General features: G+C 34.0%; 100 protein-coding genes and 1 pseudogene (2 of these 101 cut by a window edge). 59 read left to right on the forward strand and 42 right to left on the reverse strand.

Going from position 1 to position 115,343, the window contains the following annotated elements; all coding sequences use genetic code 11:
- The 6 genes from BB050_RS08810 to BB050_RS08835 form a co-directional block, all read left to right on the forward strand.
- Positions 1 to 1,032, forward strand: partial view of a glycoside hydrolase family 2 TIM barrel-domain containing protein gene (locus tag BB050_RS08810; protein ID WP_066033319.1) — the 3' end only. Its footprint begins 1,455 nt before the window's first position; only the last 1,032 of its 2,487 coding nucleotides appear in the window; its start codon lies beyond the left edge, outside the window; the stop codon is at positions 1,030 to 1,032.
- Between the two features lie 160 nt (positions 1,033 to 1,192).
- Positions 1,193 to 3,592 carry a glycoside hydrolase family 31 protein gene (locus BB050_RS08815; RefSeq protein WP_066033320.1) on the forward strand — a complete coding sequence of 800 codons (2,400 nt, stop codon included), beginning with the start codon at positions 1,193 to 1,195 and terminating at the stop codon, positions 3,590 to 3,592.
- A gap of 269 nt (positions 3,593 to 3,861) precedes the next feature.
- On the forward strand, positions 3,862 to 5,868 hold the full coding sequence (locus tag BB050_RS08820; protein ID WP_066033321.1) for a glycoside hydrolase family 97 protein: 2,007 nt from the start codon (positions 3,862 to 3,864) through the stop codon (positions 5,866 to 5,868).
- Positions 5,869 to 6,021: 153 nt separating this feature from the next.
- Positions 6,022 to 7,587: a GH39 family glycosyl hydrolase gene (locus tag BB050_RS08825; RefSeq protein ID WP_066033322.1), complete on the forward strand. Its 1,566-nt coding sequence runs from the start codon at positions 6,022 to 6,024 to the stop codon at positions 7,585 to 7,587.
- Positions 7,588 to 7,804: 217 nt separating this feature from the next.
- Positions 7,805 to 10,042, forward strand: coding sequence for a glycoside hydrolase family 3 C-terminal domain-containing protein (locus BB050_RS08830; protein ID WP_066033323.1), 2,238 nt, complete (start codon positions 7,805 to 7,807; stop codon positions 10,040 to 10,042).
- Between the two features lie 116 nt (positions 10,043 to 10,158).
- Positions 10,159 to 12,105 (forward strand): sialate O-acetylesterase, encoded by a 1,947-nt coding sequence (locus BB050_RS08835; protein ID WP_066033324.1) that lies wholly within the window; start codon positions 10,159 to 10,161, stop codon positions 12,103 to 12,105.
- A gap of 154 nt (positions 12,106 to 12,259) precedes the next feature.
- Here the strand turns inward: BB050_RS08835 and BB050_RS08840 are convergent, their stop codons facing one another.
- A complete protein-coding gene (locus tag BB050_RS08840; RefSeq protein WP_008465408.1) occupies positions 12,260 to 12,802 on the reverse strand; it encodes a CvpA family protein in 543 nt (180 codons plus the stop codon).
- A 247-nt stretch (positions 12,803 to 13,049) separates the two neighbouring features.
- Between BB050_RS08840 and BB050_RS08845 the strand changes: the two genes are divergently transcribed.
- The 4 genes from BB050_RS08845 to BB050_RS08860 all read left to right on the forward strand — a co-directional run bounded on the left by BB050_RS08845 (position 13,050) and on the right by BB050_RS08860 (position 15,687).
- On the forward strand, positions 13,050 to 13,406 hold the full coding sequence (locus BB050_RS08845) for a hypothetical protein (RefSeq protein ID WP_008465406.1): 357 nt from the start codon (positions 13,050 to 13,052) through the stop codon (positions 13,404 to 13,406).
- Positions 13,407 to 13,563: 157 nt separating this feature from the next.
- Entirely contained in the window at positions 13,564 to 14,013 is a 450-nt protein-coding gene (locus BB050_RS08850) for a hypothetical protein (protein WP_236940435.1), read from the forward strand.
- An 84-nt stretch (positions 14,014 to 14,097) separates the two neighbouring features.
- A complete protein-coding gene (pheS, locus tag BB050_RS08855; protein WP_066033326.1) occupies positions 14,098 to 15,117 on the forward strand; it encodes a phenylalanine--tRNA ligase subunit alpha in 1,020 nt (339 codons plus the stop codon).
- 162 nt (positions 15,118 to 15,279) lie between these two features.
- The gene (locus BB050_RS08860) at positions 15,280 to 15,687 is read left to right on the forward strand and encodes a hypothetical protein (protein ID WP_008465394.1); all 408 of its coding nucleotides are present in this window, start codon (positions 15,280 to 15,282) and stop codon (positions 15,685 to 15,687) included.
- A gap of 165 nt (positions 15,688 to 15,852) precedes the next feature.
- Here the strand turns inward: BB050_RS08860 and BB050_RS08865 are convergent, their stop codons facing one another.
- The 3 genes from BB050_RS08865 to BB050_RS08875 form a co-directional block, all read right to left on the reverse strand.
- Complete coding sequence (locus BB050_RS08865) at positions 15,853 to 16,848, reverse strand: NAD(P)H-dependent glycerol-3-phosphate dehydrogenase (protein ID WP_066033327.1); 996 nt, start codon at positions 16,846 to 16,848, stop codon at positions 15,853 to 15,855.
- Positions 16,849 to 17,192: 344 nt separating this feature from the next.
- Positions 17,193 to 18,350 carry an iron-containing alcohol dehydrogenase gene (locus tag BB050_RS08870; RefSeq protein WP_066033328.1) on the reverse strand — a complete coding sequence of 386 codons (1,158 nt, stop codon included), beginning with the start codon at positions 18,348 to 18,350 and terminating at the stop codon, positions 17,193 to 17,195.
- Positions 18,351 to 18,519: 169 nt separating this feature from the next.
- A complete protein-coding gene (locus BB050_RS08875; protein ID WP_066033329.1) occupies positions 18,520 to 19,281 on the reverse strand; it encodes a type 1 glutamine amidotransferase domain-containing protein in 762 nt (253 codons plus the stop codon).
- Positions 19,282 to 19,367: 86 nt separating this feature from the next.
- Here BB050_RS08875 and BB050_RS08880 point away from each other — a divergent pair, with 86 nt between their 5' ends.
- From BB050_RS08880 to BB050_RS08935, 12 genes are all read left to right on the forward strand, one after another.
- Positions 19,368 to 20,273 (forward strand): LysR family transcriptional regulator, encoded by a 906-nt coding sequence (locus BB050_RS08880; protein WP_008465387.1) that lies wholly within the window; start codon positions 19,368 to 19,370, stop codon positions 20,271 to 20,273.
- A gap of 101 nt (positions 20,274 to 20,374) precedes the next feature.
- Positions 20,375 to 20,731 (forward strand): PKD domain-containing protein, encoded by a 357-nt coding sequence (locus BB050_RS08885; protein WP_066033330.1) that lies wholly within the window; start codon positions 20,375 to 20,377, stop codon positions 20,729 to 20,731.
- A 104-nt stretch (positions 20,732 to 20,835) separates the two neighbouring features.
- Positions 20,836 to 21,528, forward strand: coding sequence for an NUDIX hydrolase (locus tag BB050_RS08890; protein WP_066033331.1), 693 nt, complete (start codon positions 20,836 to 20,838; stop codon positions 21,526 to 21,528).
- 74 nt (positions 21,529 to 21,602) lie between these two features.
- A complete protein-coding gene (prs, locus tag BB050_RS08895; RefSeq protein ID WP_066033332.1) occupies positions 21,603 to 22,436 on the forward strand; it encodes a ribose-phosphate diphosphokinase in 834 nt (277 codons plus the stop codon).
- Between the two features lie 119 nt (positions 22,437 to 22,555).
- A complete protein-coding gene (locus BB050_RS08900) occupies positions 22,556 to 23,083 on the forward strand; it encodes an NADAR family protein (RefSeq protein WP_066033333.1) in 528 nt (175 codons plus the stop codon).
- Positions 23,084 to 23,093: 10 nt separating this feature from the next.
- Complete coding sequence (locus BB050_RS08905) at positions 23,094 to 23,600, forward strand: O-acetyl-ADP-ribose deacetylase (RefSeq protein ID WP_066033334.1); 507 nt, start codon at positions 23,094 to 23,096, stop codon at positions 23,598 to 23,600.
- 127 nt (positions 23,601 to 23,727) lie between these two features.
- Positions 23,728 to 24,375: a DUF4291 domain-containing protein gene (locus tag BB050_RS08910; RefSeq protein ID WP_066033335.1), complete on the forward strand. Its 648-nt coding sequence runs from the start codon at positions 23,728 to 23,730 to the stop codon at positions 24,373 to 24,375.
- A complete protein-coding gene (locus BB050_RS08915; protein WP_066033336.1) occupies positions 24,368 to 24,916 on the forward strand; it encodes an RNA 2'-phosphotransferase in 549 nt (182 codons plus the stop codon). Before BB050_RS08910 ends, BB050_RS08915 begins: the two co-directional genes overlap by 8 nt.
- The gene (locus BB050_RS08920; protein WP_066033337.1) at positions 24,913 to 25,644 is read left to right on the forward strand and encodes a metallophosphoesterase family protein; all 732 of its coding nucleotides are present in this window, start codon (positions 24,913 to 24,915) and stop codon (positions 25,642 to 25,644) included. Before BB050_RS08915 ends, BB050_RS08920 begins: the two co-directional genes overlap by 4 nt.
- Positions 25,645 to 25,646: 2 nt before the next feature.
- On the forward strand, positions 25,647 to 26,582 hold the full coding sequence (locus BB050_RS08925) for an ADP-ribosylglycohydrolase family protein (RefSeq protein ID WP_066033338.1): 936 nt from the start codon (positions 25,647 to 25,649) through the stop codon (positions 26,580 to 26,582).
- An 11-nt stretch (positions 26,583 to 26,593) separates the two neighbouring features.
- Positions 26,594 to 28,063, forward strand: coding sequence for a nicotinate phosphoribosyltransferase (locus tag BB050_RS08930; RefSeq protein ID WP_066033339.1), 1,470 nt, complete (start codon positions 26,594 to 26,596; stop codon positions 28,061 to 28,063).
- Positions 28,064 to 28,114: 51 nt separating this feature from the next.
- Positions 28,115 to 28,711, forward strand: coding sequence for a rhodanese-like domain-containing protein (locus tag BB050_RS08935; RefSeq protein WP_008465373.1), 597 nt, complete (start codon positions 28,115 to 28,117; stop codon positions 28,709 to 28,711).
- 58 nt (positions 28,712 to 28,769) lie between these two features.
- On the opposite strand, the gene BB050_RS08940 is transcribed toward BB050_RS08935, so the two are convergent.
- From BB050_RS08940 to BB050_RS08960, 5 genes are all read right to left on the reverse strand, one after another.
- Positions 28,770 to 29,471: a hypothetical protein gene (locus BB050_RS08940; RefSeq protein WP_066033340.1), complete on the reverse strand. Its 702-nt coding sequence runs from the start codon at positions 29,469 to 29,471 to the stop codon at positions 28,770 to 28,772.
- Positions 29,472 to 30,083, reverse strand: a complete 612-nt coding sequence (gene nadD / locus BB050_RS08945) for a nicotinate (nicotinamide) nucleotide adenylyltransferase (RefSeq protein WP_066033341.1) — start codon at positions 30,081 to 30,083, stop codon at positions 29,472 to 29,474.
- A 107-nt stretch (positions 30,084 to 30,190) separates the two neighbouring features.
- A complete protein-coding gene (gene gmk / locus BB050_RS08950; RefSeq protein WP_008465369.1) occupies positions 30,191 to 30,763 on the reverse strand; it encodes a guanylate kinase in 573 nt (190 codons plus the stop codon).
- Between the two features lie 88 nt (positions 30,764 to 30,851).
- On the reverse strand, positions 30,852 to 31,712 hold the full coding sequence (locus tag BB050_RS08955; protein WP_008465368.1) for a YicC/YloC family endoribonuclease: 861 nt from the start codon (positions 31,710 to 31,712) through the stop codon (positions 30,852 to 30,854).
- A 104-nt stretch (positions 31,713 to 31,816) separates the two neighbouring features.
- Positions 31,817 to 32,164, reverse strand: a complete 348-nt coding sequence (locus BB050_RS08960) for an arsenate reductase family protein (protein WP_066033342.1) — start codon at positions 32,162 to 32,164, stop codon at positions 31,817 to 31,819.
- A gap of 79 nt (positions 32,165 to 32,243) precedes the next feature.
- On the opposite strand from BB050_RS08960, the gene BB050_RS08965 reads away from it, so the two are divergent.
- Positions 32,244 to 32,699, forward strand: a complete 456-nt coding sequence (locus tag BB050_RS08965; protein WP_066033343.1) for a DinB family protein — start codon at positions 32,244 to 32,246, stop codon at positions 32,697 to 32,699.
- Positions 32,700 to 32,732: 33 nt separating this feature from the next.
- Here BB050_RS08965 and BB050_RS08970 read toward each other — a convergent pair whose 3' ends face one another.
- The 13 genes from BB050_RS08970 to uvrC form a co-directional block, all read right to left on the reverse strand.
- A complete protein-coding gene (locus BB050_RS08970) occupies positions 32,733 to 33,221 on the reverse strand; it encodes a septal ring lytic transglycosylase RlpA family protein (protein WP_066033344.1) in 489 nt (162 codons plus the stop codon).
- Between the two features lie 91 nt (positions 33,222 to 33,312).
- Entirely contained in the window at positions 33,313 to 33,735 is a 423-nt protein-coding gene (locus BB050_RS08975) for a hypothetical protein (protein WP_008465362.1), read from the reverse strand.
- 106 nt (positions 33,736 to 33,841) lie between these two features.
- On the reverse strand, positions 33,842 to 36,658 hold the full coding sequence (locus tag BB050_RS08980; protein ID WP_066033345.1) for a TonB-dependent receptor: 2,817 nt from the start codon (positions 36,656 to 36,658) through the stop codon (positions 33,842 to 33,844).
- A 322-nt stretch (positions 36,659 to 36,980) separates the two neighbouring features.
- Positions 36,981 to 38,624, reverse strand: a complete 1,644-nt coding sequence (gene pgi, locus BB050_RS08985; protein ID WP_066033346.1) for a glucose-6-phosphate isomerase — start codon at positions 38,622 to 38,624, stop codon at positions 36,981 to 36,983.
- A gap of 111 nt (positions 38,625 to 38,735) precedes the next feature.
- Positions 38,736 to 39,068, reverse strand: a complete 333-nt coding sequence (locus BB050_RS08990) for a hypothetical protein (protein ID WP_066033347.1) — start codon at positions 39,066 to 39,068, stop codon at positions 38,736 to 38,738.
- A 35-nt stretch (positions 39,069 to 39,103) separates the two neighbouring features.
- Positions 39,104 to 39,724: a hypothetical protein gene (locus tag BB050_RS08995; RefSeq protein WP_066033348.1), complete on the reverse strand. Its 621-nt coding sequence runs from the start codon at positions 39,722 to 39,724 to the stop codon at positions 39,104 to 39,106.
- 23 nt (positions 39,725 to 39,747) lie between these two features.
- Positions 39,748 to 40,968 (reverse strand): peptidoglycan DD-metalloendopeptidase family protein, encoded by a 1,221-nt coding sequence (locus tag BB050_RS09000; protein WP_066033349.1) that lies wholly within the window; start codon positions 40,966 to 40,968, stop codon positions 39,748 to 39,750.
- Positions 40,969 to 40,993: 25 nt separating this feature from the next.
- The gene (locus tag BB050_RS09005) at positions 40,994 to 41,935 is read right to left on the reverse strand and encodes a tryptophan 2,3-dioxygenase family protein (RefSeq protein ID WP_066033350.1); all 942 of its coding nucleotides are present in this window, start codon (positions 41,933 to 41,935) and stop codon (positions 40,994 to 40,996) included.
- Positions 41,935 to 42,705 (reverse strand): DUF3108 domain-containing protein, encoded by a 771-nt coding sequence (locus BB050_RS09010; RefSeq protein ID WP_008465354.1) that lies wholly within the window; start codon positions 42,703 to 42,705, stop codon positions 41,935 to 41,937. Before BB050_RS09010 ends, BB050_RS09005 begins: the two co-directional genes overlap by 1 nt.
- 298 nt (positions 42,706 to 43,003) lie before the next feature.
- Positions 43,004 to 44,164 carry a 4-hydroxyphenylpyruvate dioxygenase gene (gene hppD / locus BB050_RS09015; protein WP_008465353.1) on the reverse strand — a complete coding sequence of 387 codons (1,161 nt, stop codon included), beginning with the start codon at positions 44,162 to 44,164 and terminating at the stop codon, positions 43,004 to 43,006.
- 228 nt (positions 44,165 to 44,392) lie between these two features.
- A complete protein-coding gene (locus tag BB050_RS09020; RefSeq protein WP_066035126.1) occupies positions 44,393 to 45,550 on the reverse strand; it encodes a homogentisate 1,2-dioxygenase in 1,158 nt (385 codons plus the stop codon).
- Between the two features lie 321 nt (positions 45,551 to 45,871).
- The gene (locus tag BB050_RS09025) at positions 45,872 to 48,142 is read right to left on the reverse strand and encodes a patatin-like phospholipase family protein (RefSeq protein ID WP_123906991.1); all 2,271 of its coding nucleotides are present in this window, start codon (positions 48,140 to 48,142) and stop codon (positions 45,872 to 45,874) included.
- A 7-nt stretch (positions 48,143 to 48,149) separates the two neighbouring features.
- Positions 48,150 to 49,943: an excinuclease ABC subunit UvrC gene (gene uvrC / locus BB050_RS09030; protein ID WP_008465350.1), complete on the reverse strand. Its 1,794-nt coding sequence runs from the start codon at positions 49,941 to 49,943 to the stop codon at positions 48,150 to 48,152.
- 134 nt (positions 49,944 to 50,077) lie between these two features.
- Here uvrC and BB050_RS09035 point away from each other — a divergent pair, with 134 nt between their 5' ends.
- The 3 genes from BB050_RS09035 (at position 50,078) to BB050_RS09045 (ending at position 53,462) form a co-directional block, all read left to right on the forward strand.
- Positions 50,078 to 51,058, forward strand: a complete 981-nt coding sequence (locus BB050_RS09035) for a succinylglutamate desuccinylase/aspartoacylase family protein (RefSeq protein WP_008465348.1) — start codon at positions 50,078 to 50,080, stop codon at positions 51,056 to 51,058.
- Positions 51,045 to 51,614 (forward strand): 5-formyltetrahydrofolate cyclo-ligase, encoded by a 570-nt coding sequence (locus BB050_RS09040; RefSeq protein ID WP_066033351.1) that lies wholly within the window; start codon positions 51,045 to 51,047, stop codon positions 51,612 to 51,614. The genes BB050_RS09035 and BB050_RS09040 overlap by 14 nt, the downstream gene beginning before the upstream one ends.
- Before the next feature lie 297 nt (positions 51,615 to 51,911).
- Positions 51,912 to 53,462: a vWA domain-containing protein gene (locus BB050_RS09045; RefSeq protein ID WP_066033352.1), complete on the forward strand. Its 1,551-nt coding sequence runs from the start codon at positions 51,912 to 51,914 to the stop codon at positions 53,460 to 53,462.
- Positions 53,463 to 53,544: 82 nt separating this feature from the next.
- Here BB050_RS09045 and BB050_RS09050 read toward each other — a convergent pair whose 3' ends face one another.
- The 8 genes from BB050_RS09050 to BB050_RS09085 all read right to left on the reverse strand — a co-directional run bounded on the left by BB050_RS09050 (position 53,545) and on the right by BB050_RS09085 (position 62,976).
- Positions 53,545 to 54,291 (reverse strand): tetratricopeptide repeat protein, encoded by a 747-nt coding sequence (locus BB050_RS09050; RefSeq protein WP_066033353.1) that lies wholly within the window; start codon positions 54,289 to 54,291, stop codon positions 53,545 to 53,547.
- A gap of 57 nt (positions 54,292 to 54,348) precedes the next feature.
- Entirely contained in the window at positions 54,349 to 56,094 is a 1,746-nt protein-coding gene (locus tag BB050_RS09055) for a BatD family protein (RefSeq protein WP_066033354.1), read from the reverse strand.
- 108 nt (positions 56,095 to 56,202) lie between these two features.
- Complete coding sequence (locus BB050_RS09060) at positions 56,203 to 56,973, reverse strand: tetratricopeptide repeat protein (protein WP_066033355.1); 771 nt, start codon at positions 56,971 to 56,973, stop codon at positions 56,203 to 56,205.
- A 127-nt stretch (positions 56,974 to 57,100) separates the two neighbouring features.
- Positions 57,101 to 58,135: a vWA domain-containing protein gene (locus BB050_RS09065; protein ID WP_066033356.1), complete on the reverse strand. Its 1,035-nt coding sequence runs from the start codon at positions 58,133 to 58,135 to the stop codon at positions 57,101 to 57,103.
- A gap of 140 nt (positions 58,136 to 58,275) precedes the next feature.
- Entirely contained in the window at positions 58,276 to 59,277 is a 1,002-nt protein-coding gene (locus BB050_RS09070; RefSeq protein ID WP_008465333.1) for a vWA domain-containing protein, read from the reverse strand.
- Positions 59,277 to 60,911, reverse strand: coding sequence for a hypothetical protein (locus BB050_RS09075; RefSeq protein ID WP_066033357.1), 1,635 nt, complete (start codon positions 60,909 to 60,911; stop codon positions 59,277 to 59,279). The genes BB050_RS09070 and BB050_RS09075 overlap by 1 nt, the downstream gene beginning before the upstream one ends.
- 117 nt (positions 60,912 to 61,028) lie before the next feature.
- Positions 61,029 to 61,892: a DUF58 domain-containing protein gene (locus BB050_RS09080; RefSeq protein WP_008465329.1), complete on the reverse strand. Its 864-nt coding sequence runs from the start codon at positions 61,890 to 61,892 to the stop codon at positions 61,029 to 61,031.
- Positions 61,893 to 61,971: 79 nt separating this feature from the next.
- The gene (locus BB050_RS09085) at positions 61,972 to 62,976 is read right to left on the reverse strand and encodes an AAA family ATPase (protein ID WP_008465328.1); all 1,005 of its coding nucleotides are present in this window, start codon (positions 62,974 to 62,976) and stop codon (positions 61,972 to 61,974) included.
- A 212-nt stretch (positions 62,977 to 63,188) separates the two neighbouring features.
- On the opposite strand from BB050_RS09085, the gene BB050_RS09090 reads away from it, so the two are divergent.
- The gene (locus tag BB050_RS09090; protein ID WP_008465325.1) at positions 63,189 to 64,064 is read left to right on the forward strand and encodes an aldo/keto reductase; all 876 of its coding nucleotides are present in this window, start codon (positions 63,189 to 63,191) and stop codon (positions 64,062 to 64,064) included.
- Between the two features lie 16 nt (positions 64,065 to 64,080).
- Positions 64,081 to 64,587, forward strand: coding sequence for a GNAT family N-acetyltransferase (locus BB050_RS09095; RefSeq protein ID WP_066033358.1), 507 nt, complete (start codon positions 64,081 to 64,083; stop codon positions 64,585 to 64,587).
- 126 nt (positions 64,588 to 64,713) lie between these two features.
- On the opposite strand, the gene BB050_RS09100 is transcribed toward BB050_RS09095, so the two are convergent.
- Entirely contained in the window at positions 64,714 to 65,523 is an 810-nt protein-coding gene (locus tag BB050_RS09100) for a DUF4382 domain-containing protein (RefSeq protein WP_066033359.1), read from the reverse strand.
- Between the two features lie 185 nt (positions 65,524 to 65,708).
- On the opposite strand from BB050_RS09100, the gene BB050_RS09105 reads away from it, so the two are divergent.
- Positions 65,709 to 66,467 (forward strand): SDR family NAD(P)-dependent oxidoreductase, encoded by a 759-nt coding sequence (locus BB050_RS09105; protein WP_066033360.1) that lies wholly within the window; start codon positions 65,709 to 65,711, stop codon positions 66,465 to 66,467.
- 98 nt (positions 66,468 to 66,565) lie between these two features.
- Positions 66,566 to 67,711, forward strand: coding sequence for an ATP-binding protein (locus tag BB050_RS09110; protein ID WP_066033361.1), 1,146 nt, complete (start codon positions 66,566 to 66,568; stop codon positions 67,709 to 67,711).
- A 138-nt stretch (positions 67,712 to 67,849) separates the two neighbouring features.
- Here the strand turns inward: BB050_RS09110 and BB050_RS09115 are convergent, their stop codons facing one another.
- Positions 67,850 to 68,593, reverse strand: coding sequence for a DUF3298 and DUF4163 domain-containing protein (locus tag BB050_RS09115; RefSeq protein ID WP_008465315.1), 744 nt, complete (start codon positions 68,591 to 68,593; stop codon positions 67,850 to 67,852).
- Between the two features lie 104 nt (positions 68,594 to 68,697).
- On the opposite strand from BB050_RS09115, the gene BB050_RS09120 reads away from it, so the two are divergent.
- A complete protein-coding gene (locus tag BB050_RS09120; RefSeq protein WP_066033362.1) occupies positions 68,698 to 69,840 on the forward strand; it encodes a cystathionine gamma-synthase in 1,143 nt (380 codons plus the stop codon).
- A gap of 91 nt (positions 69,841 to 69,931) precedes the next feature.
- Here the strand turns inward: BB050_RS09120 and BB050_RS09125 are convergent, their stop codons facing one another.
- Positions 69,932 to 70,723, reverse strand: coding sequence for a THC0290_0291 family protein (locus tag BB050_RS09125; protein ID WP_066033363.1), 792 nt, complete (start codon positions 70,721 to 70,723; stop codon positions 69,932 to 69,934).
- A gap of 328 nt (positions 70,724 to 71,051) precedes the next feature.
- Here BB050_RS09125 and gdhA point away from each other — a divergent pair, with 328 nt between their 5' ends.
- The 7 genes from gdhA (at position 71,052) to BB050_RS09160 (ending at position 83,582) form a co-directional block, all read left to right on the forward strand.
- Entirely contained in the window at positions 71,052 to 72,395 is a 1,344-nt protein-coding gene (gene gdhA, locus BB050_RS09130) for an NADP-specific glutamate dehydrogenase (protein ID WP_008465309.1), read from the forward strand.
- Positions 72,396 to 72,522: 127 nt separating this feature from the next.
- Entirely contained in the window at positions 72,523 to 74,805 is a 2,283-nt protein-coding gene (gene porZ / locus BB050_RS09135; protein WP_066033364.1) for a type IX secretion system anionic LPS delivery protein PorZ, read from the forward strand.
- An 86-nt stretch (positions 74,806 to 74,891) separates the two neighbouring features.
- Positions 74,892 to 75,605 carry a DNA repair protein RecO gene (gene recO, locus BB050_RS09140; protein WP_066035128.1) on the forward strand — a complete coding sequence of 238 codons (714 nt, stop codon included), beginning with the start codon at positions 74,892 to 74,894 and terminating at the stop codon, positions 75,603 to 75,605.
- A 118-nt stretch (positions 75,606 to 75,723) separates the two neighbouring features.
- A complete protein-coding gene (locus BB050_RS09145; protein WP_008465302.1) occupies positions 75,724 to 77,622 on the forward strand; it encodes an outer membrane protein assembly factor BamB family protein in 1,899 nt (632 codons plus the stop codon).
- A 48-nt stretch (positions 77,623 to 77,670) separates the two neighbouring features.
- Positions 77,671 to 79,590: a hypothetical protein gene (locus BB050_RS09150; protein WP_066033365.1), complete on the forward strand. Its 1,920-nt coding sequence runs from the start codon at positions 77,671 to 77,673 to the stop codon at positions 79,588 to 79,590.
- 203 nt (positions 79,591 to 79,793) lie between these two features.
- Entirely contained in the window at positions 79,794 to 83,195 is a 3,402-nt protein-coding gene (gene ileS / locus BB050_RS09155) for an isoleucine--tRNA ligase (RefSeq protein WP_066033366.1), read from the forward strand.
- A 6-nt stretch (positions 83,196 to 83,201) separates the two neighbouring features.
- Positions 83,202 to 83,582, forward strand: a complete 381-nt coding sequence (locus tag BB050_RS09160; RefSeq protein ID WP_008465297.1) for a TraR/DksA family transcriptional regulator — start codon at positions 83,202 to 83,204, stop codon at positions 83,580 to 83,582.
- A 259-nt stretch (positions 83,583 to 83,841) separates the two neighbouring features.
- On the opposite strand, the gene BB050_RS09165 is transcribed toward BB050_RS09160, so the two are convergent.
- Both BB050_RS09165 and BB050_RS09170 read right to left on the reverse strand, forming a co-directional pair.
- Entirely contained in the window at positions 83,842 to 84,222 is a 381-nt protein-coding gene (locus BB050_RS09165; protein ID WP_008465296.1) for a hypothetical protein, read from the reverse strand.
- 36 nt (positions 84,223 to 84,258) lie between these two features.
- On the reverse strand, positions 84,259 to 84,615 hold the full coding sequence (locus BB050_RS09170; RefSeq protein ID WP_008465295.1) for a roadblock/LC7 domain-containing protein: 357 nt from the start codon (positions 84,613 to 84,615) through the stop codon (positions 84,259 to 84,261).
- A gap of 181 nt (positions 84,616 to 84,796) precedes the next feature.
- Here BB050_RS09170 and BB050_RS09175 point away from each other — a divergent pair, with 181 nt between their 5' ends.
- The 6 genes from BB050_RS09175 to BB050_RS09200 all read left to right on the forward strand — a co-directional run bounded on the left by BB050_RS09175 (position 84,797) and on the right by BB050_RS09200 (position 94,710).
- Entirely contained in the window at positions 84,797 to 85,012 is a 216-nt protein-coding gene (locus BB050_RS09175; protein WP_066033367.1) for a hypothetical protein, read from the forward strand.
- 119 nt (positions 85,013 to 85,131) lie between these two features.
- Entirely contained in the window at positions 85,132 to 85,728 is a 597-nt protein-coding gene (locus BB050_RS09180) for a lipoprotein signal peptidase (protein WP_008465291.1), read from the forward strand.
- A 143-nt stretch (positions 85,729 to 85,871) separates the two neighbouring features.
- A complete protein-coding gene (locus BB050_RS09185; protein ID WP_066033368.1) occupies positions 85,872 to 89,030 on the forward strand; it encodes a UvrD-helicase domain-containing protein in 3,159 nt (1,052 codons plus the stop codon).
- Between the two features lie 82 nt (positions 89,031 to 89,112).
- A complete protein-coding gene (gene kbl, locus BB050_RS09190; protein WP_066033369.1) occupies positions 89,113 to 90,306 on the forward strand; it encodes a glycine C-acetyltransferase in 1,194 nt (397 codons plus the stop codon).
- 113 nt (positions 90,307 to 90,419) lie between these two features.
- A complete protein-coding gene (locus BB050_RS09195; protein WP_066033370.1) occupies positions 90,420 to 91,883 on the forward strand; it encodes an OmpA family protein in 1,464 nt (487 codons plus the stop codon).
- A 64-nt stretch (positions 91,884 to 91,947) separates the two neighbouring features.
- The gene (locus tag BB050_RS09200) at positions 91,948 to 94,710 is read left to right on the forward strand and encodes a PD-(D/E)XK nuclease family protein (RefSeq protein ID WP_066033371.1); all 2,763 of its coding nucleotides are present in this window, start codon (positions 91,948 to 91,950) and stop codon (positions 94,708 to 94,710) included.
- Positions 94,711 to 94,871: 161 nt separating this feature from the next.
- On the opposite strand, the gene BB050_RS21845 is transcribed toward BB050_RS09200, so the two are convergent.
- On the reverse strand, positions 94,872 to 95,015 hold the full coding sequence (locus tag BB050_RS21845) for a hypothetical protein (RefSeq protein ID WP_157498581.1): 144 nt from the start codon (positions 95,013 to 95,015) through the stop codon (positions 94,872 to 94,874).
- Between the two features lie 289 nt (positions 95,016 to 95,304).
- On the opposite strand from BB050_RS21845, the gene BB050_RS09205 reads away from it, so the two are divergent.
- On the forward strand, positions 95,305 to 95,625 hold the full coding sequence (locus BB050_RS09205; RefSeq protein ID WP_008465282.1) for a roadblock/LC7 domain-containing protein: 321 nt from the start codon (positions 95,305 to 95,307) through the stop codon (positions 95,623 to 95,625).
- A gap of 25 nt (positions 95,626 to 95,650) precedes the next feature.
- Positions 95,651 to 96,025 (forward strand): hypothetical protein, encoded by a 375-nt coding sequence (locus BB050_RS09210; protein ID WP_066033372.1) that lies wholly within the window; start codon positions 95,651 to 95,653, stop codon positions 96,023 to 96,025.
- Between the two features lie 84 nt (positions 96,026 to 96,109).
- Here BB050_RS09210 and BB050_RS09215 read toward each other — a convergent pair whose 3' ends face one another.
- Together BB050_RS09215 and BB050_RS09220 are read right to left on the reverse strand one after the other, a co-directional pair.
- Complete coding sequence (locus tag BB050_RS09215) at positions 96,110 to 96,886, reverse strand: alpha/beta fold hydrolase (protein WP_066033373.1); 777 nt, start codon at positions 96,884 to 96,886, stop codon at positions 96,110 to 96,112.
- Between the two features lie 166 nt (positions 96,887 to 97,052).
- Entirely contained in the window at positions 97,053 to 97,856 is an 804-nt protein-coding gene (locus BB050_RS09220; protein WP_066033374.1) for a TIGR00266 family protein, read from the reverse strand.
- Positions 97,857 to 98,034: 178 nt separating this feature from the next.
- Here BB050_RS09220 and BB050_RS09225 point away from each other — a divergent pair, with 178 nt between their 5' ends.
- Together BB050_RS09225 and BB050_RS09230 are read left to right on the forward strand one after the other, a co-directional pair.
- Complete coding sequence (locus BB050_RS09225) at positions 98,035 to 98,391, forward strand: hypothetical protein (protein ID WP_008465274.1); 357 nt, start codon at positions 98,035 to 98,037, stop codon at positions 98,389 to 98,391.
- An 89-nt stretch (positions 98,392 to 98,480) separates the two neighbouring features.
- Positions 98,481 to 98,999 carry a ferritin gene (locus tag BB050_RS09230; protein ID WP_008465272.1) on the forward strand — a complete coding sequence of 173 codons (519 nt, stop codon included), beginning with the start codon at positions 98,481 to 98,483 and terminating at the stop codon, positions 98,997 to 98,999.
- A 57-nt stretch (positions 99,000 to 99,056) separates the two neighbouring features.
- Here the strand turns inward: BB050_RS09230 and BB050_RS09235 are convergent, their stop codons facing one another.
- A complete protein-coding gene (locus BB050_RS09235) occupies positions 99,057 to 100,349 on the reverse strand; it encodes an aminopeptidase P family protein (RefSeq protein ID WP_066033375.1) in 1,293 nt (430 codons plus the stop codon).
- Positions 100,350 to 100,837: 488 nt separating this feature from the next.
- Positions 100,838 to 101,245: a helix-turn-helix domain-containing protein gene (locus BB050_RS09245; protein WP_066033377.1), complete on the reverse strand. Its 408-nt coding sequence runs from the start codon at positions 101,243 to 101,245 to the stop codon at positions 100,838 to 100,840.
- 169 nt (positions 101,246 to 101,414) lie between these two features.
- Between BB050_RS09245 and BB050_RS09250 the strand changes: the two genes are divergently transcribed.
- The 4 genes from BB050_RS09250 (at position 101,415) to BB050_RS09265 (ending at position 105,060) form a co-directional block, all read left to right on the forward strand.
- The gene (locus BB050_RS09250; protein WP_066033378.1) at positions 101,415 to 101,792 is read left to right on the forward strand and encodes a nuclear transport factor 2 family protein; all 378 of its coding nucleotides are present in this window, start codon (positions 101,415 to 101,417) and stop codon (positions 101,790 to 101,792) included.
- 4 nt (positions 101,793 to 101,796) lie between these two features.
- On the forward strand, positions 101,797 to 102,231 hold the full coding sequence (locus BB050_RS09255; RefSeq protein ID WP_066033379.1) for a GNAT family N-acetyltransferase: 435 nt from the start codon (positions 101,797 to 101,799) through the stop codon (positions 102,229 to 102,231).
- Between the two features lie 150 nt (positions 102,232 to 102,381).
- Positions 102,382 to 103,686 (forward strand): hypothetical protein, encoded by a 1,305-nt coding sequence (locus BB050_RS09260; RefSeq protein WP_066033380.1) that lies wholly within the window; start codon positions 102,382 to 102,384, stop codon positions 103,684 to 103,686.
- Between the two features lie 15 nt (positions 103,687 to 103,701).
- Positions 103,702 to 105,060, forward strand: a complete 1,359-nt coding sequence (locus BB050_RS09265) for a hypothetical protein (protein WP_066033381.1) — start codon at positions 103,702 to 103,704, stop codon at positions 105,058 to 105,060.
- Between the two features lie 84 nt (positions 105,061 to 105,144).
- Here the strand turns inward: BB050_RS09265 and BB050_RS09270 are convergent, their stop codons facing one another.
- On the reverse strand, positions 105,145 to 106,506 hold the full coding sequence (locus tag BB050_RS09270; protein ID WP_066033382.1) for a hydroxymethylglutaryl-CoA synthase family protein: 1,362 nt from the start codon (positions 106,504 to 106,506) through the stop codon (positions 105,145 to 105,147).
- Between the two features lie 356 nt (positions 106,507 to 106,862).
- On the opposite strand from BB050_RS09270, the gene BB050_RS09275 reads away from it, so the two are divergent.
- The 5 genes from BB050_RS09275 (at position 106,863) to BB050_RS09295 (ending at position 112,169) form a co-directional block, all read left to right on the forward strand.
- The gene (locus BB050_RS09275; RefSeq protein WP_008465261.1) at positions 106,863 to 107,528 is read left to right on the forward strand and encodes a succinate dehydrogenase cytochrome b subunit; all 666 of its coding nucleotides are present in this window, start codon (positions 106,863 to 106,865) and stop codon (positions 107,526 to 107,528) included.
- Positions 107,529 to 107,540: 12 nt separating this feature from the next.
- A complete protein-coding gene (locus BB050_RS09280) occupies positions 107,541 to 109,541 on the forward strand; it encodes a fumarate reductase/succinate dehydrogenase flavoprotein subunit (protein ID WP_008465260.1) in 2,001 nt (666 codons plus the stop codon).
- Between the two features lie 94 nt (positions 109,542 to 109,635).
- Positions 109,636 to 110,382: a succinate dehydrogenase/fumarate reductase iron-sulfur subunit gene (locus BB050_RS09285; protein WP_008465258.1), complete on the forward strand. Its 747-nt coding sequence runs from the start codon at positions 109,636 to 109,638 to the stop codon at positions 110,380 to 110,382.
- 206 nt (positions 110,383 to 110,588) lie between these two features.
- Positions 110,589 to 111,365 (forward strand): DeoR/GlpR family DNA-binding transcription regulator, encoded by a 777-nt coding sequence (locus BB050_RS09290; RefSeq protein WP_008465256.1) that lies wholly within the window; start codon positions 110,589 to 110,591, stop codon positions 111,363 to 111,365.
- A gap of 36 nt (positions 111,366 to 111,401) precedes the next feature.
- Positions 111,402 to 112,169 carry a nitrilase family protein gene (locus tag BB050_RS09295; RefSeq protein WP_066033383.1) on the forward strand — a complete coding sequence of 256 codons (768 nt, stop codon included), beginning with the start codon at positions 111,402 to 111,404 and terminating at the stop codon, positions 112,167 to 112,169.
- Here the strand turns inward: BB050_RS09295 and BB050_RS09300 are convergent.
- Positions 112,166 to 113,853: pseudogene (locus tag BB050_RS09300) on the reverse strand (Ig-like domain-containing domain). The gene BB050_RS09295 and the pseudogene BB050_RS09300 sit on opposite strands and share 4 nt — an antisense overlap.
- Positions 113,854 to 114,123: 270 nt before the next feature.
- Here BB050_RS09300 and BB050_RS09305 point away from each other — a divergent pair.
- Both BB050_RS09305 and BB050_RS09310 read left to right on the forward strand, forming a co-directional pair.
- Entirely contained in the window at positions 114,124 to 115,032 is a 909-nt protein-coding gene (locus BB050_RS09305) for a hypothetical protein (protein WP_083219820.1), read from the forward strand.
- Positions 114,992 to 115,343, forward strand: the 5' portion of a protein-coding gene (locus BB050_RS09310; protein WP_066033385.1) for a hypothetical protein. The gene runs 2,009 nt beyond the window's last position; 352 of the gene's 2,361 nt are visible here — the first part of the coding sequence; its start codon is at positions 114,992 to 114,994; its stop codon lies off the right edge, out of view. Before BB050_RS09305 ends, BB050_RS09310 begins: the two co-directional genes overlap by 41 nt.

The raw sequence follows: 115,343 nt of genomic DNA on the forward strand, positions 1-115,343 counted from the left end.
CCGCTTGCTGGATCTGGAGTTTTAGATTTAATCGGATACAATTATGCGCACCAGACATTTGAACATCATCTAAAGAACTTCCCAAAAACTCCTTTCATTGCAACTGAAACTACTTCAGGTTTGCAGACAAGAGGTTATTATGACGCTGTTTCAGATACTATCAAAAAATGGCCAATAAGATGGGATCTTAAATTTACGGAAGGAAATCCTGGAAATACGGTTTCAGCTTACGATCAGGTACAGACGCCTTGGGGATCTACGCACGAAGCAACTTGGAAAATCATTAAAAAACATGATTTCTTGGCTGGAATGTACGTTTGGACAGGTTTTGATTACATCGGAGAACCAACTCCATACGAATGGCCATCGGTAAGTTCGTATTTCGGAATTGTAGATTTAGCTGGTTTTCCGAAAGACGTGTATTATATGTACCAAAGTGAATGGACAAATAAAACGGTTCTTCACGTTTTCCCTCATTGGAATTGGAAAGCTGGACAAACGGTTGACGTTTGGGCATACTATAATAATGCAGATGAAGTGGAACTTTTCGTAAACGGAAAATCAGTTGGAAAACGAAGTAAAAAAAGAGATGATTTGCACGTAATGTGGAGAATTCCTTTTGAAGCGGGAACTTTAAAAGCCATTTCTCGTAAAGATGGAAAAGTAGTGTTAGAAAAAGAAATTAAAACCGCTGGAAACCCTTCGCAATTAAAATTAACTGCGGATAGAAGTACCATCAAAGCCGATAAAAATGATTTGTCATTTATTACAGTCGATATTTTGGATGCTAATGGAACGATCGCTCCAAATGCTAATAACGAAATTAATTTCTCTTTAAAAGGAAACGGAAAAATTGTAGGCGTTTGTAGCGGAGATCCAGTTAGCCACGAATCGTACAAAGCAAATAAACATACAGCTTTGGCTGGAAAATGTTTGGTGATTGTTCAATCGGGAGATAAATCAGGAAGATTAGAATTAACCGCTAAAGCGAATGGACTAAAACAATCGACAATTGTAATTACGACAGAATAATTTTTGAAATTTTAATTATAGCCACAGATTAAAAGGATTAAAAAGATTTAAATCTGCACGATCTGCTAAATCTGCGAGAGAAAAGAAAAAAGAAAAAATCCTTTCGAATCCTTTTATCCCGATAGATATCGGGAGTGGCAAAAAAAATAAAAAGTAACCCATGAAAAACTCACAATTAACCGCATTAGTTTCTGCTTTTGTTTTGGGATTTCTAGCTGTGCCAAAAGCCTCAGCTCAAATTCAGAATGCAGATGTACTGAATGCACCAATAGATATCAGTAAAGATTTTCAGAACTATCTGAATACTTTTTATTTCGCAGACGAATTGGCTTCTTTTGATCCTGCAACGGGAAAAGGAACCATCAAATATTTGAGATACAATTATAAAACACGTCAGGCTTTCAACAACATGATGATGAAACCGGATGTAGAAAAAGCGAACGAGTTTCCAACAACAGAATACGCAGAATCTCCTGTTTTGCCATTCGAAATTCAGTTTGTTTCAGACAGAACCCTTCGTATCAAAACCACTTCTGGACCTCAATTTCATCCGCAAAAAGAATCATTGATGTTGGTTGATGGAGCTGCGCCAAATCATCCCGAATTGTGGAAATATGCTAAAATCGAAGGCGGTCACAGTTATACCAGTAAACACGGAAAAGTTGAAATTTTGACAAAACCTTGGCACGTAAAAATTTACGATGAAAAAGGGAAATTGCTGACAAGTACACTTCATGATACTGATTTTAAAAACACCTATACACCAACACTTCCGTTTTCTTACGTTCGCAGAAACAGCGATTACTCAAGAAGTATGGGCGCTGCGTTCAGTTTAGAACCAGACGAAAAAATATTTGGTTGCGGTGAATCATTCACACAATTCAACAAACGCGGTTCAAAAGTAGTTTTATGGACAGATGACGCCAACGGAATCCAAAATGAAACGATGTACAAACCGATTCCGTTTTACATGAGCAGCCGCGGTTATGGCGTTTTCATGCACCATTCAACACCAATTACTGTTGATTTTGGAAAATACTTTTCAAGTGCCAACGAAATGTACATTGGAGATGACGAAGCCGATTTGTTTTTCTTCATTGGAGAACCAAAAGACATTTTAGATCAATACACAAATCTGACAGGAAAAGCAGCAATGCCACCACTTTGGTCTTTCGGTTTCTGGATGAGCCGAATCACGTATTTCTCAGAAAAAGAAGGACGTGATGTTGCCAGAGATTTACGTAAATACAAAATCCCAACCGATGTTATTCACTTTGATACAGGCTGGTTTGATGTAGATTGGAGAAACAACTACGAGTTTGCAAAATCTCGTTTCCCAGACGCTACAAAAATGATGTCTGATTTAAAAAAAGATGGTTTCCAAGTTTGTCTTTGGCAGTTGCCTTATTTCACGCCAAAGAATACTTTGTTTCCAGAAATTATGGATAAAAACTTGGCCGTAAGAGATAGAAAAGGAAATCTTCCTTATGAAGATGCTGTTTTAGACTTCTCGAATCCAGAAACTATTTCTTGGTACCAAGGGAAATTGAAAAAGTTGTTTGATGATGGAGTAGCGGTTTTCAAAGTAGATTTTGGGGAAGCAGCTCCGCCAGACGGAATTTACCATTCAGGAAGAACGGGTTTCTATGAACACAATTTATACCCGTTGAGATATAACAAAGCAGTTGCTGAAATTACTCAAAAAGAAAAAGGGTACACTTTGATCTGGGCGAGAAGTACTTGGGCAGGAAGTCAGCGTTATCCTTTGCATTGGGGAGGAGATTCTGAAACTACAAACGGAGCAATGTCGGCAGAATTACGTGGCGGACTTTCTTTAGGTCTTTCAGGATTTAGTTTCTGGAGTCATGATGTTGGAGGATTTGCAACTAAATCACCTGAAAACATTTACAGAAGATGGGCGCCATTCGGAATGTTCACTTCACACGTAAGAAGCCACGGAGAGCCGCCTCGTGAACCTTGGTTGTACAGCAAAGAATTCTTGGAAGGATTTAGAAAAGCAGATAATATGCGTTACGAATTAATGCCATATATCTACGCTCAAGCAAAAGAAAGTTCTCAAAAAGGTTTACCAATGATGCGTGCTCTTTTTGTAGAATATCCAAATGATCCAGGAGCTTGGTTAGTAGATAATGAATATTTATTTGGTTCAAGTATGTTGGTTGCACCGCTTTTTGAAGAAGTTGAAGAAAGAGATGTTTACCTTCCAGAAGGAACGTGGATTGATTATCAAACTAAAAAAGTGTACCAATCGGGCTGGCATAAAATAAAAGCGGGTGAAGTGCCAATTGTAGTTTTAGTAAAAGACGGAACTGCAATTCCACACATCGGTTTAGCACAATCTACAAAAGATATGGATTGGAGCAAACTAACATTAAAAGTATTTGCAAGCGACAAAACCACTTCGGCAACAGCCAAAGTATTTTTACCAGAAGGTGATGCTGTACAAGAAATAAAAGTGAACAAAAACGGAAACAATTTCGATGTAGCAGCAAATCCATTAAACGGAAAAACCACTTTTAAAACCGAGTGGGCAAAATAAAATAAATCTGCCACGAATTGCACGAATTTCCACGAATTGAATTTGTGTTAATTTGTGTAATTCGTGGCGAAAAAAAATATAGCCACAGATTGAGAGGTTATTTCTCTCGCAGATTTAGCAGATCAAGCAGATTTTTTTGATTTTTTCATCAGTATAGGAAATGCAGATTGAAACAATTAAAAAAATAGATCTGCACAATCTGCTAAATCTGCGAGAGAAAAGAAAAAAATTCCTTTAAATCAGTGGCAAAAAACATAATACCAAAAAACATGAAAAACTATCTTATTCTCCCAGCCGTACTCTTTTCAATGACAATCGGCTACAGTCAAAAAACGAAGAACGCTTACGAATTGGCATCGCCAAACGGAAAAAACAAAATCAAATTTGAGCTTGTAAAAAACGCCCCAAAATATGCCGTTTCTCACGGAAAAACAGAAGTGATTTCTCCGTCTGATATGGGATTTGTGTTGAAAGGAAATGAAGGCTTAAGTTCAAATTTCGAAATCAAAGGAGCCAAAACTTCGACTTTTGATGAAACTTGGGAACAAGTTTGGGGAGAAAAGAAAAACATCAGAAATCACTACAATCAATTGATAGTCGATTTACAGCAAAAAACAGGAAACAAAAGAAAATTACAAATTCAGTTTCGTGCTTTTGATGACGGAGTGGCTTTTAGATACGTTTATCCAAAACAAAATGTAAAAGACAGCATTTTCATCATGGATGAAAAAACGACTTTCAACTTAAAAGAAGACGGAAAAGCTTGGTGGATTCCAGCCAATAGAGAAAACCGTGACGAATATCTTTTCAAAGATGCTCCAGTAAGTACACTTGATACGGTTTTAACTCCATTAACAATCGAAAGCAAAAGCGGATTAGCTTTAAGTTTCCACGAAGCAAACTTGTATGATTTTGCAAGCATGACTTTGGTCAACACAAAGGGAACAGAATTAAAATCAGATTTAGTGCCTTGGGCAGATGGCGTAAAAGTTCGTGTGAAAGATTCGTTTACTTCTTCTTGGAGAACTATTCAAATTGGAGAAAATCCAGGGGAATTAATTACTTCTTATTTGGTTTTAAACTTAAACGAACCAAATAAATTAAAAAACACAAATAGCTATTTCAAGCCTTATAAATATTTAGGAATTTGGTGGGGAATGCACATTGGGAAATATACTTTCTGGGAAAGCGACAAACAAGGTGCGACAACCAAACATGCTGAAGAATATATTGATTTTACAGCAAAAGAAGGTTTTCACCATTTATTAATCGAAGGATGGAATAAAGGATGGACTCCGGGTTGGTATGAAAACCGTATGCACATGTTCAGCTTCACGAAAAGCGCAGACAATTTCGACTTAGAAAAAGTGGTTGAATACGGAAAGAAAAAGAATATCGAATTAATCGGTTATCACGAAACAGGTTCGAACTTAATTAACTACTTAAAAGAAGTTGACGAAGGTTTTGCCTTATACAAAAAGCTAGGTATTCATACCGTGAAAATTGGTCATGTTGGTTCTAAATTGAATATGAAACAAATGCATTTCGGACAATTTGGAGTGAACTATTTCAGATACATTTTAGAAAAAGCAGCGCAATACGATTTAGCGGTTTTATACCACGAATCAATTAAAGATACTGGAGAAAGAAGAACTTATCCGAACATGGTTTCGAGAGAAGCAGCGCGCGGACAAGAGTATAACGCTTGGAGTGAAGGAAATCCGCCAAATCATTTAAGTATTATTCCATTTACAAGATTGCTTTCTGGACCAATGGATTTCACTCCTGGAATTTTCGATGTTGAGGTAAAACAAGGCTATCCAGGAAAAAGAATTCAGGGAACTGTGGGGCAGCAATTGGCATTGTACGTTACGATTTATTCTCCGATTCAAATGTTAGCTGATCTTCCTGAAAACTACGAAGGGAAACCAGCTTTGCAATTCCTAAAAGATGTTCCAACAGATTGGGAAGACACAAAAATTCTAGAAGGAAAAATTGGTGAATACATCACAACAGCAAGAAAAGACAGAAATAGCGCCGACTGGTATTTAGGAACTTTGACCAATGAAAAACCAAGAAATGTAGAAGTTTCATTATCATTCTTAGATCCAAATGCAACATACGAAGCACAAATTTATGTGGATGCCGAAGGAACAGATCAGACTCATAATCCAGAAGCAGTGGCAATTTCGAAGAAAACCGTAAAAGCTTCAGATAAGTTACAATTGAAATTAGGCGGTGCAGGTGGTGGAGCTGTTAGATTCAAAAAAATATAATTATTGGTTTTAATATCCTAACAGGTTTCCAAAACCTGTTAGGTATTTAATTTAAAGTGAGATTATAATTAGTTTTGAGATATTAGGATTGCAAAAGATACCTAACAGGTTTTTGGAGACCTGTTAGGATAATAAAAAGAAAACCATTTTCAGATGAAAAAACTTTTAATAATAATAGCCGTTTTAATTTCTTCAATTGATTCGTTCGCACAAAATGAAAGCCGAACCATAAAAGTAGATTTCAATAAAACTGCCGGAAAATTAAACACAATGTTCAAAGAATGCATTGGCGCAGGAAGGGCAAATGAAGGACTTCGTGCCGATTGGCAGCAGCAACTGGCATTGGTTAAAAAAGAATGCGATTTTAAGTACATCCGCTTTCATGGTTTATTGTCTGATGATATGGCCGTTTATCGTGAAGACGAAAAAGGAAATCCAGAATACAATTACCAATATGTTGACGTTTTATTTGATTATATTGTAAGTCTCAAAATGAAACCATTTGTAGAATTAGGTTTTATGCCGAATGCATTGGCAAGCGGAAAAGAAACTATTTTTTGGTGGAAGGGAAATGTAACGCCTCCAAAAGATTATAAAAAATGGGAAGATTTAATTAGAAATTTAACGCAGCATTTTAAAGATCGTTACGGAGATGAAGAAGTAAAAACTTGGTATTTTGAAGTATGGAATGAGCCGAATTTATCACCAGGTTTTTGGACAGGAACACAAACAGAATATTTCAAATTATATGATTACGCTGCTCGAGGTGTAAAAGCAGTAAATCCAGCGTATAAAGTGGGCGGTCCAGCAACAGCAGGTGCAGCTTGGGTTCCCGAAACCATTGATTTTTGTGCCAAGAATAATCTTCCGATTGATTTTATTTCAACACATGCATACGGAGTGAAGCACGGCTATTTGGATGAATTCGGAACTTCTGGAACCATATTAAGTAAAGATGAATTTAGCGTAAGCGGAGAAATTATAAATTCACGAAAACAAATTACAGAATCGGCTAAACCAAATTTAGAATTGCATTATACAGAATGGAGTTCATCGTATACGCCAGCAGATCCAATTCATGACAGTTATCATTCGGCTGCTTATATTCTGCAAAAAATAAAACAAGTTGGAAATGCTGCAAACTCCATGTCCTATTGGGTTTTTACCGATATCTTTGAAGAAGCGGGGCCAAGATTTACGCCTTTTCACGGCGGTTTCGGATTATTGAATACGCAAGGAATTAAAAAGCCGGCCTATTTTTCTTATTATTTAATGAATAAATTGGGAGAAACAGAACTTCAGAATTCAGATAAAGCTTCTTGGGTTTCTAAAAATACAAAAGGTGATGTGCAAGTTTTGCTTTGGGATTTTACCAATACTCATCCTGGCGATAAAGAGCTGAATCAAACCTATTACATAAAAGACCTTCAATCAAAAGAAAAAGGAAAAGTCAAAGTTGAAGTGAACGGAATGCAGAAAGGAAAATATATCTTAGAAATTTACAAAGTGGGGTATAAGGTAAATGACGCTTACGCGGATTATCTAACGATGAATAAACCAAGTCAGTTAACACGTGAGCAAGTCAATTCGATAAAAAAGAAAAATAACGGGGTGCCAATTTCGACAGAAAAAATTACGATTGACGGAAAAGGAACTTTTAGCAAGGAATTTAAAATCAATGAAAATGATGTCGTTATGCTGAATTTAATTAAACAATAACAAATTTTAATTTAAACACATAGAAACATAGATTTTTATTCTCTTTAAAGATTACAGAAAAAGCTAGCTTTAATACCTAGTTCTATGTGTTAAAATATTTTCATACAATTAATGAAACAATAATTTAGATAAAACCACAAATAATATAATTATTAACTGGATTTGAAGGCTATGTGTGAGGAATCAAAATCTTTAAATTCAAAACACCTAACTATCTATGAAAAACAAAATGATGTTCCTTTCATCGGCTTTGGTTTTTGCATTTTTTACTTCTTGTAAAAATGATGCACAAACTTTAGCTTCAAATTCGGCGCAGACCGAAGAATACGTTGGAAAAGAAATAAGCACAGATCATGATGCAGAAATCGACAAACTGATTTCGCAGATGACATTAGAAGAAAAAGTGGGAATGCTTCACGGAAACAGCATGTTCGCCAATGCAGGCGTAAAACGTTTAGGAATTCCAGAATTAAAAATGGCCGATGGTCCGTTGGGAGTTCGCGAAGAAATCTCACGCGACAATTGGGCTCCAGCAGGATGGACAAATGACTTTGCAACATATTATCCAGCAGGTGGCGCTTTGGCTGCAACATGGAACGCAGAAATGGCACATACTTTTGGAACCAGTTTAGGAGAAGAGTTACGTGCAAGAGATAAAGACATGCTGCTTTCTCCAGCGATTAATATGGTGAGAACACCGCTTGGAGGAAGAACATACGAATACATGTCTGAAGACCCATTTTTGAATAAAAAAATCGCAGTGCCTTTGATTGTTGGTTTACAAGAAAAAGATGTAATGGCTTGCGTAAAACATTACGCAGCAAACAATCAGGAAACAAATCGTGATTTTGTTGATGTACAAATTGACGAGCGTACACTTCGCGAAATTTATCTTCCAGCTTTTGAAGCTTCGGTAAAAGAAGCAAAGGCCTATAGCATTATGGGCGCTTACAATAAATTTAGAGGTGAATATTTATGTGAAAACGATTATATGCTGAATAAAATCCTTCGTGACGAATGGGGATTTAAAGGTGTTGTAGTTTCAGATTGGGCTGCGGTACATTCTACAGCAAAAAGTTTGAAAAATGGTTTAGATATTGAAATGGGAACGCCAAAACCTTTCAATGAATTTTTCTTAGCCGATAAATTAATTGCAGCCGTAAAATCTGGAGAAGTTTCAGAGAAAGAAATTGATCTGCATGTAAAACGTATTTTAAGAGTCTTATTCCAAGTGAAAGCAATGGGCGGAGGCGAGCGTGCAAAAGGAAGCATCGCAACCGAAGCACATTACCAAGACGCTTACAAAATTGCTGCTGAAGCAATTGTATTGTTGAAAAACGAAAACAACGCTTTACCATTACAACTAGACGGAGTAAAATCTATTGCCGTTATTGGAAATAATGCTACAAAGAAAAACGCTCTTGGCGGATTTGGAGCAGGAGTTAAAACGAAAAGAGAAGTTACGCCTTTAGAAGGTCTTAAAAACAGATTGCCTTCTTCAGTTAAAATCAATTATGCGGAAGGATATTTAGAACGTTACGATAAAAAAAACAGAGGAAATTTAGGGAATATTACGGCTAATGGGCCAGTTACAATCGATCAATTAGATCCTGCAAAAGTTCAGGAAGCTGTTGATGCGGCTAAAAACTCTGATGTTGCAATCATTTTTGCAGGTTCAAACCGCGATTACGAAACAGAAGCTTCAGATCGTAGAGATTTGCATTTACCTTTCGGACAAGAAGAATTAATCAAAAAAGTTTTGGCTGTAAATCCAAAAACTATTGTGGTAATGGTTGCGGGTGCTCCATTTGATATTAATGAAGTAAGCAAAAAATCTTCTGCTTTGGTTTGGAGCTGGTTTAATGGTTCTGAGGGAGGAAATGCTTTGGCAGATGTGATCTTAGGAAAAGTAAATCCGTCAGGAAAACTGCCTTGGACAATGCCAGTTGCTTTAAAAGATTCTCCTGCGCATGCCACCAACAGTTTTCCCGGAGACAAAGCGGTTAATTATGCTGAAGGACTTTTGATTGGATACCGTTGGTTTGATACTAAAAATGTAGCGCCACTTTATCCTTTCGGTTACGGATTGTCCTACACCACTTTTGCGCTTGATAATGCAAAAACAGACAAAACTTCTTATGCTCAAAACGATGTAATAGAAGTAACAGTCGACGTTAAAAACACAGGAAAAGTAGACGGAAAAGAGGTCGTTCAATTATACACATCAAAATTGGATTCTAAAATTACTCGTGCTGCACAAGAATTAAAAGGTTTCAAAAAAGCAGAGGTAAAAGCTGGAAGTTCAGCAAAAGTAACCATCAAAGTACCGGTAAAAGAATTGGCTTATTATGATGTTGCGTCTAAAAAATGGACAGTTGAACCAGGAAAATATACTATCAAATTGGGAACTTCTTCAAGAGATATTAAAAAAGAAATCCAAGTAACAGTTAAATAAAACTGTCATTGTTATAACTAAACCATCAACGCCAGCCAGTAAAAAGCTGGCGTTGGTTTTAAAAACTTATCAGTTAACTTAAACTTATAGGATTCAAAAATATTTAAATTTAAAAAATGAAAAAGACCGTAATATTTATTTTCTTGTTAATTAGTGTTTTAGCAAATGCTAATATCAGAATGCCTTTAATATTCTCTGACGGAATGGTGCTTCAAAGAGACAAGCAAATTCCGATTTGGGGCTTTGCAGATGCAAATGAAAGCGTAGAAATTCATTTCAACAAACAAGTTAAGAAAACAACAGCCGATAAAAACGGAAAATGGACAGTAAATTTAAGCGCTGAAAAAGCCGGCGGACCTTTCGAATTGACCATTATCGGGAAAAATAAAATCACAATCAAAAATGTTTTGGTTGGAGAAGTTTGGATTTGCAGCGGGCAATCGAATATGGAATTTCAGGTTTTCAAAAGCATGAATGGCGAAAAAGAAATTGCAGATGCTAATTATCCAATGATCCGTCATTTTGGTGTGGCACAGGATTTAAGCGGCACTCCGAAAGACGATTTAAAACAAGGAAAATGGGAAGAAGCCAACAAAAAAAATGTAGGCAACTTTACAGCAGTTGGATATTATTTCGCGAGAAAATTATATGCTGAATTAAAAATCCCAATTGGAATTATTAATACTTCTTGGGGTGGAACTAATGTTGAAACTTGGACAAGTCGTGAGGCTTTTGAAAAAAGTCCTGATTTTAAAGCCATGATTGCCGATGTTCCGACTCTAAATGTAGACTCTATTTCAAAATTATATGCCAGAAAGATGAAAGAAAGAGTTGAAAAAATTCAAGGAAATCCTGTTAGCTCTGATAACGAAGATTCATTTAAAGAACTTTCTTTTAATGATAATTCTTGGGGCGAACTCAATACGCCAAGTTTATGGGAAAATCAGCCTTTAGGAGATTTGGATGGCGTAGTTTGGATGCGAAAAACAATTACACTCACAGCCGATGATCTTAAAAACAACGCCGTTTTAAGTTTAGCTAAAATTGACGATGAGGATATTACGTATGTAAACGGAATCGAAATTGGCCGAAACACGCAATACGATTTAAAAAGAGTGTATTCTGTTCCTGGAAATGTTTTAAAAGAAGGAAAAAATGTAATTGCTGTCCGAATTGTTGACAACAGCGGAGGTGGAGGAATTTATGGTGAAGCACAAGATCTAAAACTTAATATTGGCAGTAAAAGTATTCCGCTTGACGGAAAATGGAAATTCAGAGTTATTGTTGTAAAAACAGCTTTATCACCAAACAGTTATCCGTCATTATTATACAATGCCATGGTAAATCCGCTAGTTCCTTACGGGATTCAAGGCGTTTTATGGTATCAGGGAGAAGCCAATGTTTGGAGAGCAGCAGAATACAAAAAATCATTTCCGTTAATGATCACTGATTGGAGAACAAAATTCAAACAAGGAAACTTCCCGTTTTATTTCGTTCAATTATCCACTTTTGACGAATTTGGGGGCAATAGTGAGAAAGGTAGCCGATGGGCAGAACTTCGCGAAGCACAGTCTGAAACACTAAAAGTGCCGAACACAGGAATGGCCGTAACCACAGATATTGGAAACGCCAAAGACATTCACCCAACTAACAAACAAGATATTGGATTACGTTTGGCAGCTATTGCCATGAATAATATTTACGGCAAAAAACAAGTTCATAGCGGACCAACTTATAAATCTCAAGAAATAAAAGGAAACCAAATCGTATTGACTTTTGATAATATCGGCAGCGGATTATCAACACCAAACAATGTAGAGTTAAAAGGTTTCGAAATTGCAGGTGCTGATAAAGTTTTTCATTCCGCGAAAGCGATAATTAAGGACAACAAAGTAATTGTCTCGAGCGATCAGGTGCAAAATCCTGTAGCAGTGCATTATGGTTGGGCAGATGATGATACGGCGATCAATCTTTTCAATAAAGAAAAATTTCCGGCTTCGCCTTTCAGAACCGATAATTGGGAGATGCTAACTGCGAATGAGAAATATAAAGTGAGTAAATAAGTCCTAAGTACTTCATAATTAGTAATCAGTTCTTATTAAGAAGTATACAGGCGAATAATAAAAATTTGCAAAATAAAGCTCCAGTGGAACGAAGTGAATTTCGCACCGCTGGAGCTCTTTTGCATTGACAGGATTTAATTTCTAAACGTTATAATTATTTTTTTGCCTGCTCTTTTTCTTCTGGTTTCTTAGAATGCTCTTTTTTAAACGTTTCGTACCATTTTTCAATCGACGGATAAACAAAAGCTGCAACTTTTTTTACTGGATTATAAAAAATAGAATTGTCTAAAGTTTCTTTTTTAGCGAATGTATTATTGAAGTTTATTTTCTCAAACAAAGCAATAAAAATACTCAGAATTAGAATGGTTTTTAAAACCCTAAAAAATCCGCCTCCCAGTTTATTCATCCAGCCTAACATGGCAAAATCGGCAATTCCGGTTAGAATTTTTGCTAAAAAGTAAACTCCAATTACAACCAAAATAAAGGTCAGGATAAAAGCCGTAATTTGAATATTAGTCGGATTCCAAGAAACGTGCTTTGAAATCATTCCTGTCATTAATGAAGAAAATTTAATGGCAAGATAAATTCCTAATAACAGGGAAATAAAAGAAGCAACTTCTACAAAAAGTCCATTTTTAATGCCTTTATACAAACTGTATCCTAAAAGCGCGGCTACAATAATATCAAAAAAACTCATGTTTGGGTTTGGTGTTTAATGAGGCGCAAAGATATATCTTTTTTAGGTCCAAAGGCTCATAGTGGCAAAAGGTTCAAAGGTTTTTATAGCAGTTGTAATTTTATGTGTTTAAAATTTTTAGGCACATTGAGTTTGAACTCTGTATCTTTGCAAATCAAAATTTAGAGTTCAGATTACGATTCTGCCCCCTCAGAATAGATTTTAATCAGTAATCCAACATCTAAAATCAACAATCTAAAATCACACAATGTCTAGAGATATACAGTTAAAAGAGCGATGGGAAAAGCTCGTTGATATACTTTCCAATCAATTTTCACAAGGTGAAGATCTTGATTTGGATGCTATAATTTACCTAATTGGAGTTCAGGAACTCGGAAAGGTGCATCGTCAATTTAAGAAAGACGAAAAATTAAACCTAATGCATATTGCCATTTGCCGATTATTGGAACCTTATGGTTATTACGAATTTGATTTTTTTGATAATGAAGGCTGGCCACACTACAAAATAAAAGAACAATTACCGCCGTTAAAAGCAGGTGAACAATCGGTTTTAATGAAAGAAGCGATTGTAAATTATTTTTTGGAAAGAAAACTTATTGAGTAGTTTTTTTGGTTTACAGTCGCAGTTTACAGTGTTTGAGACTGTAAACTGTCACTGAAAACTGAGACTAAAATTAAAAAAAATGTGCAGATACGCAATGACATCTTATAAACCTCATTATGCTTGTTTTAATTGTCGGAAGACATTTAAAAGAAGATTGATGGTGGATATAAAAAAAGGAGAAGCATCGGTTTTTGAAGCCAAATGTCCGCAATGTGGAGAATTAATGGCGAACATGGGACTGGATTTTGAATCGCCTAGAAAAGATGATGTCAAAAAGTGGGAACATATTAAAAGTTTATTTTCCGTTGGCATTACCTTTCATTCTTGCGGCTGCAGCGGCCCAGGCTATATTCCGAATTCAAAAGAAAAATTAGTCGAGTATTTTGAAGACATAAAAAAGACCTATTTTAAAAATATGGATTTTTGGCGCACCAGAATTGAACCTGCTACAAAACAGGAAAAAGAAAGGGATTCGAATAAAAACTGGCATGAATTAAATCGCATTTCTTCGAATTTTAGAAAGGAAACAGTAACCAATCAGGAAGGTCTAGATTATTGGCATCTAAAGATTAAACAAGTTGAAGAAAAGTTAAATCTGATAAAATAATTTACGGAAAACCTAAAACTGCGACTGTGACCGCACATTTTCAACTAAAAACACTAAATTTGTACTCTCAATTATCGAAGGAAAATGATAGATAAGATAAAACAGCACATAGAGGAAGCTAAAGCCTTTAATGAGAAAAATAAAGAATCGTTAGAACAATTCCGTATTAAATATTTAGGTACTAAAGGTTTAGTAAGAGAACTTTTTAATGAGTTTAGAAATATCCCAAACGACCAGAAAAAAGATTTTGGAGTTGTAATGAATACCTTGAAAGCTGTTGCTGAAGAAAAAGTAAAAGTTATTCAGGAAGAGCTTGAAAGCAAAGAAGAATCAAAAGGAATTTTTGGCGATTTAACACGTGCTGCAGAACCAGTAATTATTGGTTCGCGCCACCCAATTTCTATCGTTAAAAATCAGATTATAGATATTTTTGCTAATATTGGATTCAACGTTTCTGAAGGACCAGAAATTGAAGACGATTGGCATAATTTTACAGCATTGAACTTGCCAGAATATCATCCGGCGCGTGATATGCAGGATACGTTTTTCATTCAGACTAATCCTGATGTGTTGTTACGTACGCATACATCATCGGTTCAGGTGCGTTATATGGAAAATCATAAACCGCCAATTCGTACCATTTCTCCGGGACGTGTTTTCCGTAACGAAGCAATTTCATCACGTTCGCACTGTATTTTCCATCAAGTGGAAGGATTATACATTGACAAAGATGTTTCTTTCGCCGATTTAAAACAGACTTTGCTATATTTTACTAAAGAAATGTTCGGAAAATCTAAGATTCGTCTTCGTCCGTCATATTTCCCATTTACAGAGCCAAGTGCCGAAATTGATATTTATTGGGGACTAAAAACAGAAACCGATTACCGTATCACAAAAGGAACAGGCTGGTTAGAAATTGGAGGTTGCGGAATGGTTGATCCAAACGTTTTGAAAAACTGTGATATCAATCCAGATGAATACAACGGATTTGCTTTCGGAATGGGAGTAGAGCGTATTGCAATGCTTTTATACCAAATTGGAGATATCCGTATGTTCTACGAAAATGATGTTCGTTTCTTAGAGCAATTTAAAGCTAATATTTAGGAGCTGTTTCCTGCTGTCCGCTGTATCTTTTGTTTTTTAAAGAAAAAAACAAAAGGATGCCGCTTCCATCAGGGCTAGGGCTTTACGTTATAAATTACCTTTACAATAAACAAACCTTTGTTGAAGCTTTAGGCTTTGACAAAGGTTTTTAAAATTTAATAGATGAAAAAAGATATAATAATTCCAGAAGTAGAAAACGTGTTTCTTGCCGCAGTGCAGGAATGGAGTGACGATTTTATGGAAAAAGTGTGGTACGCTTATTTAGTTAACGACAGTGATTTTAACTTAGACAGCGTAATGGTAGTTTCAAAAGCATTTGGAACTATTGATGGCGAAATGAAAAAAACTTCGATCTTGCGTCATGCATTTGTTGAGGTTCCTTCGGTTTCTGTGGTAAAGATAGAACTGGTAGAAAAGAGCCTTTTAGCGCTAAATAATGAGTTTATGGTAACTTTCTTCATCGGAAATACTTTGTACGATAAGAAGTTTATTTTTAAAGCCAATTCGCTTGACGAAAACAATACGGAAGAAGTGCCGATTTTGTTTGTTGAAGGGGTGATGGTGAAGTAGAGTTTTAAAGAAGCAAGAAGCAAGAGAAAAGACTATATTAAGACTTAAATAGAATAAAGAAGAAAGAGCCAAGACTGAAATTCAGTTTGGCTCTTTTTTTATCTCAAGCAAAAGTCTTTACTCTTGCTTCTTTCTTCTTTTCACTCGTCTCTTTTCACTAAAAATCTAATCCAAAGACTCCGTCAATTTCTTGAAAACCGTTTTGGCATCTTTCCCTTCATATAAAACGGCGTAAACAGCGTCGATAATTGGTGTTTTAGCACCATAACCCTGATTTAGTTTGTAAGCACTTTTTGTTGCGTAATACCCTTCGGCAACCATACTCATTTCCATCATGGCACTTTTTACGGTGTAGCCTTTTCCGATCATATTTCCGAACATTCTATTTCTAGAGAAAACCGAATATCCTGTAACCAACAAATCGCCCAAATAAGCCGAATCGTTAATGTTACGCTTCATTTTATGCACTTTTCTAATGAATTTCTTCATTTCACGAATTGCATTACTCATTAAAACCGACTGGAAGTTATCGCCATAACCTAAACCATGTGCAATTCCAGCAGCAATAGAATAAATATTTTTTAGCATTGCAGCATATTCAGTTCCGATAATATCGTCTGAAATTTTGGCTTTGATGTAATTTCCAGAAAGTGATTTTGCCACAATACAAGCTTTTTCTGGATCACCACACGCAATTGTTAAATAAGAAAGTCTTTCTAGGGCAACTTCTTCGGCGTGGCAAGGTCCTGTAATAACTCCAATGTTGTAGTATGGAATGTCGTATTGAATGTGGAAATGCTCGCCGACAATTAAACTCGTTTCTGGAACGATACCTTTAATAGCAGAAAAAATGATTTTATCTGCTAAAGAAACCGTCATATTTTTTAACTCGGCATCTAAGAAAGCTGATGGAATGGCAAAAATGATGTAATCTGCATATTCTATCGCTTCGTTTATATTGCTTGTCAGTTTAAGTTTGTTGGTGTCAAATTCAACAGAACTTAAATAGTTAGGATTGTGTTTATATTTCTGAAGATGTTCAATTGCAGACTCATTACGCATATACCACGCAATTTCTGAAAGATTCACACATAACATTTTGGCAATTGCCGTTGCCCAGCTTCCTCCTCCAATTACTGCAAATTTTAACTTTTCGCTCATTATTTTATTAATTTGAAACAAAAGTACTTAATAATGTGCTAATAAAGCAAAATCTGCTTTAAGAAATTTTGAAAGAGCTCTTTAATTGCAATGGCTTTCAAGAAGTTTTATCACGAAATATTTTTTTTAATAGTCAAACAATAAAACCATTCAGGCAAGCGTTATAACATTTTATAAATTAGAATTTTAATGAATTTAAAAAAAATTGAGTTAGTTAGTTTTGTTTTAGTATTTTAAAAAGGCGTTCCTAAACTTGTTAAGAACGCCTTTTTTATTTTTAGTTTTCAGCCGCAGTGCCAGTTTTCAGTTATATGCAAAACGTAAACTGACACTGAATACTGCGACTAATAAGAAAGTTCTACAATAGATCTTACTTTATCTAAAGTTACTAATTGTTTTTCTCCTAAACCTTTCCAGCCTCTTTCGTCAAAACGTTTCACGATAAAATCTGCTGTATTAGAATAGTCTTCCGTGTATTGAGAAAGTTTAGTGTCCATTCCCATTGTATGGAAAAACTCAACCGTTTTGTTGATGGCTTCTTTTGCTACTTCCTCATCAGAACCTGTTAGATTAAAAATCCTTCTTCCGTATTGCGCCAGTTTTGCTTTTTTAGTTTCGAACATAACTTTATATAAATTCGGACCAATAACCGCTAAAGTTCTGGCGTGATCAATTTCGTAAAGCGCTGTCAATTCGTGGCCAATCATGTGCGTTGCCCAGTCGCTTGGAACACCTTTTTGGATTAATCCATTTAAAGCCATGGTACAGCTCCACATAAAATTGGAAGCCAAAGTATAATCGGTTGGGTTTTGTACAACGCCAGGACCAACTTCAATTAACGTTTGTAAAATTCCTTCGGCAATTCTATCCTGAAGAAATGCATCTGTCGGATACGTTAAATATTGCTCCATAACGTGCGTGTAGGCATCTACGACACCATTTTCGATTTGTCTTTTTGGTAAAGAAGAAATTACAGTCGGGTCACAAATAGAGAATTTAGGAAATAAAGCACTTCCGCCAGAAGATAATTTTTCCTGAGTCGCTTCAATCGTTACCACATAACCTGAATTCATTTCGCTTCCTGTTGCTGGTAACGTCAAAACAGTTCCAAACGGCATTGCATTTTCTTTGATTAAAATTCTTTTTTGAAGAATATCAATCGGATTTCCTTCAAAATGAACTGCGCCTGAAATAAATTTCACACCATCGATCACAGATCCGCCGCCAACAGCCAAAATGAAATCGATTTTCTTTGCTTTTATAACATCAACCGCTTTCATTAGAGTTTCAAATCTCGGATTTGGTTCGATTCCGCCAAATTCTACGATTTCAAAACCTTTCAAATTATGGATTACTTGGTCGTAAATTCCGTTTTTAAAAATACTTCCACCTCCATAAGCCAAAAGGATTTTAGCATCTTTTGGCACTAAAGTACAAAGTTTTTCAATTTGCCCTTTTCCGAAAACTAAATTTGTCGGATTGTATAATTCAAAGTTTAGCATTTTTTTAGAGTTTCTAAGATGCTAAGCTACTAAGAACCTAAGTTTTGGACTTATTTAGTAGATTTAGCTCGTTGTTTATTTAATTTTTTATTATTGATGAGTAAGGAATTGATTTTTAAGTTGCTAAGAAAAAAACTCAGGATCTTAGCAACTTAAAATCTTAGTATTTTTATTTTAACTCTTGTAATAATTTTGCCGCTACCAATTTAGACGATGCAGGATTTTGGCCTGTAATCAGAAGTCCGTCGGCAACTGCATAAGGCTGCCAGTTTTCTCCTTTAGAAAAGATCGCTCCATTTGATGATAATGCATCTTCTAGTAAAAACGGAACTACTTTTGTTAAACCAACTGCTTCTTCTTCAGAATTGGTAAATCCAGTAACTTTTTTGCCTTTTACTAAATATTCGCCGTTTACTTTTACGTTTTTCAAAACGGCTGGAGCATGACAAACAAATGCAACAGGTTTTTTGTGTGTATAGAAAGATTCGATTAAAGCGATAGAACTTTTATCTTCAACTAAATCCCAAAGCGGACCATGGCCTCCTGGATAAAATACAGCGTCGTAATCTTTTTGGTTAACGGTTGAAAGTTTTAAAGTGTTTTTTAGTTTTTCCTGTAAAACCTTATCGGCATCAAAACGTTTAGTGTCTTCAGTTGCCGAAGCTGGATCGGCACTTTTTGGATCAATCGGCGGCTGGCCTCCAAGCGGAGAAGCAATTGTGATTTCTACTCCTTGATCTAATAATTCGTAATACGGTGCAGCAAATTCTTCTGACCAGAATCCTGTTTTTTCTCCTGTATTGCCCAGTTTATCATTGCTGGTTACAACAAATAATACTTTTTTCATACTCTTTTTGTTTGATTTTTGAGCTTCAGCTGAAATGCTTACAGCTGTGAATGCAGTTATTGCGAATAGTGCTATTTTTTTCATAAATATTAAATTTTGAACAAATTTACGGCGAATGTGATATCAGTAAAAATAAAATAAACTATGTTTGTTATAAACAAATTTATATCATGGTAAATCTTGAATGGTACAGAACTTTTAAGGCAGTTTACAAAAACGGTAATTTTTCAGTGGCTGCGAAGGAATTATTTATGAGTCAGCCTGCGGTTAGTCAGCAGATCTCTATGTTAGAGGCGCATGTTGGCAATAAATTATTTAACCGAAAATCAAAAGGCGTAGAACCAACCGAATACGCTAAGTTACTGAATAATTTGATTATAGACGCTCTAGACAGGCTCGAAAGTGTCGAAACAAGTTTTAGGGCTAAAGCAGAAGATGCTAATCGATTAATTTCTGTCGGAATCTCAAAACATCTTTTTGACTGTGTTGGCAATCTCTTAATTTCAAAGTTTGATTTAATCGATTTTACTTTTGCAGAAAACGATGAGCTTTTTGCTTTAGTAGATGCTAAAAAACTTGACTTTGCCATTACAACCAAAAGATTTGACACTTTTGATACCACTTATGAAATCGTCGGAAAAATTAAACTGATTCTGGTTGCCCCAACAACTTTGGATATTACTGAATTCCGTCAGAGACTAAAAGGAGATAATTACACCGAAATAGAACAATGGCTGAATGCACAGAAATGGTACAGCCACGATGCGCGCATTCCGCATATAAAACTATTCTGGCTCCATGCTTTTAATAAAAAAAGACCGTCGATGGTTCCTAATTACATTATTCCTTCAGAATCTGAAATGTTGAGACTTTTAGCCAAAAATGAAGGAGTTGCTGCAACTTGGAATTGCAATGCAAGAAATTATATTAAGGAGAATAAGCTGCAGTTAGTTTGGAATAGTTTTCACGTGCCAGAAGAGTTTGTGTATTTGTTAGCGCCAAAGAATAATAATGTAAAGTCGTTTTTTGATATTATTGAGAAAGAATTGAAACTGTTTTTTGGTAATAGGTTATAGAATTAGTCTTAAGAAATAGATGGAAATTCAGACTTTTTAATGCTTTTTTTAGTCTGAAAAAGACTAACTTTGAGAAAAGTAAATTTCTAAAAGGACAAATTATGAGAAAGATTGTATCGTGTTTAATATTTGGCGTTGTATTTTTTATGTCCAATTCCTGCAGTAAAAGTGACGCAGATGATGTTATAGATTGTTTTGCCGAAGCAATTTATATCAAATTGCATAATTCTACAGATCCTTCTAATCCGAAATTAATGAATTATTCTGTTGAGTATAGTGGTACAGGAACTCTAAGTGGTGTAAAATGGAATTTTGGAGATGGAACTTCGGGTACAGGTGCAACAGTTACTCATACTTATGCCGCAGCTGGCGAATATACGGCTACAGCAGAGGTGACAATTAAAAAAGACGGTTCAGAATGTACATCTAGTCCAAAACGAACTGTGACAATAAACTAGAAATAATAAACGATCATATTTGAGAGCCAATTTTATAATTTAAGCTTTTGCATTAGATTATAAAATTGGCTCTCATTCGTTATATTTGTTTGATAGTTTAGATTATGGAAAAATTACAAAATATTAGAATTGCTGTTGATGCGATTGTTTTTGGATACAAAAACAATGGTTTATATGTGCTTTTGATTGAACAGCAATTTGGCTCTTCCGAAAAATATTGGGCATTACCAGGCGGTCTAGTGCAAAATGATGAATCTTTAAACGATGCTGTAATCCGAGAATTGCATGAAGAAACAAATGTACAGCTCACTTTCATGGAACAATTGTACACTTTTGGAGATGACATTCATAGAGATTCCAGAAACCGTGTTATTTCAGTAGCGTATTATGCTTTAGTAGATGCTTCAAATTTGGAAATTAAAGCAGATACTGATGCCGAAAGAGTGCAATGGTTTAAAATAGATGAGATTCCGTCTTTGGCCTTTGACCATAATTTAATCTTAAAAAAAGGAATAGAAAGGCTCAAAGCCAAATTAACATACGAACCAATTGGTTTCGATTTACTTGCAGAAGAATTTTTGTTTTCAGATCTTGAAAACCTTTACTGCACTATTTTAGAAAAGGAAATTGACCGTCGAAATTTCAGAAAAAAAATACTCAGTTACGGTATTTTAGAAGAAACTGAAAAATTTTCACCTATTAAAACAGGTCGTCCAGCAAAACTTTTTAAGTTCAATAAGTTGAAATATAATGAGTTAATTCAAAAAGGGTTTCACTTCGAAATAAAGTTTGCGTAATTTTTACACAAAACAAATTGTTTATTCAAAATTAAATTTTACATTTGCGTATAATTAACGCAAACTAAAAAGCTATGATACTAAATCTCGACCCAAAATTCGCTCCATTTCAAAATCAGGAAGAAATCAAATTTCAAAGTTTTACATTTTCTGGAGGTGAACCTCATATTAAAATCGCACCAGATTTTGATGCCAATAAAAAAGTAACCATTACACATAGATTAAATTCATTCAACGATTTAGGTTTATTATGCGTTACTGTTGATGCGTTACGCAGAATGGATGTTAAGATTATCGATCTTTTTATTCCTTACTTTCCAGCTGCGAGACAAGATCGTGTTATGATTCCAGGCGAACCTTTGTCTGTAAAAGTATATGCTGATATTATCAATGCGATGCAATTGAACAAAGTTTATGTTTTTGATGCACATTCAGAGGTTACTCCCGCTTTATTGAATAATAGCACGGTGATTCCAAACTATACTTTTATAAAAGCAGTTTTAGGAAATATAGGAAATTATGTAAAACTTATTTCTCCAGACGGTGGCGCTTTAAAGAAAATCTACAAAGTATCTGAGTTTTTAGGTGGTGTTGAGGTTGTAGAATGCAGCAAAAGCCGTGATGTAAAAACTGGAAAACTATCTGGTTTTAAAGTTTACGAAGATGATTTACAAGGAATGGATTGTTTAATTGTAGACGATATCTGCGATGGAGGAGGAACTTTCGTAGGATTAGCAGAGGAATTAAAAAAGAAAAATGCCGGAAAATTATATTTAGCCGTAAGCCACGGAATTTTCAATAAAGGTTTTGAAGTTTTAAACTGCTTCGACGGAATTTTTACCACAAACTCTTTTAAAGATTTTGAAGGTGAAAGCGTTAAGGTGATCAAGCTGGAAACTTTAGTTTAAATGTTTCAAGTTTTCAGGTTTCAAGTTCTCTGTGTAGCATAAATCTGAAACGCAAAAAAAGCTAACTGTTTCAAGTTGAGCGAAAAACTTTAAACTTGAAACAAAAAACACTAACAAAAATGAAATACAATATAGATAACATAGCTCCAGAAAGTAAATTTTTACTTTTTTGGGGTCATCAGCCAAGTAAAGACGGAACGATCACCAAAACTTGCTTCAGTCAATGGTGGTTAAGTTCTTTTGAAGTGGAAGGTGTGACTTACAAAACATCCGAACATTGGATGATGGCAAAAAAGGCAGAATTATTTAAAGATCAGGAGATTTTAGAAAAGATCATAAAATGTAATTCACCTGCTGAAGCCAAAAAATTAGGCCGTAAAGTGAGAAATTACGATGACAGAATCTGGTTGGAAAACCGATTTGAAATTGTAAAAGAAGGAAACTTTCACAAGTTCAGTCAAAATCCAGATTTGAAAACTTTTCTGTTAAATACAAACGACAGGATTATTGTAGAAGCAAGTCCTGTAGATCCAATTTGGGGAATCGGAATGGCAAGCGATCATACAGATGCTTTAAATCCGGAAAAGTGGAAAGGCTTGAATCTTTTAGGTTTTGCTTTGATGGAGGTTAGGGATGAATTGAGATAAATTTTGAGAAATGAAAATAGAACTTCTAAAAGCAGATATAACAGAAATTGAGGTTGATGCAATTGTCAATGCGGCCAATACTTCTTTATTGGGTGGAGGTGGAGTTGATGGAGCGATTCACAGAAAAGGAGGAAAGGCAATTTTAGAAGCATGTATTCAGATTCGTAATAAGCAAGGTAGTTGTAAAACTGGTGAAGCAGTTATCACAACGGCTGGAAATCTGCCTTCAAAATATGTGATTCATACAGTTGGTCCGGTTTGGAATGGAGATAAAGAAGAAAAATCTAAATTATTAGCTGATTGCTACACGAATAGTTTGAATCTCGCCATTCAACATGGAATTAAATCTATTGCTTTTCCAAATATAAGTACTGGAATTTATCATTTTCCAAAAGATAAGGCAGCAGAAATAGCAGTAAAAACAGTAAAAGATTTTGAAAAATCAGCAGTAATAGAAAAAGTAACATTTGTCTGTTTTGATGATGAAAATTACAAGATTTACAAAAGCCTTTTGTAGATGTTCCGTCGGAACATTTCATAGGTAGAAAAATGCAGATTTGATTGAGTTTACGTTCCGTAGGAACGTTTGATCAACAGAAGAATAATTAAAAATAAACACAATCAAGGTATTGTGTTCTAATAAAATGAAAATAGAATTAAAAAAATATAGCGAGCAAATAAAAGAATGGCCAAAATCAGGTCATCATATAATGGCTCAATACGACGATGAAAAAATAATAGTATATCAGTCGTACAGAAATGAAATAGGCGAGTTTGCTGTTACAAATCAGTTTTTCGGTGGCGCTTTTAGCCTTGATCGAATGACGTGGATTAAACCCAATTTTCTCTGGATGATGTATCGAAACGGTTGGGGAACAAAAGAAGGTCAGGAAGTCGTTTTGGCAATTCACCTCAAAAGAGAAGCATTTGAGGAATACCTTCAAAATGCAGTTTATTCTTCTTATAATGCGGATTTAAAGATGACTTATGAGGAATGGCAAACAGAAGTAAAAACATCTTCAGTGCGTTTACAGTGGGATCCAGATCACGATCCGTATGGAGGGAAATTAGAAAGAAGAGCTATTCAGATTGGTTTAAGAGATGAATTTACAAGATCTTACTCCAAAGAGGATATTTTATTAATCGAAGATATTTCTGATTTTGTAAAAGAACAATATGAATTTGTTCAAAAAAGAGAATTGGAAAAATTATTGATTCCTACTGAAAAGCCTCTTGTTTTTCGAGATGCAGAATTGAATAAAAAATTAAAAATTTCTGGAAATCATGTATGAAAATATAGGAAAGAGCGTCAGTAAGTTTTTAAGCTTGGTGCTCAGACATTCGCCAGAAAAAATCGGATTAAAATTAGACGAAAACGGTTGGGCAGATGTCAATGAATTAATAGAAAAATGTACTAAAAAAGGGAATCGTCTCGACGCCGAACTTTTAGATTATGTAGTAGAAAATAACGATAAAAAGCGTTTTGCTTACAATGAAGATAAAACCAAAATTCGCGCGAGCCAAGGACATTCAATTACGGTTGAATTGAATTTAAGAGAAACAGAACCTTCAGAATATCTGTATCACGGAACCGTTGGAAAATTCATGGAAAGCATTCAGAAAGAAGGCTTGAAAAAAATGAACCGCCAGCATGTTCATCTTTCTAAAGACAAAGAAACGGCAACCAAAGTAGGAAGTAGAAGAGGAGTTCCGCAGATTTTAACCGTTAGAAGCGGTGCTATGCACAGAGACGGATTTAAATTTTATTTGTCTGAAAACAATGTTTGGTTGACAGATGAAGTTCCGGCAAAGTATATCGAATTTAAATCATGAAAAAAACTTTAGTTTTTGGAGATATTCACGGCGGATTAAAAGCATTAATTCAGTTATTGGAAAGGACAGGTTATTCAGAAAACGACCTATTTGTTTTTCTGGGAGATTATGTTGACGGTTGGAGCGAATCGAAACAATTGATTGATTTTCTTATTGATTTATCTCAAAAACAGGAATGCATTTTTATAAAAGGAAATCATGATGCTTGGTGTCAAGAATGGTTAGAAAATGATGTCATAAATGATATTTGGTTTTTGCATGGAGGAAAATCGACAATAGAAAGTTATCAGAATATTGATTTTTCAGAAAAACAGAAACATCTCGAATTTTTTAATCAAATGAAAGATTATTTCGTAGATGAGCATAACAATCTTTTCATTCACGCTGGTTTTTCATCTATGCATGGTCCAGAAAAAGAACATTACAAAACCAATTATTCGTGGGATAGAACGTTGTGGGAAATGGCTTTGACTATGGACAAAAGAATCCAGAAAGATTCACTTACATATCCAAAACGATTACTGCTTTTTAATGAAATTTATATTGGTCACACACCAACACTTCATTATAATGTCGAAATTCCGATGCAAGGTTGCAATGTCTGGAATATTGATACTGGAGCGGGTTTTTATGGTAAATTAACTTGTCTGGATGTTGGAACAAAAATCTTTTGGCAAAGTGACGTCGTACGGACATTTTATCCTAATGAAAAAGGAAGAAATAAGTAAAAATGAAAAATAAAATAGAATCAGGTTTGTTTGGATTGGCAGTTGGTGATGCAGTTGGAGTTCCAGTTGAATTTCAGTCTAGATCTTATTTAAAACAAAATCCAGTTACTGAAATGTTTGGTTTTGGAACACATCATCAGCCAATTGGCACCTGGAGTGATGATAGCTCACTTGCTTTTTGTCTAGCAGAAAGTTTGTGTACAGATTATGATTTAAATGATATCGCTAAGAATTTTGTGAAATGGTATTCAGCAGATTTGTGGACACCTCATGGACGAGTTTTTGATATTGGAATAGCGACTACTCATGCGATTCAAAATATAGTGAAAGGCCATCAGCCAGAATTATGCGGAGGATTTTCTGAAAGCGATAACGGAAACGGATCTTTAATGCGTATTTTGCCATTAGTTTATTATCTTCAGAAAGAAAAAGATATTGAAGTTATTTATAAAAAAGTAAAAGAAGTTTCATCAATAACACACGCACATTTCAGATCGGTATTTGCCTGTTTTATTTATGTTGTGTATTGTTTGGAGATTCTAAAAGATAAAGATAAATTCGAAGCTTATAAAGAAATGCAAAATGTTGTTGCAAAATTTCTAGAAAGCAAAGAATTTAATCCGATTGAAATTGGATTGTTTGAAAGGATTTTGAAAAATGATATTTCTGCATATCCAGAAAACGAAATTCATTCCTCGGGTTATGTTCTTCATAGTTTAGAAGCGAGCTTTTGGTGTTTTTTAAATTCCGATTCTTATGAAGAAACTGTTTTGAAAGCCGTTAATTTAGGCGAAGATACTGATACAACAGGCGCAATTGCGGGCGGAATAGCAGGAATTTATTACGGAATTGAAAATATGCCACAAAAATGGATTGACAATTTAGTTCGATCCAATGATATTAAAGATTTAGCAGAACGATTATCACAAAAAATATAAATAGAAAATATATGAACCCACTATTATTAACCGACGGTTACAAAGTTGACCACAGAAGACAATACCCAAACGGAACAACATTAGTATATTCTAACTGGACGCCTCGTAAATCAAGAATTGAAGGACTGGATGAGGTTGTGTTTTTCGGATTGCAGTATTTCATCAAAAAATATATTATTCATGATTTTGAAGAGTATTTCTTTAAAAAATCAAAAGAAGAAGTTGTGGCAAAATATGCTCGCAGAATCAATAACTATTTAGGTGAAAACCAAGTTGGAATTAAACATATCGAAGATTTACACGATTTAGGATATATTCCGATGGTCTTTAAAGCTTTGCCAGAAGGAGCAAGCGTGCCGTTGAGAGTGCCAATGTTTACGATGTATAATACAATTCCAGAATTTTTCTGGCTGACGAATTATTTCGAAACTTTGCTTTCTGCAGTGATCTGGCTTCCTTGTAACTCTGCTACAATTGCAAAAGAGTATAGAAAAGTTTTAGATAAATATGCAGTTCTGACTTCATCTGTTCCAGAATTTGTAGACTGGCAGGCACACGATTTCTCAATGAGAGGAATGGGCGGAATTGAAGCGGCTTTAACTTCAGCATCTGGACACTTGTTGAGTTTCACAGGATCTGATACTATTCCAGCGATTGATTTCTTGGAAGAATATTACAAAGCCGATTCAGATCAAGAATTAGTGGCGGGTTCAGTAGCTGCGACAGAGCATTCTGTAATGTGTATGGGAACGACTGAAGGCGAGTATGAAACTTTCAAAAGATTAATTACAGAAGTATATCCAAAAGGAATTGTTTCTATTGTTTCTGATACTTGGGATTTATGGAAAGTTTTAACCGATTATTTGCCAAGATTGAGAGAAGATATTGTTTCAAGAGAAGGTAAAGTTGTAATTCGTCCTGATAGTGGTGATCCAGTTGATATTATCTGCGGAAATCCAAACGGAAAAACAGAACAGGAGAAAAAAGGAGTTATCGAATTGCTTTGGGATGTTTTTGGCGGTACAACAAATGCTAAAGGATTCAAAGAATTGGTTCCACAAATCGGAGCGATTTACGGAGACAGTATTACCGTAGCAAGAGCCACTCAAATTTGCGAAAGATTAAAAGAAAAAGGATTTGCTTCTACAAATGTTGTTCTTGGAATTGGATCTTTCACTTATCAATACAACACTAGAGATACTTTCGGATTTGCAATGAAAGCGACTTACGGAGAAGTAAACGGAGAGGGAAGAGCAATCTTCAAAGATCCAATTACAGATGACGGAACGAAAAAATCAGCTAAAGGATTAATGAAAATTGATTTAATTGACGGAAAGTATCACTTAACTGATAATGTTTCTTGGGAAGAAGAAAAACAGGGTGAATTGAAAGAAGTTTTTAGAGATGGAAAACTTTTGGTTGATCAATCGCTAAGTGAAATTAGAGCAAGAGTAAGTGCAGATATAATGATTGATGCGTAATATAAATTTGAGTTATAAAAACAGATTAATAACATCTTAAAAGAATAAACTATGAAAATCACAACACTTATTGCTTTAGTCGGATGCTGTTTTATAACCAATAATGTTATTTCGCAGGTATCAAATAAATCAAAAAAAATGGCAAACAAAGAGAATTATCCTAAAGCATTGGTCGATTATGATGATTTTAAAAATCTTGTTCTAGATTTAGAAAAGAACCGTGCTGAACGTTTGGTTAGTTTAGATGTTTTTTTGGAAATGGCAAAAGGCGAGAATACGGTTATCTTAGACACACGTTCTGATTTCCGTTTTAACAGAAAGCATCTTAAAGGAGCCATTCATCTAGATTTTACCGATTTCACACAGGAGAATCTTTTAAAGTTAATTCCTGATACCAATACAAAAATATTGATTTACTGCAATAATAATTTTAATGGAGATCCGATAGATTTTGCTTCTAAAATGGCTAAACCTGCCGCTTCTCTAGAAACACAAATATTATCCAATAGAAAACCAGTTATGTTGGCGCTAAACATTCCGACGCATATCAATCTCTACGGATACGGTTATAAGAATATTTATGAACTAGACGAATTGGTAAATGTAAATGATCCTAGAGTAAAGTTTGAGGGAACTGAAGTGAAATAACTCTAACCGCTGAATAAAATGAAAGCCTGAATAGATATAAAATTCAGGCTTTTTTATTTTAAGAACAATACTTAATTCTAAATTCTATAGCATCTTTAGAATTAAGACCGATTAAATTAATTCCTTCCTTGCATTCCATTCGTTTTTCTCGGATTAATTTTCCAACTAATAATTCGAAAAGTAAAAATGAACGATGTTCATCATTTATAAAATTTAGATATTCTCTTCTATAAGGAAGTTTTTCAGTGGTTAAAATATGAATTAGAATCTCTTGTAATTCATCAAGATGACGTTCTGAATTTAACTGAAAGTATTTTTCTGTTTTAATTCCGTTGTGAGTAAATGAGATTAAATTTTCGACCCCATTCCCATACATGGGGCCATATCTGTAATTTTTTGTTCTTTCTCCATAAAAAGAATTTCCATAAACAACTAAATTTTCTAATTCCGAATAGTTGTGTTTAATTTCATTTATCATTAAGAAATCTTCTTCAAATGAAATTTTCCCTTCTAAACGGCCATTAAGATTTTCGAATTCGGTTAATCTAATTAAGATTCCTGCAATATGAATTAAAAAGAGAATTGCAATTGGGTAATAAAAATATTCAGATGATTTATAATTAGTATAACGCTCAATTAGTGATAATAATAAAGCATATAATGTAACTGTTCCGATTGAATAATAAGATAGTTTTTCTGAACGAGTTAAATTGAAGAATTTGTGTTTCTCAGGAATAAAAATCGAAGCGGAGAAAAGCATCTATTTCCTATAAAAATTATTATGATCGATATATTCCCAAACCTTTGGAGGCAATAAAGGCTGAATATTTTTCCCCTCTTTAATGCTGTTGCGAATAAAAGTAGAAGAAATCTCCACAATCGGCGCATCAATTACATGAATTTTTAGATGCGATTTTAATTCGAGATTTTCAGGTTCGTCAGAAATTGCTTCGCCTGTTCGTCCCTTGGCCTCGAGTCTCGGATATACGTAAATATCATGATTTTCCAGAATCACTTCATAGTTTCTCCATTTATGCAGCGTTTTCAAATTGTCTTCGCCCATAATTAATGAAAATTCATGATTTGGATATTTCTCTTGTAAATGAGCGAGTGTAATCACTGTATAGCTTGGCTGAGGCAATTTAAACTCAATATCCGATGGTTTTATTTTCGGATAATCTTCTGTTGCCAGATAAACCATTTGAAGTCGTTGCTGATCGTCTAATAAAGTCGCTTTCTTTTTTAACGGATTATGTGGCGTAACAACCATCCAGATCTGATCTAAATCGGCAAACTCAGCCATATGATTAGCAATGATCAAATGACCAACATGTATAGGGTTATATGTTCCGAAGTAAAGACCTATTTTCATTTTGTATAGTTTCGCATAGAGTCGCTAAGATAGCACAAAGATTCGCAAAGTTTAAAAACCTTTTGCGAATCTCCGTGTTTGTCTTTGCGAATCTTTGCGTAATAAAATTACTTATTTACGAACTCTTTCACTAATTGATATGCTTCTTCTTTAGCAGTATCTAAATCGTAGTTTTTAATAATGGTATCAAATTGAGGAGCAGTTGCCAATTCAACCGAAGCTTTTGCAATACGCATATTAATTTTGTCTTCACTTTCTGTAGAACGTTGTTTTAATCGGCGTTTTAATTCGTCAACACTTGGAGGTTTAACAAAAACAGCTAAAGTTTCTTCTGGGAATTTATGTTTAATGCGAAGACCGCCAACCACGTCAATGTCAAAAATGACATTTTTTCCAAGAGCCCAGATTCTTTCAATCTCCGATTTTAAAGTGCCATAGAAGTTGTCGCGGTAAACTTCTTCCCATTCTAAGAAATCCTCAGCTTTAATGTGCTTTTTGAATTCTTCTAGCGAAATGAAATAATAATCCTTTCCGTGTACTTCTTCACCGCGTGGTGCACGCGATGCTGCCGAAATCGAAAATTCAAGATTTAAATCTTCTTGTCCTAATAAATGTTTTACGATAGTTGTTTTTCCTGAGCCTGAGGGTGCCGAAAAAACAATTAATTTTCCTTTGTTCATTGTGTATGCTTTAAGCTTTAGGCAGAAGGCCTTAGGCTTTAATTGATTTTGTTTTTAGCTTATTGCTTATAGCTTAAGCTTATGGGTTTTACAGAACATTCAATACTTGCTCCTTGATTTTCTCTAATTCATCTTTCATCATCACGACCAATTTCTGCATTTGAGCATGATTCGATTTAGAACCCATGGTATTGATTTCACGCCCCATTTCCTGAGTGATAAAACCAAGTTTTCTTCCGTTGGCTTCAGAACCATTTAAAGTTTCCAAAAAGTAATCTAAATGATTTCCTAAACGTACTTTCTCTTCTGTAATATCTAATTTTTCTAAATAATAGATTAATTCCTGCTCAAAACGATTTTCATCAACATTAACTTGCAATTCTGAAATTGCAGTTTGCAAACGATCTTTTATAGCTTGTATACGCTCTGGATCAAGTGCCAATGTATCATTCATATATTGGCGAATGTTTCCAATTCGGAAATTGAATTCTTTTTCAAGTGCTTCTCCTTCATCTTTTCTGAAATTTAAGATGTTTTGAAGTGCTTCGTCAATAATTACCTGAATTTGCTCCCAATCATTTTCATCAATTTCTTCGCGTTCTGTTTTTAATGTATCTGGCATACGAACAGCCATTTTCATTAATTCAGTTTCGTCAGCATCGGGATTTACTTCTTTTAATTGTGCGATATAATTTTTTACAACAGGTACATTTACTTTGGTTGAAGTCTGCTCAGCAGTGCTTTCTACATAAATTGCAAAATCAATTTTACCTCTTTCCAGTTTGGTCGAAATGAGAGTTCGTAAACCAAGTTCCAATTCGCGGTAAACTGATGGCATTCTTACATTCAAATCTAAACCTTTACTGTTTAGGGATTTTACTTCAACGGTAATTTTTTTTGTAGGCAATTGCAAAGAAGCTTTGCCAAACCCTGTCATAGATTGTATCATATAATTGAGTATAAAGGCGCAAAGATAAATAAAAGTTTGCTCTATTTGGTTGGAAATTAGTGTTCAGTCACAGTTTTCAGTTTAACAGAAAAGAAAATAGCTTTTTAGCTCAAAGCATTTATCACTTCGGCTACATTTTTTTGGCTATTGCTGATGTAAATTTTACCATCTATAATAAAAACGGGACGGCTTAAGAAAGTGTAATGTTCCAAAATGTATTTTTTGAAATCGGCTTCTGTTAAAGATTGGTCTTTAAGTCCCATTGACTTGTATAACTGTGCTTTTTTGCTAAATAATGCTTCGTAGCTTCCAGAAAGTTTGTGCATTTCTTCCAATTGTTCTTCAGTAATTGGATCTTGTTTAATATCTTGAAAAACTAAATTGTTTTCAGGTAAACTTTTGATGATTTTTCTGCAGGTATCACAAGACGATAAATAATATATTTTGTTCATTTTTTTATGGATTTGTTAGAATGCAAAGAAAATCCATTTGAAACTTAAAAATGACTAATTTTAGAAAAAAAATAAAATTATGAGTTCAGTTTTTGATGTACAAAAAACAATAAGAGAAGTTCTTTTGAAAATTTTAGATAATCATTCATTAGAGCAATTAAACAAAATTCCAGATGGTTTCAGCAATAATATTATTTGGAATATTGGCCATTGCGTTTCTTCACAGCAGCTTTTGGTTTATAAATTATCTGGTCTTCCAACAATGGTTTCTGAAGAGTTCATTAATAAATACAGAAAAGGAACCAAACCAGAAGGAGATGTTTCTCAAGCTGAGGTTGATGAGATCAGAATCTTGCTTTCAACAACATTAGAAAAAACGAAGAATGATTTTGAAAGCGGTTTATTTGTTGATTATCATGAATACACTACAAGTATGGGATTTACACTTCGTCATATTCAAGGTGCTTTAGATTTTAATAATTATCATGAAGGACTTCATACTGGAGTTGTAATGGCGCTAAGAAAATTAGTTTAAAAAAAATATCCCGCTTTAAGCGGGATATTTTTTTTATTCGATTATGGTTTCGATGGTAACCTTCATTGCTCCGGCACCTTTATTTTTTGTAATATCCATAAAAGCTCTTTTAGACAGATCAATTTCGCGAGTTTTGACAAATGGACCACGATCGGTAATTTTTACTATTACAAATTTACCATTGGCTTCATTTGTTACTTTTACTCTAGTTCCAAAAGGAAGTTTTTTGTGAGCAGCAGTATAATTGTTGTTGTTAAATCGACTTCCGTTAGCAGTCCTTTTTCCATTAAAACGATCTGCATAGTAGGAGGCATGAGCGTTTTTTTTGTATGGTCTAAGTTTTAAACCTTTGTCTGTAAAAACTGAGTCCGGCAAAGGAACAATAACAGGTTTTACATTCTTAACAGTATCTTGAATAATTTTAGGTTCTGTTGTAGGTTTGGTCTGGCTTATCATGTAAGTAAAGCCGCTAATTAGGGTTAAAGCGATTGTGGCGAATAAAATGTTTGTTTTATTTCTCATGGGTTATTTTTTTTCAGACTTGGGGGGAGTTTGTACAAATAATATGCCGAGATAAAAAAAGCCCTCATAAAGGGCTTTTATTTGGTATTTTTTAGAACCAAAGGTTCCACGGAATTCTGCTTAAAATAAGCAATAATCCTAATGTATAAAAAATAGCAAAGGTTTTAAATTTAGCTTCGCTATTAACTAATTTTTTATGTTTAGACCATCCGATAGTAATTAGGATGATAGCAATAATATTAATTAGAGGGTGCTCTAATGAAGTTAATCTTAATTCTGCATTAGACATTTGTCCGAAAGCGTCTTTTCCAAGAGGAGAGACAAAATATAAGATTAAACCAATCAATAATTGAGTGTGTGTACCAATTAAAGCAAATAAAGCGATTTTACGATCTTTAGCTGTAAACTCTTTTTTTGAAGTTACTCCAATGATGGCATTAACCACTGCAACAACTAAAAGAAGCAATGCTAAGTATGCCCAGCCAGAGTGGAATTTTTGTAGAAAATTATACATAAACTGTGTTTTTTGTTCAAAACAAATATAACAAAAAAGGCTATAAAAAAACGGCATTAAACTTAAAAGTCAATGCCGTTTTTATTATTTATTTAGATTCTAAATTTTAGAAATCGTAACGTAAACTAAAGTTCCAAGTTCTTCCAAAACCAAAGAATACCTGGTTAGCATCAGCTACGCCTTGATATAATCTATTGTTAGAAGCATAAGTTCCTAAAGCTGCATTTGTTGAACTTACGTTGTCATCAGCAAAAATGTTTGTTCTTGACTCAGCAATGTAAATTTTATCAAATAAGTTGTTGATGTTTAATCTGAAGTTAACAGATTTATCTTTGTTTTCACCTACTAACATTTTGTATGAGAAACCTGCATCAAATAATCCGTAAGAAGGCAATTGTAAAGCACCTTTGTTGTTTGGATCTGAGAAGTTAATTGGGCTTAATCCAGCATACAATTTGTCATTGTAGTTGTAATTAGCATCAACAGTTACTCTTGTTAAAACTTCGTAAGAAGCTCCTAAGGAAGCGGTTAATTGAGCTGCGTCTCCAACTTTTACTTTATCCATGTATACAGGAGTTGCAGTATATCCAGTTACTGGAGAGTTGTCTGCTTGATAATAAGCGTTAACAGTTGCGTTTCCTTTGTACTCCCAAATACCGTAAGAGAACATAGCATTAACTTTAAATTTGTCAGTAATATTAGAATAAGCTTCAATTTCAGCTCCAGAGTGTACTTCATTAAGACCAACATATTCTGTGTATGTACTTGCGTCAGTTGGTAATGCATTACCTTTTAAGTATCTGTCATTCCAAGTTGTGTTGTACAAGTTAAGAGTTGCGTTGAAAAATCTTGAACGGAAACCGTATCCAGCCTCAAATCCGATAATTTTTTCGTTTGTAAGGTTAGGGTTTACAGTAGATCTGTTGTTTGGATAAACTGAGTTAAAGAATGGTTGTCTTGAATAGTAACCAGCATTAACATAAACATTGTGTTTTTCGTTAATGTTGTAGTTAGCTCCACCTTTAACGTTACCACCTAAGATGTTTTCGTAATCTGTAGATGCCAATGGATCTGTTGGTAAGTAAACGAAATCATCTTCTCTTTTGAACCCTTGTTGAGAGATGGCTCCCTGAACGAACGCAGTTAAGTTATCTTTAGAGTACTCTAATTGAGTAAATGCTCCATACCATCTTACTTTTCCAGTACTATTAAATGAAATTTTTTCGTATTGTCTATCATCAAAAACATTCCATTGAACTTTTGTAGCATAAGTTTCTGTAAGGTGTCTTCCTGCTGGTTTTAAACTTGCAACGTTATTATCAAAAAACTCGTCACCACCTAATCTATCATTAACTACTGTAAAGTGGTATCCTGTATATGTTCTAGCATCGATACCAAAATCTAATGTTAAAGTGTTAGATAGTTTTTTGTTTAAGTTAATTAACGCACCAAACCAGTCATGAGAGTTGATAGATGAAGTTTGAGAAATACCTGAAGTAGTATTGTAAACATAAGGAGATGCGGCAGTTCCAGCACCTGTTCTACCAGTTGATGAACTGTTTTGGTAAACACCACCAATTTGTGTTCTTGTTCTGTTTGCTCCATTAAAGAAAACACTTCCTGTACCATTGTTCCAAGCTTGGATTTTGTTGTAATCAACCATTCCGTTTGGTAATAAGAAAGCAGAACTGTTGTATAAGTTTCCACCAATACCTCCTGTTGCGCTAGCGCCAGCTCCACGTCCCATAGAAGCGTAAAGAACTGAAGAAAGTTTTGTAGTTTCGTTGATTTTATAATCCCAGTTAAGAGAAGCTACTGGTTTGTGGTAGTAGTTTTTTCTGATATTATATTCTTCTCCATTTAAGTATCCAGCGTCAGCGTTATATCTGATGTTTGGATCAGTAAGAGAGCCATACTTTTGATAAGTAGCGATTGTGGACACAGTGGATCTTTGGTTGTGCCATTGTGGCGCTCCTGTTACTGTTAATTGGAAGTCGTGCTTATCATTTTTAGTAGTATATCCTAAAGCTATAAAGTAGTTAGAGCCTTCAAATGGAGTGCCATTTACGTATCCGTCTCCCATTGTTTGAGATAATAAAACAGAAGCAGAAAGCCCGTTTGATAATTTTCCTGTGTTGTAAGAACCTTGAATTTTAAAGTTTCTTGCATTACCAAATCCAGAAGAGAAAGATCCTCCTTCTTTTTTGTCTGAAGATCTAGTTACAATGTTGATTGTTCCCCCTACAGATGGTGTAGCTAATTTAGAAGAACCCAAACCTCTTTGTACCTGCATTGCAGATGTTACATCTGATAAACCTGCCCAGTTGCTCCAGTAAACAGAACCATTTTCCATGTCGTTAACTGGCATACCGTTAATCATAACCGCGATGTTATTTTGGTTGAAACCACGAATATTAATTCTAGCGTCTCCAAAACCACCACCTGATTTAGTAACGTAAACAGAAGGTGTGTTTCTTAAAATCTCTGGAAACTCTTGAGTTCCAAGTTTTTCTTGAATTTCAGCAGCTTTAATTGTAGAAACAGCTACTGGTGTTTTTCTGTCTTTTGCAATATCTACAACTGTACTTTTTACAACAATCTCGCTCAATTCGTTAGAATTTGAAGCTAAAGTGATAGTTCCTAAGTTTGTAGTTGCACCATTTGCTACTGTAAATTTTACAGTTTGGTTGTCATAACCTAAAAAAGAGATTACAATCTCTCCTGTACTTGATGGTGATGTAAGTGTAAATTTACCATCAAAATCTGTTGAAGTTGCTATAGTAGATCCTTTGATCACTACATTTGCTCCTGGTAACCCGCCTGTTCCGTCGGTAATTTTACCAGTAACTTTTCCTTGAGAAAATACGGTCGAAACTATCATAAAAAATAGTCCAGTCAGTAACCAATTTTTCATTTTCTTCATTTTGTTATTGAGTTTATTGTTTTTGGCAAAATTATAACAAATAACTCAGATAATGTTATCGAAATGTTAAGAAAAAACAGTTTTGTCTTTTGTGCTGCGTATTAAAATGAATTTTTCTTTTTTCATTAAAAAAAATATTGTTTTCTTGAATTTATGCAATGCTTTTTTGTTAAAAATGTAATTATTCTAGTAGTGCCGTGAGTGGGAATAGGCAAATTAGCGGATAATTCTGCTTTTTGTCGGTCTTTTATGTAAAAAACGTCCTAATTTTACTAGAAATTAGGACGTTTCAAAAGTTAGAGAATATTTAAAAAAAAGTATTCTATTTATTTTTTAAGAAATGATTTAACAAAAATGAAGTTGAACTATCGTGATTCTTAACGGTCTTAGAATTGATCTCGTCTAAGATAGAATTTGCCAATTGTTTACCTAACTCAACTCCCCATTGGTCAAAACTGAAAATGTTCCAAATAACTCCTTGAACAAAAATTTTATGTTCATATAATGCAATTAAAGAACCTAAACTTTTTGGTGTAAGTTTTTGAATTAAAATAGTATTCGTTGGTTTGTTTCCAGTAAAAACTTTAAAAGGCAATAAATAAGAAGCTTTTTCAGCCGCTAATCCTTGCTTGTCAAATTCTGCCTGAACTTGTGCTTCTGTTTTTCCGTTCATTAAAGCTTCAGTCTGAGCAAAAAAGTTAGACATTAATTTATTATGATGATCTTCGTTTCCGTAAAGTGGTTTTACGAATCCGATGAAGTCTGTTGGGATTCTTTTTGTTCCTTGGTGAATCAATTGGAAGAAAGCGTGTTGTGAGTTTGTCCCTGGTTCTCCCCAAATAATTGTTCCAGTTTGGTAGTTAACAGGTTTTCCGTCACGGCCAACGCTTTTCCCGTTACTTTCCATAAAAGCTTGTTGTAAATACGGAGCTAATTTTGATAAATATTGCGTGTACGGAATCAAAGCTTCACTTTCGGCACCATAAAAATTATTGTACCAAACACTTAACAAAGCTAAAATAACTGGAATGTTTTCATCAAATTCTGCTGATTTGAAATGCTCATCCATTTCATTTGCTCCTTTCAGTAAGTCATTGTAGTTGTCAAAACCAACTGCCAATGCAATGCTTAAACCAACAGCGCTCCAAAGAGAAAATCTTCCTCCAACCCAGTCCCACATTGGGAAAACGTTACTTGGATTAATTCCGAATTCTGTTACTTTTTGAATGTTTGTAGAAACTGCTACGAAATGTTTAGCGATATCTTCTTGAGAAGCCGATTTTAAAAACCATTCTTTAATTGTCTCAGAATTTGAAAGTGTTTCTTGAGTAGTAAAAGTTTTAGAAACAATTACAAAAAGTGTTGTTTCTGGATTTAGTTTTTTGATGATTTCGTTTACATGGTCCCCGTCAACATTCGAAACGAAATGAGTGTTTAAGTGATTTTTGTAAAACTGTAAAGCTTCAACAGCCATAACAGGACCAAGGTCAGAACCACCAATTCCGATATTTACAACATCTGTAAAAGTTTTTCCAGTATATCCTTTTCTTTGTCCAGAAATAACTTCTTCAGTAAAATTTTTGATTTTATTTTTTACTTCAAATACTTCAGGAATTACATTTTCTCCGTCTACTTTAATAACCGCCGATTCTGGAGCTCGTAGCGCTGTGTGTAAAACGGCACGATTTTCTGTCTGATTGATTAATTCTCCTCCAAAATATTGTGCAATTGCATCTTTCAATTCGATTGAGTTTGCTAATTCTAATAAAAGAGAAACCGTTTCCTGACTAATATTATTTTTTGAGTAATCTACTAAAAAATCATTCCATTGCAAGTTGAATTTTTCAGCACGTGCACTATCTTGTTGAAACAATTCTTGTATTGTGGTTTCGTGAATTGCGTTATAGTGGTTCTGTAGATTTTTCCACGCTTCAGTCCCAGTCGGGTTTGTTGTGTTTAAAGCCATTTTTATCTATAATTGAGTTTGTTTTCTGAAACACAAAAATACTGAAATAACTTTTAAAAGGGTGACGGTTTGCGATTATATAACAATTAGTTACGAAAACGTTTTATGAGTTTACTTTTGAATATTTGAAGTTATGATTATCGCGCCATCATTTTCTTTTTCATTGTAAATGATACGACTGCTGTTTTTGTTTAAGAAGTCTAAAGTGATAATATCGAGCTTTTTTAGTGGCAATAAGATAGTGTCTTGTTTTTTGTTGTATTTAAATGAAGTTCCGTTAATTACAACCAAAGGCGATTCTCCAATTAAATCTTTTTCGAAGGATGTGCTAACTAGTCTCTGAACAAAATATCTGCTTTCTTCTTTTTCATTTAAAACAAAAACCTTTGGATTGGAACACCCAATAGCGAATAGAGATAAAAGTATTAGAGAGGAGTTTTGCATGAATAAGGTTTAAGAAATGTTTTGGTGAAATACTTTTACCAAAAGCGCCACCAAGGCTTTTTATTGATTTCTATAATTTTTTTAGAAACATCAACATCAATTCTTTTTGGCGATTCTGTTTTAATTTTAGAATCATCAAAAAATAATTGACCGTTTTCATCCATTCCAAGCGGAAATTTGGTTCTTTCTTTCCAGTTCTCAGTTTGTAATTCTGGAATTAAGTCAAGATCAATTTTTTCGCGAAAGCGTTTTTGAGCTTTTTCGATAATTTCTTCTTCTAAGTTTGAAGATGAATTTTTGAAAAGTGAAATCGAATTGTCTGGAATATTCAGAAGAAAAATTTGTGTTTTATCACCGATTTTCTGAATGTCCAATACTTTGAAATAAGCAATCGAGTCTAAAAGATAATGTCCAATTTTTGCCGAATCTGGATTAAATTTTGACAAATCTTTGGCATGCGCACTAGCAATCAAATATCTTAGATTTCCTGAAATTCCTCCACCAATCGAACTCATATCAGTAAAACCTTTTTCTTGAATGATCTGTCCGACTTTATAATTCAAAATTAAATTTTCAGGAAGATTTGTATCTCTGTAAAATAGTTTTAAACCAGAAAAAGTTTCATGATACATGGTTTTGAGGCGTTCATTTTTCATGATTTTCGATTCAAAAAGATTATTTACAAATTACCAATACTGTCCAATTCTCTTTTTAGAGGCTCAATCTGTGTCATAAAGCGAGTTCTGTCATTCCCAGTCAAAGATTCTCCTGTTGGAAGATTTAATCGAAGCGCATCTACTTGTACGCCATTTTTCCAGAAACGATAGCAAACGTGTGGACCAGAAGCTAAACCTGTACTTCCAACCAAGCCAATTGTCTGTCCTTGCGTAACGCGTTGTCCGCGACGAACTAGGATTTTAGACATATGTAAATATTGAGTAGAGTAGGTTCCGTTATGTTTTACTTTTACAAAGTTTCCGTTTCCTGCAGTATATCCGGTAGCTTCTACAACTCCTGATGCGGTGGTTGAAATTGGCGTTCCAGTTGGAGCTGCATAATCGGTTCCTTTATGTGCTTTCCAAGTATGCTGTACAGGATGGTATCTGTTCATGGTGAATCTTGAAGTGATTCGGCTGAATTTAATTGGCGTTTTTAGGAAGAAGTTTTTAAGTGTTTTTCCCTCATCGTCATAATATTCAATCTTTCCAGAAGTGGTATCTTTTTCAAAAGGAAAAGCATAAATTATTTTTCCTTTATATTCAAAAAATGCAGCTTCAAGATCTTCAACGCCATCATAGGTTTTTCCGTTAATGAATCGCTCTGTGAAAATTAATCCGTAGCGATCGCCTTTTTTTAGTTTGAAGAAGTCAATAGACCAAGAAAATACTTTTGTAATTCTGCTAGCCAAAGCGGTTTCAACACTTTCATTTCCTAAAGTTTCGGAAAGAGAGCTTTTTAAAACGCCACCAATCATTTTTCGTTTTAAAGTAACTGGTTTTATTTTTTTATATGCTTTTGCAATGCTATCTCGTAAATCGACAACATAATAACTTAAAGCATCTGGCTGATAAATAAAAACTTGAAGATTATTGGTTTTGTTTTTAGAACGAAGTAAAGTGAAAGGTTTTCCGTAACGAATGTTTCTGACATTGAAAGAATCTTTTACCTGTTCTACAATTTCATTTACTTTTTTGTCTCCAATGTTTTGGCTTTGCATAATTGAGCCAAAAGAATCTCCTTTTGAAATAGTGTCATTAACAACATTAAAGTCTGCGTAATTAAAACCGAATTCTATTTTTTTGGTTGCTGGTTTAGTAATTTTTGCTTCTACTTTTTCTTCTTCTTTTTTACATGAAAAAATAGAAAACAAGACAATTAAAATTACGACTGCTTTTTTCAAACTTTATAAATTTTTTGTGGTGAAATTAAACTTCAGTTTCATTTCCCCAATTGGACAATTCTTCTTCGGTCCACAATTTAGGAAAAAAGATGCGTCTTTGGTATTTTGGGTGCATATATTTTTGCCAGTCGCTTCCTCCTGTAGCTTCTCCATTGCCTTTTCCGCTTTCTAAGATGTATTTTCTTGCAGTGTTAAGATGCTGCATTACCCAAGTAATGTTTACCGTTTTATCGTAATGGCGCATTGCAGCGATTAGTTCTGGATTTTGCTGATCTTGAATTGGTAATTGGATGAATTTTTGCCAAAGGTTTTTTGTTTTGAAAGAAGCCATTTGTCTCAAAAACTGTTCTTTGTATTTCTTTTCAAATTCATTTAACAAATATGATTTTTCGCCAGTGTGATAATCTTTTCCGGCTGCTTGCCAATAAAGGTGTTCAAAGCTGGTTTCCAAATCGGTATTTTCATCAAAGTTTGCTTTGTATCTGCGGTCTGTCAAATTGATAACGTCTGTCGAAGCAAATTCGATCATTCTGTATTGTGCACTTTGAAATCCGCTTGCAGGAGTGAGCGTGTTTCTAAATTTCATGTATTGATCTACTTCCATTCCGTTTTCCATAATGCTGAACGAATTGGTAAGCATATCAAAGTATCTTGTAATTCTTGATAATCTTTCGCTGAAAAAATCAACCTGAATGTTTTCCGTTTCGGCAATCTGATCAATTTCCCACAATATCATTTTAAAAATTAATTCATTTACCTGATGGTACATGATAAAAACCATTTCGTCAGGAAGTGTGGTGCGTTGTATTTGTAAATTTAATAGAGCGTCTGTTTGAATGTAATCCCAATAAGTAATTGGTTTGGCCCAAAGCAATCCTTCTAACTGAACATCAGTTTTTTGATTTATGGCTTGAAATTTAAGGTCAATTTCTTTTAAAATTGCTTCAGAATGATCTGTAGGGTTCATTATTTTTTTGCTTTAAGTGGACTTTTCAGTCCTTTATATTCATCGAGATCGGCTTTAAGAGATCCTACGGCCAAATCTGCTTTAATTCTAATCGGAACTTTGTTCACGTCGTCTGTTATCCAGAGTGTTAAGCTCTCTTTTTCTTTGAATACTCTTCCAGTCTGTACCGACGGTTTGAAGACCATTGTAGAAACGGTTCCAAATTTAGTCGTAATATCTTGACGACCTATATATTTTAACTTAAATTTTGTGATTTCATCGTCAAAAAACATATCGATTGTAATGGATTCGCCTGATTTAAGTTTGTCAATGTTGGGATGGTTTCTCAGGTAATAAAATGCAGAAACAATATCTTGAACGCTTTCTGTAACAACGATTGTTTTTTCAGATTTACGCTTATAGTCTTTTACTAAAACTCTATTTTCATTTTGATTGAAAAAACCTTCTTGATTTTTGGTATAACCCCCTTCATCAATTTTTCTAACATATCGGTATGGTTTTCCTGTTTCTTTGTCAAAATAACTTTCATACAAATCTTCTACTTTGAAGAAAAATTTTGACATTCCAGTTGTGTAACCTTTTCCAACAGAGTGGTATACCTTTTTATTATTGATTGTGGCATCTTTAACTTCAAGAGTGGCGTATCCAGCATTTACAATTCCATAATGTATTCTAAATTTAAAATATTCTCCAGTATCGAAAGCGTCTTCTTTTTGAGGCGCGAAAGACAGTATTGTTAGTGATAATATAGTGAGGATGAGCTTTTTCATAGTACATTCTTTACGTTTTATTATAAAGGTAGACAAATGCAAATTCTATTCCAAATGTACCAAAACAAAAAAACTCAGTCAAAGATGACTGAGTTTTTATGCTATTAACTAACCAAAAAACTATAAATTATGAAATTTATATCAATTCGGAAGGAAACCACCCCTTCCTGATTTGCGAGTGCAAAGATAGATAGAAAGTTCAGATTTCAAATAGCCAAAGTCAAGTTTAACATAACATTTGCAAAAAAAACATCTTTTTTTAGAGAAATCCGCGTTTAAATGCAAAAAAAATGCGTTTTTACAAAGTTCCTCTCAATTCTTGTTCTCTCTCAATTGACTCAAACAGAGCTTTAAAGTTACCTGCACCAAATCCTTTTGCACCCATTCTCTGGATAATTTCGAAGAAAAGTGTAGGTCTGTCTTGAACTGGCTTGGTAAAAATCTGTAATAAGTAACCATCTTCATCGGCATCAACCATGATCGCCAATTTTTCGATTTCATTTAAATCTTCTTTCATCATATCCATATGAACACCTAATCTTTCTGGGATTGCTTCGTAATAAGTATGAGGAGGGGCCGATAAAAACTCAACGCCGCGTGCTCTCAGTTGTGATACTGTTTTAATGATATCGTCTGTAGCAATAGCGATATGCTGAATTCCAGGTCCACCATAGAAATCTAAATATTCTTCGATTTGAGATTTTTTCTTTCCTTCAGCTGGTTCGTTGATTGGGAATTTAATTCTTCCGTTTCCGTTTGACATTACTTTACTCATCAGAGCAGAATATTCTGTAGTGATTTGCTTGTCGTCAAAAGATAAGAAATTCACGAATCCCATAACTTCTTCGTAGAATTTTACCCAAGTATTCATTTCGTTCCAACCTACATTTCCAACCATGTGGTCAATGTATTTTAATCCCGTTGGTTCTGGGTTAAAGTCAGATTTCCATTCTCTATAACCTGGCAAGAAAACTCCGTTGTAATTTTTTCTTTCAACGAAAATGTGAACGGTTTCTCCGTAAGTGTAAATTCCAGAACGTACCACTTGACCAAATTCATCTTCTTCTACAGTTGGTTCCATAAAAGAGCGTGCTCCACGTTTCATCGTTTCTTCGTAAGATTTTGTTGCATCTTCAACCCAAAGGGCAGCAACTTTTACTCCGTCACCATGTTTTTTCAAATGTTCGTTAATTGGAGAATCCGCTGTTAATGGCGTTGTTAAAACAATTCTGATTTTGTCTTGTTTTAAAACATAAGATGCTCTGTCTCTTACTCCAGTTTCTAATCCGGCATAAGCCAATGATTGATATCCAAATGCAGATTTATAATAATGTGCAGCTTGTTTTGCATTCCCTACATAAAATTCTACATAATCTGTTCCTAATAATGGAAGGAAATCTTGTGCTCCTTCAAATATTTTCTCTAATCCGTATTCTACTGATTTTACTTCTTTGCTCATTTTGTTTATTTGTTTAATCGGTTAATCGTTTAATTGATCGAAAACCGAAGTGTTAGTGTTGTGTTTGATTTTTTTTTACTGCAAAGAGCGCAAAGATTTTTTTGATTTAGATTTTATAAAATCGCTAAGAACGCAAAGCTTTGCGAACTTGGTTTGGTAAAATTTACTTAGAATCTTTGTGAACTTTGCGAAAAATCCTTTGCGAACTTTGCGGTTAAATAAGTTTAGTTATTCTGTCCAAGATTTGTAGTATTGTCCATCATCAAGCCCCATAGCTTCTTCAGTAACCATTAACGGGCGGAAAGTATCTACCATAACGGCTAATTCTTGAGTTTCTTTGTGACCAATACTTCGTTCCATTGCGCCTGGCGCTGGACCGTGTGGAATTCCTTTTGGGTGTAAAGTGATATGCCCTTGCTCAATATTATTACGGCTCATAAAATCACCATCGACATAATATAGGACTTCGTCAGAATCTATATTGCTATGATTGTATGGTGCTGGAATAGCTTTTGGGTGATAATCGTAAAGTCTAGGGCAGAATGAACAAACAACGAAAGCTGCTGTTTCAAAAGTTTGATGTACTGGTGGCGGTTGGTGAACACGTCCAGTTATAGGTTCGAAATTGTGAATTGAAAATCCGTACGGGAAATTGTAGCCGTCCCAGCCTACAACGTCAAACGGATGTGTGGCATAAACCACTTCGTGAATCATTCCTTCTTTTTTGATTTTAATTAAAAAATCGCCTTTTTCGTCATGTGTTTCCAATTCGCTTGGCAGAATAAAATCACGCTCGCAAAACGGAGAATGTTCTAAATGCTGGCCAGATTGGTTTTTATAACGTTTGGGAGTATAAAAAGGAGAATAAGATTCTACGTAAAATAATCGGTTATTTTCTGTTTCGAATTCGATTTGATAAATAATGCCGCGTGGAATAATTAAATAATCGCCATATTCAAACGGAATATTTCCTAACATGGTTCTTAATTTTCCTTTCCCTCTGTGGATGAAAAGCATTTCATCAGCGTCGGCATTTTTGTAGAAATAATTTCGAAGTGATTCTTTCGGCGCAGCCAAACCAATAATGCAGTCTTTATTGACCAACATAGCTTTTCGGCTGTCTAGAAAATCATTCTCAGGTTTCAATTCAAAACCTTTAAAAAGTAATGATTTTATGTTTTTTCCGATTGCAATTTTAGGTTCAACCGAATAAGAGTTTAAAATTTCTTTAACCTGCGTTGGTCTGTGTACATGATAAGACAATGACGAATGTCCGTGAAAACCTTCGGTTCCAAACAATTGTTCGTAATAAAAACCTCCATTTGGCTTTTCGAATTGGGTGTGTCGCTTTTGAGGAAAATCCCCAAGTTTATGATATAGTGGCATGGCTTTTTCAATTAGATAATTAGTAAAATTAGATAATTCGAAAATTTGAATTGCAGAGATAAACAACCAGTTCAATTTTTTGATATTGACTGATTATTTCAATTCGATAGAGCCATTACTCAGGATTTCTCTTGATGAGGAATTGAAGATACTCTAATAAACCTGTCCAATTTGTTTTCATTATAACAAATGTCGTAATTTTTTCGGAGTAAAAATAAAAATTATATTATTTATAACTATAAAATAACTTAATTTTTTTGATTTAAATTTTATGATGTAAAAAAATAGGCAGAATTTATTGAAGTATTCTCGATTATACTACTAAAATTGAAACCCGATACTGAACCACGTAAAGCTTTTTGACATTTCTGGAGACCAAGATTGTTTTACTTCAATTGGTCCAATTATGGTTTCTAAACCATAACCAATTGCGTATCCTGTATATTTTGGCATAGAAACCCAATCAACAGAAGAAAAAATATCATCTCCTAAGTTGGCAAAATTAGCTGATACATTGATATGGTTTTTTTTGAAGATTTCATAATCAATATTAATATCAGATTTAATGTAGCTGTTGCCGGCAATACTTAGAAAATCATATCCGTAGAAATAATTGAAGTTATTTATTTTGTTGTAGCCATACCCTCCCAAAATAAAATCAAAAAACGGAACACTGTCGCTACCAATATTAAATCCAGCATCGGCTCCGAATTTTATGGTTGCTTTTCTGAATAACGGTCTCACAATTGAAACCTCGGCTTTTGCAATGGAAAAAGGTTTAAATTGTTTGGTATAATCCGATGATGCCATATAGGTCTGCACATCTGTAGAAAAATATAATCCAGAGCTTGGGTAATATTTTTCATCTAACGAATCGTATTTTAAATAAGCAAAAGCGCTAAAATAATTGCTTTTCTCAATTATGTTATCTTCATTGGCAAGCGTAGGCGAATTGATTTTTAGATATTTATATTCTAGACCGCCGCCCATTAAAAATTTCTGTACAAAAATAGTCTGAAAATAAGCCTGATTGCTTATATCCATAAAGTCAACATTAATGAGATTGACATTTGGTGTTTCTTTCAGAACGCCACTTAAACTGGTAGTTACATTTCGGTTAAATTGATTCAATCTAGAACGGAAACCAAAACTGATGTTAAAGCCATTTTCGACATAATAGTTAAAATCATATCTGAAATTATCACCCAGAATGATATCCAGAGAAGTAACATCATTTTTTAAGAAAGTCTTTTTATGAGTAAGATTTAATAAAACAGCACTTTTGTAAAGACCGTCATAATGAAGCCCAAGTTTTAGATACGTCTGAGTTGGATTTTCTCTTAAAACCAAATCCAAATTGTCTTTATCGCCATTTGGCTGAAGGCAATAGGAGATTGTGCTAAAGTTTTGTGTAGCATTTAAGTTGTTAATTCCAGCTTTAAGACCGTCGTAAGTTATAGTGCTTCCTGGCTTGAAACGAAGTTTACCGCGAATATATTCTTTGGTATAATTTTCTAATTTATCAGTATTTATGTCTTGAATATGAAGCGTATCTGTTGCAACTTTTAATTTTGGTTTTTTATAAAAGTTGTTTTCGTCTGTCAATGTTTTGAGTTTTTCATAAACCGCAAAAGCCGCTTCTTCTCCTTTTCTGATGATTTCTTCTCCTCGGTCAAATGAAATAACACCAAAATCGCGAATATCAGGTTTGATATAAACATCGGTGTCTTTTACCTTACTTTTCATTTTTTCGATGGATTGCAGATTGGTAATCTGAACCAAAATTCTCGTGGCATTTTTCAGGTTTTTTCTTTTCAGCAAATCATCCTGAACGTCGACACCAATAATAATATCTGCACCAAGATTGCGAACTTCTTGTATAGGGTAATTGTTTACAACGCCGCCATCAACAAGAAGATTTCCGTCAATTTCTACTGGAGTAAATAAAGAAGGAAAAGCAGCGCTTGCCATCATAGCCTGAACAAGATTTCCTTTGTTTAATAAAACTTCTTCGCCTGTTTCAATATTGGTTCCGATACATAGAAAGGGAGTCGGCAGTTTGTTGAAATCACGAACGTGGCGCACGTTTCTAGTTAAACTGCTCAATAAATTATAATTGTACATTCCTTTTGAAAGCGCTTCAGGAATGCCGATTCTGAAATTGCTAAATGGCAAAACAACGGCATACAATTCGTCATTCTTTTTGCCATAAAAGTTTTTGGATGAACGTGGAATGTAATCGTTAATTAATTCGTCAAAATTGGTTTTTTTAAAAATCGAATCAATCTGTGAAGCGTTGTAACCAGAAGCATAAAGTCCGCCGATTACAGAACCCATACTGGTTCCGCCAATATAATCAATTTTGATTCCGGCTTCTTCCAAAACTTTTAAAACTCCGATATGAGCAAAACCTTTGGCGCCGCCGCCGCTTAAAACCAAGCCAATTTTGGGTCTTTTAATACTGTCTTTTTTAATTTCCTGTGAAAAAGCTTCTTGCGAAAACAAAAATAACAGCAATACAACAAATGAGAATGCGCGCGAGGAAACTCCTTTGAACCAATTTTTTGAAATGTACAGTTGGAATGAACGCATAAAAACTCTAGTTGGTTTTGTAAAAGTCGACAATTTTTTTGGCTTTAGAAACACCTACAACGGCTGAAATTTCTTTTTCTGTAGCTAATTTCAATCTTTTAACACTTTTAAAATGTTGTATTAAGGTAGTCATGGTTTTTTCACCGATTCCTGGAATACTTTCAACAGAAGAATTAAGGGCCGATTTGCTTCTTTTGTCTCTATGAAATGTAATCCCGAATCTATGCGCCTCATTTCTTAAATGCTGAATAACTTTTAATGTTTCTGATTTTTTGTCCAAATATAACGGAATTGAATCGCCAGGATAGAAAAGTTCTTCCAGACGTTTTGCGATTCCGATAATGGCTACTTTTCCGCGTAAGCCTAAATCGTCAATACTTTTTAATGCTGCTGAAAGCTGGCCTTTTCCACCGTCAATTATTATCAATTGTGGCAAAGGTTCGTTTTCTTCCAATACTCTTTTGTAGCGGCGATACACAATTTCGGTCATCGAAGCAAAGTCGTTTGGGCCTTCAACGGTTTTGACATTAAAATGGCGATAATCTTTTTTGCTCGGTTTTCCGTCTTTAAAAACGACGCAAGCCGCAACTGGATTTGTTCCCTGAATGTTCGAGTTATCAAAACATTCTATATGTCTTGGTTCAGACGGAAGACGCAGATCTTTCTGCATCTGCGCCATAATTCGGTTTACGTGACGATCTGGATCTACAATCTGCAATTGTTTTAATTGTTCGATGCGATAGAATTTGGCATTTCGAATCGACAAATCCAGAATCTGTTTTTTATCCCCAAGTTGTGGAACAGTTGTCTTGATATTTTCGCCTAAATCCAATTCAAAAGGAACAATAATTTCTTTGGATAATAATTGAAAACGCTCACGAAGTTCTACAATTGCCAATTCCAGTAATTCTTCATCGCTTTCATCGAGTTTTTTCTTCATTTCTAAAGTGTGCGAACGAATAATAGAACCATGTGAAATCTGAAGGAAATTGACATAAGCGGCACTTTCGTCAGAAACAATCGAGAAAACATCGATATTGGTGATCTTCGGATTTATAATAGTAGATCTGGATTGATAATTTTCCAAAACTTCAATCTTTTCTTTAATTTTCTGCGCTTCTTCAAACTGCAAGTTCTGCGCATAATTGTTCATCAGTTTCTTGAAATCTTTTAAACTTTCTTTGAAGTTTCCTTTCAAGATTTCTCGAATCGCATTGACTTGTTTTTGGTATTCTTCCAAAGGTTCCAAACCTTCGCATGGGCCTTTGCAATTGCCAATGTGATATTCTAAACAAACTTTAAATTTTCCAGAATTAATATTCGATTCGCTCAAATCGTAGTTGCAAGTTCTAAGCGGATACAATTCTTTGATTAAATCTAAAATCGTATGTACAGTTTTGAAATTAGTGTATGGGCCAAAATATTCAGAGCCGTCTTTAACCATTCTTCGAGTAGAAAATATTCTAGAAAATGGTTCTTTTTTGATGCAAATCCACGGATACGTTTTATCATCTCGTAATAAAACGTTGTATCTCGGCTGAAGCGTTTTAATTAAATTGTTTTCTAATAAAAGCGCATCGGTTTCCGTTGGAACTACGATATGTTTTATAGTCACGATTTTTTTTACCAATACGTTCGTTTTGGCAGTATCGTGAATTTTATTGAAATAGGAGGAAACCCTTTTTTTTAAATTTTTAGCTTTTCCGACATACAAGATTTTCCCGTCTTTATCATAATATTGATATACGCCCGGATTATCAGGCAAGGTTAAAATTTGAAGATCTAAGGACGGTTTTTGCATTCTATTGTGTTTCTGAAGATGTTCGAAAAGCTTTTCAAAAACCATTCCGATTTCTGAAACAAGCTTAACATTGAATTAGTTTCAAATTTACAAAATCAAAAGAATAATTTCTATATTTAGATTTTATAATTCACATGAAAAATAGTGCTCCATTGGTCATTTTTGGCGAATCGATTTTGCCAGGAGAACATAGAACCATAAATGTCGAAATTGCTCGGCTTCATACTACAACTAAGTTGAATATTCCTGTAATTGTGCGCCGTTCTAAACATGAAGGCCCAACAATATTGTTTTCAGCAGGAATACATGGTGACGAAATTAACGGTGTCGAAATTGTTCGTCAGATCATTAGTAAAAAAATAAACAGACCGGCTTGCGGTACAATAATCTGTATTCCGGTAATCAATATGTACGGTTTTGTCAACAAATCGAGAGAATTTCCAGACGGGCGTGACTTGAATCGTGTTTTTCCCGGAAGTAAAAAAGGTTCGCTTGCCAGCCGATTTGCCTATCATATTGTCGAAGAGATTTTACCGATTTTAGATTATGCTGTCGATTTTCATGCGGGTGGAGCAAGCCGTTTTAATGCGCCGCAGATTAGAATTACCGAAAATAATCCTGAACTGAAAGTTCTCGCCGATATTTTTAATGCACCATTTACGCTGTATTCTAAAAATATAAATGGCTCTTTTAGGAAAACTTCTGAGAGTGCCAATGTCAAAATGCTGCTTTTTGAAGGCGGAAAATCACTAGATATCAATAACGAAATTGCAAACCAAGGCGTATTAGGAACCAAACGTTTGCTTCACTATTTAGGAATGTTGGATTCTAAACAAATTATGGAACCCGCATTAACTCCTTCAATTTATATTAAACAATCGGTTTGGCTACGTGCAAAATGTTCTGGACTGCTTCATGATTTTAATTTGGTTGGAAAATTTGTAACCAAAGGAACTATCTTAGCCATTATTACAGATCCGTTTGGGAAGTTTGAGCAAAAAGTAAAAGCACCGCATGATGGTTATGTAATCAATGCCAATCATTCGCCAATTGTTTATGAGGGCGATGCCATTTATCATTTATCTAAAACCCCAGACGATAATGCCGACGAGTAAAAAAGAACTTCGCATAGAATATAAAAATCTTCGTAAAGCACTTTCTTTTGATGAAATAGAAGAGAAGAGCCTTGCAATTGCCAATCAATTAATTCAAATGCCGATCTGGAATAAAACGTATTATCATGTTTTTCTTCCGATTGAAGAGCATAAAGAAGTAAATACCGAATATATTCTGCACTTGCTTTCTGGAAAAGACAAAGAAATCCTGATTTCGAAAAGTGATTTTGAAACCAGAAAAATGACTCATTTTCTTTTAACAGATAATACTAAAATCAAAAAGAACGAATACAATATTCCTGAACCCGTTGATGGAATTGAAGTTCCATCTTCAAAAGTTGAAGTGGTTTTTGTGCCACTTTTGGCTTTTGATGTTTATGGAAACCGAATTGGTTATGGAAAGGGTTTTTACGATAAATTTCTTGCCGAATGCAAAACCGAAACCATAAAAATTGGACTTTCTTTTTTTGAATCGGTAAACCAAATTGATGACGTTTTTGAATCGGATATTAAATTGGATTATTGCGTTACGCCAGAGAAAATTTATACATTTTAATTTCACAGCGGAACGTTCAAAATTTAATGGCACAGATTAAAATGATTCCAAAAGATTAATCCTTTTTAACCCTTTAATCTGTGGCAAAAAAAATCTTCACATTCAAAAAATATTCACACGAAATCCCTTTAAAAATAAGGGTTTCTCATTTTATTTTCACGTAAGAAAAATATTTGTAAAAAATTTGGCACGATTTTGATACTCGAAAAATTGCAAATAATCGCCTCTAGTAAATCCGGAATGCTAGTCCTTATTTGAAGCCTATAACCTTTTATTAATTTTTTTAAAACTTACTTTATGAGAAATCTTAATTTCTTTATGATGGCATTCCTTGTACTTACTATTTTCGGCTGTAAGAAAGCTGATTATGAGATTGTGGAAACCGCAGATTCTACTGCAGTTGCAGCTACGACCGATTTAATTGAAGAGGAAAATTATATTCCTGAAACCAATACAGAAAGTTATGCGGCATTAGAAGAAAATCCGTTTGAATCTCCGCTGAAAGAACCACTTTCTACTTTTTCTATCGATGTTGATAACGCATCGTATACTAATATCCGCAGATTTATAAACGAAGGGCAGAAAGTTCCAAAAGACGCTGTTCGTGTTGAAGAAATGATCAACTTTTTTAAATACAAATATCCGCAGCCAGATGGTCAGCATCCGTTTTCTATAAATACAGAATACAGCGATTGTCCGTGGAATAAAAATAGCAGATTGCTAAAAATTGGTCTGCAGGGAAAGAATGTTCCAATGGCAAATTTGCCGGCTTCTAATTTAGTTTTTCTAGTGGATGTTTCGGGTTCGATGGATGAACCAAATAAACTTCCTTTGCTGAAAGAATCTATGAAAATTTTGGTGAAAGAACTTCGAAGCATTGATAAAGTTTCAATTGTCGTTTATGCAGGATCTGCGGGAGTAGTTTTAGAGCCAACTTCGGGAGATAATAAAGATGAAATTATGGATGCTTTTGACGATTTGCACGCAGGTGGAAGCACGGCAGGAGGAGAAGGAATCGAATTGGCTTATAAGCTGGCACAACAAAATTTTATTAAAGGCGGCAATAATCGAGTAGTGATAGCGACTGATGGAGATTTTAATGTTGGTGCTTCTTCTGATGATGATATGCTGAAATTGATTGAACAAAAAAGAGAATCTGGAGTTTTCTTAACCGTTCTTGGATTTGGGATGGGGAATTACAAAGACAGTAAAATGGAAATCTTGGCCGACAAAGGAAATGGAAATTATGCTTATATCGATAACATTCAGGAAGCGAATCGTTTTCTTGGAAAAGAATTTAAAGGTTCTATGTTTGCTATCGCAAAAGATGTAAAAATCCAAATTGAGTTTAATCCAAATCATGTTCAAGCATACCGATTGATTGGTTATGAAAACCGAAAACTTAATGCAGAAGATTTTAAAAATGATAAAATTGATGCGGGCGAGTTAGGTAGCGGACATTCGGTTACGGCTTTGTTTGAAATAGTTCCTGTTGGTGTAGAGAGTGATTATGTCCCTTCAGATTTAAAATATACTAAAACGCCAAAAGTAGCTGAAAACCATAACGATGAATTGGCTACAGTAAAATTTAGATATAAAAAACCTGATGGCAACAAAAGCATTGAAATCGTAAATATAATTGCAGATAAGAAAACAGACTTGGAAAACAGTTCTGCAGATTTCAAATTTACAACTGCCGTTTCTTGGTTCGGATTAAAACTCAGAGATTCCAAATATATTGCCAGCAGTTCAAGTTCGGATATTAAAAGATTGGCAAAATCTGGTTTATCAAATGACGAAGATGGCTATAGATCTGAGTTTGTACGATTGGTCGATGCGGTGAATTAATTTAAAATTCGAAAAAAGAAAAATTCCAAACTCCAACTTAAAATTGGAATTTGGGATTTTTATATTTAAATATTTTAAAACTTTATTTTACTTCTTTAATAGTTGAAGAATCTATCCAGCCTTGAGTTCCGTCTGTCAATTCGATTTTTTTCCAACCTGCAATACTTTCTAACACATAAACTTTTGCTCCTTCATGCAATAGGATAATACCATTTGAAGATTTTTGAGGCTCGCGTCGAACTTGGCTTAACTCAGAAAATACAATAGCAACACGATCGTTTTCAAAATGACTTTTTTCAGACATTCCAGCCGAAATGCTTAACGCAAATGCAACGAGAATAATAAACATTCCAACAAAATAAATTCTTTTTGCGAGTGTGGCATTTGAAAAGTAATACCCAATAAAACTCAATAAAAATACAAAGCCAAGCGCAACAGAAATCTTAGCCCAAGTATTATAATCAAAAATAGAAGTAAAGTTCTGGATCAGTTTTGCAAAACCTACTTTAGGAACTTCTTTGATTTCATCGATAGTCAGTTTTTTGGCAAATTTTAGATTGTTTAAAGTCTCTGGATCGTTTGGTTTAAGAACCAAAGCTTTCTCATAATTATAAATCGAAGGCGCAACCTGATTTAGTTTGTAATAACAATTTCCTAAATTGAAATACAATTCGGCAGATTGCAGTTTATCTTCTTTTATAATGTTCTCATAAACCTGTGCCGCTTCTTTATATTGCCCTTTTTGGTACAAAGCATTAGCCGATTCAAAGCGACCCTGCGCAAAGAAAACCTGCGAGATGAATAAAAAGAGATATAGTATATTTTTCATCTTATTTTGTTTAAACCTAACAGGTTTTTAAAACCTGTTAGGTTTGTTTTATTACGTTTAAACAATCTGTTTTTCTAATTCAGAAATAATCATAACGGCCTTATCATAATCCTGCTGAATCGAAGCGCTCGATGCTGGTGCATAACGTGCAAATTCGCAGTTTTCAGTCAAAGCAATAAAATTCTGAACCGTCTCTGCGTTTGCATTTCTAGACAATAGCAATTCTCTAATATTGTCTTTGCTCATTTCTGAAGTTTCGATATGCAATTTTGCCTTCAAGAAATTGTGCATTGCTTTTTCTAATGCGATATAGAAAGGCTCTTTATTGTTAAGATGTTTCTTGGCTTGCGATAAATATTTCTTAGCAAGCTTATTGTTCATTCTAATTCTGTTTCCAGTAACATCATTATCCATAGCTTCTTTTTTCTTTCTAGCTAAAATGATAATCGGAATAATGATAAATGGAGCAAACAATAATCCTAAATACAGATTTGAGTCATAAAAATCTTTTTTCTCAATCGGAATTAATGCTGTTTTAGATTTAATGTTCTTGAATTCATCTGCTTTGGCCACAACATTTTTAGCTGTCGTTCCTGTATTTGCTTCGGCAGGTGTTGGTCCGTCTAAAACATCAATCATAATTTCTTTTGAAGTTATGGTTTTATAAGTGCCAGTACTCAAATCAAAATACGAAAACTGCATTGGTTTAATTGCATATTTTCCTCTGTATTGAGGAACAATAGTGTATTTGTCTGTGATTCTTCCAGACATACCATTCAGCGAATTGGTCACTTGTTCATCGTGAACAGGATCGTACATCTCTAATGCGTTTGGAACAACTGGTTTTGGAAGAGTAAATAACTTCATGTTTCCAGTTCCCTGAGCACTCACAATTAAGTCAAGACCTTCACCATTTTTAAGTGTGGTTTTTGATGGAGTAACAGTGAAATTAAATTTTCCGACAGCACCAGTAAATCCTTCTGGTTTGCTGCTTTCAGGAAGTGGTCTTACATTAATTGTTTTTGCTCCAGCAGAAACTACTTTATTGTCTTCTGTAATGATCATTTGACCAAACATATCACGGCGATTTGTTGGCAATTGTACACCAATATCTAGAGAAAGAGGTTCAATAGTAAGCCTTCCTGATTTCTGCGGATATAAAATCACTTTTTTCAAGATTACATAATAAGCTTGTTGCCCTTGATAAGATCCTTGTTGTACAGAAAGTTGTTTGATATCAATGTTCTGATTCCAGAAATCATTGTATTTCGGTTTTGCCAGTTCTTTAAAACCGGTAACGCCAATATTATTAAAATACAATTTATAAACGACTGTAATCGGTTCGTTTAGGTAAGGATTTGTTTTTGAGATTTCGGCAACTAGATTGAGCAATTCATTTCCAGATCCTTGTGGTCTATCATTTGGATCTCTTTCCTGAGCAACTGCATTGGTTACAGTAACTTTTATTGGATTTGTTTTGTAAATCTGACCATTAAATTCTATTGCAGCCTGTTTGATTGTAATTGATCCTTTTCGCTCAGGCTGTATGATATAAGAATATATTTTTTGAAAAGAGCTTCGGCCATTAATCCAAGACTGGCTAATCTGCTGGCTTGGTCCGGCAACCATTTTAAATCCATCAAAAGAAGGCTGTTCGAAATTATCTCCGTCAACATTCATAATGAAATCAATGCGAAGTCTTTCGTTTAGTCCAAGTGTATTCTTGCTGACTCTGGCTTCAAATTGCACCTGAGCCATCAATCCTTGAAAAGTGAGTAGAAATAGAATTAAATATCTTTTCATTCCTTGTTTTAGTCGTTGTTTATTTAGCTGTTAAACTGTTTAACCGTTAATCGTTTAACTGTATATCTGATTAAACAAATAAACAATTAAACGATTAAACTCAAAATCCTACCAGTCTTTTTCTGTTTTCTTAGGATTTGCTTTTACTTTCTGAGCATTTACTTTGTCCTGAATTTTCTTTTCTTCATTATTTACCGCATCTAATAAATTCTGAACACGCTCTTTTGATATTCCTCCAGGCTGTGGTTTTGGCTGTCCTTGGTTGTCAAATTTATCATCTTGCTTAGGATCATTTTTACCGTCTTTTTTGTCTTTGTCCTGATCGCCTTTGTCGTCTTTCTTATCTTTATCCTTGTTTTTGTCTTTATTGTTGTCTTTGTTCTTGTCTTTATTTTTATCCTTATCCTTGTCTTTGTCCTTGTTTTTATCCTTGTTCTGATCGTTTTTCGGAGGATTTTCTTTTAGTTTTTGTTTAGCGTAAGCATAGTTGTAACGTGTTTCTTCATCGGTTGGGTCATTACGAAGTGCTTGTTTGTATGCTTCAACTGCCTGAGTATAATCTTTTTCTTTCATGAAAGTATTTCCAAGATTATGATAAGCCTTATGTTTTTCAGGTCTTGTTTTGGCATTTTTTATCGCTTTCGCGTAAGCGTATTTAGCTTCCGAAATCTGATTTTGTCTGTAAATGGTATTCCCTAAATTATAGGCTGCAGCTGATTTCTTAGGAAATTTTGATTCCGAAATTCTATAGTTTGCCTCAGCATCAGTAAATTTATTCTGCTTATATTCTTCATTCCCAACAGGCAATGATTTGTCTTTTTCTTGTGCAGTAACTGCAAAAGAAACGGTTAGTAAAATATAAAGAAGTAAATTTTTCATTCTAGTTTTATTTTTTTTCGCCACGAATTTCGCTAATTGGCACTAATTTTTTTTATCATTATTTTTGAATTTCACAAATTAAATAATTGTCATTCGTGTAAATTCGAGTAATTAGTGGCTGACTTTTTTATTTCTTTTCATTAAATAAATCCAATTCTTTGATCCAGCTTGTTTTTCTTTCCAACAAGAAAATGTCTAGGAAAAGCAATAAAAATGCAAATCCGATAAACCATTGAAACTGTGATTGAAATTCTGCCATTTGCGTAGCTTCGAATTCTGTTTTCTGAATATTGTTTAAAGCATTCTTCACATATTCTAAAACTTCTTTTGTACTTCCGCCGTAAACGTAACCACCTTTTGTTGCTTTTGCAATTGTTTTTAAACCTTCTTGGTTTAATTTGGTGATTACTGTTTCTCCGTTTTGATCTTTCTGATAGCCTCTTACCACGCCATTTTCTTTTAGCGGAATAGTTCCTCCTTTTTCTGTCCCTACACCAATTGTGATAATTTTCATTCCTAATTTATTGGCTTCTTCAGCCGCAGCTGCTGCACCTTCAGAATGATCTTCACCGTCAGAGATTAGGATTAATAATTTGCTGGTTTTGCTTTTTTCATCAAAATAAGTCGAAGACAATTTAATCGCTTCGTCCAAAGATGTTCCTTGAGATGAAACCATTCCTGGACTCATGCTTTGTAAAAACATTTTTGCAACGCTGTAATCTGATGTAATTGGCAAAACAGGGAATGCGCTTCCTGCGTAAGCAACGATTCCGATTCTGTCACTTCCTAAATTATTAATAATTTGAGAAACCAGCTGTTTACTTTTTTCTAAACGGCTAGGAACAACGTCTTCTGCCAGCATACTTTTAGAAACGTCGACAGCGAAAACAATATCAATACCTTCTCGTTTTACGGTTTCCATTTTGGTTCCGATTTTCGGATTTACCAAACCGATAATCAAGCAAGTAAGTGCCAGAAGAATCACTACGATTTTTAAAACAGGTTTAAAAACTGATTTTTCAGGACTCAATCTTTTTACCATTTCCAAATCGCCAAATTCACGCTGTGTTCTTCTTTTCCAATACATGTTGAAAAGAAAAATACACACCACAATCGGGATTAGTATTAAGAGATATAAATATTTTTTTTCGTCTAATTCCATAAATATTTTTAAAATTCCAATCTCAAATAATGCTGAGATAAATTCCAAATTCCAAACTTGTTTTAAACTCCAATTTTAAAAATTCCAAATTCCAATTTGTTATTTGGAATTTTATTTTTGGAATTTTTTGATTTGAAAAATCAAATGAAGCTTCTGTAAACCGTATTTCTTAATCCAACTTCTAGCAATAATAAAAAGCCTGCAAATAAAACAAAAAACCTGTATTTTTCGTCATAATCGTAGAATTTCAATTCCTGAATTTCTGTCGTTTCCAGTTTATTGATTGAGTTATATATTTCTGCTAATTTAGCATTGCTTGTTGCTCTAAAATAAGTTCCATCAGTTTTTCTGGCGATGCTTCTCATTAGCTTTTCATCGATTTCAACTTTCTGCATTTTGAATAAGAAACCGCCATTTGGAGCGTATGCGTATGGAGATTCTGCCATTCCGTTTGTTCCAAGACCAATTGTGTAGACTTTAATTCCGTATTGTTTTGCAATATCAGATGCTGTTTCTGGTTCAATAAAACCAGCATTATTAACACCATCGGTAAGCAAAATGATAACGCGGCTTTTTGCTTTACTGTCTTTCAGACGATTTACAGCTGTTGCCAATCCCATTCCAATTCCTGTTCCGTCTTGCAAAACATTATCATATTTAATGCCTTTTATGGCCTCAAGAACAATTGCCTTGTCACTTGTAACTGGAGTTTTGGTATATGCTTCAGAAGCATACAAAACCAATCCGATTCTATCATTTGGTCTTTCTTCAACGAAATCTGCAGCAACTCTTTTTAAAGCTTCCATACGGTTTGGCTTTAAATCTTTTGCCAGCATAGAACCAGAAACGTCAATTGCCATGACAATATCAATTCCTTTTGTGGTTTTTGTCTGGTTGCTGATGTCTACTGTTCTTGGTCTAGCCAATGCTATAATTAGCGAACTCAAAGCCAAAATTCTAAAAACGTAAAGAGCAGGTTTGAACTTTGTCCAAAACGATTCGCTCTTTTGGAAACCTGCCGTCGAACTCATTTTTAAGGTAGCTGACTGCTGATTGCGTTTCCAGAAAAACCATATTATCGCAATAGGAATTAATAGAAACAACCAAAGAAATTCTGGATTTAAAAAAGTGATCTTGCCCATTAGTTGTTTGCTCTTTGAAGTTCAACAGAATTTAAGATTCGAGTTGTAATCTCGTTTGCATAAGTATCGCCTTCTTCATGTAAAATCATGATTTGCTGTAAACCTTGATCCTGTTTGAAAAGTAACAATTCATAATATGCTTTTGTACTCGTTTTGGTTGCCGGATTCAAAACAGTCATTGTTCCATAACCTTTTATTCCCTGAATACCTTCGTTTGTTTGAAAATCTTCTTGTTTTACAATAATATTTTGTCCGCCTTGAGCTTCAATGATTTTTAGAGTGCCTTCAAGGGTTTTGCTTAAGTCAATATCGGTTGGCTGTTTGAATTTAGATGTAGAAACCGTTACATAGAAATTGTCAATCATGCTTCCATATGCAAAAAGCTGCATTTCTTTGATAAGAGCCATAGCTTCTTTTGGAAGTACTTTTTGAGCATCCATTCTTTTTAAAACCTTTGGCGTTTCAATAAGAACAGCTGGATTTCCATAAGCACTTTTTACCCATTCGCCTTCTAATAATTCTTTAGATGGATGGCCAATTATATTGTCTTTTACGTAATTGAACCCTTTGGTAACAATAAAGAAAGTTGTTGTAGCAAACAATAAAAGTATGACAGCTCCAACTGCATAACCAATTCTTGCATTGCGCTGTTTTTTAAGCTGTGCCTGAATTTGTTTTTGTCTTTGTGCTTCGTTCAATAATTGATCTTCTATATCCTCAGGAACTTCTGTCGGAATAGCATTATCCAGCGTTAAAATTACTTTTTGAATTTTATTTCTATCTTCAGTAATTTCAAAATCAAGCGGTTTTGATTTCGCAAATTTTACCAAATCGGCTTGACGTAAAACGCGTTCCAGATTTTCAACCGTTTCTGCTGTAAGGGTCATTTTCTTTTGAGTCGATGCTATTCTGATAGCCTGAATCAATTCAGAAGTGGTGCTTTCCATTGCTGGAATATGAATGGCTTCTTCAATATAATTTCTGGCGATATCAGTCAATTCGCTATAGTATTCTTTAATTTCACCTTTTTGAACGAGTTCTTTCTGTTCTAGGTTATTTAATAAACTAGTCGCTTTTTCGATAGGCGTTTTATAAACTTCCTCTTCGATTTTTTTGAGCTGGCGTTTTTTAACATACCAATAAACGAAAACTCCAATTCCGATAATAGCTAAAGCAATTAAAACATAAATCCACCAATTTCCCGTTCCTTCATCAGCCGAAGTAATATCTTTGATATCATACATTTTCTGCTGTAAAGTGTCGACTTTTACGTTGGCAACTTCAACTTTAATAGAGTCGCTATAAAAAGGTTTTTTATCGATTAAAATCTTAACGCTTGGAATTGTATAATGTCCAGAATCAAATTGTGTTAAACCATATTTTTTTATGAGTTCGTAATTAGTAGCATCTTTCTTTACCGTATCTATCGGATACGATTGAATAACTTCTAACGGACCAATATTTTTAAGTTTCGGAAATTCAACTTTTGCTGTTGAAGTCACAACCGTTTTAAGTGTCAGCTTGAACTCAGCACCAATTTTGTTTTTGGTGGTATCAATACTAGTTTCTACCTGTTTTTGAGCAAAAACAGTAGAAGTAAGTAAAAATAAAAATATATAAAGTTTAAATTTCATTTGATTTGGATTTCAGATTTTAGTCTAAAATGATTGCTTAATGGCATTAATTTATCAGAATTTAAATTCTCAATTTTAAAAAATCTAAAATCTAAAATCTGCAATCTAAAATTATATTTATCGTGATTTGAAATAGCCTAATAGTTTAGTAACGTAATTTTCGTCTACTCTGGTATTTACAATTCCTGCTCCAGATTTACGAAAAGTGTCTTTAAAGTAATTTAGTTTCTCTTGATAATGCTTCTCGTAATTCATGCGAACAGCCTTAGAACTTGTATCAACCAATTGAATTTTTCCAGTTTCGGCATCCAGCATGTTTACCATTCCTAAATTTGGAATTTTTTCTTCGCGAATGTCATACACACGAACACCTGTAATGTCATGTTTTTTTGAAGCGATTTTTAAAGTATGTTCGTAAGAATCAGACATGAAATCAGAAATCATAAAAATGATGGCTTTCTTTTTCTGAGTTCCAGATAAGAATTTTAATGCCTGAGCAATATCAGTTTTATGGCTTTTGGGTTCAAATTCAATCAATTCGCGAATGATACGCAATACGTGCGAACGTCCTTTTTTGGGAGGAATATATAATTCGACAGTGTCAGAAAATAGTATTAAACCAATTTTATCATTATTCTGTGTAGCCGAAAAAGCCATCGTTGCCGCAATTTCGGTTACGATGTCTTTCTTAAATTGATTTTTAGAACCAAATGACTCAGAACCCGAAATATCGACCATTAAAACCATGGTTAATTCGCGTTCTTCTTCAAATACTTTAACATGAGCTTCGTTGTAGCGTGCGGTTACATTCCAATCGATGTTACGAATATCATCTCCGTATTGGTATTGACGCACCTCGCTAAACGTCATTCCTCGTCCTTTAAATGAAGAGTGGTATTCTCCCGAAAAGATGTGATTACTCAATCTTTTGGTCTTGATTTCTATTTTCCGTACTTTTTTTAAAAGCTCTTTTGTATCCATTTTTTGTTTGGTTTATGGTTTAGGGTTGTTGGTTGATGGCGCATAAACCATCAACAAAAAACTATCAACCATCAACTTTTTAAGGTACTTCAATCTCGTTAACGATTTTGTTGATAATGTCTACAGAAGTAATGTTTTCTGCTTCTGCTTCGTAAGTGATTCCAACTCTGTGGCGTAACACATCGTGAACAACTGCACGAACGTCTTCTGGAATTACATAACCGCGACGTTTGATGAAAGCATAACATTTAGCAGCATTAGCCAAATTGATACTTCCACGAGGAGAAGCCCCAAAACTGATAAGCGGTTTTAAATCGGCTAATTTGTATTTTTCTGGATAACGAGTAGCAAAAATGATATCCAAGATATATTTTTCGATTTTTTCATCCATATAAACTTCACGAACAGCTTCTTGCGCACGTAAAATCTGATCTACAGAAACTACAGGATTTACTTTTTCGAAAGATCCTTTTAAGTTTTGACGAATAACAAAACGCTCTTCATCAATTTTTGGGTAATCAATAACAGTTTTTAGCATGAAACGGTCAACTTGCGCTTCAGGAAGTGCATAAGTACCTTCTTGCTCCACTGGGTTTTGCGTTGCCAATACCAAGAAAGGACGATCTAATTTGAATGTAGAATCTCCAATTGTAACTTGTTTCTCCTGCATTGCCTCCAAAAGTGCTGATTGAACTTTTGCTGGAGCACGGTTAATCTCATCGGCAAGTACGAAATTGGCGAAAATCGGTCCTTTTTTAATTGAAAATTCGTTTGCTTTAATGTTGTAAATCATGGTTCCGATAACATCGGCAGGCAGTAAATCTGGCGTAAACTGGATACGGCTGAAAGAACCCTGAACCGCTTGAGAAAGCGTATTGATGGCTAAAGTTTTTGCCAGACCTGGAACTCCTTCCAATAAAATATGCCCTTGTCCAAGTAATCCGATCAATAGACGCTCGACCATATGTTTCTGACCCACAATAACTTTGTTCATTTCCATTGTAAGAAGGTCTATAAAAGCACTTTCTCTTTCAATTTTTTCATTTATCGCTCTAATGTCTAAAGTCGTTGTATTTTCTTCCATATAAATATTTTTAAAACCTTGATTTTTACGCCTAATTTTTGAGAGTGCAAATTGAATATTTTTTGAGAAGTAAGATGTTAAAGAATGGTTAAAACTTCGACCAATGACCTAATTTTAAGGACTAATTGTGAATCTATTTTTATATTTTTAAGAACTTTGATGATTATGTTTTATTAAAGCATAATTATTACCAAAAATAACGCATAATTATTATGAGCAAAACAGTCTTATCGCCTATAATTTCGGGCACTATGAATTGGGGAGTTTGGGATAAAAACCTTACAACCAAAGAAATGGAAAACATGATACAGGTAAGTATCGAAAACAAAATTACGACTTTTGATCACGCGGATATTTACGGTTCGTATACGACCGAAGCCGATTTTGGAAAAGCCTTTCACGCCAGTAAAATTGATCGTGAAAAACTACAACTAATTACCAAGTGCGGCATTCAGATGATTGCTGAAAAACGCCCTGAAAACAAAATTAAACATTATGATTATTCTAAAGATTATATCATTAAGTCTGTAGAAACTTCTTTGAAGAATTTGAAAACAGATTATGTAGATGTTTTCTTGCTCCACAGACCAAGTCCGTTAATGCAGGCTGATGAAATTGCAGAAGCAGTTGAGAAGTTAAAAGGAGAAGGGAAAATTATTGATTTTGGTCTTTCAAACTTTACCAGTTCGCAAACAGAATTGATTCGCCAGAAAACAGAAGTTAGCTATAATCAAGTGCAATTTTCGGCAACGCATTACGAGCCAATGCTTGACGGCAGTTTAGACTATATGCAGACTAACGGAATTCGTCCATTGTCATGGAATCCGCTTGGAACTGTTTTTAGGGAAGATACCAAACAGACACGCCGTTTGAAAAAACTGTTTTCAACTTTATTAGAAAAATATCATTTAGGAGCAGATACACTTTTACTAGCATGGATTTTAAAACATCCGGCAAAAGTTATTCCTATTGCAGGAACGGTTAACGTTGCTCGAATTCAATCTTTATCAAAAGCGGTTGAATTAGAAATGGACAAAGAAGACTGGTTTGCTATTTGGACAGAAAGCATGGGCGACGATGTGCCTTAATTTACTATTCTGAAAAATGATACACCTAGAAAAATTTGAGAAAAAAGATTATTCTGAATTGATTAATTCTGTCAAAAACGCAAAAGATTTAATGCAATTTGGCGGACCAGAATTCACTTTTCCCTTAACGGAAAGCCAAATAGATAAAACACTTTCTGATAAAAATAGAATTGCTTTTAGAGTTGCAGATGTTTCTAATGGAAACACTATTGGACATTGCGAGATTTATTTTTACGATGGTTTTGCAAAATTAGAACGAATCTTGATTATGGATAAAAACCAAAGGGGAAAAGGAATTGGCGAGCAAATGATGACTTTATTGTTAGAATATATTTTTGAAAACAGGAAAGAAAGAAACATTGAATTGAATGTTTTCGATTTTAATATAGGAGCTCAAAAGTGTTATGAAAAAGTTGGCTTTACTTTAAATCCCGATAAAAAATATTTAAGGGAAGTTGATGGAGAAACTTGGACAGCACTCAATATGGTGTTGAATTTAGAAGAATGGAAAAATAAGAATTAAAATATTTTTTCACAGATTAAAGACATTCACAGATTTAAAAGTCATTTTTAATTCTTAAATGAATAACCATAAAAAAAACAGCTATTCTGCGTTTTAGAATAGCTGTTTTTTTATGGTTTAGAGTTTTTATTTTAATACCAGAGTGTTCATGTTTGTGATTTGTCCGTTTACCACCACTACATTAGGAACAACTAAAGCAGGCAATTGTGAACTAGCATCTGGCGTAATGGTTACAGAATAAGTTCCCGCTGGAATACCATTTAGCTGAAACGCTCCTGATTCATCTGTATATGCTGAAACAGTTGTGTCTCCCACTTGAACAGATACTAAAGATTGGAAAGAGAAAGGCGTTACTAGTCCTTTAATTATTCCTGATGTTGCAGTTGTAGATACTCTGATTACAGGATGTAAATTGAAGTTGCCAGAACCGCCAGCTTCTACAACAACAGAATGCTCTACATCAAAATCTAATAAAAAGTCATAAGTTGCACCAGCTGTCAATGTTTGGTTAACTTTTAATTTTAAACCGGATTGTTGCGCACTTGGTGTTTTTAAAGGATAGGTTACACCGTCTTTAACAACATTGTTCTTGTCTCCAAGAATTAATCTAATTTGACCTAGATAGCCTGAAGGCACTTCATTATCTGCTAAAAGCACATTTACACCGCCAGTTAAATCTAGTAAATTATATACTCCAGGTTTTATGTTTCCTATACTAACCCAGCCATCTTCGCCAGTTTCAGAATTGCTTTTAATTTTAACGTCTAAAACTTCAACGTTTACTTGGTCATAATCACCCGGTGCATCTGTCATTCGTACACTAACTTTTGAAGTTTGTGTGCCATCATTACTATCACTACTGCTGCAGCTTGCTAGAAATAGGGCAGATAATGAAGCCAAGAGGAAAATTCTAAATTTGAGGTTTACTGTTTTCATAAGTCTCTTTTTTTTAAATTAGTAAATTAATAACGCAGATCGAAATTCATTTAGTGCTTTTATGCCGTACTTTTGTGTTGAATTAATCAAATCTTAAGACAGTTAGGTTTGTATTAAACATGAAAAATTGAATCCTAAATTTGATACATTACTTTATTGTGTATCAAAAAAATAAATAGTTTACAATGAAAAAAACAGTTTTAATTACTGGTGCTACAAGCGGAATTGGAAAAGCAACTGCTCAGATTTTAGCAAGAAATAATTATAAAGTTGTGCTTTGCGGAAGGCGTACAGACCGTTTAGAAGAACTTCAAAAAGAACTTTGTGCTTTTACAGAAGTGCATTCTTTAGCATTTGACGTTCGAAATAAAGAAGAAGTTTTAGAAAAAATAGGCTCTTTACCAAACGATTTTTCGACAATTGACGTTTTAATTAATAATGCGGGAAATGCACATGGTTTAGATCCGATTCAAAATGGAGATTTAGATGATTGGGATGCGATGATTGATATTAATGTAAAAGGACTTTTGTACGTTTCTAAAGCAATTATTCCGCAGATGGTTGAAAGACAATCTGGTCATATCATTAATATTGGTTCAACAGCGGCAAAAGAAGTGTATCCGAACGGAAATGTATACTGCGGTTCTAAACATGCTGTTGATGCTATTACAGCAGGAATGCGAATCGATTTGAATCCGTTTGGAATTAGAGTTGGAGGCATTCATCCAGGAATGGTAGCAACAGAATTCAGCGAAGTTCGTTTTAAAGGTGACGTTGAAAGAGCAGCCAATGTTTATAAAGGATTTGATCCATTACAGGCTGAAGATATTGCCGATATTATTCATTTTGTGGTTTCAAGACCTTATCATGTAAATATTGCAGATTTGGTTGTCATGAGTACGGCTCAGGCGTCTTCGACAATTGTTAAAAAGAGATTGGCTTAAAATTTTTCGACTATCTTAGACTTCTTAGATTCGAAGTTGGTTATAATTGAAATCTAAGAAGTCTAAAAGTCTAAGCAAGTCTAAATAATCTGAGAAAAATGATTAATAAGCGCCTTTTAATTAAAAATCTCCTCGCTCATAATGACGAAAGCAGTTTTTATGATAAGAAAAGGCAATTGAATCTTCATTCCAGAGAAGGAAAAGGAAAGTTTTTAAAGCACATTTGCGCATTATCCAATTCCAATCCGAACAATAATTCTTATATCGTAGTTGGAGTAGAAGATCAAGATAATGAAATTGTAGGCGATGATTTCTTTGATGACAGCCGAATTCAGAATCTAGTTAACGCTTTTTTAGAAAATCCGCCGAAAATTCAATACGAAAACGTCCCTTTTCCAAACCTTCCAAAAGACAAAGTAGTTGGTCTTGTCACCATAAAGCCTAAAAGTAAAATCTCTTACTTTAAAAAAGGAATCCATACCATTTTAGCGAATAGCGTTTTCATAAGACGCGGCAGTAATTCGATTCCGCTCGAAGAACACGAGGAAATCGAAAAAAGCAATCAAAATACAGAAACGGTAATCGGGATTGAAAATAGTTCTCGAAACAGCATTCAATATACTTTAGACGGCGTTATCGATTTTATGAATTTCAGGCATAAGGATATGTCGCCAAAGTATCATGTTTTTAAAGAGTTGTTTGTAATATGCTGGGCTGGAGTTCCAAAAAAACTGCGTGAAAAAACGTATTTGTCGCGTGTAGATATTGAATTGATAAACGAACAGATTAAACTTTTTTATTCGGCACAAGACGTTGTCACGATAGATTATAATGATGATACTTTCACCATCACAGAATATGTTCCTTTGGGGTTGAATGACAAAACGAGTTATTACCCGCTTGAAGAGCAAACGATTCATTTTTTCGATAACGGATATTATAAAATTGATCGTCAAATGCTTTTTCAGCCACCAGAATTCAACAGAAAAATGCTGCATCACATTTATAATTCTAATATAGCTCTGCTAAGAAAACTGGAGAAAGAGATATCATTATCTGATCGTGAAATGAAAGATCTGGAGAATCTGCCTTCCACTTTTATGATTTGCTATTTGAATGGTTTCGAAGATGCCAGACAAAAATTGATAGACGCCAAATTACTTTTGAAACCTTATAAACAGGTTTATACTTCGTTTAAGGAATCTTTACGGGTTTTACGCAAAATGAAATATGATGTTCAGTAGAAAAAGGTTCTAAGTTGCTGAGACGCTAAGGTTCTAAGTTTTTTTCTGTAGAAACGCACTGCGGTGCACTATATCCAGTATGTCGGCAAAGATTGTGTTAGACAAACGGCATAAAACCTTAGTAACTTAGCTCCTTAATCAATGATATTTCAAATATTTTTTTACTTCTTCATATGGGAATAAAAGTTCTTTTGGACCATCTGCGTAAGATGCAGCTTCGTATGAGTTGTAATATAAAAGTAAACCTGCAGAGGTATAAAAGATATTTTGAGGCAGTTGAAATTTATCATTTTCAAACATCAAACCAGTAGCATTAATATTGGCTTTTTCTGGAATTTTATATTTTGCTCTAAAAGTTTTTTCGGCGAAAGCTTTAAACTCATTTTCGTTTTTAAATAATTGTTTGTTGAAAATTGCCTTTCCAGTTTTTTTATCAAATAATAATGATCGATAGCCTTGATATCCGTGAGCGCCTCCAGTAAAAGTATAGTGATCAATTTTAAGGTTTAATACCTGATCGGATTCAAATTCGACATTTCCAATAATTTTTGCTTCCCAACCAAAAGTGTCATTTGGGAATTTCTGGTGCATTTCTTCGTATGATGCAATAAACGATTTTGCCAACGATTTGTAATCATCGACTTTGACGGAATCTTCTTCGAAAAATACAATCTCTTTTATAACAGCAAAGACTTTTTTATTGATGCTGTCTGATGTTACTTTAATATTTTTAGCAATTGGAACTTCTATCGTGATTTTCGGGCAGTCATTTGAGCACGGGACAGTAGATTTCTCTTCAAACGTTTCATTTTCAAATGAAAGCTCTTTTTTGCAACTTGTAAAAATCAAACACAAAAAGATTATAAATAAGTAATTTTTCATATCAAAAAGTGTTAATTATCTACAAAGGTAAGAAGTTGTGTCGCGATAAAATAAATTAAGCGGTAAATTTGTAAAAGAATTAAGGAATTTAAATTTATAACTATATGAAATTCAATACAAAAGTAATACACGGAGGACAGCATCACGATCCAAGTACAGGTGCAGTTATGCCGCCAGTGTATCAGACTTCAACATTTGTGCAAACAAGCCCAGGAAAACCTTTGGCAGATTACGAATATAGTAGAGCTTCAAATCCGACTCGTACTGCCCTAGAAGACGCTTTGGCAAGTATTGAAAACGGAACTCGCGGATTGGCATTTTCTTCTGGTCTAGCTGCGACAGACTGTGTTTTAAGATCTTTTAAAGCTGGAGACGAAATCATTGCAATGGATGATTTATACGGAGGAACATACAGAATGTTTTCTCGTGTTTACAAAGATTCAGGTATTAAATTTCATTTTGTTGATATGACGAATATCGAAAAATTGAAAAGTTTAATCAACGAAAATACGAAACTGATCTGGGTAGAAACGCCAACCAATCCGCTAATGAAATTGGCAGATATTCAGGAAATAGCTAAAATTACTCAAGAGAAAAAAATTCTTCTTGCTGTAGATAATACTTTTGCAACTCCGTATTTACAAAAACCTTTAGATTTAGGCGCAGATATTGTAATGCACTCTGCAACAAAATATTTAGGAGGACATTCAGATGTTATTGCCGGTGCTTTAATTGTAAAAGACGCAGCACTTGGAGATCAATTGCATTTCCAGCAGTTTGCAACTGGAGCAACTCTTGGACCAATGGATAGCTTTTTGGTTTTAAGAGGAATTAAAACTTTAGCTTTAAGAGTTCAAAGACATTGTGAAAATGGAGAAAAAGTGGTTGAGTATTTAAGCAATCATCCAAAGATTAAAACGGTTTATTATCCAGGTTTAAAGAATCATCCTTTTCACGAAATTGCTAAAAAGCAAATGAAAGCTTTTGGCGGAATGGTTTCATTCGATTTTAAATCAGGTAAAAAAGAAGATTCTATCTCATTTTTAGAAAAACTGAAAGTATTTACTCTTGCTGAATCTTTAGGTGGAGTAGAATCATTGGCAAATCACCCAGCATTAATGACACACGCATCTATTCCTGCAGATAAAAGAGCAGAAGTTGGTATTACTGATGATTTGGTTCGATTAAGCGTTGGTATTGAAGATGCAGAAGATTTAATCGCCGATTTGGAACAAGCACTTTCTTAAAAAAAGAAATTCCAATAAAAACTAAAATCCCAAATTCCAATTTTGATTACTTTGGAATTTGGGATTTTTATATTTTGGGATTTGATTTTTTTTAGAATTCCAAATAATAGATGTATCCAAAGTTAAACCAAACCTGCCAGTCGTTAGATTTGTTTTCTTTGTAAATATCTTTGTTTGGGTTCAATCCGTCAATCCAGTCTGAGCTGTACATATGGAAACGAGTTTCAAACATCAAATCACTCATGTCAGTCAGTTTATAGTGGACTCCGACAGCTGCTGTAGCAGCTAAAGCTACGCCAGTTTCAGTTGAGAAACCATGTGCACGTCCGTCAGATGGGGTTAAGTATTTTCCTGGAGTATTAGCAGGAAGTGTGATATCGCCTAATCGAGATCCAACTTTAGCTGAATAATAGCTCACTTGAACCCCAAAAGCTCCATACGGACTGAAGCTACCAACTGAGTTTTCGAAATCGTGAATTTTCATAAAAGGAGAAAATTCTAGCTGTGTGCCCAAACTTACAATGCTTGAGCTGGCATGCATGTTTCTTAACTGCGTTGCAAATAATCCGTTAGGTTTATATTCCACCCATTGTCCATGGTGTTTTAGGGTAGTTCTGCTGTAAGACAGATCAGATCTTACTTTGAAATGTTCTGTAAAATAATTTTCTCTATTGTTATTGGCAGAAAAGTTTATAAAGTGCATGACTCCAATGCCAAAACCTGTGTTTCCGACATTATTATCAAAGTTGTTTCTTTCTCCAAAATCGGACTGTAAAGTTACTGGTCCTGCATAGATTCCGATCTCTTGGGCTAATCCTTGTGCTGATACAGCAGTTGAAATGCCGAAGAAGGCAAATAATGTGATAAATAGGTGTTTAGGCATTTTTTAGGGGCTTACAAATCACGGCAAATATATAAAAAACCTAATCGATTCAAAATATTAAATTGCTGTATTGAAAAATAAGTAACAAAATACTTAATTTACTAACTTTTGAAAGGTGATTTGCATGTAAACACCTACATGAAAAATGTGTTTTTTTTGGAATGTTTGCAAAAAACACAAATCGATTCAAAAAAGTGAAAAATGTAACATCGAATCATTATTTGCTATATCTTTGTCAGTTAAAACGAAAACGTTTTCTTAAACATAGTTTCTTATTTTTATAAGAGTAAAAATTAAATCTAAATTATCTGAAAAATTTATTTCAAAGATGGAACAAAAAATAAATGAGTTTATGGCTCTTATTGAGTCAAAAAATCCAAACGAGCCAGAATTTCTTCAAGCTGTTAGAGAATTTGCTGAAACAGTAATTCCGTTTATATCTGAGCGTAAAAAATATGATGGAAAGAATATCCTTTTAAGAATCGCTGAACCGGAAAGATCAATAATATTTAGAGTTCCATGGGTAGACGATAAAGGAGAAATTATTGTCAATAGAGGTTTCAGAATTCAAATGAACTCTGCAATTGGGCCTTATAAAGGAGGAATCAGATTTCACCATACAGTAAATTTATCAGTTTTAAAATTCCTTGCTTTCGAACAAGTTTTCAAGAACAGTTTGACAACTCTTCCAATGGGTGGAGGTAAAGGAGGTTCTGATTTTGATCCAGAAGGAAAATCTGATGGAGAAATTATGCGTTTCTGTCAGTCATTCATGACAGAATTATGCCGTCATATTGGTCCAGATCTTGACGTTCCAGCAGGAGATATTGGTGTTGGAGCAAGAGAAATTGGTTATTTGTTCGGACAATATAAAAGAATTAGAAATGAATTTACAGGAGTTTTAACTGGAAAAGGTTTAGCTTACGGAGGTTCATTAATCAGACCAGAAGCTACAGGATATGGAGTAGTTTATTTTACAGATCAAATGCTTCGTACTATCGGACACGAGATTAAAGGTAAAAGAGTAGCTATTTCAGGATTCGGAAACGTAGCTTGGGGAGTAGCTTTAAAAGTAAATGAATTAGGGGGTAAAGTAGTTACGATTTCTGGACCTGACGGATACATTTATGATGAAGAAGGAATTTCTGGAGAAAAAATCGATCATATGCTTGAAATGAGAGCTACTGGCGATAATAAAGCAGAAAGATATTTAGAGAAATATCCAAATGCTGTTTTCCATAAAGGAAAAAGTCCTTGGGAAGTAAAAGTCGATATCGCAATTCCATGTGCTACTCAAAACGAATTGAATGGGGAAGATGCTCAAAAGTTAATCGACAATGGCGTTTTATGTGTAACTGAAGCTGCAAATATGCCTTCTACATTAGATGCTATTAAACTTTTCTTAGACAATAAAGTGTTGTTCGCGCCAGGAAAAGCTGCGAACGCTGGTGGTGTTGCCGCTTCTGGATTAGAAATGACTCAAAACTCAATTCGTCTAAACTGGACAAGTGAAGAAGTAGACTTGAGATTGAAAGAAATCATGATTGGAATTCATAACCAATGTAAAAAATACGGTGCTGAAGAAGACGGATATGTGAACTACGTAAAAGGAGCAAACATTGCTGGATTCGTAAAAGTTGCCGATGCGATGCTTGCACAAGGTGTTGTTTAAGATTTACTTACTACTATAAGAAATACCCTCGATTGTCTGGATAAGATAGCGAGGGTATTTTATTTGTGCTAAAAATTAAATAAAATTTCGTTTGTAGTATATTTGTCCTAATCGAATACATTAAATGATGAAAAAAATATTTTTCTGCAGTTTGTTTTTACTTCTCATTCAGTTTTGCGGAGCGCAGGGCAAACTGTCTTGGCAGGGATATTTTTCGTTTAATGAAATAAAAGATATTTCGGAGTCGGCTACAAGCGTATTTGCGGCCTCAGAAAATGCATTATTTTCAAAAAATACAGCAACAAATATTCTTAAAACCACAACTACCGTTGATGGACTATCTGGTCAGACCATTTCTGCGGTTTATTACAGCGAGATATTCAAAAAAACATTGATCGGCTACGAAAATGGCTTAATGATTTTAGTTAACGAAAGTGATGGAAGTATTCTAAAAGTAGTTGATATAATCAATAAACAGCTGCCTGCAAATACAAAAAAGATCAATCATTTTATGGAAGACAATGGATTGGTCTATGTTTCATGTGATTTTGGAATTGTACAATTCAATTTGAAGACTTCGCAATTTGGCGATACTTATTTTATCGGCGATAATGGTGCTGAAATAAGTGTCAAACAAACCACTTTGTTTAATGGATTTATTTTTGCTGCAACATCAAGAGGGATTAGAAAAGCAGATATGACAAATGCCAATCTTATAGATTACAATCAATGGTCGGTTGTAAATGCGGGAAATTGGTCGAGTGTAGAAACTTTAGATACTGAGGTCATTGCGATAAATGATTCCGGATATATTCATAGATTTAACTCAAATACTTTTGTCGGGTTTTTACAATTGCCTCAGCCAGCAATCGATACGCGAGCAAAAAATCATAATTTATTTGTTACAACTGCCAATACGGTTTATGTGTACAATAATCAAATGGTATTGAATAGACAAATTTCAAATTCTCAGGTCTTAGACAATACTTTAAATTTTAGCTGTGCAACGGCTGTTGGAAATCAGATTTTTATTGGAACAAAAGAAAAAGGTCTATTTGCTTCTTCTCTTAATAATGTAGCCGCTTTTGAGAATAATACGCCAGCTGGACCAGTTCGAAATAATATTTTTGCAATAGATGCAGGTTCTAGTGTTTTGTGGACAGTTTACGGCGACTATGATGTTTCGTATAATCCTTATCCTTTAGATAATTACGGAATTAGCAGGTATAATGCTTCTGGTTGGCTGAACATCCCGTATTCTGAAGTTTATGACGCAAAATCAATTACAAGAGTTCTTGTTAATCCAAATAATGAAAAACAAGTTTATGCGAGTTCATTCTTTTCTGGTCTGGTAAAAGTTGAAAACGATGTTCCTAATTTTTTATACAACGAAAAAAATAGCGGTTTAGAAACTATAACTACAGAAGGACCAAATTATATTGATGTTCGTATTAATGCAACAGCATTTGATAAATCTGCAAATCTTTGGGTAACAAACAGCCGAATTAAAAATGGACTGAAAGTTTTAAAAACAAATGGACAATGGGGAAGTTATGCCATGACTTCAATTATAGACAATGCCGAAGAAGAAAACTATTCGAGTATAGCCATAGACCGAAATAATGTAAAGTGGATTGGAACCCTAAAAAGTGGCGTCGTTGGGTTTAATGAAAGCACTAATACGTTCAAAAAAATGACTTTTGGTGTTGATGCTGGCAATCTGCCTATAGCCGATGTGAGAACATTAGCATTAGACACAAAAAATCAACTTTGGATTGGAACAACAAAAGGGTTGAGGGTTTTGTCTAATGTCTCCAGTTTTCAGTCGGAAAATCAATTAAAAGCAAATCCTATCATTATTACCGAAGACGATTTGGCACAGGAATTATTGTATGAACAGTTTATTACTTCAATAGCAGTTGACGGAGCAAACAATAAATGGATTGGAACTGCAGATTCTGGAGTTTTTATGGTTTCTCCAAATGGTCAGGAAACCAAATATCATTTTACTATAAACAATTCTCCGCTGCCGAGCAATTATGTAAACGATATCAAGATAAATGCTAAAACAGGAGAGGTTTTTATTGCAACCAATAAAGGATTAGTCTCGTTTAACGGAATAGCAACAGATGCAAACGATGATTTGAGTAATGTATATGTTTATCCAAACCCAGTTCGTCCAAATTATAATGGAACAGTAAAAGTTGCTGGATTAATCGATAAAGCAAATATCAAAATTACTGATATTGCAGGCAATTTAGTTTACGAAACAACTTCGGAAGGCGGAACAATCGAGTGGGACACCACTGCTTTTGGCAAATATAAAGTTGCCTCTGGCGTTTATATGGTTTTTATTTCTGCAGAAGACGGAGGAGAAACGAAAGTCAAAAAAGTAATGATAATTCGTTAGTATTCAGTCGCAGTTTTCTGCAACAGTCACAGTTTTTAGTTTTGGATAGAAATCTAAAATCTAAAATCTACAATCTAAAATTAAAAATGCTCGTCAAAACCAAAGCCATAGTAATTTCATCTTTAAAATTTCAAGAAAAAAGCTTGATTGTAAAATGCTTTACGCTTTCCAGCGGACTAAAATCTTATTTTGTGCGCGATGCATTTTCGAGCCGAAAAGCCAGTCAGAAGATTGCGTATTTTCAGCCTTTTTCGATTTTAGAAATTGAAGCCGTTCATAAAAATAAAGGAACACTTGAAAATTTTAAAGAAATAAAAACTGCCGTTCCGTTTCAGAGTATTCATACCGATATTGTAAAAAGTACCATGGTAATGTTTCTTTCAGAAATGCTCCATTATTCTATTCAGGAAGAAGAAAAAAACGAACAGCTTTTCTTGTTTTTAGAAACGGCATTGACTTGGCTGGATCATCATGACGAAATTTCTAACTTTCACTTAATTCTTCTTTTAGAAATCACAAAATACCTCGGATTTTATCCTGATCTTTCAGATATTGACCTTCCTTTTTTCGAAATGAATGAGGGTATTTTTACGGTTTTCCACAATTCTACCGCTCTTTCGGAGCACGAAACCACTTTGTTAAAAAAACTTATCGAACTAAAGTTTGATAATAGCCAAAAAATCTTCAATGTAATTGAGAGACAAATTTTGCTAAAGGTTTTAATTGATTTTTATTCTTCTCATTTAGAGGGTTTTAAGCGTCCAAAATCGCTAGATATTTTGAAAGAAATTTTTTCATAAATAGCATTCCTATTTTTATATATTTGCTCAGTTAATTTTTACTAAAAAAATCCCATTTTTTAGTAAAAGCAATTTCTCATAAATATCTAAAACCAATAATTTAAAAAAAAAATCTACCATGAAGAAAATTACATTTTCGATTATTTTGCTTCTGTCGGTAGCGGTTTCATCAATTGCCCAAAGAAAATATGATGAAATAGTTACAACAGAAAATGCTGTCCAAGATTTGGTGCAGAATGGAGTTACTGGAATTGTTGTCTTTAAAGAAGGCGCATCTATTAAAGGTCTTGATCCTGAAACTAAAAAAGTTGTATGGACTTTAACTAAAGAAGATTTTGGAGGTAGATCAGTATTGGATATCGCAGGCGATACCGATCTTACAAAACTTTTTGCGGATAAAAGTACTTTAACTAATGTGCCTGGAAGCCCATATGTAGAAGCTTATCTTGAAAGTAAATATCTTATTATCAATACTGATACAGGTAAGGTAGTTTATAATTCTGCAAAAGAGTCTTTCTGGGTTACACAGTCAGATTTTATTCCTGAAACAAATGAGTATCTGCTTACTTTGAAAAAAGATGGAGATATGGCAATTGCATTATTGGATATGACAACTGGAGAATTAAAATGGAATACAACTGTTGATAAAGCAAAGTCTTTGTTTAGTTTTTCATTTAAAGAATCAGTAAATACAAACGTAGCAAAAGTACATGGATCTGTAATTTACTATTTATTATACGGAAAATTGTATTCTTTTGACAGAGCTACTGGAAAGTTAAACTGGAAAGGTGAAGAAGATTATTCTAAATTTTTCTTAACGCAAAATGATAAAAATATTGTTGTAGTAAATAATACAGGAACTTTTTCTACAAAACAATATTTAAATGTATTAAATACAGAAACTGGAAAAAGTATCTGGAAAGAATCTATCAAAACAAAGAGAGTGGTTTATCTTGAAGATTGGGGAACAAAAATATTAGTTGCGCACTACAGCGGATTTAACTTTTTTGACTTAAACACAGGAGAGAAAATTTGGAAAAAAGACGCTCGTGGAGATGGATTGAAAAGAGTAATTCCAATCGATCAAGATTTCTTATATGTTGCAGAAAATGAAATGATGTTGATTAACAAAGACGGAGAAAAACTTTGGAAAAAATTCATCGAAATTTCTGATGATAAAGAAGATCCAATTTACTACCTAGGGAAAGTTGGCGAAAAAGTAATGTACCTTACAGGAACTTACGGAAACATGGTAGATTATAAAACCGGAGTTAAACTTTGGAAACGTAATATCAATTTTGATAAAAATCGTCCAGTTTTACCTACTTACGATGAAACTACAAATTCTTACTTAGTATATAATGACGAGAAATTGTACAAATTTGATCCTAGCATTAGCGACAAGCCAGAGCCTTTTGCTAAAGTAAATATCAAAAGAGAAAAAGAATTAAACAGTATCGAGCAGTTTCCTTGGGGTGTTGTGCTTTCAGGTCCACTTGAAGTTATGGGAGTTAATATGGATGGTACAGTTAAATATCACCTTACTTATTCACAGCCAGGAGAAGGAACAAGACGTCTTATAAAAAGTGCTGCTATTGTTGGAAGTATTGGTTTAGGAGTTGGAGCTGGTGTGAGTGAATTTAAAGGTTCTGAAGTAACAATGACATACCGTGATTCTGATGGAAATATGAGAACTTCAGTTTTAAAGAAAGAAGATAAAACGAATAAAGATCAAGCAAAAGCTTATGCGGCTGGGGCAGCGGCACTTGGCGTAGTAGCGGCTAAATTTAACTCTCGTTTTAATGCAATGAAACAAAACAGAGACTTCTCTTATATCTTTGCAAAAGCAGATTCTGGAGAAAAAATTCTTGTAAAAGTGAGTAAAGTTGATGGAGTTGAAGTTGATAAAATTATCTTCAACAACAACAAGCCAATTTACGAAGTAGATCCTGCGACTCAGAATATTTTTTATGTTTCTGATAAGTCAATTCAGATCTTCAATAGAAAAGAAAAATAAAAAAAGATACGGCCATCAGGATTTGATTTTGATGGCTTTTTTTTGCCTATGAAAAAAACACTACTCCTTATAGCTTTGCTTGTAATTGCTTCAATTCAGGCGCAAGAAAAAATAAGCTCTAAAAAAAAGAAATTCTACATACCAGTAATTAACTACCCAGAATTTCCTATTCTTGATAATGCATTAACTCAGACCACTTTCTATCAAATGGATAAGCAGTTAATACAGGAAGAACCAATATTGAAAAAAAACTATTTTAATATAGAAGGCTTCATAAAAGATCCTGCGAACGGAAAACTAAGAATTTATTTAACCATTGAACTTCCGCAATATAAAGCCACTAAAATTGACAGTATTTTTGATAAAAAGAAAAACGGATGGAAGTTTCAGGCATTTTCCAATTATAGTGTAAAAATAAAAATGGAGGCGAAATGCGCAGATAAGCTTCTGTTGACCAAAGATTTTAATACAGTGGAATCCTATTTAATCGCTGTAGGTAGTCAAAAAGACAATTTGAAGGCTGCCGTTGAGATGAATAATAAAAAAATTGCAGAAGCAGAAAGAGACGGTAATTACACTGTTGCGGAATTAGGATTAGACACAGTAATTTACAGTTCTGTTCAAGCAATACAAAACTACCTTAATTATAAATTAAGATACACTATCGGTGAAGAAAAAATAAAGTTTGAATTTGTAACTTCAAAATCGCATCCTGAGTACGAGAAGTTGCTGGCATTTGAAAATGAAATTACAGCTCAGATGCAAAAAGTAACACTTGAAAAAGGTTTAGACGAAAAAACTTTGGCGCCTCATTTGCAATATTTGGAAAGTCTATTGGTAAAATATCCACTTTCTCCTGCAAACGAAAATATTCGTTTCATAGTTACAAACAATTTAGCAGAAACTTATTATTTGCTTGAAAATAAAGAAAAAGCGTTACTGTATGCTAATTTGCTTATTGAGAATGATAAGCAGGATTCAAGAGGATCTTCGATAGTTAAAAAAGTGAATAATGGCTTTTTTGTCGATAAAAAAATAAGAAGCCACACTACACGTTTTGCAGATCTTCAAAAATTAGGTCTTAAAATAGCGGAAGAGAAAGAAGAAAAAAGATTAGCATTTTTTGAAAAGATTCAGCAGCAAGATGCAGAATGGGAAATCGAAAAATCTAATCGTGAAGCTTATCTGGAAAAGATTAAAACGCAAAGACTTAATTTGCTTGATTCTATACCATATCAATTAAATGCAAATATTTTAGCTAAAGTAGTTGATAATTTGGGAGGAAGCCAAGCATTGAAAAAAGTAGAAAAAGCACATCTATTTTCTAAGATTTCAATTGAAGGGACAAATATTCCGCAGACAGAAGAAAAATGGGCAACAACATCGCATTATCTTCTTAAGAAAAAAATGCCTGAAGCTTATTATGAAATCGTAAACGGACCAGAAGCTTGGAGTCATGACGATCGTGAAACTGGACTCAATGCCAAATGGGCAAAATTAACATCATACGATTACAGCAATTTGTCTAAAAATGTTGATTTGGTAAACTTTCTAACCGACTTAAGACTCGATTTATGGAATAATTTTGAAGTTCTGGGTGAAGAAATGTACGAGGGAAAAATGTGTTATCATTTAAATTATTTTGAAAAAACATTGAGTTCGGGAAACAGAACAATTCCCAAAACTGATTATCATGTTTTTATTGATAAAGAAAATTTTAATATAGTTTCAACAGAAAAAACAGAATTTGACAATGGCAATAAAAGTTTTTTCGAAAGAAAACTATTTGGAGATTATCGCCCTGTAGCAGCTTTAAATTCTGGAAAAATTCCTCATAAGATCAATTATGAAATCGAAGATTTTAATGGCGAAACTTTTTATCAGGAAACACGCGAAAAAGTAGAAATAAATCCCGTTTTTGGAAATAGAATTTTTATGAAAGAAGTTTATTTCGGAGGATTTAAATAAGACTTTAGCTTGTTGGAAGTTATTTTAAGAATTGGTTGTTTTTTGATTTATTATGCTCAGAAAAATGAGAATAATGTCAGAAAGTAACCAATTCTTATGTTTTTGTATCTATTATCTCAACAAAAGTTTGTGAAATTTAAGGAAATTGGCGGTCAATAGTTCAAAATTTCTTACTTTCGCACCTCGTTTAAGAAAATGATAAAATGAGTACAAAATTTACTGAATACAAAGGACTTGACTTGCCAACTGTAGCGTCTGAAGTTCTTGATTTTTGGAAGAAAGAAAATATATTTGAAAAGAGTGTAACCACTCGAGAAGGTGCAGAACCTTTCGTATTTTTTGAAGGTCCGCCTTCAGCAAACGGATTACCTGGTATTCACCACGTAATGGCACGTGCGATTAAAGATATTTTTTGCAGATATAAAACTCAGAAAGGTTTTCAGGTAAAAAGAAAAGCTGGCTGGGATACTCACGGTCTGCCTGTTGAATTAGGTACCGAAAAAGAATTAGGAATTACAAAAGAAGATATTGGCAAGACCATTTCTATCGAAGAATATAACGAAGCGTGTAAAAAAACCGTTATGCGTTATACTGATGTATGGAATGATTTGACCGAAAAAATGGGGTATTGGGTTGATATGGAAGATCCGTATGTGACTTATAAACCAAAATACATGGAGTCTGTTTGGTGGCTTTTGAAACAAATTTACGATAAAGGTTTGTTGTACAAAGGATACACAATTCAGCCGTACTCTCCAAAAGCAGGGACAGGTTTGTCTTCTCACGAAGTAAACCAGCCTGGAGCTTATCGCGATGTGACTGATACTACAATTGTAGCGCAGTTTAAAACGCTTCCGGAAACTTTGCCTTCATTCTTGCAAGGTTTTGGAGACATCCACATTTTAGCTTGGACGACAACGCCTTGGACACTTCCATCAAATACAGCTTTGACAGTTGGGCCAAAAATCGATTATGTTTTAGTTAAAACTTTCAATCAATATACTTTTGAGCCGATTAATGTGATTTTGGCTAAAAACTTAGTTGGAAAACAATTCGGAAAGGGATATTTCGTAAGCGAAGACGACGCTGATTTTGATAATGTGAAAAACGGCGACAAAAAGTTGCCATACAAAATCTTAACAGAAGCAAAAGGAGCAGATTTAGTAGAAATCCGTTATGAGCAATTATTGCCTTACGTATTGCCATATCAAAATGCTGAAAATGCGTTTAGAGTAATTTCGGGAGATTTCGTTACAACAGAAGACGGAACAGGAATTGTGCATACAGCACCAACTTTTGGAGCAGATGATGCTAAAGTAGCCAAAGAAGCGAAGCCAGAAGTTCCGCCAATGTTGGTTTTAGACGAAAATGGAACTGCAGTCCCTTTAGTTGACTTACAAGGTAAATTCACTTCTCATGTAGGGGATTTGGCTGGTAAATATGTTAAAAATGAATATTACGATGCAGGACAAGCTCCAGAGAAATCTGTAGATGTTGAAATCGCTATTCGTCTGAAAGAAGAAAACAAAGCTTTTAAAGTTGAAAAATACGTGCACAGTTATCCACATAGCTGGAGAACAGACGAGCCGTTATTATACTATCCGTTAGATTCGTGGTTTATTAAAGTAACCGACGTAAAAGATAGAATGTTCGATCTGAACGAAACTATCAATTGGAAACCTAAATCTACTGGTGAAGGACGTTTTGGAAATTGGCTTAAAAATGCCAACGATTGGAACTTATCTCGTTCTAGATATTGGGGTATTCCTTTGCCAATCTGGAGAACAGAAGATAAAACAGAAGAAGTTATTATCGGTTCTGTTGAAGAATTGTACAATGCAATCGAAAAATCGATTGAAGCAGGCTTCCAAAAAGAAAATCCGTTTAAAGGATTTGAAATCGGAAACATGTCTGAATCAAATTATGATTTAATCGATTTGCATAAAAATGTTGTTGATGCTATCACTTTGGTTTCTGCTTCTGGAAAACCAATGAAGCGAGAAAGTGATCTAATCGACGTTTGGTTCGATTCTGGAGCAATGCCTTATGCACAATGGCACTATCCTTTTGAAAACAAAGACAAAATTGACGGGAACAAAGATTTTCCAGCGAATTTCATTGCTGAAGGAGTAGATCAAACTCGTGGATGGTTTTATACCTTACACGCTATCGGAACTTTGGTTTTTGATAAAATTGCATACAAAAACGTAGTTTCAAACGGTCTTGTTTTGGATAAAAACGGAATTAAAATGTCTAAGAGTAAAGGAAATACGATAGACCCATTTAAAACCATTGCAGAAAACGGCCCAGATGCTACACGTTGGTATATGATTATGAATGCAAATCCGTGGGATAACTTGAAGTTTGACCTTGAAGGAATTGCTGAGGTGAAACGTAAATTCTTCGGAACTTTATACAACACTTATTCTTTCTTTTCGTTATATGCTAACATCGATGGATTTAAATATGCTGAAGCTGAAATTCCGTTAAGCGAAAGACCAGAAATCGATCAATGGATTATTTCTGAATTGCATTCTTTAATCAAATTTGTTGACGAATGCTACGAAGATTATGAGCCAACAAAAGCGACAAGAGCAATTTCTGACTTCGTTCAGGAAAACTTAAGTAACTGGTACGTTCGTTTATGCCGTCGTCGTTTCTGGAAAGGAGAATACGCTAAAGATAAAATTGCAGCTTACCAAACGCTTTACACTTGTTTGTTAACTATAAGCAAATTGAGCGCTCCGGTAGCTCCATTTTTTATGGATAAATTATACAGAGATTTGACAACATCTACGGGAACCGAGGATTTTGCTAGTGTTCACTTGGCTGAATTCCCAAAATTTGTCGAAAACTTTGTTAATAAAACGTTGGAAAGCAAAATGCAGAAGGCGCAAACGATCTCATCTTTAGTTTTATCACTACGTAAAAAAGAGATGATCAAAGTTCGTCAACCTCTGCAAAAGGTAATGATTCCAGTACTTGACGACAATCAGCGTGCAGAAATCGAAGCGATTTCTGACCTTGTAAAAGCTGAGGTAAACGTGAAAGAAATCGAACTTTTAGATGATGCTTCTGGTATTTTAGTAAAACAAATTAAGCCTAATTTTAAAGCTCTTGGACCACGTTTTGGGAAAGACATGGGCTTGATTTCTAAGGAGATACAAGGTTTTTCGGCAGAACAGATCAACCAATTGGACAAGCAGGGAACGCTAGATATTGTTATTGCAGGAAATAGTGTAACTTTATCATTAGAAGATGTAGAAATTACATCACAAGATATCGAAGGATGGTTAGTTGCTAATTCAAACGGAATAACAGTCGCGCTTGACATTACACTTACCGAAGAATTGAAAAACGAAGGTATCGCTAGAGAATTAGTTAATAGAATACAAAACATCCGTAAAGATTCAGGATTTGAGGTTACGGATAAGATTAAAGTTCAAATAAAACGAGACGGTATTTTAGAAGATGCGGTTTCAAAAAATGAAGACTATATTAAGTCTGAAACATTAACAGACGAACTGGTTTTTGCTGACACGTTAGAAAACGGCACAGAAATTGAGTTTGATGACATTAGAACCATTATATTAATTTCAAAATAGTAGAAAATGATAGATGAAATTATTAGATACTCAGACGCAGATTTAGCAGAGTTCAAAGAAATAATCCAAGCAAAAATTAAAAAAGCACAAGAAGATCTTGATTTGATCAAAAGTGCTTATATGAACGATTTGAATAACGGAACTGACGATACTTCTCCAACTTTTAAAGCTTTTGAAGAAGGAAGTGAGACCATGTCAAAAGAGGCGAACTCTCAGTTGGCTATCAGACAGGAGAAATTCATTCGTGACTTAAAAAATGCTTTATTCCGTGTAGAAAATAAAACTTACGGTATCTGCAAAGTAACAGGTAAATTAATTAGCAAAGAAAGGCTTAAAATCGTTCCTCATGCAACAATGAGTATCGAAGCTAAAAACTTGCAGAGATAAATTTTAAGAAATATATCTTTAAATAGAAAAAACGCTCCTTTTTAGGAGCGTTTTTTTTGTATTGTTTAATGTTTGTTAAACCTCTATTTTGCTAAAGGGATTATCTATTGAAAGAAATTATTTATAATTAATCAAAATAAATTAAATTTTAAAAACACTTTTTTTGTAAGAATGAAATAGGTAAAACTACTTAAGATTTTTTAGAAATGGATCCAAAAAAACGCCTTGGTTAGAGGCGTTTTTTTTTAAAGTAAAATTGTTATGCCAGATTTTTTTCAACATCAGCTTTATGCTTTCTTAAAATAGCTCTAGTCATACCTAAATTTGCTTTTGAAGCATCAGCTGCAAGATAGATCATGAATTTTTTGTTCGGAGAAATATCGATAATATGAATTTGATTAGATAATGTAATCAAAATGTCTTCAATATCTTGGTTTAAGCCTAAGGCTTTTACTGCATTCAGTTTTGCTTTTACAACTTCAAGGTTATAAGCTGCTGCAAGTTCCGGATCAAAACTAGGGTCGATTGTTAAATTTCCAAAGCTTAATCCAGATTCAATTTCTGTTACAGCTACAGCGATAAAGCCGTTTACGTTGCTTTTCATTTCGCTTAAAAATACGTTTAAAAAATCATTGTTCATAGTTAATTAGGGTTAATTTGTTAATAGAATTTATGGTTATTTCAATAGGGAATTTTTGCTTAATTCTGCAGAAACTTCTTCTGTAGAGCGCATTAATAGAGCTAAATTGCTTCCTTCTTTAGAAAAAGCTACAATAAAGTTAGAGCCGCTTATTTTATTTCCAACAATAACACCTTCAGCACTTTTTAGATATAATTGTTTTAAAGAGCCTTTTTCTAAATCTATTAAAAACTTTTCGCTCATAGATAAAATGGCAGCGCTCATTGCGGCAATGCTATCGCCGTAATCAAGATTTAAGGAAGTGATAAGTTTTCCTTTTCCGTTTAAAATTAATGCTGCAGTAGATTTGGTGTTGACAAGAAAGTCGTTTAGAGTAGTTGTGATTTCATTCATGATTTTGTAGGATTTTGGGAAGAATGTTAAATTCAGTTCATTTGGTATTTGATTTATAAAATTAATTGCATGTTTTGATAAACAAGTGTTAATTTTTATTAACAAATATAAATTAAATTATGTATCATTGTAATACCAAATCAGTAATAATTTAAATTATTTACTACGAAAAACTTACATTATGGCTAAGGTATTGAAATTCAAAGAAGTAAACTCTGATGTAGAGCGCAGAATGAAAGAATTTGAAAAACTGCGTGTTAAATTTAAAGCAGATGTAAAAAAGGGTGAAGCTAAGAAGTTGGCTGCCGGAAAAGAAAGCAAAGGAATCTTCAAATCCATTTCAGATTTTTTCTCCGACAGTCCAAAAACGCCAGCAAAAGCTACTGTGAAAAAGTAAACTTTATCAGGTTTAGATTAGCATATAAACTTGTTTAGTTTGTTGCGAAAGAATTAACGCTCCATTAGGAGCGTTTTTTTTGATTTAATTGTTATTTTTGCCCATCAAAAAATCATAAAATGTCATTACGAAAAGCGTATTTCCTTATATTCCTAGTTTTAATTGTTGATCAGCTTTCTAAAATTTATGTCAAAACAAATTTCGTTCTTGGCGAAGAGGTTGTGATTGCCGACTGGTTTAGAATTCATTTTATTGAAAATGAAGGAATGGCTTGGGGAACAAAAATACCAGGTGAGTACGGAAAGTTAATTCTAACTGTATTCAGGATTTTTGCTGTTTTCGGAATTGGCTGGTGGCTTTCTGATTCGATAAAAAAACGTCATTCTACTTATTTAATAGTTGCTATTGCATTAATCTTCGCTGGAGCGGCAGGAAATATTATCGATTCTGTTTTTTACGGAGTTATTTTTGATGACAGTACCCATAATCTTGCGACAATTTTTTCTCCAGCTCCATACGGAACTTGGTTTCATGGATTAGTTGTAGATATGTTCTATTTTCCTATCTGGGAAGGGAATCTTCCGGAATGGCTTCCAATATTTGGCGGAAAACATTTTGCCTTCTTTAATGCTATTTTTAACGTGGCCGATATTGCAATTTCTACAGGTGTAGGAATACTTTTGGTTTTCAATAGAAGAGCTTTTCCAAAACACTAATAAATTTAAAAATTCCAAAATTTTCAAAATTCCAAATCCCAATATTTATAGCATTCGCAACAAAAAGATATTGGAATTTGGAATTTTTCATTATTGAGGGTTGAATATTTTGTATTATTTTTACAATACAAAAAAATAAAACTATGCAAAGTCCGTCTTTTTCCATTTATGATGCTTCTGCGGGATCAGGAAAGACATACACTTTGGTAAAAGAATATTTGAAAATTATTCTTTCTTCTCCAAAAAACGATGCATATAGAAATATCTTAGCCATTACTTTTACCAACAAAGCGGTTCATGAAATGAAAAGCCGTATTGTTGGAAATCTATCTGAATTCGCAAAAGATGATCCGTCTCCAAAAGCGGCTGATTTGATGGAAGACTTATCACGAGATACTAGGCTTTCACTTATTAAAATTAAAACTAAATCGCAGCAAATCATTAAGCACTTGATTCACAATTATGCTGCTTTTGATATTTCTACCATTGATAAATTTACCCATAAAGTTATTCGTGCTTTTGCGCACGACCTGAATCTTCCGATGACTTTTGAAGTCACTTTGGATACCGAAAATTTATTGGTTGAAGCTGTTGATGCCATTATTGCGCAAGCGGGTGAAGACGAAACCTTGACCAAATTGCTCATCGATTTTACAATGGAAAAAACCGACGATGACAAAAGCTGGGATATCTCGCGTGAAATTCTCGACACGGGAAGATTGGTTTTAAACGAAAATAATCGAAATGAGATTCTGCATTTTCAAAACAAAACAATCGGGGAGTTTGTCGAGATTAAAAAGAAAATGCAGGGGCTTTGCAAAGGGTTGGAAGAAATCAATGAAGGTCTTGCTATTAAAGCGATTGAATTGATTGATAAAAACGGAATTGATCCGAAATCATTTTCAAGAGGAACTTTTCCAAACCATTTGCAAAGTATTAAGGAAGGAAAGTTTAATCCGAAAAATAAAACTTTTCATGAGTTTGATGATATTGCCATTAACAAAACGGCAAAAGACCGAGCGTTAATTGAAAATATTATTCCTGAATTACTTCAAATATTGAAAGAAGTTTATCAGAATTTCGAAAAAAGAGATTTTTATAAAGCCTTTCTAAAAAATATTACCCCACTTTCTTTACTGAATACTGTAAGTAATGAACTTGCAAAAATTCAGTCAGAACAAAATATCTTGTCGATTTCAGAATTCAATGCGATTATTCATCGTGAAATTCAGAATCAGCCCGCGCCTTTTATTTACGAACGTTTGGGTGAGCGTTACCGCAATTTCTTTATTGATGAATTTCAAGATACATCAGAAATGCAATGGCAGAATTTAATTCCACTGATTGATAATTCACTTTCGGGTTTAGATGATTTAGGAAATAAAGGGACTTTAATGATAGTTGGGGATCCGAAACAATCTATTTATCGTTGGCGTGGTGGCAAAGCTGAGCAATTTATAGAATTGAGCAAAGAAGAAGTTACTTTTTTTCATCATGAGAAAAAAGTCAAACATTTAGATACAAACTATAGAAGCTATAGTGAAGTTATTGAATTCAATAATGCTTTTTTTAAATTTATTTCTAGCGAATTTTCAAATGAAGATTATAAAAATCTTTATGAGAATCATAGTTTCCAAAACACCAATTCGAAAAAAGGCGGTTATGTAAACATATCGTTTCTTCCAATTATTGATAAAAATGATTTTGCTGATGAAGAAGATGTGGTTGAAAAATCAGATTTGTATGTTTTAGCCACTTTAAATACAATCAAAGAGGTAGTTAAGCAAGGTTTCGAATATAAAGATATTGTAATTCTGACCAGAAAAAGAGATCAAGGAATTGCAATTGCTAACTATTTGACAGAACAGGGAGTTCCTCTTTTGTCTTCAGAAACTTTGATGATTCAGAATGCTTCAGAAGTTCGTTTGATAATTCATCTTCTTAGATATTTAAATAATAGTTCAGATTTAGAATCAAAAGCTAACTTTCTACATTTTTTGGCTTCAACTACAGATTTGCTTATGCCTATTCATGATTTTATTGCGATGGGAATGAGTTATAGATTTGAAAAAGAATTCGAAGAATGGCTTTTAACATTTGATGTTTCTTTTTCTTTTGAAGACGTTCGAAAAAAATCATTGTATGAAGCGGTAGAAATTATCATTTCTAAATTTATTCTTCCATCAGAAGGAAATGCTTATGTGCAGTTTTTTCTGGATATTGTTTTGGAAAGAGATATTAGAAACCAAGCAGGAGTAGCGGACTTTTTAGTTTTCTGGGATAAAAATTCTCATAAGTTTAGCATTCCATCGCCGGAGGGGAATAATGCAGTTCGAATTATGACCATCCATAAATCAAAAGGATTAGAATTTCCGGTTGTAATCATGCCTTTTGCAGATGAAGATTATAATCGAAAACCAAAAGATAAATTGTGGCTTGATACAGAGGAAATAGATTTAGGAGTTCCAAAAGCATTGGTTGATAATAGCAGTGCGGTTGAAAGTTTTGGAGAAAGTGCTTCGGCAGTTTTTAATTTAAAAAAGCAAGAAGAGCTTTTGGATAATATAAATGTGCTTTATGTTGCTTTAACTCGTGCAGAAGAACAATTGTACGTGATTTCGCAATCGCTAAAAGCTAAAAGTGATGGTGAATATCCCAATAATATGGCTTCTTTTTTTATTAAATTTTTGATTCATGCAGGAGTTTATGATGAAGAAAAAATGAGTTACGAATTTGGAAATAAAGTAAGGTTGTCAAAAAACTCTTCAATGGTTGATACGGTTAAATCCATTCCGATTGTGAGAGATGTTTTGAATCCGAAAAATATTAAAATTGCCCAACGGGAAGCCCTAATGTGGGGGACGCATCAACAAGAGGCGATTTCCTACGGAAACATTGTGCACGAGATTTTGGCTTTTGTTAAAGATAAATTGGATATTGATTTAGCAGTTACAAAATCCCTAGAAAATGGTTTGATAACTTATGACCAAGTTGATCAGGTGCTGCAGACTTTGAAAGAAATTGTAAATCATCCAGAGCTCAATGTATGTTTTGATGGAAGTCATACTGTACTAAATGAGCAAACAATTGTTCAGAAAGAAGGAAGGATTTTAAAGCCTGATCGAATTGTATTTTTGGAAAACAAAGAGGCTTATTTGCTGGATTATAAAACTGGGGCGTCCAATGCTAAATATCAGCAGCAAATTAAGGAATATCAAGACGCAATTGAAGATTTAGGATACACAGTGTTAAAAAAAGCTCTAGTATATATTGGAGCAGAAATTGAGATAGTAAATTTGTGAAAAAATTAATCAGATGTTAAAGAAAAAACGAAGCTTTATTTTGGTTAAGTTGTTAATTTTTAACGTTTTAAATAAATAAAAAATGTACGGTAAAATAAAAGAGCATTTGCAAAAAGAGTTGCAGACAATTGAGGAAAATGGAATTTTCAAAAAGGAGAGAATTATTACTTCTCCACAAGGTGCTGAGATCACAATTTCGACTGGAGAAACAGTATTGAATTTTTGTGCAAATAATTATTTAGGACTTTCTTCTCATCCAGAAGTAGTGCAAGCGGCAAAAGATGCAATGGATACCCACGGTTTCGGAATGTCTTCTGTGCGTTTCATTTGCGGAACACAGGATATTCATAAAACATTAGAAAAAAAGATCTCTGACTTTTATGGTACAGAAGATACTATATTATATGCGGCTGCTTTTGATGCTAATGGAGGAGTGTTTGAGCCTTTATTGGGAGAGGGCGATGCCATTATTTCAGACAGTTTAAATCACGCTTCCATTATTGACGGGGTTCGCTTGTGTAAAGCGGCTCGTTATCGTTATGAAAATAATAATATGGATGATTTAGAGCAGCAGCTAATCAAAGCAAATGAAGCAGGAGCACGTTTCAAGCTAATTGTAACTGACGGGGTTTTTTCTATGGATGGATTAGTGGCGCCATTGGATAAAATTTGCGACTTAGCTGATAAATATGACGCTATGGTAATGGTTGACGAATGTCATGCCGCTGGCTTTATAGGGGCTACAGGAAAAGGAACGCTTGAAGCAAAAGGAGTAATGGGAAGAGTTGATATTATTACAGGGACTCTTGGAAAAGCTTTAGGAGGAGCTATGGGAGGTTATACCACTGCCAAAAAAGAAATTATAGAATTATTGCGTCAGAAATCTAGACCTTACTTGTTTTCAAATTCATTGGCACCTGCAATTGTTGGAGCTTCAATTAAAGTGTTTGAATTATTAGAGAAAGATACAGCGCTTCGTGACAAATTAGAATGGAATACCAATTACTTTAAAGAGGGAATGAAAAAGGCAGGTTTCGATATTATTGATGGAGATTCTGCAATTGTTCCTGTTATGTTATATGATGCAAAATTATCTCAGACAATGGCAAACGAACTTTTGAAACAAGGTATTTACGTTATTGGATTTTTCTTTCCTGTAGTTCCAAAAGATAAGGCGAGAATACGTGTTCAATTGTCTGCAGCGCATGAAAAAGAACACTTGGATAAAGCTATAAATGCCTTTACAGTTGTCGGTAAAATGTTAAAAGTTATATAATTACCACTTTGGTTAAATTTTTGTAGGTTTTTTTTAACATTTCATTTTGTATTTAAAAAATTTGGTGTTACTTTTGCTTGTAATTAACTAAATTGTAATTAAAAAAATTAAGTATGAAACATCTTAACAAACTTTTAGTTGCTGTATTGATGGCGATGGGTTTAAGTTCTCACGCGCAAGACAGTAACAATCCATGGGCGATCTCTTTCGGGGTTAATGCTGTGGATACTAGAACAAGTTCAGGAGCTGGTCATGGGTTTTTTGATCAACACTTCTCTCAGCCTTTCGCTGTAAAAGACAACTGGAATATTCTTCCTTCTTTATCTTACATTGGTGTGTCTAGATATGTTGGTAGCGGTTTCTCAGTTGGTTTACAAGGATCTGTAAACAAAATTGATAAATATGTTGTTTTCGATTGGACACATGCAGGTGTTGACGGAAGAGGTAACTATGTTACTAACCCTGGTGACTTAATGTACTACGGAATTGATGCTACTATTAAATACAGCTTCCAAGAATTGATCAAATCTAAAGTGATTGATCCTTCGTTATCTGTTGGTGGTGGTTATACTTTCTTCGGAGATAGTAGCTACGGAACTGTAAACCCAGGTGCTGGTTTAACTTTCTGGTTTACTGATGCTATTGGTCTTGAGCTTGCTACAAGATACAAATGGGCTGTAAGTGGTGATAGACAAGATGCAGCTGGTGTTCCAGATGCTCCATCTCACTTCCAACACACTGCAGGTTTAGTTTTCAAATTCGGAGGTAAAGATACTGACGGAGACGGAATCTATGACAAAGACGATGCTTGTCCAGATGTTGCAGGTTTAAAACAATTCAACGGATGTCCTGATACTGACGGTGACGGAATCGTTGATGCTTCTGACGCTTGTCCAGATGTTTTTGGTTTAGCTGCATTAAACGGATGTCCTGACACTGACGGTGACGGAATCGCTGATAAAGATGACGCTTGTCCAGATGTTGCTGGTTTAGCTGCTTTAAAAGGTTGTCCTGATACTGACGGTGACGGAATCGCTGATAAAGACGATAAATGTCCTACAGTTGCTGGTCCTAAAGAAAACGGTGGTTGCCCATTCTTAGATGCTGATAAAGATGGTGTTGCTGATAAAGACGATGACTGTCCTACAGTTGCAGGTCCTGCTAGTAACAGAGGATGTCCAGAAGTAACTTCTGAGGCGTTAGAAGATCTTAAAGTTCAAGCTAGAGCGGTATACTTCAACTCAGGAAAAGCTACTTTCAAAACTGGAGATAAAGAAACTCAAGCTAGATTAGATGCTATTAAAGAAATCCTTAAAAACTATCCAAACGCGAAATTCTCTATCGAAGGACACACAGATAGTACAGGTTCTGCTAAAGTTAACCAAAAACTTTCTGAGGACAGAGCTAAAGCTGTAATGGACGCTTTAATCCAAAGAGGTGTTAATCCAGAAAACTTAGAGTCTAAAGGATTTGGTTCTAGCCAACCAGTTGCAAGTAACAAAACTGCTGCAGGTAAAGCACAAAACAGAAGAACTGAAATTAGACACGTTGGTTCTAAATACCAAGGTAAACTATAATTTTAGTTTCTAAATAAACATGAAAAGCCATTCTTAATTGAATGGCTTTTTTTATTTTTATACTATGATAAATGATTCTTTTCTTCAAAAAATTGCTTCTGTTGTAATTCAGGATTATGTTGGGAAACTTTCTGAGATAACAATAGTTCTTCCAAATAAAAGAGCAAAGGTTTTCTTGATTGAAGCGCTTAAAAATGAAACGTCTAAGACTATAATTGCACCACAGATTACTAGTATAGAAGATTTTGTTCAGGATGTTGCGTCAATTCGTTCTGTAGATTCGATTGAGCTTTTGTTTGAATTTTATGAGGTTTATTTGTCTATTACAGAAAAAAAGAATCAGCAATCTTTTGAGTTATTTGCAAATTGGGCCAAAACGCTTTTGCAAGACTTTAATGAAATTGACAGATATCTTTTAGATCCTTCTCACGTATTGTCTTATCTAAAAGATATTGAAGATATAAAAAGATGGGGGCTTGAAGTTGATCAAAAAACAAAACTTTTAGAAAATTATATTGATTTCTGGAAATTGCTTCCCGTTTATTACGAATCATTATATAGCCATTTGCTGTTTAAATCAATTGGATACCAAGGTTTGATTTATAGAGAAGCTGTAAATAATCTCAATCATTTTTCTAATACTATTGGAAATCGGACTTTTATTTTTGCGGGATTCAATGCGTTGAATGCTGCCGAAGAAAAGATCGTACAGCATTTATTAGCATTAGACCAAGCAAAAATTTATTGGGATGCAGATCAAGCTTTTCTAAATGATCCATACCATGATGCTGGCCTCTTTTTAAGACGATTTAAAGAAAGCTGGAAACATTATAAGTCAAATGTTTTTGAATGGATTGTGGATGATTTTTCGCAGTCAAAAAACATTCAGATTATAGGAACTCCAAAAACAATTGGCCAAGCAAAATTAGCGGGTAGCATTATTGAGAATTTAATCGATCAAAATCCTGATGCTTCTTTAGATAAAGTTGCAGTTGTGCTTGGTGAAGAAAATTTATTGGTTCCCGTTTTGTATTCTCTTCCAGCATCTGTTGGAGCATTGAATATTACAATGGGATATTCAGGAAAGAATAATCCATCCCAGATTTTTGTCGCTAAATTATTTAAAATGCATACCAATGCGCTTTCTCGAAAAGGCGGGAGCTATGTTTTTTATTACAAAGATGTGCTCGATATTTTAACCCATCCTTTGGTTGAACCGTATGCTAATGCACAAAGGTTGGTAAGAATTATTAAAGAGAATAACTATACTTTTATAACTCATCATAAAATTTTAGAGCTTCATCCTGAACCATCAATTTTCTTTAATCTGTTGTTTGAAAAATGGGAAAATGGTTCTGTAGCTGTTCTAAAGAATATTTCAGCTTTATTAATTGCAATTAAAGATCATTTTAGTAATGATAATGAAGAAGAAAAAATTGCCAAAGCATTTGTTTACGGTGTTTTTAAAGTGATTAATAAACTTATAAATTATTATTCGAAACATCATCATATTGATAATATAGATACTCTTCATTCGATTTACAAACAAATTATAGATCTGGCAGAAGTGTCTTTTGAAGGAGAACCGTTACGTGGCCTGCAGATTATGGGAGTTTTAGAGAGCCGTGTCTTAGATTTCGAGACCGTAATCATAACTTCTATGAATGAGGGAAAATTTCCTGCTGGAAAATCTCAAAATTCATTTATTCCATATGATGTCAAAAGAGAGTTAGGGCTTCCAACATTCAAAGAAAAAGACGCGATTTATACCTATCACTTCTATCATTTGTTGCAAAGGGCAAAAAATATTTATTTGATTTATAATACAGAAAACGACGGATTAGACGCTGGTGAAAGAAGCCGCTTTATTACGCAATTGGAAGTTGAAAAAAAATCAAAGCATAATATCACTTTTGATATCTATAATCCAGATTTGCCAAATACAGCTTACGAACCGATTTCTGTACCTAAATCTGAATTGGTAATGGAGAGGTTGAAGGAAATTGCTGTTAACGGCTTTTCTCCTTCTGCATTGACAAGTTACATCCGGAATCCAATTGAGTTTTATTTTCAGAAAATATTACGAATTCGTGAAGTAGAAGAGGTTGAAGAAAATATAGCTCTGAATACTTTAGGAACGATTATTCATGAAACATTGAAAGCGCTTTATGAACCATTTATAGGGAAATTTATTTCTGAGAATGACCTTCTCAATTGTTTCAAACTATTGGATGATGAAGTCCTTAAGCAATTTAAATTGGTTTACAAAGAAGGCGAAATCAAAAAAGGAAGAAACCTCTTGGCTTTTGAAGTGGCAAAACGGAATGTTTCCAATTTCCTGAAAATGGAATTAGAATCAGTTAAAAATAATGAAGCGATTCAGATTATTGCTTTAGAGCAGACTTTTGAGCGTCAGTTTGTTCATCCAAAACTGCCGTTTCCTGTTTTGATTAAAGGAAATGTCGATCGTATTGAACGCCGAGATGGAAAAATTAGAATTATCGATTATAAGACAGGAAAAGTAGAAAAGTCTAATGTAGTTCTCAAAACTTGGGAAGGATTGACACAAGAGCTTAAAAATGATAAAATCATTCAGGTTTTAGCTTATGCTTTCATGTATGAGAAAGAGGCGGGAGAGCTTCCAATAGAAGTCGGAATTATTTCATTCAAAAATTTAAAATCTGGATTTTTGCCGTTTGGGTTTAAAGAAGAAAAAGATTTAAATGTTTTGATTACTTCACAGATATTGAATTCGTACTTAGAAGAAATTGCTAATTTGCTAGCAGAGATTTTTGACGTACATATTCCTTTTGAAGAGAAGATTTAGTATGGCAAATGTTTATATCTTAATAGCTCATTCTAAATAAATTATTCGTTAAAAGGAATGTTGTTTATTTATGGCTAAACAAAATTTGATTTGATAATCAATAAGAAAGCCGAACTTTTTAAGAAATACATCTTAGAAGTTCGGCAATTTTATAGATGCTTTTAGCTGAATATTTTTTTGAAAAAACCTTTTTTAGATTTTTCTTCAGAAGGTGTAGTATTAATATGTCCGTTTTCAATACGAAACCTTCTAAACCTTTCCAGTTTTACATTTAAGTCAAAGCGTAATTCGTCAACAGTTTTCATTTTATAAAATTTTTTTGCAAAGCTATAGAAAAACTTCTGCGAAATGCAATAAAGTACAAATGTTAATTTTATAAATGAGTTTTATAGAGTAAAATGTTATGTTTTTGATGTTGTTTACTTTTTATGTTAATTTTTTTTGCATTTTTTCTGAAAAAAAATAGGAATAATTAAGTGATAAATAAAAGTGGCTCAATACGTTATACTGCATCTTTTTTTAACAAGTGTTTATCGGACAATTACCAATATTAAAATATCTTTGACGCTTCCAAAAACATGACAATAAAAAAATATGATTGATTTACAAACACTAGTAGAAGAGACTGGTGCAGAATCTGGACTAAGTTTTAATATTGATGGAATTTTAAATGAGTCTGTTAATTTAGAATACGACGGTAACGTTGCTGCAATGATCGGAATGATTTTAAAGATGTGTCTTGAAATGTCGGAAGACGTTAACAATGGAGATCTTAAACAGGTTATGATCAAGAATAACGACGGAATTGTTGTAGCAAGCAAAAATCAGGATGATAATTGTATTGCATTGCTTTCTAAAGATTTAAGTAAAATGGGACTATTGCTAAGAAGAATGGATTCTATTTTTAACAACTAATTTAAAACCAAATATTTTAATAAACATGTCAGATTTTTTACAAAACTTTCAAAACGATTTAAAAGAAAATATTAACGGATTTATAGCTGTTTCGGTTACAGAAGTAGAAACAGGTATGTCTTATTGTTCGTTAACAGTAAAACCAGATTTCGATCCAGAATTAGCTTCGGCTTATAACTTAGAAGTTGTAAAAGCTAAATTAAATGCACTTAAAGCTTTAGGATTAAGTCAAAAAATTAATGATATTTTAATTACCCTTACAGATCAGATTCATATTATTGATGTTTCTGAGGATGGAAGATATTTTATCTATTTAGCAGTAGATTCTACTAAAGCAAATCTTGGTTTAACAAGAGCGACTTTATCTAAATACAAAAAAGATATTACTTCAAAGTTATAAAGATATTTTGCCCCCAAGAATGAGAAAAAGGCTGTTTCAACCCTCGGTTAGAAATGGCCTTTTTCGACTCTAATGCTTAGTCTTCTATTCAAAGAAATGTGACAAAGCAATTTTCAGCTCTTCTTTGTTTTCTATTTGACTCATGTGTCCATCTTCAAAAGAGACTAATTCTGCAGTTGTATCTTCAATTTGAGAAAGATTCTCTTCGTAATTTAAAACAGGATCTTTTTTTCCTAAAATCAATAAAACTGGGAAACGATTCTCTTTTAAAATCCATTCTCTGTCTTTTCTGATTTTCATACCTTCCTGAGAAGCTATAATTCCTTGTAAAGGTGTTTTTAAAGCTTCTGTTTTTACTTTTTCAATTTCTTCGGCCAATCGTGTTCTGTTATTTTCGCTAAATAAATTTGCAATTGCTAAGCTTACAAAACTTGCATAATTTTGTTTTACGGCTTTTATTGCTCGAGTTCTATTTAGTTTTCTCTCTTCGCTGTCTTCTTTAGAAGTTGAATTTAATAAAACCAATTTCTGGATTTTATCTGGATACAATTCTGCAAAAGCCAAAGCAACATAACCGCCCATTGAATGTCCAACAATTATAGCTGTTTCGATTTTTATGTTTTTTAAAACTTCATTTACCACATTGGCATTATCTTCCATTTCGTGAACATAACCTAGAGGTTCAGATTCGCCATGACCTAATAAATCGATTGTTATGACACGATATTTTTCTGAGAAAAAATCAACATATTCTTTCCACATTTTTTTGTTCTCCAAAAAGCCGTGCAGTAAAACAATTGCATTTCCTTTTCCTGAATCTGAGTAGGAAATCGTAGTATTTTTATATAAAAGCGTTTTCAAAATGAAGTTTTTTTATTGTGAAGCACAAAGTTAAGAAAGCCAAAACAAAATACCGAAATGTCTTGATTTAATTGGGAAATCTTTAAACCAGCAATAAATTTATTTATGATAAAATATTGTTTGTTAACTAATAAAAAAATGGCTTCCATTTCTGAAAGCCATCTAATTAAAATCGGTTATCACCATCCAAAAGATTTCCAAGTCCGCCAAGAAGACTTCCTTCATCACGACTGTTTCCGCCTGATCTAGGAGCCGAAGCAATAATTCGGTCAGCCAATCTTGAGAAAGGCAACGACTGAATGTAAACTGTTCCTGGACCTTTTAAAGTAGCATAGAATAATCCTTCGCCACCAAAAATAGAATTCTTGATTCCGCCAATAAACTCAATATCATAATCTACATCTTTGGTAAAACCAATAATGCATCCTGTATCTACTTTTAGAACTTCGCCGTGAGCCAGTTCTTTTTTGGCCATTGTTCCTCCAGAATGAACAAATGCCATACCGTCGCCTTCTATTTTTTGCATGATAAAACCTTCACCGCCAAATAAGCCGCGTCCTAGTTTTTGCGAAAATTCTATTCCGACAGAAACACCTTTGGCAGCGCATAAAAAAGAGCTTTTTTGGCAAATAAATTTACCTTGAAATTGGGTTAAATCAATTGGAAGAATTTTTCCAGGATATGGAGATGCAAATGATACTTTACTTTTAGTATGGCCTTGATTTAAAAATGCTGTCATAAACAAACTTTCGCCAGTAAGAACTCTTTTGCCAGCACTTAAAAGTTTGCCAAACAAACCTGAACCTTGCTGTTGGGAGCCGTCTCCAAATATAGTTTCCATTTGGATATTGTTTTCCATCATCATAAAGCTGCCGGCTTCGGCAATTACAATTTCCTGCGGATCTAATTCTATTTCCACATATTGCATTTCTTCTCCAAAAATCTGATAATCTATTTCGTGTGCTTGCATAATTTCTAAGTGATTTGTTTTTGAAATTAGTCGAATGATGCTCTAGAATGTTACATTTTTTAATGTAGTAAGGTGGTTTTTAAAAACATAAATTAATTTTGTTATTTTAAATTAGTCTTAATTATGTGTTTAATTGCTTGAAATTCTATATTTTTGCATCGTTATTATATTTATCAGAATGGCATTAGTTAGTGATTTGACCACCAAAGTATTATTTGAAACCGAAAAAGGATATAGTTATCAATGTGATTTGACCAATAGTATAATTATCAATTTTATTGATACCGTGTCAAGTTATAAAATCCATGATTTTTTGATTTTTCAAAGAAAGGTCAATAGTGTTGACATTCTTAATATGCTTTATGACTTATCTGATCAGTCGGATGCTCAGCTAATTGAAACTACCAAAAGAAACTTTTCCAGAAATCTTACCATTTGCGAAATAGTGCAGTTAAGAGATTTGTTAAACGGAACTAAATTTACTCTCACATTACATTCTATGCTTTGTAGCGTAGCAAATGTTGAACTTATTTAGATTCTTACTTAGATTAAATCCAAATTTTCAAGCAGTTACAATTGCCTCCTTTAATTTTTGTAAATTTACACGTATAAAAATTTAAGGTTATGAAAGATTTACTAAGAACACGTACTTCATTAGTTGAAGGTGTAGAAAATATATTGAATTTACAGGCAAAAATAGAAAGTGACGCTTCTAACAAATATCTAGCTATGGCTGCATGGTTGGATAGAAATGGTTTTGCCAATACAGCATCGTATTTGTACAAACAAGCCGAAGAAGAAAGAGAACACTTTCTGAAAATTTTCAAATATATTACAGATATGGGAGGGATTGCCATTACGCCATCTGTTCCAGAAGTGCAGCAGGAATTTGCTTCTTTTAGAGAAGTATTTGAAATTGCTTTGCAAAACGAAATCGCAGTTACTCAGGCAATCAATAAAGTGATAGCAAAATGTAGAGCTGAAAACGATTATGCTACAGAAGATTTTATGATGTGGTATGTAGCTGAGCAAAGAGAAGAAGAGAAAAACGCAAGAAGAGCTTTAGAGCTTTTTGATCTAATTAATGGAAATGAAGCTGACGGAAAATTCCAATTGGATCTTCAGATTTCAAAAATCGGATAATAAACGTTTATAAAATTAGAAAGCCCTTATAATAAATTTATTAAGGGCTTTTTTTATTTATGAATTCATCAGGCTTTCAATCTCGTCAACTTCAATAGGAATATTTCTCATTAAGTTGAATGGTTCTCCTTTTTCCTGAACGACAACGTTATCTTCTAAACGGATTCCGAATTTTTCTGCTGGAATGTAAATTCCTGGTTCAACCGTGAAAACCATATTCGCTTTCATTGGTTCGTGAAGCAATCCGTAATCGTGCGTGTCAAGTCCCAAATGGTGAGAAGTTCCGTGCATGAAATATTTTTTGTAAGCTGGCCATTCTGGATTTTCGTTCTGAACATCGGCTTTGTCAATTAAGCCTAAACCAAGTAATTCAGAAGTCATAATTTTACCTACTTCAACATGATATTGTTTCCAAAGCGTTCCTGGAGTAAGCATTTTTGTAGCTTCGTTTTTTACTCTCAAAACAGCATTATAAACCGCTTTCTGACGATCTGTAAAACGACCAGAAACTGGAATCGTTCTCGTCATGTCGCTTGAATAATTGGCATATTCTGCAGCAACGTCCAACAAAATCAAATCTCCGTCTTTACATTGCTGGTTGTTTTCAATATAGTGTAAAACATTTGCATTGTTTCCAGAAGCGATAATTGGGGTGTAAGCAAAACCTTTAGAACGGTTACGAATGAATTCGTGAGCCAATTCAGCTTCGATTTCATATTCGGTAACATTTGGTTTTACGAACCCTAATAATCTGCGGAAACCTTTTTCTGTGATATCACAAGCGTGCTGGATCAAATCGATTTCTTCGCTTTCTTTCACAGAACGCAATCTTTGTAAAATTGGGTTGCTTTTTGCAACATTGTGCGCTGGATAACGCTCTTTCCACCATTTTACAAAACGAGCTTCGCGAGTTTCAGTTTCAACTGTAGCGCGGTAATGTTCGTTGGTGTTGATGTACATCGTTTCGGCATACGTCATCATTTCGTTCAAAATTTTATGAAAATCCTGCAACCAGTAAACCGTTCTAATTCCAGAAACCTGAAAAGCACGTTCTTTAGTCAGTTTTTCACCTTCCCAAACTGCAATATGCTCGTTAGTTTCTCTCAAGAAAAGCATTTCTCTTTGGTGCTCGTAAGGCGCATCCGGAAACAAAAGCAAAACGCTTTCTTCCTGATCTACACCACTCAGGTAAAAAATATCTCTGTGCTGTGCAAACGGCAAAGTACTGTCGGCACTAACTGGGTAAATGTCATTTGAGTTGAATACTGCTACAGAGTTAGGTTTCATTTCAGCCATGAACTTTCTGCGGTTTTTTACAAAAAGAGCGCTGTTTATTTGATGATATTTCATAATTATTTCGTTTTTGAACTTCGAATTTCAAAATTAATGATTTTACAGGAATGGCGTATGGTTGATTTTATTAAAGTTTTCTTATTTATTGATTTTGCCACAAAGGCGCTAAGGCACGAAGTTTTTTTAACCGCAAAGGGCGCAATCCCGATAGCTATCGGGATAAGCAAAGTGCGCAGGAGATGTTTGCTCGCAAAGACGCGAAGTCGCAAAGTTTTTTGTTGCAAAGTACACAAAGTATAAGTTTTGTTTTGTCTTCCTAAGCGGAGTCGAAGAACCGCAAGTAGCTCTACAAAGATTGATAAACACAAAGTTTGTCATTCTGAGGAACGAAGAATCACACTAGAAACTTGGCAATCAAAATCACTAATCTTTGTAGAGTTACGCGTGTGATTCTTCGTTCCTCAGAATGACAAAACTGTGAGCATAAAAAAACCGAAGCTTTGAAATTTCAAAACTTCGGTTTTTTCTTTTATAAAAATAAATTTCTATTTCTTATCAAGCAACTTTTCCAAAAGAGCAACTTTCTCTTTTTCAGCTTCAACCAATCTTTCATAAAGTTTTTCATTCTTTTCAATAACTTCCAAAAGTTTATCAAGCGGATTAAATGTACAATTATTATGATTTATTGATGAAGACCCATTGTCATAACTATTCCCCATAATATTAAAAACTGCTTCTTCAGAAAAGTTCCTAATTACATCAGCTGGAACACCTAAAACTTCAGCAATTTTTTTTAGTTTTTCTTCATCAACGTTTTCAGTTCCTTCAATAATAGAGATGGTCTGCTGACTAACGCCAAGTGCAATAGCAAGCGCTTCCTGCTTCATATCTCTCAGTTCTCTAATTCGGCTAATGTTTCTGCCGATATGTTTTGGTTTTATTGCTGTGCTCATGATTCAAAGATATTTAAAATTCTTTTACATTTTTGGATTATGCAGAAAACAAGTTTGCAGTTGCAAGTTCTTTTTTGTGGAGTAAAAATACAATTTTTCTGACTATCGAATTGGTTTTGAATTTAGAATTGTGTAATCTTGATAAAGTAATTTTTTTATAGAAAATACCATGACCAACAAAGAAAAAATAATCCAAAATTATATTGAAGGCTATAATCAATTTGATATTGATAAAATGGTGGCCGATTTTGACGAATCTATTGTTTTTGAAAATATTCAGAATGGTGAAACAAATTTGACTTTGAATGGAATACAAGAATTTAAAACTCAGGCCGAACAAGCCAAAGATTATTTTTCAGCAAGAAAGCAAACTATTACATCATTCATACAAGATGAAATTACAGCAATCGTTGAAATAGATTATTACGCCGTTCTTGCAATAGATTTCCCAAACGGATTAAATGCGGGGCAGGAATTGAGAATGAAAGGGAAGTCGATTTTTCAGTTTTTAGATGATAAGATTATTAAACTGACTGATATGAGTTAAGGTTATGAGTTTGAAAGCAAATATTAGAAAAGTAGAAAATCAAGATTTGGATTTTGTCTATAAAGCCATTTGCGAACTTGAAAATGAGGTTTTAGATTTTGAAGTTTTTAAAATGATATTCAATGAAAATATTTCAAACTCCAAAAATCTTTATCTCATCGCCGAAAACGAAATAGAAGGTTTAGGGTTTATTAGTTTTCATACTCAAAATCTCCTCCATCATTGTGGATTGGTCGGTGAAATTCAGGAGTTTTTCATTCACAAAAAATATCGTGGTCAAGGCGTTGGAAGATTATTTATAAATGAGATTTTAAGTTTTGCCGAGAAAAATGCTTTGAAAAGTATCGAAGTAACCACAAATAAAAAACGAGTAGAAAACGTGGCCATTTATGAGAATTTGGGTTTTACTTTGAGTCATAATAAGTTTACGATTTATTAGTGATAGAAAAACGTAAAATTTGTTATCCCTAAGAATGATAAATTCAGTTATTAATTCCACAAACAAATCAAAAATCATTTTTGGTAATATTTTTCTAGTTAATTTTTTTTTTTGATAGTTTTGAGTAAATTCCCGCATTAAAAGTTTAATATGGATCGTAAAACCAGATTTTTTAGAAACGCCGTAATACTACAATTTATTCCCCTTCTTTTACTTGGTCTTTTGATTGTTTCCAATTTCAGAGAGCAAAAAACGCTTAGAATTAGACAGCTTCATCCATACGAGTTTAATTATGGATATGCGGTTCCGCTGCTAATTTTTGGTATCGGTTTAGTTTTTGCACTTTTTAGTTTGTTTTCTAAACAAGAAGATATTCTGCAGAATAGTGAAGCAGAGATTTTGAAAATAAAGCGAAAACAGAATTTTTGGAAGTTTGCATTTTATAGTAATGTTTTTTTTATTTGTGCAATTGCTGTTTTTTCTGCAGTAATTTCTAATGAAGATTCGATTATTATAGATCAGCCGGTACACTTTTACGGTTCGATAGTTTTAAGAGCTTTGCTTGTTATTGTGATAAGTTTGATAACTGCTTCGTTTTTTTTAACAGCCGGAATCAATTGGAAAACTAATAAAACACTTAGTGCTGTCATTTTAATTTTTGGTTTTTTAATCTTGGGTGGTTCCATTGCAGGTGATATTATTTTTATGGAGAAATTTCAGGAAGCATCTGAAAGTTATAAAATGGCTAAAAACGAAAAAAGAATACCGGCAGGAGAAGAACAACTTGGAGATTATGATGATAGTTACGAAGAAAGTGAAGAAGGCAGAGAAAATCATGAAGAAAGCAAAGAACTTGAGGAGCCAATAGAAATAGATAAAACTAGACTTGAAGATTCATGGAACGCAATAGCAGAAAACTTATTTGGAGGCAAGACAGGTTGGGGCGATGAATTTTCAAGCGTAAGGAGTTTCGTGTCTAATGAAATGGATCCAGATACAGATCTGCCCGATACTTATTTTTATCTGCTCAATTATATCGAAAATTTAAAAGATCGTCCTAAAGAACTTTATTCAGTATTTGAAAATTATAAATCAATTTTTTATGATGTCCTTTCTGAGGAAACTTACCACGGCAAACATTTGGATGAAATTGTAGATGGATTATTAATGGCGTATGATGATGTAGGTACAGATACTGAAAAGCTGAATGAAATTTATAGAGTTATGGAAATCGATCCAGCAGATTCTAGTGAAACAAACATTGGAGGATACTTGCCTGGGTTAAAGAAATATTGTTCATCTTATGCACTTAGAGAACTTAAGCGAAATAAAATTTATTGTTCTAACAGTTCTGATATTGTTTGGTTTTATAGTTTTTGGGCAAGAAGAAATAAAGATGGAAGCGTAAAAGAAGCTGCGCAAATATTAAAGGAAATTAAAGCGTATTACAAATAAATGTCATAAGAGGAAATGATAAAATCTTATAAAATAATTTTAATAGTTCAGTTTTTCGTATTAATTGCAGTTGCTTTTTTATTCTATACTATTCAGGATCGAATTGATTTTGAGGTAATTTCAAAAATTGCTTTACTGCTCATTGGTTTTTCTCTTTTTTTCGTGTTGGGAATTTCAATAATAATTCAACGATTAATAGTGGCAGTTATTAATTCCGATTCTGATGATAACGCTCACAACGACGAAGATAAATTCTGGCGTAATTCTTTTTTGGTAAATGTAGTTTTCAGTTCAATTGTACTTCTTTGTTCTCTTGTTAGCGTAGTTTTGAGTTTAGAAATCGGTATAAAAGGCTATGGAGATTTTGGAATACGTTTTTCTGTTTTTTTAGGAATTGTATTTGTTGCAAGTCTCTTTGTTGCTGTTTTTCTTAAAATAAAAGATTCTGTAAACGAGGTGAGTCCAATCCTTTCCGTTTTAATGATTTTTCTTTCGGCGCTTGTTTTTGGAGGTTCATTATTTATCGGATTCGATAATTTATTAACACTTAAGTATTCTAAAAATGAAGTTGTAGAAAATTTAGAAACAATTCCTGAAGTAGATGAGACGACTGTAATGAGGACTGATGCTGCCTATGCTGTTATAGATAGTTTTGCAATAGATAGTTTGACTATTCGTCAAGAACTTAATGAAGTCAGAGATTATGAAGATGATTATTATGGAATTAAAGATTTTAGTTATCCTGAAATAGAGAAGGAAGTTTATTCTAAAGGGATACTTGAGAATTACAATTGGCATGAAACACAAGATTTTCTTAGGGGTTTCTTATCGGATTTTTTGAAGCTGAAAAAAGACCAGTCTTTTATGGAAATTAGAAGATCAATTCAAATGGGACTTAATTCAAATAATTCTTATGGAATTCTTGATATAATTAAAATGGTTCGGCATAATTCAAAAGATCTTGAAGACACATTTCAAAATTACCGTCCTTTAATTTATGCCTTTATATCCAATAAAGTTTATTACGACTCCAATTTAAATTTATTAGTAGATGCTCTTATTAAAAGTTGCTATGATATTGATCAATTAGATCCAGATATGAATGCTCTAGAGAATATTTACGATAGTATGGTTCCTTCTGGGAAACATCCTATGGTTTACTATAGAAAGATTCAGCCGTATGTTTCACCAGCAGTTTTACAGCTAATTAAGGAAAATGCTGATAGAAATGGAGAAAGCTTGTATAGTACTCAATTAACTACAGTATGGATTTATGGTTTTTGGGCAAGAAGAAAGAAGGAAAGGAATATGTGGGCTACATATAGAATCTTGCTTGAAATAAAAGAGCATTACGACGTAAAAGAAAACGATTAAACAAAAAACCGAAGCAAATAGCTTCGGTTTTTATTGGAATTTAGTCCTGATAGCTATCGGGATCAAAAATTGATAATTAATTTTTTAATCGACCCATTTATAATATCTCGCCCCAATCAAAACAGGAATTTCTTTTTCGATTCGGTCTAAAACCCATTCGTTTTTTGGAGTTCTAACACTTTGTTTTTGTTCTTTTTTATGAAGACTTTCGTAGGTATTGAAATCAATTTCTACGCTTTCGGCTAAATTTTCGAAAAGTTTCACATTCTCCAAAGCCGATTTCCATTCTGGCTGAATAGTCCCTTCAAAAACTTTCGATTTCGATCCGCTTCCGTAAGCTAAGAAACCGAATTTAGTTCCTGCAACTTCTTTATTTATATCGTAAAAATGGGCCAAAGTAGACAGTAATCCCATGAAAATAGAACCAGTGTAAAGATTTCCAATTAAAGAAGAAGCCAATTCAGCAGGTTGTAATTTCTCTGTTACAAAACTTTTATAATCTTCAGATTTTGCCACTTCTTTAATTTTTGTCTGATAATCTGCAGGTGCGATATCATCAGCAATAATTTTTTCGGCACTGTCTAAAGTATAAATTTCAGAAAGCATTCGTCGCCCTTGGAAAGAATACGGTAAATGCATCACAATACTATGCCAAGTATTGTATAAAGTTTCGGTTGCATTTTTTAATTTTTTGAATGAAAAGTAAGCATTTCGCGTACGATCCATATAACATTGGTTCGAATATTGTCCGTCAAAAACCGGCTGATCTTTATGGATTTCAATTTCAGCTTCTAAATTGTCAAACCAAGAATCGTTATTGGTGTTTTTTGTAATTTCTTCTTTAGAAATGGTTCTGTATGGTTTAAAGAAATCGAAAACACCTTTTGTACTTGTTGCCCAATTGTCGTCAAAAGCAATGATTTTTGGGTTTGCAGTAATTAACATGGCAACAGCTCCAGCACCTTGAGTATATTCTCCGCCAGAATTTAAATCGTATTTTGCAAAATCAGAAGTGACTACAATTGCTTTTTTATTTGGATTTAATTTAACGAAATCTAGACAGTTCTGCATCGCGTCAACACCGCCGATACAAGCGAAAGTGAAGTCAACTACATCGCATTCTGCTAATGAATCTTCTCCAAATTTCTGCTCCATTAAACTAATTAAATAAGAAGCAATTGGTTTAGAACTGTCAACACCGCTTTCGGTACCAACATAGATTCGGCTTATTTCGTTTAGATTGATTTTATTATCAATGATAAGTTTGGTTAACGCATTAGCTCCAAAAACAACCGCGTCCTGATGAACGTCTGGAAAAGTCATTTTTAGTAATCCAAGACCTTTTTCTAATTTTTCTGGTTCAATATTTCTGGCAATTGCCAAAGTTTTTATGGGTAAATGTATGTTTGCTACATCAAACGAAATAGCATCAATTCCTGTTTTCATTATTAATTTTTTGAGGCGCTAAAGGTAAAACTATGTTGCGGAATGACAATTTTTTACTTAGACAAAATTTCAGACAAAGAACACTTTTAAAGAAAATAAATCAAAACTTTGAATAAAATAACAATATGATAATTTTTGGTAATCTACTTAGTCTGTAAATTTTTCTCCTAAGGCTTAAAAAGCAATGTTTTGAAGTTTTCTATAGTGAATTATTTTTTAGCAGCTTTGGTTTTGTACGTAAAAGTACGTAGAATTGAGCTATTTTAAAATCATTATAAATAACAGCGAAATGGTTGTAGTTCTTTTGTAATTGAATTATTTTTGTCTAATTTTTTAAAACAAACTACTTAACACTTATGGCACAATCTGCACTATTGAATGCTTCCATTTTAAAGAAAGTAGCTATGGCTCTTTCGGGAATATTCTTAATCACGTTTTTAGCGCTGCATGTTTCCTTAAATTTTATCTCTATTATTAGTGAAGACGTTTTTAACGAAGCTTCTCACTTTATGGGATACAATCCGCTGATTCAGTATGTAATGCAGCCAATTTTGGCATTTGGGGTAATTTTCCACTTTGTAATGGGATTTATTCTTACGGCTCAAAACAGCGCGGCACGACCAATCGCATACGCTAAATACAACGGAGCTGCAAACGCTTCTTGGAGTTCTAGAAATATGATTATTTCTGGATTGGTTATTTTAGCTTTCTTAGGATTGCACTTTTATGATTTCTGGTTTCCTGAAGTTACCTACAAATATATTGCAGGTACAGCGCCAGATGCTACAAGGTATTATGGTGAGTTAGTTCACAAATTTCATGACCCAATCCGTACGGCATTGTACTGTGTGTCATTTATCCTTTTAGGATTCCACTTATGGCACGGGTTTGCATCTTCTCTTCAATCAGTGGGGATGTACAACAAATACTCTAGATTTTTAGCGAAAGTAGGTTACTGGTTTGCAGTTGTAGTTCCAGCACTTTTCGTAATTATCGCTTTATTTCATCATTTCAATAATTAATATAAAATTATAATGGCATTAGATTCAAAAATTCCAAATGGTCCTATAGCGGACAAATGGACAAATTATAAAGATCATATTAATTTAGTAAACCCTGCCAACAAACGTAATCTTGATATTATCGTAGTAGGTACAGGTTTGGCTGGAGGTTCGGCTGCGGCTACTCTAGCAGAGTTAGGATATAACGTAAAAGCATTCTGCTTCCAAGATTCTCCACGTCGTGCGCACTCTATTGCTGCACAAGGAGGTATCAACGCAGCAAAAAACTATAAAGGTGACGGTGACTCAGTTTACAGATTGTTCTATGATACTGTAAAGGGAGGTGACTACCGTGCACGTGAAGCAAACGTTTATCGTTTAGCTGAAGTTTCTGCTAATATTATCGATCAATGTGTGGCTCAAGGAGTTCCGTTGGCTCGTGAATATGGCGGACTTTTAGATAACCGTTCTTTTGGAGGAACTTTGGTTTCTCGTACATTTTATGCACAAGGACAAACTGGACAACAATTATTGTTAGGAGCTTATTCTGCAATGAACCGTCAGATTGGTCGTGGAAAAATTAAAATGTACAACCGTCACGAAATGCTTGATTTGGTTGTTGTTGACGGAAAAGCGAGAGGTATTATTGCTCGTAACTTAATCACTGGAGAAATAGAAAGACATTCTGCTCACGCGGTAGTAATTGGTTCAGGAGGATACGGAAACGTATTTTTCCTTTCTACAAATGCTATGGGAAGTAACGCAACAGCAGCTTGGAAAATTCATAAAAAAGGAGCGTTTTTCGCAAATCCTTGTTACACGCAAATTCACCCAACATGTATTCCGGTTTCAGGAGATCATCAGTCTAAATTGACTTTGATGTCTGAATCTTTACGTAATGATGGTCGTATTTGGGTGCCTAAAAAATTGGAAGATGCTCAGGCTATCCGTGAAGGTAGAAAAAAAGCAAATGATTTATCTGAAGACGAAAGAGATTACTTCTTAGAAAGAAGATATCCAGCTTTCGGTAACTTAGTGCCTCGTGACGTTGCGTCTCGTGCAGCTAAAGAAAGATGTGATGCTGGGTTTGGAGTTAACAAAACTGGAGAAGCAGTTTACTTAGATTTCGCAGCAGCTATCAAACGTTACGGAACTGAAGAAGCTTACGTAAAAGGTTTAGATGCTAATGATGCTGCGTTGGTTACTAAATTAGGAACTGCAATCGTAAAAAGTAAATACGGAAACTTATTCCAAATGTACTTGAAAATTGTTGATGAAGATCCTTATGTAACGCCAATGATGATCTACCCAGCGGTTCACTACACAATGGGTGGAACTTGGGTTGATTATAACTTAATGACTACAATTCCTGGATGTTTCTCAATTGGAGAATCTAACTTCTCTGACCACGGAGCAAATAGACTTGGAGCTTCTGCTTTAATGCAAGGTTTAGCTGATGGATATTTCGTATTGCCATATACTATCGGAGATTATTTAGCTCCAGATATTAAAATGGGACCAATTTCTACAGACCTGCCAGAATTCGTTGAAGCTGAAAAAGCAGTTGTAGATCAAATCAATAAATTCATCAACAATAACGGTAAACATTCTGTAGATTATTTCCACAAAAAATTAGGAAAAATTATGTGGAATAAAGTAGGTATGGCTCGTAATGCTAAAGGTTTAACTGAGGCAATCGAAGAAATTGCTGCTTTACGTGAAGAGTTTTATAGAGATGTAAAAGTTCCAGGTGGCGCTTATGAATTCAATCAGGAATTAGAAAAAGCGACTCGTGTTGCCGATTTCTTAGAATTAGGAGAATTGTTCGCGAAAGATGCTTTACACCGTAACGAATCTTGTGGAGGTCACTTCCGTGAGGAGTATCAGACAGAAGAAGGGGAAGCACTTCGTGACGACGAAAACTTTGCATACGTTGCAGCTTGGGAATACAAAGGAAAACCAAGTGATGCAGTGTTACACAAAGAACCTCTTAATTACGAAAACATTAAATTAGTTCAAAGAAGTTATAAATAAGAATTTGGTCGAAAGCCCAAAGTCTTAAAGTCAAAAGGCAAAATGTGCCAAGCGACTTTCGACTTTCGACTTATGACTTTCAAACGAAAAAGGTATGAAACTTACATTAAAAATATGGCGTCAAAAAAACGCTCAAGATAAAGGAGGGATTGTAGAATATCCTATCGATGGAATCGAACCAGACATGTCTTTCCTTGAAATGTTAGACGTTCTTAACGAAGGTTTAATCAATAAAGGAGAAGAGCCTGTAGCATTTGACCACGATTGCCGCGAGGGAATCTGCGGAATGTGTTCTTTATTCATCAACGGTGAAGCACACGGACCAGATAGAGGTGTTACAACTTGCCAGTTGCACATGCGTATGTTTAAAGATGGTGATACGATTTTTATCGAGCCATTTAGAGCAAAAGCTTTCCCAGTAATTAAAGATTTAGTGGTTGATAGAAGTTCTTTTGACAGAATTCAGCACGCTGGAGGATTTATTTCAGTAAACACTTCAGGAAATACAATTGATGCGAATACTATTCCAGTTCCAAAAGCAGATGCAGATAAATCATTTGATGCTGCGGCTTGTATTGGTTGTGGAGCTTGTGTTGCAACTTGTAAAAACTCTTCAGCAATGTTATTCGTTTCTGCAAAAGTTTCTCAATATGCATTATTGCCACAAGGTAAAGTTGAAGCAACAGACCGTGTGTTAAACATGGTTCACCAAATGGATTTAGAAGGTTTCGGTAACTGTACGAATACAGGAGCTTGTGAAATCGAATGTCCAAAAGGAATTTCACTTGAAAATATCGCACGTATGAACCGTGAGTATTTAGCAGCAAGCTTGAAAGGTTAATTAAACCGATTACTATATTAAAAACGCTTCCGATATCGGAAGCGTTTTTTTGTTTGTTTGAGTTATGAAGAGCTATTTTGCTGTTTTATCATTAATTCTCTCTCTAAGCCATCAAAAATGAGCTTGTGAAGTACTTTTTTCGAATTTAACTGCTTCGTGAGCTACATTAAATTCTTACTTTTGTAAGTACAAAAAATACAATCGGCATGAGCACTGAAAATGAAGTTTTAAATTACAGTAAAGAAGAACGTAAAAATCATATTCTAAAAGAAATTAACCTGCATACGCGTGTGAGTTTTGAAACTCTTTCGGCTAAACTAGGTGTTTCTGAAGATACTGTTCGTCGCGATATAAACGAACTTGACGCCGACTCACTCATAATCAAAGTAAAGGGCGGTGCAATGACCAAAGGGTATCACTATTCTTCGTTGAATCAGACTTATGCTGTGGAAGCTAAACAAGTTATTGCGCAAAAAGCAGTCGATCTTCTTCATGACGGAATGGTTTTAATTGTTGATGGAGGAACCACTATTCGTGAATTCATCCGATTAATTCCAAACGATCTTAATCTAACTGTTTTTACAATTACTGCTTTAACGGCTGTTCAACTTCTGGATAAACCAAATATCAAAACCATCATGATTGGCGGTAGTATTTCTTCTTACAGCCAAATGTGTGTTAGTGGTGAAGCTTTTCATCAATTAGCTAGCATAAAGGCTGATCTTTTGGTCTTAGGAACAAATGCTCTTGATGTAGATGGCGGTTATTCTGATTCTGATTGGGAAACGGTTCAGGTAAAAAAAGCTATGATTAATGCTTCTAGAAAAACAGCAGTTTTAACTATTACGGAGAAATTAAACACCGTTCTTAAAATGAAAATTGCCAATTTATCTGAAATAAATTATGTAATTACGGAAGTAGAACCAACTCACGAAAAATTACAACCTTATAAAAGTGCTGTTCCAAGTCTTATTGTGATCTAATTTCAAAGTGCTTTTGACTTTCATACAGTTATAAAAATGAAAATTGCTTTAATCCAAACCGATCTTTTTTGGCAGAATGCCAGTAAAAACCGTGAAAATTTCGATTCAAAAATTAATGAAATTGATTCGGAAGTAAATTTGATTGTACTTCCTGAAATGTTTTCGACCGGATTTACCATGAATGCTTCTGAGGTTGCTGAAACCATGCAAGGTGAAACGATTGGATGGATGAAGTTTAAAGCAAAACAAAAAAATACAGCAATTACAGGAAGTGTAGTTATTGCCGAAAATGGAAAGTATTATAATCGTATGATTTTTGTTTTTCCGTCAGGCGAAATTCAATATTACGATAAAAGGCATTCCTTTTCTCTTGCAGGCGAAGACAAAGTGTATACGCGTGGAAACCAAAAAGTAATTGTAGAGTATTTAGACTGGAAAATATGCCTTCAGATTTGCTACGATTTGAGATTTCCGGTTTTTGTGCGAAACGCAGAAAACTACGACCTGATTTTGTATGTGGCCAATTGGCCAAAAGTGCGCACTAATGCTTGGGATGCTCTGCTAAAAGCCCGGGCAATAGAAAATCTTTCCTATGTAATTGGGGTAAACAGGATAGGGAAGGATGCTCATAATTTTGAACACATTGGTCATTCACAAGCGATAGATTTCTTAGGGAATTATATTTTAGAGCCACAAGAAAAAAATGGTGTCTTTGTCGTAGAATTAGACAAAAACACCATGTATGAAACGCGTAAAAAGTTAGATTTTTTAAGCGATAGAGATCAGTTTGATATCAAGCTTTAAAAAGCTTTCCGTTTCTTTTCTGCGTCTTTTCTCTTTTTATCGTCCTGTTTTTTCTCAACTTCTGGATTAAAAGGAATGCTCAGGTCAATAGTTTCGTTCCGATCCCAATTGGCGCGGACATCAAATTCTTCCTGATTGTAAAAAACTTCTTCGGGATACCTTTTTTCTAAGAAGCTACCGGTATCGTATTGTTTGTTTTTATTGTCATCATAAATAACACGAACCGTGAAAACATCTGGTTGCAATAAATTGAATTCTAATGTAGTTGCGCCTTCAGAATATCCTTCGGCCAAAACAACGTCTCCTTTTTTATTGGTCAGTTCAACAATAATAGGAAAACGTTTTACATTTTTCAGGTTCAATATAATATTTCCGTAATCAGCATATTCTTTAGTAGCAAGTTTATACGATAAAGTATCGTTTGTTTTTTCGTAGAAATCGGTCAAAGCACCTGGAAGGAAAGTGAAATTATACTTATCCAAAGGTTCTTTTTTGAAATCAATATACAGTTTCTGGTCAAACTCGTCGTATTCTGTGGTATAAGGTACAGCAACAGAATCTTTATTAACCAATGTGATTTTAGATTTATCAAATTTTACCAAAGGAGTTTCACTTTCCAATGTAAAACGCTCTCTAAAATTAAGCTGGCCATTTTGTATCGCTTTAATATTTAAAGTGTCTTTTTTAAAGCTTTAATTTTAAAAGAAAATCTTTTCTTATAGTCTCCTTTTTCAACTTCCATAGATAACGAATCGGCTTTAACTGGTTTGTACCAGACTTGAAGCGAATCTTTTTTAGGAAATTGTGTGACAATAGTTTCCAAAACCTCGTTACCATTTTTTAGGGTAATTTTTGGTTTTAAATTCTTCAAATTCTGTTTCCCTTCATACGGAAGATACAAGCGGTTTCCAGAAGCTTGAATAGGTTTGAAAGCTTTTAGAGGAAGCGTTTCTTTAAACAATTCTAACTCATAAACAGTATCCGTCGGAACTGTGATGTAGTTTTTTAAAAAACCGATTTTGTCATCTTTCGGATTAAATTTATTGTTTGATCCTTTGTCTTTTAAAGCAACCAGAAGATATTTTCCTTCTTTCAAATTTTCAAATTGAAAAGTACGCATACTATCCAAAGTGTTGGTAATATAGCGTGGAAATTCTTTGTAAATCGTAGAATCTTTAAATTTGTCATTTACTTCGTATAGCATTACAGAAACAAAATTGTCAACATATTTTCCGTAAGCATCTTTAATTCTTCCGTTCAATTTAAGCGAATCAATATGTGATCCTGTTGAGAAAATGTATTTAAACTGATTTAAAGCATTCCCCTCGTTATTATCCTGAATTGCCTGTCCAAAATTTAAGCTATAAGTGGTATTGGGCAACAAAGTATCTCGAAGTTCTATTTTTATAAATTTGCTGACGTTGGTAGGCGTAATTAACGGCTCATTTTTTAAAGGGGGAGAAATGATCAGCTGTTTATTGGTGTTTTTAAGTTTGACATATTCGTCAAAATTTAAAGTGATTGTATTTCCTTTAAAATCAGTTGTGAAATTTTTTGGAAAGCTAGATGTTAAAACAGGGGGTAATGTATCTTTTAAACCGCCGGTAATGCTGCCTCTTTTGGCGCAGCTTATCATTGATATTAAAATTATAAAAGCAATGTATTTAAGAGTGTTTTTCAACATAACGGTTTTTCAATTTGATTGCACAAAATAACGATTATATTTGCTTTAATTGAAATTTTTTAGCCATTTATTAGGATTTAGGACTTTTGTGAATCTTCTAAAAAAATTAGCGCTTTGAAGATTTTAAAATGATATAATTTCTTACTTTTGAACTAAAATGTAATTTTCTAAGTTTTGTTCAAACGATTTTTTCCAGTTTTGTTTCTCTTTTTAATGTTGTCATGCACTAAAAACGAAAGACCCGTAATCTCCTTTTACTACTGGAAAACGATGTTCAAATTTTCAAAAATAGAGAAAGAGGCTTTGGATGAGAATGATGTTCAAAAACTTTATGTTAGGTATTTTGATATTGGACTTCATCCAGAATCAAATCTTCCAATTCCCATAAGTCCTGTTCGATTCGAACAAAATCCAAAAGGATATACAATCGTTCCCGTGGTTTTCATTCAAAATAAAATCATGTTGCAACCCAGTATCGATGTAGAAAATCTGGCTCAAAAAACTTTTGATTTTATAGAACAAATCAATTCCAAAAACAAAATTGATTGTCGGGAAATTCAAATTGACTGCGATTGGACACTGAATAGCAAAGAGAATTATTTGAAGTTTATCGAGGTTTTTAAAAAACTTTCAAAAAAGAAACTTTCAGCCACAATTCGACTGCATCAGGTGAAATACTTCAAAAAAACAAAAATCCCAAATGTAGATTCTGGAGTTCTGATGTATTACAATATGGGTTCGATTGCGCCAGATTCGCTAAATTCTATTTACGATCAGAAAGTGGCAGAGCGATATCTGAAAAGTTTGAAGAAATATCCGCTGCATCTTGACTTTGCATTCCCGATTTATTCTTGGGGCGTTCATATTAGAGACAATAAAGTGACTGGACTTCGTTCTAAAATGAGCATTTCAACATTAGAGAAAGATTCCAATTTTGAAAAAATAAGTCCGATTTTTTTTAAGATAAAACATTCCAATTATAAAAATGGTATTTTTTATGAAGAAAATGATCTTTTGAAAATAGAAGAAATTAAATCAGAAGATTTAAAAGAAATGGCAGAAGATTTGCAAGACAATCTTGTCGAAAAGCCAAACGAAATTATATTTTACGATTTAGACGAATTCAATTTAAATAATTATGAAAAGAATATTTTTAAGCAAGTTGTTTCTTGGTTTTAGTGCCGCATTCCTTTTTGCCTGTGGAATAATTTATGCCTGCGCAGATGGAGATTGGGATTATTTTGGTGCTTATAATTCAAACTTTACTCCAGAAACTTTTGCCGACAAATCATACTCGCCTCTGTTTTTATCGGGTGGAATTTTCTACGGAATTGGTTTTGATACCCAGCATAATTCGCGTTTCAATAAAAATATAAAATCAGATTGGGCAGATTATCTTAAAGGAAAAGTCGATACAACAACAGTCAATTATTTTTTAATTGGAGATGAAAAGCCGAGATATTATTCTGATGAAAAAAATACGATTAAAA

This window comes from Flavobacterium anhuiense, assembly GCF_001705175.1.
Lineage (GTDB): Bacteria > Bacteroidota > Bacteroidia > Flavobacteriales > Flavobacteriaceae > Flavobacterium > Flavobacterium anhuiense.

Excerpts from the sequence above, each read along its gene's own strand:
- BB050_RS08815 (WP_066033320.1), top strand. The coding sequence starts at position 1,193 with ATGAAAAACTCACAATTAACCGCATTAGTTTCTGCTTTTGTTTTGGGA.
- BB050_RS08820 (WP_066033321.1), top strand. The coding sequence starts at position 3,862 with ATGAAAAACTATCTTATTCTCCCAGCCGTACTCTTTTCAATGACAATC.
- BB050_RS08825 (WP_066033322.1), top strand. The coding sequence starts at position 6,022 with ATGAAAAAACTTTTAATAATAATAGCCGTTTTAATTTCTTCAATTGAT.
- BB050_RS08830 (WP_066033323.1), top strand. The coding sequence starts at position 7,805 with ATGAAAAACAAAATGATGTTCCTTTCATCGGCTTTGGTTTTTGCATTT.
- BB050_RS08835 (WP_066033324.1), top strand. The coding sequence starts at position 10,159 with ATGAAAAAGACCGTAATATTTATTTTCTTGTTAATTAGTGTTTTAGCA.
- BB050_RS08840 (WP_008465408.1), bottom strand. The coding sequence starts at position 12,802 with ATGAGTTTTTTTGATATTATTGTAGCCGCGCTTTTAGGATACAGTTTG.
- BB050_RS08845 (WP_008465406.1), top strand. The coding sequence starts at position 13,050 with ATGTCTAGAGATATACAGTTAAAAGAGCGATGGGAAAAGCTCGTTGAT.
- BB050_RS08850 (WP_236940435.1), top strand. The coding sequence starts at position 13,564 with ATGGTGGATATAAAAAAAGGAGAAGCATCGGTTTTTGAAGCCAAATGT.
- pheS (WP_066033326.1), top strand. The coding sequence starts at position 14,098 with ATGATAGATAAGATAAAACAGCACATAGAGGAAGCTAAAGCCTTTAAT.
- BB050_RS08860 (WP_008465394.1), top strand. The coding sequence starts at position 15,280 with ATGAAAAAAGATATAATAATTCCAGAAGTAGAAAACGTGTTTCTTGCC.
- BB050_RS08865 (WP_066033327.1), bottom strand. The coding sequence starts at position 16,848 with ATGAGCGAAAAGTTAAAATTTGCAGTAATTGGAGGAGGAAGCTGGGCA.
- BB050_RS08870 (WP_066033328.1), bottom strand. The coding sequence starts at position 18,350 with ATGCTAAACTTTGAATTATACAATCCGACAAATTTAGTTTTCGGAAAA.
- BB050_RS08875 (WP_066033329.1), bottom strand. The coding sequence starts at position 19,281 with ATGAAAAAAATAGCACTATTCGCAATAACTGCATTCACAGCTGTAAGC.
- BB050_RS08880 (WP_008465387.1), top strand. The coding sequence starts at position 19,368 with ATGGTAAATCTTGAATGGTACAGAACTTTTAAGGCAGTTTACAAAAAC.
- BB050_RS08885 (WP_066033330.1), top strand. The coding sequence starts at position 20,375 with ATGAGAAAGATTGTATCGTGTTTAATATTTGGCGTTGTATTTTTTATG.
- BB050_RS08890 (WP_066033331.1), top strand. The coding sequence starts at position 20,836 with ATGGAAAAATTACAAAATATTAGAATTGCTGTTGATGCGATTGTTTTT.
- prs (WP_066033332.1), top strand. The coding sequence starts at position 21,603 with ATGATACTAAATCTCGACCCAAAATTCGCTCCATTTCAAAATCAGGAA.
- BB050_RS08900 (WP_066033333.1), top strand. The coding sequence starts at position 22,556 with ATGAAATACAATATAGATAACATAGCTCCAGAAAGTAAATTTTTACTT.
- BB050_RS08905 (WP_066033334.1), top strand. The coding sequence starts at position 23,094 with ATGAAAATAGAACTTCTAAAAGCAGATATAACAGAAATTGAGGTTGAT.
- BB050_RS08910 (WP_066033335.1), top strand. The coding sequence starts at position 23,728 with ATGAAAATAGAATTAAAAAAATATAGCGAGCAAATAAAAGAATGGCCA.
- BB050_RS08915 (WP_066033336.1), top strand. The coding sequence starts at position 24,368 with ATGTATGAAAATATAGGAAAGAGCGTCAGTAAGTTTTTAAGCTTGGTG.
- BB050_RS08920 (WP_066033337.1), top strand. The coding sequence starts at position 24,913 with ATGAAAAAAACTTTAGTTTTTGGAGATATTCACGGCGGATTAAAAGCA.
- BB050_RS08925 (WP_066033338.1), top strand. The coding sequence starts at position 25,647 with ATGAAAAATAAAATAGAATCAGGTTTGTTTGGATTGGCAGTTGGTGAT.
- BB050_RS08930 (WP_066033339.1), top strand. The coding sequence starts at position 26,594 with ATGAACCCACTATTATTAACCGACGGTTACAAAGTTGACCACAGAAGA.
- BB050_RS08935 (WP_008465373.1), top strand. The coding sequence starts at position 28,115 with ATGAAAATCACAACACTTATTGCTTTAGTCGGATGCTGTTTTATAACC.
- BB050_RS08940 (WP_066033340.1), bottom strand. The coding sequence starts at position 29,471 with ATGCTTTTCTCCGCTTCGATTTTTATTCCTGAGAAACACAAATTCTTC.
- nadD (WP_066033341.1), bottom strand. The coding sequence starts at position 30,083 with ATGAAAATAGGTCTTTACTTCGGAACATATAACCCTATACATGTTGGT.
- gmk (WP_008465369.1), bottom strand. The coding sequence starts at position 30,763 with ATGAACAAAGGAAAATTAATTGTTTTTTCGGCACCCTCAGGCTCAGGA.
- BB050_RS08955 (WP_008465368.1), bottom strand. The coding sequence starts at position 31,712 with ATGATACAATCTATGACAGGGTTTGGCAAAGCTTCTTTGCAATTGCCT.
- BB050_RS08960 (WP_066033342.1), bottom strand. The coding sequence starts at position 32,164 with ATGAACAAAATATATTATTTATCGTCTTGTGATACCTGCAGAAAAATC.
- BB050_RS08965 (WP_066033343.1), top strand. The coding sequence starts at position 32,244 with ATGAGTTCAGTTTTTGATGTACAAAAAACAATAAGAGAAGTTCTTTTG.
- BB050_RS08970 (WP_066033344.1), bottom strand. The coding sequence starts at position 33,221 with ATGAGAAATAAAACAAACATTTTATTCGCCACAATCGCTTTAACCCTA.
- BB050_RS08975 (WP_008465362.1), bottom strand. The coding sequence starts at position 33,735 with ATGTATAATTTTCTACAAAAATTCCACTCTGGCTGGGCATACTTAGCA.
- BB050_RS08980 (WP_066033345.1), bottom strand. The coding sequence starts at position 36,658 with ATGAAGAAAATGAAAAATTGGTTACTGACTGGACTATTTTTTATGATA.
- pgi (WP_066033346.1), bottom strand. The coding sequence starts at position 38,624 with ATGGCTTTAAACACAACAAACCCGACTGGGACTGAAGCGTGGAAAAAT.
- BB050_RS08990 (WP_066033347.1), bottom strand. The coding sequence starts at position 39,068 with ATGCAAAACTCCTCTCTAATACTTTTATCTCTATTCGCTATTGGGTGT.
- BB050_RS08995 (WP_066033348.1), bottom strand. The coding sequence starts at position 39,724 with ATGAAAAATGAACGCCTCAAAACCATGTATCATGAAACTTTTTCTGGT.
- BB050_RS09005 (WP_066033350.1), bottom strand. The coding sequence starts at position 41,935 with ATGAACCCTACAGATCATTCTGAAGCAATTTTAAAAGAAATTGACCTT.
- BB050_RS09010 (WP_008465354.1), bottom strand. The coding sequence starts at position 42,705 with ATGAAAAAGCTCATCCTCACTATATTATCACTAACAATACTGTCTTTC.
- hppD (WP_008465353.1), bottom strand. The coding sequence starts at position 44,164 with ATGAGCAAAGAAGTAAAATCAGTAGAATACGGATTAGAGAAAATATTT.
- BB050_RS09020 (WP_066035126.1), bottom strand. The coding sequence starts at position 45,550 with ATGCCACTATATCATAAACTTGGGGATTTTCCTCAAAAGCGACACACC.
- BB050_RS09025 (WP_123906991.1), bottom strand. The coding sequence starts at position 48,142 with ATGCGTTCATTCCAACTGTACATTTCAAAAAATTGGTTCAAAGGAGTT.
- uvrC (WP_008465350.1), bottom strand. The coding sequence starts at position 49,943 with ATGCAAAAACCGTCCTTAGATCTTCAAATTTTAACCTTGCCTGATAAT.
- BB050_RS09035 (WP_008465348.1), top strand. The coding sequence starts at position 50,078 with ATGAAAAATAGTGCTCCATTGGTCATTTTTGGCGAATCGATTTTGCCA.
- BB050_RS09040 (WP_066033351.1), top strand. The coding sequence starts at position 51,045 with ATGCCGACGAGTAAAAAAGAACTTCGCATAGAATATAAAAATCTTCGT.
- BB050_RS09045 (WP_066033352.1), top strand. The coding sequence starts at position 51,912 with ATGAGAAATCTTAATTTCTTTATGATGGCATTCCTTGTACTTACTATT.
- BB050_RS09050 (WP_066033353.1), bottom strand. The coding sequence starts at position 54,291 with ATGAAAAATATACTATATCTCTTTTTATTCATCTCGCAGGTTTTCTTT.
- BB050_RS09055 (WP_066033354.1), bottom strand. The coding sequence starts at position 56,094 with ATGAAAAGATATTTAATTCTATTTCTACTCACTTTTCAAGGATTGATG.
- BB050_RS09060 (WP_066033355.1), bottom strand. The coding sequence starts at position 56,973 with ATGAAAAATTTACTTCTTTATATTTTACTAACCGTTTCTTTTGCAGTT.
- BB050_RS09065 (WP_066033356.1), bottom strand. The coding sequence starts at position 58,135 with ATGGAATTAGACGAAAAAAAATATTTATATCTCTTAATACTAATCCCG.
- BB050_RS09070 (WP_008465333.1), bottom strand. The coding sequence starts at position 59,277 with ATGGGCAAGATCACTTTTTTAAATCCAGAATTTCTTTGGTTGTTTCTA.
- BB050_RS09075 (WP_066033357.1), bottom strand. The coding sequence starts at position 60,911 with ATGAAATTTAAACTTTATATATTTTTATTTTTACTTACTTCTACTGTT.
- BB050_RS09080 (WP_008465329.1), bottom strand. The coding sequence starts at position 61,892 with ATGGATACAAAAGAGCTTTTAAAAAAAGTACGGAAAATAGAAATCAAG.
- BB050_RS09085 (WP_008465328.1), bottom strand. The coding sequence starts at position 62,976 with ATGGAAGAAAATACAACGACTTTAGACATTAGAGCGATAAATGAAAAA.
- BB050_RS09090 (WP_008465325.1), top strand. The coding sequence starts at position 63,189 with ATGAGCAAAACAGTCTTATCGCCTATAATTTCGGGCACTATGAATTGG.
- BB050_RS09095 (WP_066033358.1), top strand. The coding sequence starts at position 64,081 with ATGATACACCTAGAAAAATTTGAGAAAAAAGATTATTCTGAATTGATT.
- BB050_RS09100 (WP_066033359.1), bottom strand. The coding sequence starts at position 65,523 with ATGAAAACAGTAAACCTCAAATTTAGAATTTTCCTCTTGGCTTCATTA.
- BB050_RS09105 (WP_066033360.1), top strand. The coding sequence starts at position 65,709 with ATGAAAAAAACAGTTTTAATTACTGGTGCTACAAGCGGAATTGGAAAA.
- BB050_RS09110 (WP_066033361.1), top strand. The coding sequence starts at position 66,566 with ATGATTAATAAGCGCCTTTTAATTAAAAATCTCCTCGCTCATAATGAC.
- BB050_RS09115 (WP_008465315.1), bottom strand. The coding sequence starts at position 68,593 with ATGAAAAATTACTTATTTATAATCTTTTTGTGTTTGATTTTTACAAGT.
- BB050_RS09120 (WP_066033362.1), top strand. The coding sequence starts at position 68,698 with ATGAAATTCAATACAAAAGTAATACACGGAGGACAGCATCACGATCCA.
- BB050_RS09125 (WP_066033363.1), bottom strand. The coding sequence starts at position 70,723 with ATGCCTAAACACCTATTTATCACATTATTTGCCTTCTTCGGCATTTCA.
- gdhA (WP_008465309.1), top strand. The coding sequence starts at position 71,052 with ATGGAACAAAAAATAAATGAGTTTATGGCTCTTATTGAGTCAAAAAAT.
- porZ (WP_066033364.1), top strand. The coding sequence starts at position 72,523 with ATGAAAAAAATATTTTTCTGCAGTTTGTTTTTACTTCTCATTCAGTTT.
- recO (WP_066035128.1), top strand. The coding sequence starts at position 74,892 with ATGCTCGTCAAAACCAAAGCCATAGTAATTTCATCTTTAAAATTTCAA.
- BB050_RS09145 (WP_008465302.1), top strand. The coding sequence starts at position 75,724 with ATGAAGAAAATTACATTTTCGATTATTTTGCTTCTGTCGGTAGCGGTT.
- BB050_RS09150 (WP_066033365.1), top strand. The coding sequence starts at position 77,671 with ATGAAAAAAACACTACTCCTTATAGCTTTGCTTGTAATTGCTTCAATT.
- ileS (WP_066033366.1), top strand. The coding sequence starts at position 79,794 with ATGAGTACAAAATTTACTGAATACAAAGGACTTGACTTGCCAACTGTA.
- BB050_RS09160 (WP_008465297.1), top strand. The coding sequence starts at position 83,202 with ATGATAGATGAAATTATTAGATACTCAGACGCAGATTTAGCAGAGTTC.
- BB050_RS09165 (WP_008465296.1), bottom strand. The coding sequence starts at position 84,222 with ATGAACAATGATTTTTTAAACGTATTTTTAAGCGAAATGAAAAGCAAC.
- BB050_RS09170 (WP_008465295.1), bottom strand. The coding sequence starts at position 84,615 with ATGAATGAAATCACAACTACTCTAAACGACTTTCTTGTCAACACCAAA.
- BB050_RS09175 (WP_066033367.1), top strand. The coding sequence starts at position 84,797 with ATGGCTAAGGTATTGAAATTCAAAGAAGTAAACTCTGATGTAGAGCGC.
- BB050_RS09180 (WP_008465291.1), top strand. The coding sequence starts at position 85,132 with ATGTCATTACGAAAAGCGTATTTCCTTATATTCCTAGTTTTAATTGTT.
- BB050_RS09185 (WP_066033368.1), top strand. The coding sequence starts at position 85,872 with ATGCAAAGTCCGTCTTTTTCCATTTATGATGCTTCTGCGGGATCAGGA.
- kbl (WP_066033369.1), top strand. The coding sequence starts at position 89,113 with ATGTACGGTAAAATAAAAGAGCATTTGCAAAAAGAGTTGCAGACAATT.
- BB050_RS09195 (WP_066033370.1), top strand. The coding sequence starts at position 90,420 with ATGAAACATCTTAACAAACTTTTAGTTGCTGTATTGATGGCGATGGGT.
- BB050_RS09200 (WP_066033371.1), top strand. The coding sequence starts at position 91,948 with ATGATAAATGATTCTTTTCTTCAAAAAATTGCTTCTGTTGTAATTCAG.
- BB050_RS21845 (WP_157498581.1), bottom strand. The coding sequence starts at position 95,015 with ATGAAAACTGTTGACGAATTACGCTTTGACTTAAATGTAAAACTGGAA.
- BB050_RS09205 (WP_008465282.1), top strand. The coding sequence starts at position 95,305 with ATGATTGATTTACAAACACTAGTAGAAGAGACTGGTGCAGAATCTGGA.
- BB050_RS09210 (WP_066033372.1), top strand. The coding sequence starts at position 95,651 with ATGTCAGATTTTTTACAAAACTTTCAAAACGATTTAAAAGAAAATATT.
- BB050_RS09220 (WP_066033374.1), bottom strand. The coding sequence starts at position 97,856 with ATGCAAGCACACGAAATAGATTATCAGATTTTTGGAGAAGAAATGCAA.
- BB050_RS09225 (WP_008465274.1), top strand. The coding sequence starts at position 98,035 with ATGGCATTAGTTAGTGATTTGACCACCAAAGTATTATTTGAAACCGAA.
- BB050_RS09230 (WP_008465272.1), top strand. The coding sequence starts at position 98,481 with ATGAAAGATTTACTAAGAACACGTACTTCATTAGTTGAAGGTGTAGAA.
- BB050_RS09235 (WP_066033375.1), bottom strand. The coding sequence starts at position 100,349 with ATGAAATATCATCAAATAAACAGCGCTCTTTTTGTAAAAAACCGCAGA.
- BB050_RS09245 (WP_066033377.1), bottom strand. The coding sequence starts at position 101,245 with ATGAGCACAGCAATAAAACCAAAACATATCGGCAGAAACATTAGCCGA.
- BB050_RS09250 (WP_066033378.1), top strand. The coding sequence starts at position 101,415 with ATGACCAACAAAGAAAAAATAATCCAAAATTATATTGAAGGCTATAAT.
- BB050_RS09255 (WP_066033379.1), top strand. The coding sequence starts at position 101,797 with ATGAGTTTGAAAGCAAATATTAGAAAAGTAGAAAATCAAGATTTGGAT.
- BB050_RS09260 (WP_066033380.1), top strand. The coding sequence starts at position 102,382 with ATGGATCGTAAAACCAGATTTTTTAGAAACGCCGTAATACTACAATTT.
- BB050_RS09265 (WP_066033381.1), top strand. The coding sequence starts at position 103,702 with ATGATAAAATCTTATAAAATAATTTTAATAGTTCAGTTTTTCGTATTA.
- BB050_RS09270 (WP_066033382.1), bottom strand. The coding sequence starts at position 106,506 with ATGAAAACAGGAATTGATGCTATTTCGTTTGATGTAGCAAACATACAT.
- BB050_RS09275 (WP_008465261.1), top strand. The coding sequence starts at position 106,863 with ATGGCACAATCTGCACTATTGAATGCTTCCATTTTAAAGAAAGTAGCT.
- BB050_RS09280 (WP_008465260.1), top strand. The coding sequence starts at position 107,541 with ATGGCATTAGATTCAAAAATTCCAAATGGTCCTATAGCGGACAAATGG.
- BB050_RS09285 (WP_008465258.1), top strand. The coding sequence starts at position 109,636 with ATGAAACTTACATTAAAAATATGGCGTCAAAAAAACGCTCAAGATAAA.
- BB050_RS09290 (WP_008465256.1), top strand. The coding sequence starts at position 110,589 with ATGAGCACTGAAAATGAAGTTTTAAATTACAGTAAAGAAGAACGTAAA.
- BB050_RS09295 (WP_066033383.1), top strand. The coding sequence starts at position 111,402 with ATGAAAATTGCTTTAATCCAAACCGATCTTTTTTGGCAGAATGCCAGT.
- BB050_RS09305 (WP_083219820.1), top strand. The coding sequence starts at position 114,124 with ATGTTCAAATTTTCAAAAATAGAGAAAGAGGCTTTGGATGAGAATGAT.